The following is a 114,271-nucleotide window of genomic DNA, read 5'->3' as shown; positions in this document are numbered from 1 at the left end:
CCTGCAGCGTTTATCGTGCCTGCCGACAGCTCATCGGTTGGTGCTGCCATTCGTCGCTGACAAGGCGACAAGCCATTCATCAGCCGATAAGCTCGATGCGGTTAACCTGATCAGGAGCCGCTCGATGACGTCGATTCCAAGGATGTACAAGTCCCGCTTTCTCACAGCGCTGTTGCTGTATCCACTGCTTATCGCTCTCCATGCCGAAGCCACCGCATCAATCGACGACCGGTTCGCAAAAGCATTGGGAGAACAGGGATTGAGTGGCGCCGTATGGTCGACCATCACGCCGGAACGCGGCATCGAAACCGGCGCAGCGGGAATCAAACACGCCGCCACCGGCGAGCGCATGACGAATGCCACGCGAACGCAAACCGGTTCGGTGACCAAAGTCGTCGTCGCCATCGGCGTGCTGCACCTGGTCACGAAAGGCAGGCTGCGGCTCGATGCCGACGTCGCCAAGCTGTTGCCGCAGCTCGCGTTCGACAATCCCTGGACCGTTAGCCATCCGGTGACGGTGCGCCATTTGCTGGACCACACTGCCGGCCTCGAAAACTTCCGCCTGTCGCAACTCTTCAGCCAGCGCGCCAGTCCAATGGCGCCGCTCGCCGACAACATCCTGGCGCACGATGGCCTGTTGCGCGTGCGCATGCGTCCGGGCCGCAACTACGCCTATTCGAATACCGGCTACATCCTGCTGGCAATGGTGATCGAGGCCGTCACCGGCCAGCCCTACGAGCGCTACATGGACCAGTTCGTCCTAGCCCCGCTCGGCATGCGCGACAGTACCTTCGTCTACCGCACCCAGCAGGGAAGCAATGCCGATCCGGCACTGGCCATGGGACACCTCGACGGTCAGCGGCCGTATCCCGTCACGCCCAGCTTCATGCGCCCGGTCGAGCAGTTCGCGACCACGGCCGGCGACATGGGCCGCTTCATGCAATTCCTGCTGGGCGATGGCAAGGTTAATGGTCAGGTCTTCGTCGATCCGAAACTGCTGGCCGCGCTGGCGCCGCCACAAGGCACCGAAGCCGCCAACCACGGCCTCGAAGCCGGCCACGGACTGGCATTGGCAGTGCGCGACCGCAACGGCGTCGTCGGCGCCTGCCATCCCGGCGGCACCGTGGGTTTCCGCAGCATGCTGTGCATCTATCCGCAGTCTGGTGCAGGTTTCTTCGTGGCGTTCAACACCGATAGCGAGACGGCCGACTACGAGCGCTTCAACCGCATACTGATCGCGCGGCTCGCCATGCCGCCGGCAACTCCGGTCCCGACGGTAGCGACAGCTTCCGACCTGGCGCCATGGCACGGCATCTATGTGCCGATCACGAGCGGCGTCGCCTCGCTGGCCTGGATCGACGTGGTCTTCAATGCCACGCACGTCGGCGCCGCCGCTAACGGCTTGCTACTGCGCACGCTTCAGGCCGACCCGATCACGCTCAGTCCGGTGGGACCCGCGCTGTTGCGCGCCGCCGACCGCATGCGCGCCTCGCACGTGCTGTTCGTGTCGGAAGACGGCAGCCGCATGTTCAACAATGGCGTTCGCAGTCATCGCCAGATGCCGCTGCCTGCCTTCGTCGGGTTGTGGATCAGCCTGCTACTGGGCCTGGCCGGCCTGTCGTACGTGCTAGTGATGGGCACTTTGCGCCTGCTGGTGAAGGGACCGCGCAGCAGAGCGCCGCTCGCGGTTGCCGCTGCGCCATTGATGATGATGGTTGCGGCGCTGCCTTTCCTGTTCTCGCAATCGTTCATGCAGCTGGGAGACCCGACGCCAGGCAATATCCTGCTGGCCGTGGCGACCTGCCTGATGCCGTTCGCAATGCAGGCCGGAACGTTGCTGTGGTTCAGGCAAACCCGGCCGTGGCGGATCGACGCCGACCTGCTTGCCTTACTGTCGGCGCTGCAATTGCTGCTGGTGCTGGCCTGGTGGGACGTGCTCCCGTACGTCGCCTGGCATTGAGCCCGGAGTGAGCCATGCTAGGGCGACGTCGTCACCGGCTCAGCCGCCTGCTGCGCCTTGATCTGCCCGCGGCTGATGCTGTCGCCATCGTTGCGGCGCAGGCGCCAGAAAATCAGCGACGACAGCACCGTCAGCCCGGCCAGTACCGCAAAGCCGTGATGCAGCGCCTGCGTCACCTGGCCCTGGTTGGTCTGCGACACGCCGCCCAGGAACCAGGCGGTGACGATCGAACCGGCCGCCAGGCCGAAGCTCATCGACAATTGCTGGAACGAACTCGAGATCGTGCTGGCCATGCTGGAATCGGGTCCTTCGATGTCGGCATAGGCCAGCGTATTCATGCTCGAGAATTGCAGCGAGTTGAACAGCCCCTGCATCAGGCTGATCGCCACCACCAGCGGCAGCGGCGTGCTCGCGCTCACCAGGGTGAACAGCGCGATCGTGATGCCGATGCAGATCGTGTTCATCACCAGCACCTGGCGATAACCGAAGCGGTTCAGCAGCTTGGGCGCGAAAAATTTCATGCCCATCGCGCCCAGCGCCGACGGCATCATCAACAGACCCGACTGCCATGCCGGCAAACCCATGCCCAGCTGATACAGCAAGGGCAGCAGGAAAGGCAGGCCGCCGACACCCAGGCGGGTAACAAAACCGCCCAGCACCGAGATGCGGAAGGTGCGCACCTTGAGCAGCGTCAGGCGCAGCAGCGGAAACTTGGTGCGGCATGCATGCCAGGCATAGGTCGCCAGCAGGCCGATCGAGAGCAGCAACAGGAGGCCGGCGGTCATGCCGTCCAGCGTGTGCTCGCCGAACACTTCCAGCACCCAGGACAGCAGGGCGGTGCCGCTGCTGAACAGGATCAGTCCCAGCACGTCGAGCGGACGGCGCTCGTCTGAGCGGTAGTCCGGCATATGGCGCCAGACAAAGTACATCGCGGCCAATCCGAACGGGATATTGACGAAGAAGATCACGCGCCACGAGGCCCAGTGCACGATCAGGCCGCCGATGGTCGGTCCCAGCAGCGGACCGATCAGGGCCGGGATGATCACGAAATTCATTGCCCCCAGCAACTCGTTCTTGGGGAAGGTGCGCACGATCGCCAGCCGTCCGACCGGCATCATCATCGCCCCGCCCAGGCCCTGCAGCAGGCGCGCCGCCGTCATCATCTGGGCATTCAGCGACAGCCCGCACAGCACTGAGGACAGGGTGAAGATCGCGATCGCGATGAAGAACACGCGCTTGGTGCCGTAGCGGTCGGCCATCCAGCCGCTGACCGGGATCCCGACCGCCAGGCCGAGGATGTAGCTGGTGACCACCGATTTCAGGCTCAGCGGGGTAACGCCGAGGCTGGCTGCGATGCTGGGGATGGCGGTATTGACGATGGTCGCGTCCAGCTGCTCCATGAACAGGGCAGTGGCGACGAGCCAGGGAAGGTAGCGCTTGAGCGTGGGGGACGGGGTCAATCGGGCCTCTTCAAAACAGCGCGCCGCAAGGCGGCGCGAGACCCGATTGTGTCATAAATTATAAGATGCCCGCGCCAGCGAACCCGCGCAGGCGCGGCTCGCGCGGACATCTCATCGAACGCCGCTCCGGAGGCGACGTCGACAGCGAGCTTGAAACCCGCGCTTAGAAGCGGTAAGCCGCCTTGGCGATCAGCCAGTTGGCGCCCGCGTTCGGGCTCTTGATGCTGGCGTTCGAGTAGTGCTGGTACTTCAGGCCGAAGTCCCACTTGGCGGTGGTGTAGCCGATGCCCAGGTGGTCGCCGAACTGGAACGCGGTCGACAGTTCCTTGTCTTCGTTCTTGTACAGGGTCGAGAACAGGTTGACGCCGATGCCGATCTCGCCGTACCAGCCGAGCTTGTTGTCGTTCTGGTAGCGGAACACCGGGGTGAAGCCGATCACGCCGATGTTCTTGTTACGGCCGCGCACGTTCTCGTACGAATTCAGTCGCCACAGGGCCAGGTTGCCTTCCCAGTAGCCCGACAGGTGGCGGCCATTGCCGGCGAACCACTGCTTGTCCCAGTCGGACTGGAAGGCGATACGGCCCATGCGCTGTTGCGGGCCCGAGCCGACTTCGACCGAGAACGAGTCGATGTAGCCGTTGGCGAAGTTGGATTGGGCGAACGCCGATGGCGCGCACAGGGCGGCGCACAGCGCGGCCAGCGCGCTCATTTTTTTCGTAGTAATCATGGTTGACCTTGGGGTGAGGTTGCAGCAGTCTTGTCAAAACATCTTGTGCAATGCGCCATTGTACAAGTGTGAACAAAGCTTCGCTGGCGCCCCCCCAACTGTGCGACACAGGTATCATAGTCGCCCGCCGCAACCGAATCTCACCGAACAATCAACAACAATGGCCGAACCAACCATCACCCCGCTGTACCCGCTTACCGCCCCCATGCAGCGCCAGGCGGAACCTGCCGTCTTGCCGCACGACCCGGTCGCCGAGCACATCGCCGCCCACCTGGGCAAGCCGGCGCTGGTGTTCCACGAAACCGCGCAGGACGAGATCCAGGTCGACATCCACGTGATCGCGCCGAGCGACAGTTACCCCTTCGTGCGCCTGGTGACTTCGGGCATGAGCCAGAAGGCGATGACGACCCCCGAAGGCGCGCCGCCATACGCCGAACTGATGATGAGCTTGCCGGCCGGTTGGAAGCTGGACGAGACCTCGGTGCAGGACGAGCGCTGGTACTGGCCGGTGGCCCTGCTGCGCCACCTGGCGCACTATCCGCACAAGCAGTCGACCTGGCTCGGCCTGGGCCACTCGGTGCCGAACGGCCATCCGGCCAAGCCGTACACCGCCAGCGTGGGTTTCAGCGGCGCCATCGTGCTGCCGCCGGTGTCGGCGCCGGAACCGTTCCACTCGCTGACGGTCGACGGCAAGGACATTTATTTCCACTGCGTGGTGCCGCTGTTCCAGCAAGAGCTGGACCTGGCGCGCCGGCGCGGTTTTGCCGAGCTGCTCGATTGCTTCAATGAGAAGGACGTGACCGACGTGGCCGACCCGGCGCGCAAGAATACGGTCAAGAAGAAATTCCTCGGCCTGTTCTGAGTCGAAGCACGGCAGCCGGGCGCATTGGCCCGGCTGCCAATCCAAGCAACAACATCAGGCCACAGGCAGGCTCATCTCCACCAGGCGCACCCAATAGCTGGCCCCGATCGGCAACAGATTGTCATTGAAATCATAGCTGGCATTGTGCAGCTGGCACGGCCCCAGCCCATGCCCACCGGCGCGATGCTCGCCTTCGCCATTGCCGATAAACACATAGCAGCCCGGCTTGGCCTGCAGCATGAAGGCGAAATCCTCGGCGCCCATGGTCGGCTCGACATCGGTATCGACCCGCGCCGCCCCCACCACCGCGCGCATCGCCTCGATCGCGAACGCGGTCTGCTCCGGATGATTCACCAGCGGCGGATAGTTGCGCTTGAAGCCGAACTCGACCGTCGCGCCGAAGCCGGCCGCGATGCCCTCGGCCATCTCGCGCATGCGCCGTTCGATCAGGTCCAGCACGCCGGTCGAGAAAGTGCGCACGGTGCCGACCAGCTCCGCATCGTCGGGAATGATGTTGGTGGCGCTGCCGGCGTGGATCTGGGTGATCGACAGCACGGCCGTCTCGAGCGGATTCTTTTCGCGCGAAATGATGGTCTGCCACGCTTGCGCGATCTGCACCGCCACCATCACCGGGTCGATGCCGCGGTGCGGCTGGGCCGCATGCGCGCCCTTGCCGTGCACCGTCACGCGGAACTCGTTACTGGACGCCATCATCGGCCCGGCCACCACGCCGAAATTGCCCTCGGCAATGCCGGGCCAGTTGTGCATGCCGTACACCGCGTCCATCGGGAAGCGCTCGAACAGGCCGTCCTCGATCATGCGCTTCGCGCCGCCGCCGCCTTCCTCGGCCGGCTGGAAGATCAGGTAAACGGTGCCGTCGAAGTTGCGATGTTGCGACAGGTAATGGGCGGCGCCGAGCAGCATCGCCGTGTGGCCGTCATGGCCGCAAGCGTGCATCTTGCCGGCGTGGGTGGAGGCGTGCGCGAAGCCGTTCAGTTCCTGCATCGGCAGCGCATCCATGTCGGCGCGCAGGCCGATCGCGCGGGACGAATTGCCGTTCTTGATGATGCCCACCACGCCAGTCACGCCCAGGCCGCGCACCACGGGGATGCCCCATGCCGTGAGGCGCTCGGCCACGATCTCGGCGGTGCGGTGTTCTTCGTAGCACAGCTCAGGATGGGCGTGCAGGTCGCGCCGGATGGTCTGTATTTCGGCTTGTGACGTCAGGATAGGTTCCACTAGTTTCATCGTCTTCTCCCCGAGGTTACTGGGCTAGTATTGCCACCGTTGCATGGCATGTTTTTAATTATTGTAGCCTGCCTCTAACAGTCTTGACAGAGGAGGGTACGGACCCCGCAGGAATCGTATAAAGTATTGGATTCCCGCAGTTTTTCCCTCAGCTTTTCCGCAGCACTAGCCATAAGAACATGACCACTACTCTCGTCCGTGCGACCTGTCCCCATGATTGCCCCGATACCTGCGCGCTGCTCGTCAAAGTCGACAACGGCGTCGCCACGGAAGTGAAGGGCGATCCGGAGCATCCGACCACGGCGGGCGTGCTGTGCACCAAGGTTTCGCGCTACATCGACCGCACTTACCACCCGGACCGCGTGCTGTACCCGATGCGCCGCGTCGGCCGCAAGGGCGAGGGAAAATTCGAACGCATCAGCTGGGACCAAGCGCTGGACGAGATCGCCTCGCGCCTGGGCAGCATCGCCGCGCGCGATCCCGAGGCGATCCTGCCGTACAGCTATTGCGGCACCATGGGCCTGGTGCAGGGCGAGTCGATGTCGCTGCGCTTCTTCAATAAACTCGGCGCCTCCCTGCTGGACCGCACCATCTGCGCCACCGCCGGCGCCACCGGCTATCGCTACACCGTCGGTAGTTCGATCGGCACCGACCTGGAAGAGTTCCAGGACGCCAAGCTGATCCTGATCTGGGGCGGTAATCCGATCGCTTCCAACCTGCATTTCTGGATGCGCGCGCAAGAGGCCAAGCGCCGCGGCGCCACCCTGATCGCGATCGACCCCTACCGCTCGCTGACGGCCGAGAAATGCCACCAGCACATCGCGCTGCTGCCGGGTACCGACGCCGCGCTGGCGCTGGGCATGATGCACGTGTTGATCACCGAAGACCTGCTCGACCACGACTACATCGACAAGTACACGCTCGGCTTCGAGCCGCTCAAGGCGCGCGCCCTCGAGTGGACGCCGGAAAAGACTGCAGAAATCTGCGGCATCACGGCCGACGAAGTGGTCAACCTGGCGCGCCTGTACGGCCAGACCGCCAGGAATGGCGAGGCGGCCGCGATCCGCGTCAACTACGGCATGCAGCGCGTGCGCGGCGGCGGCATGGGCGTGCGCAACATCACGTGTCTGCCGGCGCTGGTGGGCGCCTGGCGCTTTCCCGCCGGCGGCGTCCAGCTGTCGACCTCGGCATCGTTCCCGACCAACCGCCCGGCGCTGCAGCGCCCGGACCTGCTGGCCGACCGCACTCCGCGCACCATCAACATGACCACCATCGGCGACGACCTGCTGAAGGACGCCTCGCCCAACTTCGGCCCGAAGATCGAGGCCGTGATCGTGTACAACGCCAACCCGCTGGCGATCGCGCCCGATTCCGCCAAGGTGCAGCAGGGCTTCGAGCGCGAAGACCTGTTCACTGTGGTGCTGGAACACTTCCACACCGACAGCGCCGACTATGCCGACATCCTGCTGCCGGCCACCACCCAGCTCGAGCACGTCGATGCGCACCTGGCCTACGGCCACCTGTACATGATGGCGAATAACGCCGCCATTGCTCCGGTCGGCGAATCGAAGCCGAACACCGAATTCTTCCGCCTGCTGGCGGCGCGCATGGGCTACACCGATCCCTGCTTCCAGGAGAGCGACGACGAGATCGCGGCCCAGGCCTTCAACGCCAGGGACACGCGCGCCATCCACTTCGACTGGGACTCGCTCAAGCGCAGCGGCTGGAAAAAGCTGAACATGCCGGCGGCGCCGTTCGCCGAAGGCGGCTTCACCACCCCATCCGGCAAGTGCGAATTCTATTCCGAGCAGATGCTGGCCGACGGCCTGGACCCGGTGCCGGCCTATATCGCGCCGTACGAATCGGTGGCCTCGAATCCCGAATTGGCAAAGAAATACCCGCTGGCGATGATTTCTCCGCCGGCACGGAACTTCCTCAACTCAACGTTTGTCAATGTACAGAGCTTGCGTGCAACTGAGGGCGAACCGCACCTCGACATCCACCCTGACGATGCGGCCGCGCGCGGCATTCATCACGGCGACATGGCGCGCATTTATAACGACCGCGGTTCGTTCCTCGCCCGCGCACGCGTGACCGACAAGGCGCGTGCTGGATTGGTGGTGGGCTTGTCGATCTGGTGGAAGAAGCTCGCCAGCGACGGCAAGAACGCCAATGAAGTCACCAGCCAGCGTTTGACCGACATGGGCCGGGCGCCCACTTTCTACGACACCCTGGTGCAGGTCGAAAGAGCCGCACCCTTGACGCGAGATGAAACCCTCTAGATTTTCCCAAGCCTTCCGGCCAGTCATGGCCGCCGCAGCTGCGGCCCTGATGTTGTCAAGCTGCTCATCCCTGTCCTACTACACCCAAGCCGCACAAGGCCAGCTCGAATTGCTGGCCGATGCGCGCCCGATCGACGACTGGATCGCCGATGCCAATACCAACGTCAAGCTGCGCCACCGCCTCGAGGCGGCGCGCCAGATCCGGCGCTACGCGATCCAGGAAATGAAGCTGCCGAACAATGGCAGCTACACCAACTACACCAACCTGAAGCGCCCCTACGTGCTGTGGAACGTGGTCGCCACGCCCGAGCTGTCGCTGAAACCCATGCAGTGGTGCTTCCCGGTGGCCGGCTGCGTGAACTACCGCGGCTACTACAGCAAGGACGCGGCCCAGGCCTATGCCCGGCAGTTGCGCGCCCAGGGCCACGACGTCGAAGTCGGCGGCGTGAGTGCCTATTCGACGCTCGGCTGGTTCAGCGACCCGCTGGTGTCGACCTTCATCAACTATCCCGACGCCGAGCTGGCGCGCCTGATCTTCCACGAACTGGCGCACCAGGTGGTGTACGTGGCCGGCGACTCGCAGTTCAACGAATCGTTCGCCAGCGCGGTGGAGCAGGCCGGCGTCGAAGCCTGGCTGGAACGCTTCGGCAATCCGGCCATGAGCGATGCCTATGAGCGCTACAAGACGCGCAAGGCCGACTTCCTGGCGCTGCTGGTGCGCTATCGCGGCGAACTGGAGCGTACTTACAAGAGCATGAGGCCGGATGAAGAGAAGCGCGCGAGCAAGGCGCGCCTGTTCCTCGCCCTCAAGGACGACTACCAGCTACTGAAGGCGAACTGGGGCGGCTATGCCGGTTACGACCGCTTCTTCGCCGAGCCGCTCTCCAACGCCCACCTGGCCTCGATCGCCACCTATAACGATTTCGTGCCCGCTTTCCGCAATTTGTTGCGCCGCGAAAAGAGCTGGGACGGTTTCTACAAAGCGGTGAGTCGCCTTGCCAAACTGGACAAAGAGGCCCGTCACGATGCGCTCAAGCGCCTGGGCGCGGTCACCCTGCCGGGCACGCTTGTGGTGCAGCGCAGCATCGGCGCCGCCCCGTAGAGGCCGCGTTCCAATCGCCGCGAAAGCGCTTGCATGCAACAGCGCTGCCCGATAGCATCACACCCAGCGATAGCGGAGAAATCATCTCCGCGCGCGCGGCCAAGTTGCACGATCTGCACCGATCGTGCAGCGATCCGCGCGACGATAAGGGTGACGCCGGCAGCAGCGCGTCAGCGACAAGCGAATTCGAGACAGAGGCGACCGATGGACAAAACTTGGCTGCAGTCGTATCCCCCAGGCGTGCCTGCGGAGATCAATCCGGATCAATACCGCTCCCTGGTGCATCTGCTGGAAGAATCCTTCAGCAAGTTTGCGGATCGCAATGCCTATGTGTGCATGGACAAGTTCCTCACCTACGGCGAACTGGACACCTGTTCGAAGCGCCTGGCGGCCTGGCTGCAAAGCCGCGGCATGGCGCCCGGCGCGCGCGTGGCGCTCATGATGCCGAACGTGCTGCAGTACCCGGTGGCGCTGGCCGCCGTGCTGCGCGCCGGCTACACCGTGGTCAACGTCAACCCGCTGTACACCGCGCGCGAACTGGAACACCAGCTCAAGGACTCGGGCGCCGAAGCCATCGTCGTGCTGGAAAATTTTGCCCATACCGTGCAGCAGGTGATGGGCAAGACCCCGCTGCGCCACGTGGTGGTGGCCAGCATGGGCGAGATGCTGGGCGCCGTGAAGGGCATGGTGGTCAACTTCGTGGTCCGCAACGTCAAGAAGATGGTGCCCGAGTTCTCGCTGCAGAACATGGTCACCTTCAAGGATGCGCTGGCGCAGGGCGCGCGCATGCCGTTCAAGCCGGTCGAGATCACCGCCGGCGACGTCGCCTTCCTGCAGTACACCGGCGGCACCACGGGCGTCTCGAAAGGCGCCACGCTCACCCACCGCAACGTGATCGCCAATGCGCTGCAGACCGAGGAGTGGTCCAAGCCGGCGCTGGGCGGGGCCGGCGGCGAACAGACCACCATCGTCTGCGCGCTGCCGCTGTACCACATCTTCGCGCTCACGGCCTGCGCCATCTTCGGCATGCGCATCGGCGCGCTGAACGTCCTGATCGTCAATCCGCGCGACATCCCGGGCTTCGTCAAGGAACTGGCCAAGTACCGCGTCAACATGCTGCCGGCGGTGAACACGCTGTACAACGCGCTGGTCAACAACCCCGATTTCGCCCACCTCGATTTTTCCAGCCTGCGCGTGTGCAACGGCGGCGGCATGGCGGTGCAAAAGCCGGTGGCCGACAAGTGGCGGCAAGTCACGGGGACGGCGATCATCGAGGGCTACGGCCTGTCCGAGACTTCGCCGGTGGCCACCTGCAACCGCTGCGACGTGCAGGACTTCACCGGCAGCATCGGCCTGCCGCTGCCCTCGACCGAGATCGCCATCGTCGACGACGAAGGCCGCCAGCTTGGCCTGGGCCAGGTCGGCGAGATCGCGATCCGCGGCCCGCAGGTGATGGCCGGCTACTGGAACCGTCCCGACGAAACGGCCAGGGTGATGACCGCCGACGGTTACTTCCGCTCGGGCGACGTCGGCGTGATGGACGCGCAAGGCTACGTGAAGATCGTCGACCGCAAGAAGGACATGATCCTGGTGTCGGGCTTTAACGTGTACCCGAACGAACTCGAAGGCGTGATCGCCGGCCACCCGGGCGTGCTCGAATGCGCCGTGGTGGGCGTGCCCGACGAGCACTCAGGCGAAGCGGTCAAGGTGTTCGTGGTCAAGAAGGACCCGAGCCTCACCGCCGAACAGCTGATGGGCTACTGCAAGGAGCAGTTCACCGGCTACAAGAAACCGAAGTACATCGAATTCCGCGACGAGCTGCCGAAGACCAATGTCGGCAAGATCCTGCGGCGCGCGCTGCGCGACGAAAAGCAGGCGGCATCGCAGGCGGCATAGGAACACGGTGGCTTCGACGGCGAAAGCCGCCCGCCGGGCGGCTTTCGCGTTTTATTGGACCAACAAGGAAGACAATGGAACAGATGGACAAATTTTGGCTCACGTCGTACGAGAATGGCGTTGCGGCCGACATCGACCCGACCCAGTACCGCTCGCTGACGCATCTGCTGGAAGAGGCGTTCCGCAAGTACGCCGACCGCAAGGCCTACGCCTGCATGGGCAAGTCCATCACCTTCGCCGAGCTCGATGCGATGTCGCAGAAGATGGCGGCCTGGCTGCAAAGCCGCGGCCTGAAGCCCGGGGCGCGCGTGGCGATCATGCTGCCCAACGTGCTGCAGTATCCGGTGGCGCTGGCCGCCGTGCTGCGCGCCGGCTACGTGATCGTCAACGTCAACCCGCTGTACACGCCGCGCGAACTGCAGCATCAATTGGTCGACTCGGGCGCCGAGGCGATCGTGGTGCTGGAGAACTTCGCGCACACGCTGGAGCAGGTGGTGGGCCACACCCAGGTCAAGCACATCGTCGTTGCGGCCATGGGCGACCTGCTCGGCGCCGTGAAAGGCACGCTGGTCAACCTGGTGGTGCGCAAGATCAAGAAGCTGGTGCCGGCGTGGTCGCTGCCCGGTTCGATCGGCTTCAACGCCGTGCTGTCCGAAGGCGCGCGCGAGACGCTCAAGCCGGTGTCGATCGGCCATGACGACATCGCCTTCCTGCAGTACACCGGCGGCACCACCGGCGTCTCGAAGGGCGCGGTGCTGCTGCACCGCCATGTGATCGCCAACGTGCTGCAGAACGAGGCCTGGTTCGGCCCCACGCTCAGCCGCATGAAGGCCGGCGAACAGCCGCAGTTCGCCTGCGCGCTGCCGCTGTACCACATCTATGCGCTGACCGTATGTGCGCTGCTGGGACTGCGCGTGGGCGGCATGAACCTGCTGATCCCGAACCCGCGCGACATCCCCGGCTTCGTCAAGGAACTGGGCAACTACCGCATTAACATCTTCCCGGCCGTGAACACGCTCTACAACGGCCTGCTCAACAACGCCGATTTCGCCAGGCTCGATTTCTCGGGCCTGATGGTGTGCCCGGGCGGCGGCATGGCGGTGCAGAAGGCGGTGGCCGACAAGTGGCTGGCCACCACCGGCATCCCGATCGTCGAAGGCTATGGCCTGTCCGAGACCTCGCCGGTGGTCACCGCCAACCGCTGCGACATCACCGAATTCACCGGCACCATCGGCTTGCCGCTGCCGTCGACCGAGATCCGCATCCTGGACGAAGCCGGCAACGGCGTCCCGTTCGGCACCGCCGGCGAGATCGCCGTACGCGGGCCGCAGGTGATGGCCGGCTACTGGCAGCGCGACGACGAGACCGCCAAGGTCATGACGCCGGACGGCTTCTTCAAGACCGGCGACATCGGCATCATGGACCAACGCGGCTACACGAAAATCGTCGACCGCAAGAAGGACATGATCCTGGTGTCGGGCTTCAACGTGTACCCGAACGAGGTCGAGAACGTGGTCGCGGCCTTGCCGGGCGTGCTGGAAGTGGCATGCGTGGGCGTGCCGGACCAGAACTCGGGCGAGGCGGTGAAGCTGTACATCGTCAAGAAGGATGCGGCGCTGACGGCGGACCAGGTCAAGGCGTTCTGCAAGGAGCAGCTCACCGGCTACAAGCGGCCGAAGTTCGTGGAGTTCCGCGAGACGCTGCCGAAGACGAACGTGGGCAAGATCCTGCGGCGTGAGCTGCGCGACGAGAAAAAGCCTGCTTGACGCAGCACGAAGGGCCGCCTGACAGGCGGCCTTTTTACATGCGTTGCGGTCCGGCCTTGCCGTTCGTGACGTTGAACGCAGCCAGCGTCGCGATCTTCGAACGTGGGTCGCGCACGTCGTCCAGGCCCAGGAACTGTGTCACCGTTTTCTGCGGCGTCACCTCCAGCAGCATGTAGCCGCGCTTGTCGCTGCGGCCGTACAGCATGTGCGGATTGTTGGCGACGTGCGCCAGCGTGCGTTCCTGCGGGCGTGAGCTCGACGTAATCGAGGTGCCGCAAAATTCGCTCGCCACCACCGGATTGCGCTTCGATACCGGCCGCGCGAAATCGGGCCGCAGCTCGCACGCATAGAAGGTGTGCACGTCGCCGCCCAGCACCAGCGGATTGCGCGCCTGCGAGGCTTGCAAGGATTCGAGCAGCTTCCTGCGCGCCAGCGGATAGCCGTCCCAGCCATCGCTCCACACGCGGTTGTCGCCTTCCTTGACGACCTTCGTGCTGCTCGACTGCGCCATCAAGGTCTGCTGGGCCAGGATGTTCCACTGCACGCGCGACGACTTCAGGCCGGCATCGAGCCACGTTTCCTGTTCGCGGCCCAGCATGCTGCGGCCAGGGTCGCGCAGCGCCTTGCAGTCGCGCGCATAGAACGCGTTCGAGCCGCCGCGCCCCTGCTTGCTGCAAGCCTGCACCGCGCGGTACTGGCGGTCGTCCAGCACGTGGATGCGCGCCAGCCGCCCCCAGTCGTAGCGCTGATGCAGCCGCATCGCCGCGAAGCCGTCGCGCCGGACGTTCGGCAGCCGCAGCGGCATGTGTTCGTAGAAGGCCTGGTACGCCGCTGCACGGCGCGCCGCGAAGTCGCCGGCCAGGCGCTCGTCGCGCAGATTCGCGTAATCGTTGGCCACCTCATGGTCGTCCCAGGTCACGATCCACGGCGCCGCATGGTGCGCGGCCTGCAGGTCGGGATCGCTCTTGTACTGCGCGTAGCGGCGCCGGTACTCGTCCAGCGTGAACGATTCGTGGCTGCGCACGGCGCGCGCCGGATGGCGCAGCTGGTACGGTCCCCATTCGTAGATGTAGTCGCCCAAAAAGGCGACCAGGTCGGGTGCGCTGGCGGCGATGTGGCGGTGCGCGCCATAGCTGCCGAACTCCCAGTGCTGGCACGAGGCCACCGCCATGCGCAGGCGCTGCGGCTGCGCGTCGGCTTGCGGCGCGGTGCGCGTGCGGCCGACGGGACTGACCGCATCGCCCAGCATGAAGCGGTACCAGTACCAGCGATCCGGCTGCAATCCCTTGACGTCGACGTGCACGCTGTGCGCCAGCGCGGGCACGGCGCTGGCCGTGCCTTTGGCGGCGATGCGGCGGAAGGCTTCGTCCTCGGCCACTTCCCAGCGCACCGACAAGGCCAGTGCCGACGGTGGCGCGGCGTCGAGCGGATCGGCCAAAATGCGCGTCCACAGGATCACCGAATCGGGCAGGGGAGAGCCGGATGCCACGCCCAGACTGAACGGATACGTAGAGCCGGCGACGGCGTGATGTGTGAGCGAAGCGCCGGCCAGCGCGGCCGACAGACGCGCGCCCTGCAGCAGGAACAGCCGGCGCGACGCGTCACTCATGCTTAACGGTGCGCGACCAGCGATTCGAGCGGCGGCAGCTGGCGCGGCTTGCGGTCCGGGCCGGTGGCGACGTAGGTCAGGGTCGCTTCGGTCACCTTGACCACGTCGGCGGCCAGGCGGTTGCGCTCGGCGTAGACCTCGACGAACACGGTGATCGAGGTGTTGCCGACCTTGGTGATGTCGGCGTAGAACGACAACAGGTCGCCGACGAACACCGGGTTTTTGAACAGGAAGGAGTTGACGGCGATGGTCGCCACGCGGCCATTCGCGCGGCGGGTGGCCGGCAGCGAGCCGGCCAGGTCGACCTGGGCCATGATCCAGCCGCCGAACACGTCGCCGTAGACGTTGGCGTCGGATGGCGCCGGCATGACGCGCAGCTCGGGCATCTTGCCTGCCGGGAGGCGGACGGTGGACGGGGAGGTTGCTTCGTTTTCTGGCATGGTCATCGTGAAATCTCGGTAAAAGCTACAATCGACCCGAATTGAACCATAAATCAAGAACCTCCGTCATGCGCCGCAACTCCAGCTCAGTACCACTTCCACCCGACAGCAAGAACGTCCCCCGCAACGACTGGGCCACACTCAAGACCCTGTTCCCTTATCTTTGGGTCTACAAATGGCGTGTGCTGGCCGCGATGGCGGCGCTGGTCGGCGCCAAGCTGGCCAACGTCGGCGTGCCGCTGGTGCTGAAAAAGCTGATCGACCAGTTGGCGATCGACCCCGCCCATCCACATGCCTTGCTGGTGCTGCCGGTCGGCGTGCTGGTCGCCTACGGCCTGCTGCGCCTGTCCACGACCGTCTTCACCGAGCTGCGCGAATTTTTGTTCGCGCGCGTGACGCAGCGCGCGGTGCGCACGATTGCATTGAAGGTGTTCCGCCACCTGCACGCGCTGTCGCTGCGCTTCCACCTGAACCGCCAGACCGGCGGCATGACGCGCGACATCGAGCGCGGCACGCGCGGCGTGAATTCCCTGATCTCGTACTCGCTGTTCAACATCCTGCCGACGCTGGTCGAGATCACGCTGGTGCTGACCTACCTGGTGATCAACTACGACATCTGGTTCAGCATCATCACGGCGGTGGCGCTGGTGTCGTACATCACCTTCACGGTGGTGGTGACCGAATGGCGCACCCACTTCCGGCGCACCATGAACGAACTGGAGTCGAAGGCGTCCACCAAGGCGATCGACTCGCTGCTCAACTACGAGACCGTGAAATACTTCGGCAACGAAGACTACGAGGCGCGCCGCTACGACGAAGGCCTGAAGAACTACGAGAACGCCGGCGTACGCTCGCAGACCTCGCTGTCGGTGCTCAACACCGGCCAGTCGCTGATCATCGCCACCGCCGTGACGCTGATCCTGTGGCGCGCCACCGAAGGCGTCATCAACGGCACCATGAGCTTGGGCGACCTGGTGCTGGTGAACACCTTCATGATCCAGCTGTACCTGCCGCTGAACTTCCTGGGCGTGATCTACCGCGAGATCAAGCAAAGCCTGGCCGACATGGAGCGCCTGTTCGGATTGCTCGATCAGAACCGCGAGGTGGCGGACAGCGACAAGGCGCAGCCCTTGGCGACGCGCGGGGCCGAGGTCGCGTTCTCGCACGTCGAGTTCAGCTACGAATCGAAGCGCCAGATCCTGTTCGACGTCGACTTCACCATTCCCGCCGGGACCACCACCGCCGTTGTTGGCCACAGCGGCTCGGGCAAGTCGACCTTGTCGCGCCTGCTGTTCCGTTTCTATGACGTGAACGGCGGCGCGATCCGCATCGACGGCCAGGACCTGCGCGACGTCACCCAGCAGTCGCTGCGCGCGGCGATCGGCATCGTGCCGCAGGATACGGTGCTGTTCAACGACACCATCGAGTACAACATCGCGTATGGCCGGCCGGGCGCCAGCCGCGAGGACATCGTGGCGGCGGCGCGCGCGGCCTCGATCCACGATTTCATCGAGAGCCTGCCGGATGGGTATCAGAGCATGGTGGGCGAGCGTGGGCTGAAGCTGTCGGGCGGCGAGAAGCAGCGCGTGGCGATCGCGCGCACGCTGCTCAAGAATCCGGCGATCCTGATCTTCGACGAAGCCACGTCGGCGCTGGATTCACGCTCGGAGCAGGCGATCCAGGCCGAGTTGAAGGAGATTGCGAAGAACCGCACCACGCTGGTGATCGCGCACCGCTTGTCGACCATCGCCGACGCGCAGCAGATCATCGTGCTCGATCACGGCCGCATCGTGGAGCGCGGCACGCACGCATCGCTCTTGGCCGAGCGTGGGCTGTATGCGCAGATGTGGGAACGGCAGCTGGCGCGGCCGGATGAAGAAGTGGCGTCGCCGCCAATCGAGTTGAATGCGACGCCAACGTAACGCGGGGTATCAGTAAGTACTGAACATTCGTTGAATCTCTTTGGTGCTGTTCGTTTTGGTCAACGCCAGCATCAACAGGATTCGCGCTTTCTGTGGGCTGAGCGTATCGGCCACTACGAAATCGAGCTGGTCGTCATTCGCTTCGCCATTGCGCGCCACGATGCCCTGGCCGACGCGGCTCGAACGCACAATCACCACGCCCTTTTCACGCGCGGCAATCAGCGCCGGCTTCGTTTTAGCCGGCAAGCTGCCATTGCCGACGCCAGCGTGCACCAGCCCCTTGGCCCCGGCCGCCACCAGCGCATTAACCTGCACCGCGCCAACGTTGGCATAGGCATACGCCACGTCCACCTGCGGCAACGCATCGAGCTTCGCAATATCGAACTCGGTATCGACTGTATGCTTGCGCGTCACGTCGCGATAGAAGAACGGCTTGCCGCCCTGGATCACGCCGATCATGCCCAGTTCCGCGGTACGGAAAGTATCCGCCGTGGTGGTGTTCGCCTTGGTCACGTCGCGCGCCGCATGGATCTGGTCATTCATCGCCACCAGCACGCCGCGTCCCGCCGCTGCAGGGTCGCCCGCCAGCCGCACCGCGTTGTACAGGTTGATCGGACCGTCCGCCGACAGTGCGGTGGACGGCCGCATCGAGCCGACCACCACCACCGGCTTTTTGCTCTTGACCACCAGGTTGAGGAAGTACGCCGTCTCTTCCAGCGTGTCGGTGCCGTGGGTGATCACGATGCCGTCCACGTTCGATTGGGCCAGCAGCACGTTGACGCGCTTGGCCAGTTTCAACCACTCTTCGTTGCTGATGTTCTCGCTGGCGATCTGGAACACCTGCTCGCCGGTGACATTGGCCACCTTCGAGATCTCGGGCACCGCGTTGATCAGCGCCTGCACGCCCACGGTCGCGGCGGTGTAGCCGACCGTGGTGGTGCTGGTGGCGCCGGTGCCGGCGATGGTGCCGCCGGTGGCCAGGATGGTCACATTCGGCAATTTGGCGGTTTGCGCCTGGACGGCGGCTGCGCACAACAACAGGAATCCAAACAGCGCTGCGCGCAGTTGGACCGACTTCTGGAACAACATGAAACGTCTCCTCGAACTTCTCTAAAATCGGCGGATCTATAGTCGCCTTATGGTTTCTTGTACACCACGCCGTCCTTCATCACAAACTTCACGGCTTCCAGCTGCTTGATGTCAGCCAGCGGATCGCTATCGACCGCAATGATATCCGCTGCGAAGCCCGGAGCGATAGCGCCCAGGCGTTTCGGCTGGTCGAGCAGCAGCGCGGCATTGACCGTGGCGGCGCGGATCGCGTCGAGCGGTTTCATGCCGGCTTCCACCATGTAGCCGAACTCTTTCGCGTTCTCGCCGTGCGGGAATACGCCGGCGTCGGTGCCGAACGCGATCTTCACCCCGGCCTTGTACGCGCGGCCCGCCGTGGCCTGCAGCTGCGGCCCGATCGCCGCCGCTTTCGGGCGCACCAAGGCGGAATAATAATTCGGATCCTTCGCCTTGTCGGCCACGTAGCGGCCGGCCGAGATGGTCGGCACGTACCAGTGGCCGGTCTTCTTGAACAGCGCCAGCACCTCGTCGTCCATCATGGTGCCGTGCTCGATCGAGTCGACGCCGGCGCGCAGCGCGCGCTTCATGCCTTCGGCGCCGTGGGCGTGGGCGGCGACGCGGAAACCGTAGTCCTTCGCGGTCTCCACCACCGCGCGCAGCTCGTCCTCGGTGTACTGCGAGTTCTGGCCATTCGCCGCCTGGCTCAGCACCCCGCCGGTAGCGGTGATCTTGATCAGGTCCGCGCCTTCCTTGTAGCGTGCGCGCACGGCCTGGCGCGCTTCTTCCGGGCTGTCGACCACGCCTTCCTGCGGGCCGGGCGGCCCGATCTTCTCGCTCAGGAAGTGCGACAGGTTGTTGGTCGGATCGGCGTGCCCGCCGGTGGTGGCGATCGATTTACCGGCGGTGAACATGCGCGGTCCCGGCACCTCGCCGGCGGCGATCGCGCGTTTCAAGGCGATGTTCAGCCCATCGGCCGCGCCCAGGTCGCGCACCGTGGTGAAGCCGGCCATCAGGGTGCGCTCGGCGTACTTGACCGAGCGGTACGCCATGTCGGCCGGGTCGGCGGTGAGGCGGTCGCGGTACGAGGCCACCACCGGCTGGGTTTCGCTGGTCAGGTGCACGTGCATGTCGATCAGGCCCGGCAGGCAGGTGTGGCGCGAGAGGTCGATGTTGCCTGCGGCCCCGGAGGTCGGGCTTGACTGCGTGGGCCCGACGGATTTGATGCTGCCGTCCTCGATCACGATGCTGACGCGTTCGCGCCAGGCGCCGGTCTGCACGTCCAGCAGGCGGCCGCAATCGACCGTCTGGGTGGCGGCGTGGGCACTGTTCAGGGCCAGCAGGACACTGGCGGCAACCATCTGTTTCATCTCTCGCTCCTTGTTGTCGTGATAAAAAAAAGGCCTTCCACCATGGGAAGGCCTTGGGGTCTTGCAGGCGCCGCCGCGCTTTAGCGCAGCGGGGCGACGGACGGTTCCTTGTTCGGTTCTCCCAGGTCGCCTTCCCACTTGGCGACGACCGCGGTGGCGATGCCGTTGCCGATGACGTTGGTGGCCGAACGCGCCATGTCCAGGAAGTGGTCGATCGCCAGCAGCAGCAGCAGGCCCGCTTCCGGAATCTTGAACTGCGACAGGGTGGCGGCGATCACCACCAACGAAGCGCGCGGCACGCCGGCCATGCCCTTGGAGGTCAGCATCAGGACCAGCATCATGGTGATCTGGGTCGACATCGACAGCTCGATGCCGTAGGCCTGTGCGATGAATACGGCGGCGAAGGTGCAGTACATCATCGAGCCGTCGAGGTTGAACGAGTAGCCGATCGGCAGCACGAACGAAGCCAGGCGGTTCTTGACGCCGAAGCGCTCCAGCGCTTCCAGGGTTTTCGGGAACGCCGCTTCCGACGACGCGGTCGAGAAGGCCAGCAGGGTCGGGCCGCGCAGCTCGGAAATCAGGCGCATGATGCGCGGGCCGATGAAGGCCATGCCGATGCCGATCAGGACCACCCACAGCAGCGCGATGCCGAAATAGAACTGGGCCATGAAGATGCCGTAGGTCGACAGCACGCCCAGGCCGCTCTTGGCGATGATGCCGGCCACCGCCGCGAACACGGCGATCGGCGCGAAGTTCATCACGTAGCCGGTCAGTTTGAGCATGACGTGGGCGACGCCGTCGATGGCGTCGATCAGCGGCGTGGCGCGCGCGCCCACTGCGGCGGCGGCGGTGCCGAAGAACACCGAGAACACCACGATCTGCAGGATCTCGTTCTTGGCCATGCCGTCGGCGATCGAGACCGGCACCAGGTGGGTGATGAAGTCCTTCATCGTCAGGCTGGTGGTGGTGATGCCCGATTCGGCGCCGATCGGCGGCATCATGCCGGCCGCGAACAGCGCATCGCCCGGACGGAAGATGTTGACCAGCACCAGGCCCAGCGACAGCGAGATGATCGACGCGATCACGAACCAGCCCAGCGCCTTGACGCCGATGCGGCCCACTTCCTTGGCGTCGCCCATCTTGGCGATGCCGACCACCAGGGTCGCGAACACCAGCGGCGCGATGATCATCTTGATCAGGCGGAGGAACAGGGTAGTGATCAGGGACATCGCGTCCGAGAAGCTCTGGGCGCCGGCGGTGTCGCTGTTGGCGTTGACCAGGTAGCCGACCACGATGCCGATCACCAGCGCGATCATGATGTAGGTGGTCAGGCGATTTCGATTGTTCATAACTGCTTCCTGTCTCGTGGACCTGTGCAGAGCCAGCGGCAACGGATGGCGCTGTCGCTGACAGGTTATATGGGCAAATCAGCTGGCTCTTGGTGGGACCGAAGCGGCACGAAGGGAGTCATTCGTGGCGGTTCGCGGCCAGTTCATTCTGAAGATTATGGCAAGTTTCGCAGTATCCTAGGCAGTGTTAGTGCTGTCAAGCATGCTTACAAGTCAGCCGTGGCGGTGTCGTTACGGCCGTTCCGGCGCCCTCTCGGGGCGGCTCGCGGGTAAAATGGCGCATTCGTTTTTCGAGAGCCGCCATGTCCATCATCGAGACCCCAGACACCATCACCATCACCCGCCCCGACGACTGGCACCTGCACCTGCGCGACGGCGCGGCGATGGCCAGCGTGCTGCCGCACAGCGCGCGCCAGTTCGGCCGCGCGATCGTGATGCCGAACCTGAAACCCCCGGTCACCACCGCCGCCATGGCGCAGGCCTACCGCGAGCGCATCCTGGCCGCGCTGCCGGAAGGGATGAGCTTTGAGCCGCTGATGACGCTGTACCTGACCGACAACACCGATCCGGACGAGATCCGCCGCGCCCAGGACACGGGTTTCATCCATGCCGTGAAACTGTACCCGGCCGGCGCCACCACCAATTCGGATGCCGGCGTGACCGACCTGAAAAAGTGCTACAAGACGCTGGAAGTGATGCAGGAAGTCGGCATGCCGCTGCTGGTGCACGGCGAAGTGACCGATAACGACATCGACCTGTTCGACCGCGAAGCGGTGTTCATCGAGCGCGTGATGCGCCCGCTGCGTAAGGACATGCCGGCCCTGAACGTGGTGTTCGAGCACATCACCACCAAGGACGCGGCCCAGTACGTGGCCGAAGCGGAAGGCCCGATCGCGGCCACCATCACCGCTCACCACCTGCTGTACAACCGCAACGAGATCTTCCGCGGCGGCATCCGCCCGCACTTCTACTGCCTGCCGGTGCTCAAGCGCGAAGAACACCGTTTGGCGCTGGTCACCGCCGCCACCAGTGGCGACGAGCGCTTTTTCCTCGGCACCGACTCGGCGCCGCACGCTGTGCACACCAAGTACGCCGCCTGCGGCTGCGCCGGCTGCTACACCGCGCTGCACGCGATGGAGATGTATACCGAAGCGTTCGCGCAGGCGGGCGCGCTGGACAAGCTGGAAGCCTTCGCCAGCTTCAACGGCCCGGCGTTCTACAACCTGCCGCGCAACGAGGGCACCATCACGCTGAAGCGTCAGTCCTGGACGCTGCCGGAATCTGTGCCGATGGGCGAACACCAGCTGGTGCCGCTCAACGCCGGCGAGACCATCAACTGGAAGATGGTCTGATCGAGGCGCAGTTGCCCAATCCTTTGCCGCACATCGACTGGGCGCAGCCGTGGTACGACGCGGTGCGCCCGGCCTTCGAGCGCGCGGGGTCTCCTGAAGACGATTTTATCGACGCCTTCAATGTGGCGGCAGCGCAGCTCGACCTGCGCAACCACCTGGGCGCGCCGCTGCGCTTCGTGCCGCAGGATGCGCTGCCGGAAGGGATGGCCTACGAGGCCTTCATCAGTGCGACTGGAAACGTCCCGACCCGCGATAATCTGCACGACTTCTTCAACGCTCTGGTCTGGCAAAGCTACCCGCTGATCAAGCGCTCGCTGAACGCGCTGCAGGCGGCGCAGATCGCGCAGGACGGCATCGGCAAGTCGCGCGGACCGGCGCGCGACGCCGCCACCATCCTCGACGAGAACGGCGCGCTGCTGGTGGTGCGCGACAGCGACGCCGGCCGGGCGCTGGTGGAAGACCTGCGCGCGCACCGCTGGCTGCCGGCGCTGTACGAGAAGCGCGCGATGTTCGGCCGCGACCTTGAGGTCTGGCTGTTCGGCCACGCGCTGATGGAAAAGCTGGTGGCGCCGCGCAAGGCGATCACCGCGCATACGCGGGTGGTGTTCGCCAACGACGACTACTTCGCCCTGGCGCACGACGCGCGCCTTGCCTGGCTCGATCGCACGGTGGCGGACACCCTGGCGGACGAAGGCCTGCAGGCCACGGCCGTGACGCCGCTGCAGGTGCTGGGCGTGCCGGGATGGTGGCCGGGGCAGGACGAAGACTTTTATCTGGATACGACTGTGTTCCGTCCCAAGCGGACGGCTTGATGGGAGAAATGGATGGCTGAAGCGGTACGCTGGGGGATCATCGGCACGGGCAAGATCGCCCGCGCCTTCGCCAATGCGCTCAAGGAAGTGCCGGGTGCGGTGCTGGCCGGCGTGGCGTCGCGCAGCCAGGACAAGGCCGATGCTTTCGGCGCCGAATTCGGCGCGCGCGCCAGCTACGGTTCGTACGAAGCGCTGGCGCAGGCAGCGGACATCGACTTGGTGTACGTCGGCACGCCGCACCCGCAGCACGCGGACAACGCTTTGATGGCGCTGCGCGCCGGCAAGGGCGTGCTGTGCGAAAAACCGTTCACCATGAACCTGCGCGAAGCCGAGCAGGTGGTGACGCTGGCGCGCTCGAAGCGCCTGTTCCTGATGGAGGCGATGTGGACGCGCTACCTGCCGGCCTACCTCGAGGTCAAGCGCATCCTGGCCTCGGGCGAGATCGGCACGCCGCGCCAGATCGTGGCCGATTTCGGCTTCGCCGCCAATTTCGGTCCCGAACACCGTGTGTTCAATCCGGCGCTGGGCGGCGGCGCGCTGCTCGACCTGGGCATCTACCCGCTGTCGGTCGCGGCCGGCCTGCTCGGCCCCGTGCTCGAAGTGCGCGCCCAGGCGCAGATGGGACCGACCGGTGTCGACGTGCAGACCGGCTTCATGCTCAAGCATGCAGGCGGCGGCATGTCGGTGTGCAGCTGTTCGTTCCTGGCGCGCTCGCCGGCCGAATTGACCGTGTCGGGAGAACTGGGCCAGGTGCGCATGAACACCATGTTCCACCGCGCCACCTCGGTGACGGTGAAACTGGCCGACGGCAGTGAGCGCACGGTCGAGACGCCGTACCTCGGCAACGGCTACGTGCACGAGATCATTGAGGCCCAGCGCTGCTGGCGCGAAGGACAACTGGAAAGCCCGGCCATGCCGCTGGAAGAAACGCTGGCGCTGATGGGCGTGATGGACGAGATCCGGCGCCAGATCGGCTTGACGTACGAGGCAGACCGCCCACGTTAATAATAGGGAGCAGGCCATGAAGCTGGGAACCGTGACACCGATCCTGCGCATCTTCGACGAAGCCAAGGCCAGGGAGTTCTACCTCGGCTTTCTCGGCTTCAGGGCCGACTGGGAACATCGTTTCGAGCCGGGGCTTCCTCTGTATCTGCAGGTATCGCGCGGCGCTTGCGTGCTGCACCTGAGCGAGCACCACGGCGATTGCTGCCCCGGCGCCGCGCTGCGCATCGACGTCGACGACATCGACGGCCTGCACGCCGAGCTGGCTGGCAAGCAGTATGGCTACGCGCGGCCGGGGATCGACGACACGCCGTGGGGATCGCGCGAGCTGAGCGTGAAGGATCCCTTCGGGAACCGGCTGACGTTCACCCAGGCGGACGCGGCACCTGAATAGCCGGTCCTGGACCGCCGCCGCCCGCGAGGTGAGTCATGGCAGGATGTGACTGAAGGATGGCATTGCCGCCAATGACGGACCTTCCTAGAATGACGTCATCCCCACCCGAGGAGGCGACGATGGACACCACCCTGCACATCGGATTCCTGCTGTTCCCGAATGTGACCCAGCTTGACCTCACCGGCCCGGCCCAGGTGCTCAGCCGCGTGCCCGGCGCTAAAACGCACCTGGTCTGGAAGACACTGGATGCGGTGCCGACCGACGTCGGCTTCAGCATCAACCCGACCACCACCTTCTCCGATTGTCCGCAGCTCGACGTGCTGTGCGTGCCCGGCGGCTTCGGCGTCGAAGCGCTGTTCGAGGATGACGAGACGCTCGACTTCCTGCGCCGCCAGGCGGAGCACGCGCGCTACGTGACCTCGGTCTGCAACGGTTCGCTGGTGCTGGGCGTGGCCGGGCTGCTGCGCGGCTATCGCTCCGCCTGCCACTGGATGTGGCTGCCGCTATTGGAACGCTTCGGCGCCGAGCCGGTGGCCGAGCGCATCGTGCGCGACCGCAACCGGATCTCGGGCGGCGGCGTCACCGCCGGCATCGACTTCGGTTTCGCGCTGGCCGCGGAACTGGCGGGCGAGGATGTGGCGCGCACCATCCAGCTGGCGCTGGAATACGATCCGCAGCCTCCGTTCGATGCCGGGTCGCCGCAGGGCGCCGGGCCGCAGATCGTGGCGCGCCTGCGCGAATTGCAGGAGGCGAGGCTGCAGCGGGTGACGGCGACGCTGGACCGGGTGGCGTCCAGGTAGTCTGTTGCAGACTGCCGGCAGTACAAGGGCGACCCGCGCGCTGTTTATTTGCTGTTCACGGCCGCATCGAGGCGCTTGAACAGCGCCTGATGCAGGCTGCGCGTGTGCGCCGTCATGTGGCGCCGCGCGTGCTCGATCTCCTTCAGTTCGCGCTGCGCCAGTGCCTGCCTGCCGTTGGCCAGCGCCCACAGCGCCATTTCCACCCGCGCCTCGATGCCGCCGAAGCGCTCCACCACCGCCTCGTACTGTGCTTCGGCGTCGTCGTGGCGGCCGGCGGCTGCATACGCGCCGGCCAGCGCCAGCCCGACTTCGTCGCTGCGGAAACCTGGCTGCTTCACCTGCAGGGGCGCCAACAGGGCGATGGCCTTTTCCGGCGCGCCGTTGGCGGCATGGGCGCGCGCGGCGCCCAGGATCACGTCCGGGTCGCCGGCGAACGGGCCGTTCAGGCAGGCTTCGTACTGCTGCACCGCCTGCGCCGCATCGCCGCTTTCGAGCAGGGCGCCGGCCAGGCGCATCTGGTTATGGGCGGTCGGGGCCAGGTCGAATTCGCGCCGGGCCGCGCGCACGTCGCGGCCCGGGTCCAGGTTCTTGTGGATGGCGCGCGCCGCGATGCGCCCGCGCCGCTCGAGGCGCGACGCCGGCAGGTACTCGGCCACGAAGTACACCACGCTGCCCAGGATCGGGAACGAGAACAGGATCAGCAGCCAGTACATCTGGCGGCCAGTGCGCAGTGCGTGGATGGCGAAAAGGATGGCGAAGAGGAAGTGAAGTCCGAGTCCGATGAAGGGCATGGCGATCGAGGTGCGTTGTTGTCGGGAAGCGGCCAGCCGGGGCCGCATTGGGCGCAACGATACCGTTAATCGGGGGCGGGATTTCTATTGAATTGTCACTTGCAGGTCTGCTTGTTCAGTCAGGCGCGGCCACGTCCACGATCGTTTGTCCCGCCAGCGCGCGAATGCGCGGTTCGACGTAGTAGCCGCCGGCTTCCACGTAGGTGAGGCAGCAGCGCTGGCACACGCTGCATTGCTGGACCGCGCAGCGGTTGTACGGAAAATGCTGCAGGGCGACCGGGGCGTCGGGCGACCAGTAATTGGTGCCGTGCGGGTGGTATTCGGCAAAGGTCGGATCGGCGTAGGGATCGCCGGCCAGGGTGCCGATTGAACGTAGCTGCGCCTGCGGGAACGCAGCCGGCACGCGGGTCCATTCGCGATACGCGTCGATGCCGCAGTCGCATGCCTGCGTCACCTGCGCCGAGGCGGCGGCCAGCGCGGTCAGTTGGTCGAGATCCAGCTTGGGCTCAGGTGTCATGTCGCGCTTGTCGTTATCAAATCGTCAGACTTTCAGGAATTCTTCGCGCCCGCCCAGCCAGCGCGCCAGGTGCGCATCGACCACCGCCATCCGTTCCGGCGTCTCGCCGTCCAGCAGATACTGCGCGACGTCGCGCGCGCGGTCGACCAGCCACTGGTCGGTCTCCAGGTCGGCGAAACGCAGCATCGCCTGGCCCGACTGGCGCGCGCCGAGGAATTCGCCGGGACCGCGGATCTCCAAATCGCGCCGCGCGATCTCGAAGCCGTCGGTGGTTTCGCGCATCGTCATCAGGCGCTGCTTGGCGACCTGGCCCAGCGGCGACTGGTACAGCAGCAGGCACACCGAAGCGGCCGTGCCGCGGCCGACGCGCCCGCGCAGCTGGTGCAGCTGCGACAAACCGAAACGCTCGGCATGCTCGATCACCATCAGCGACGCATTCGGCACGTCGACGCCGACCTCGATCACGGTGGTGGCCACCAGCACGTGCACCTGGCCCGCGATGAAGGCGTCCATCACTTCCTGTTTCTCGGCCGGCTTCATGCGGCCGTGCACCAGGCCGACCTGCAGGTCGGGCAGCGATTCGGCCAGCGTCTCGTAGGTCTCGGTGGCGGTCTGCAATTGCAGCGCTTCGGATTCCTCGATCAGCGGGCAGACCCAGTACACCTGGCGTCCTTCCAGCGCCGCCGCGTAGACGCGCTCGATCACTTCGTCGCGCCGCATCTGGTCGATGGCGCGCGTGACGATCGGGCTGCGGCCCGGCGGCAGTTCGTCGATCACCGAGACTTCGAGGTCGGCGTAATACGTCATCGCCAGCGTGCGCGGGATCGGCGTGGCCGACATCATCAACTGGTGCGGCACCAGGCCGTCGCTGCCCTTGTTGCGCAGCGTGAGACGCTGGCCGACGCCGAAGCGGTGCTGTTCGTCGACGATCACAAGGCCCAGTTTCGCGAACTGCACCGTGTCCTGGATCAGCGCGTGGGTGCCGATCACCAGGTGCGCTTCGCCCGACTCGATCATTTCGTTCGATGCGGTCTTTTCCTTTTTTTTCAGGCTGCCCGTGAGCCAGGCGACCTTGACGCCGAGCGGCTCCATCCAGGCCGCGATCTTCCTGAAGTGCTGCTCGGCCAGGATCTCGGTCGGCGCCATCAGCGCGGCCTGGTAGCCGCTGTCGATCGCCTGGGCGGCGGCCAGCGCCGACACCACGGTCTTGCCGCTGCCGACGTCGCCCTGCAGCAGGCGCTGCATCGGATACCCTTCGCGCAGGTCGGCGCGGATTTCTTCCACCACGCGCTGCTGGGCGCCGGTGAGCTTGAACGGCAGCCCGGCCAGGAAGGCTTCGGACAATGCGCCCACCGCGCGCAGATGCGGCGCGCCCTTTTCGCGCCGCGCGCGCTGCGCCCGTTTCAACGACAGCTGCTGCGCCAGCAGCTCGTCGAACTTCATGCGCTCCCACGCCGGATGCGACTTTTCGCTCAGCGCGTATTCGTCGACGTCGGCCGGCGGATAGTGCAGCAGCTTCACCGCCGGCTCGAAGTCGATCAGTTCCAGGCGCTTGCGGATCCCGGGCGGCACGGTGTCGCTCCAGTCGATGCGCTTCATGGCGTCGGCGATCGCCTTGCGCAGGATGGTTTGCGACAGGCCTTCGCCGGCCGGGTACACCGGCGTCAGCGAAGAGGGTAGCGGAGCGCCTTCGTTGACAACTTTATAGGTCGGGTGGACCATCTCGGCGCCGAAGAAGCCGTGCTTGAGTTCGCCCCGCGCGCGGATGCGTACGCCTTCCGCCATCTGCTTGGTCTGGCTGCCGTAGAAATTCATGAAGCGCAGCAGCAGGTCGCCGGAGTCGTCCTGGATCGTCACCAATAACTGACGCCGTGGCTTGTAGCTGATCTCGTTCTTGACCACCACGCCTTCGACCTGCCAGGTCTGGCCGCCGCGCATGCAGGCTTCGCGGATGGTGACGATGCGGGTCTCGTCCTCGTAGCGCATCGGCAGGTGCAATACCAGGTCCATGTCGCTGCGCAGTCCGATGCGGGCGAGCTTGCTTTCGAGGGTCTTGGGTGGGTTTGTGGTCTTGGAGGCGGGCATATCGCGGCAAAAAGGCGCTTGCTGACGTAAAATAGAGGGTTCGCCGTATGCGCTGGAGCCTGTATTGTAAAGCTGGCAGCGCTCTTTTGCCCACCAATTGAAAATCATGTACTCGCTTTCCGATTTCGACTTCGAGCTGCCGCCCGAGCGCATTGCGCAACTGCCGCTGCCGAACCGCAGCGCCTCGCGCCTCCTGCAACTCGACGGTGACACCATCACCGACCGCCATTTCGCCGACATCGTCGACCAGCTCCAGCCGGGCGACCTGCTGGTGATGAACAACACGCGCGTGCTCAAGGCGCGCTTCTTCGGCGTCAAGGAGACCGGCGGCCAGGTCGAGGTGCTGGTCGAGCGCGTGCTCGACGACCGCACCGTGCTGGCCCAGGTGCGCGCTTCCAAGTCGCCCAAGCCCGGCAACCGCATCCGTCTGGCCGATGCTTTCGACGTGACCACCGGCGAGCGCGCCGGCGAGTTCTTCACGCTGCATTTCGAGGGCGACGTGTTCGAGCTGATCGAAGCCCACGGCCGCCTGCCGCTACCGCCCTACATCGAGCACACGGCCGACGAATTCGACGAGCAGCGCTACCAGACCGTGTATTCGAAAGAGCCGGGCGCGGTCGCCGCGCCGACCGCCGGCCTGCACTTCGACCAGCCGCTGCTGGACAAGCTGGCGGCCAAGGGCGTCAACTTCGCCTACGTGACGCTGCACGTCGGCGCCGGCACCTTCCAGCCGGTGCGGGTCGAGATTCTCTCTGAGCACAAGATGCACACCGAGTGGTACACCATCGCGCAAGAGACGGTGGACGCGGTGCGCGCGGCGAAAGCGGCGGGACGCGACGTGATCGCGGTCGGCACCACGAGCCTGCGCGCATTGGAATCGGCGTCGCAGTCGGGCGAGCTGGTGGCCGGCAGCGCCGACACGGCCCTCTTCATCACGCCGGGCTACACCTTCAAGACGGTCTCGCGCCTGATCACCAACTTCCACCTGCCCAAGTCGACGCTGCTGATGCTGGTGTCGGCCTTCGCCGGTTATGCACCGATCCGCAAGGCCTACGCCCACGCGATCGCCAACGAATACCGCTTCTTCAGCTATGGCGACGCCATGCTGTTGAGTAATCAGACACGATAGGTCGTGTGCTAAAGTCTTCTCGCACTCTTTCTCCTTACCGGCGATCTGCGAATGGGACGACATCATGGGATATCCAATGTTTTTGAAGCGCGTCATACTGCGGAACTACAAGAGTATTGCTGACTGCGACGTCAAGCTTTTGCCATTGACCTATCTAGTTGGTGCAAATGGCTCAGGGAAAAGTAATTTCTTGGATGCTTTGCATCTCGTCCGTGACGCGTTGAATGGATCACTCGACAATGCGATGAACGAGCGCGGAGGTTTATCCGAGGTGCGACGCAAGTCCAGTGGTCATCCAACGCACTTTGGTATTCGACTGGAATTTCGGCTTCCAGATGGGCAGGATGGTCATTATGCGTTTGCGGTCGGTGCCATGCCTAGTGGTGGTTACCAAGTACAGCAAGAGGAGTGCAGTATTGGTGGGGCTGGAAAAGGCCCTTATTTTCGACTGGAAAAAGGCCAGCTCATTAAGTCTAGTGAGACGACTTTCCCTGCCGTGACACCAGATCGACTGGCCCTCGTTAGTGCTTCGGGTCTTGCAGCATTTCGTCCGGCATTCGATGCTCTGGTTTCGATGGGTTTTTATAATCTGAATCCGAAAATTATTCGCGAACTCCAGAAGCCGCAGGATGGACGTTTATTGAAGCCGGCAGGGGAAAATTTGGCAAGCGTCATCGGTCACCTTTGCCGGACAAATTCAGATGCGGTCAAAATCATCGAGGAGTATCTTCACGCAGTTGTACCGTCGGTACAGGGTGTAAAACGTGAAGTCGTCGGGCCGATGGAAACTTTGAATTTCAGACAAGATATGGCGGGTGCTAAACATCCATGGAGTTTTAGTGCGCAGAACATGTCAGATGGTACGCTTCGCGCGCTAGGCGTACTTACTGCGCTATTTCAAGGCAACGCCGATCATTCTCCCTCGATTATCGGCATTGAAGAACCTGAGACTGCACTTCACCCTGCGGCCTCTGCAGCCCTACGCGAGGCACTGGAGCGCGCATCGGAGCATACGCAAATTATTGTCACCAGTCATAGTCCCGATTTGCTGGATGACGCGAAGATCACTCCAGAAGAGATTCTTGTGGTCGCTTCTGAAGAGGGCGCCACGCGCATTGTCCCTCTTGCAGATGGTTCAAAGGCAGCGATCCGCGATCACTTGTGTTCGGCTGGAGAGCTTCTTCGTATGAATCAGTTGAATGCAGAGCCGACGGTGCCCGGAAAACCTGCACCAAAGCAGGCGGATCTTTTTGGCGAGTTCAGGACATGATCAACGTCGTTTCTATCGTCGAAGGCGATGGCGAGGTCGCAGCACTGCCAGTACTTCTGCGCCGAGTCAATGAGTGGAAAAATCCGGATGTTTTTTGCAATATTCTGCGCCCTATCCGTGTCCGTCGTGACCAGTTTCTCAATCGTGAGGACGTATTCAACAAGCAGCTGCAGATAGCAGCTGCATTGGCTGAAGATGATGGATGGGTGTTAATTGTGCTTGATGCTGATGACGACTGTCCTAAAGAGCTCGCACCACAGATATTGCAGAGGGCTGCTGTCATTGTTCCACACCGGCGTATTTCTGTCGTGCTGGCGAACAGGGAATTTGAAGCTTGGTTTATTGCCTCGGTTGATTCGTTAAACGGAAGGCGCGGATTCACGCTTGGAAAAACTATCGTTCCTGACGCAGAGACAATCAGGGGCGGCAAAGAGTGGATCAGTAAACATATCCCTGATGGTAAATATCATGAGGTTACGGATCAGCCGGCATTTGCTGCATTGATTGATCTGGAAGCAGTACATGAAAAGAGCCGCTCGTTCAGAAAGCTGTGTAAGGAGTGGCTCGCTCAAAACGAATCTATTTTTCTCAAACTAAACGAGAGCTAAGTAAGTAATACATGTTGGAATTTACCCTCCTCAAAAAAGACACCAGCGGCCTGTCGCACGCGCGTCGCGGCCGCCTCAAACTGAACCACGGCACCATCGAAACCCCGATCTTCATGCCGGTCGGGACCTACGGCTCGGTCAAGGCGATGGACCCGGTCGAGCTGAAGGAAGTCGGCTCCCAGATCATCCTGGGCAACACCTTCCACCTGTGGCTGCGTCCGGGCGTGGACGTGATGAACAAGTTCGGCGGCCTGCACCAGTTCATGGGCTGGGACAAGCCGATCCTGACCGACTCGGGCGGCTTCCAGGTGTTCTCGCTGGGCGCGATGCGCAAGATCACCGAGGAAGGCGTCAAGTTCGCCTCGCCGATCGACGGTTCGCGCCAGTTCCTGTCGCCCGAGATCTCGATGCAGATCCAGCGCGCGCTGAACTCGGACATCGTGATGCAGTTCGACGAATGCACGCCGTACGAGATCGATGGCCGCCCGGCCACCGCCGAAGAAGCGGCCAAGTCGATGCGCATGTCGCTGCGCTGGGCCCAGCGCTCGATGAACGAATTCAAAGGCGGCGAGAATCCGAACGCGCTGTTCGGCATCGTCCAGGGCGGCATGTACGAGCACCTGCGCGACGAGTCGCTGGCCGGCCTGGAAGACATCGATTTCCCGGGCCTGGCGATCGGCGGCCTGTCGGTGGGCGAGCCGAAAGAAGACATGAAGCGCATCCTGGCCCACGTCGGCCCGCGCCTGCCCGAGAACAAGCCGCACTACCTGATGGGCGTCGGCACGCCGGAAGACCTGGTCGATGGCGTGGCGAATGGCGTCGACATGTTCGACTGCGTGATGCCGACCCGGAACGCGCGCAACGGCTGGCTGTTCACGCGCTTCGGCGACGTCAAGATCAAGAACGCGCGCTACAAGGAAGACCAGGCGCCGCTGGACGAGAGCTGCGACTGCTACTGCTGCAAGAACTTCTCGCGCGCCTACTTGCACCACCTGCACCGCTCGAACGAGATCCTGGGTGCGCGCCTGAACACGATCCACAACCTGCATTACTACCTGAAGCTGATGCAGGAGATGCGCGATGCGATCGATGCGGATGGCTTTAACGAATTCCGCATCAAGTTCGCCGCGGACCGCTCGCGCGGGGTGTAAGTGCCTGCTGATCGGCCGAGCCGCTAATCTTCACCGTTACAGGTTGATTCGTCATCCCCGCGCAGGCGGGGATCCAGGTTCGTTGCGCTGCCACTACCGTCAATGATGGCGCCGCGCGGGCAAGCTTGGATCCCCGCCTGCGCGGGGATGGCGTTTTGAAGGTAGTGGTGTCAAATGCGGTTGGCACTCGCTAACCGTCAGCCCGGCCCATCGAGCGTCTTTACGCGCCCGGCATGAAATGTTCACCAGCGTCTTGTAATTCCAATCAGCAAGACAAACCTGGGTCCGGATTTGGTTTGCGGCGACTTGCCGATGCTAGAATACACCGCTTCTTTTTTTAACTTCACAATCGGAGTTCTTGTGTTCATTTCCAATGCGTACGCGCAAACTGCCGCTGCAGCCGATCCTGGCCTGATGGGCAGCCTGACTACTTTCCTGCCGCTGATCCTGATGTTCGTGGTCATGTACTTCCTCATGATCCGCCCGCAGCAGAAGCGCCAGCGCGAGCTGAAAGCGATGATGGACGCACTGACCAAGGGCGACGAAGTCGTCACCGCCGGCGGCATCGTCGGCCGTGTCAACCGTGTGACCGACAGCTACGTGACCCTGGAAATCGCAGCTGGCACCGAAATCACGGTCCAGAAGAACGCCGTGACCACCCTGCTGCCGAAAGGCACGCTGAAAGCCCTGTAAGCCAGCCGTGCGGCGCGCATGCGCCGCATCGCGTAACCCGAACGCCGGAACACTATGAATCGCTATCCCGTCTGGAAATACTTACTGATCGTCTTCGCGCTCCTGATCGGCGCGTTGTACACGGCGCCTAACTACTTCGGCGAAACGCCGGCGTTGCAGGTGACCTCGGGTCGGTCGACCATCAACGTCACCGGTGCCACCACCACCATGGTCGAGGATGCGCTCAAGCGTGCCGGCGTTCCGTCCACCGGCGTCAGCCTGCAAGGCAGCGGCCACAGCACGTCCGTGAGCGCCCGCTTCGCCGGTACCGAAGAGCAGTTCAAGGCCAAGACCGCCCTCGAGCGCGAACTGAACCGCGACCCGAGCAACCCCGACTACATCGTCACCGTCAACCTGGTGACCAATACCCCGGACTGGATGCAGAAGATCGGCGCCGACCCGATGAGCCTGGGCCTGGACTTGCGCGGCGGCGTGCACTTCCTGCTGCAGGTCGACACCAAGGCCGTGTTCGAGAACAAGATCAAGGCGCTGCAAGCGGCCGTGCGCAGCAACCTGCGCGAGAAGGACGTGCGCCACGCCGGCATCGAACGCGTGGGCGACACCCTCGAAGTGCGCTTCCGCGACGCCGCCACCCGCACTGCCGCGCGCAACGTGCTGGCGGCCCAGTCGCAAGAGCTGGCCTTTGCCGACGCCGCCGACGGCGCCGACCAGAAACTGGTCATCACCCTCAAGCCGGAAGCGCTCAAGCGCACCGTCGAAGACGGCGTGAAGCAGAACATCGTCACCCTGTCCAAGCGTATCAACGAGCTGGGCACTACCGAACCGATCATCCAGCAGCAGGGCGCCGACCGCATCGTGGTGCAGCTGCCGGGCGTGCAGGACGTGGCGCGCGCCAAGGACATCATCGGTCGCACCGCGACGCTCGAACTGCGCATGGTCGACAACAGCGTAACCCCGGGCACCGAACTGTCGGCCGCCATTCCGCTGAACTCGGAACTGTTCACCGAAGGCCGCGGCGCTCCGATCGTGGTCTCGAAAGACATCGTCCTGACCGGCGAATACATCTCGAGCGCGGTCGCCAGCTTCGACTCGAACCAGCAGCCTGCCGTCTCGCTCGACCTGAACGGCGATGGCGGCCGCCGCATGCGCCTGACCACGCGCGACAACATCGGCAAGCGCATGGCCATCCTGCTGAAAGAGAAGGGCAAGTACAGCGTGCTGTCGGCGCCGGTGATCCAGAGCGAATTCGGTTCGAACTTCCAGATCACCAATATGGGCACCTCGCAGGACGCCAACGAACTGGCGCTGCTGCTGCGCTCGGGCGCGCTGTCGGCGCCGATGGAGTTCGTCGAAGAACGCGTGATCGGCCCGCAGCTGGGCGCCGAGAACATCTCGCGCGGCATCCACTCGACCGTGTGGGGCTTCGTGGCGATCGCCATCTTCATGATCATCTACTACCACCTGTTCGGCGTGTTCTCGGCGCTGGCGCTGGCGGCCAACGTGCTGTTCCTGCTGGCCCTGCTGTCGATGCTGCAGATCACCCTGACCCTGCCAGGTATCGCGGCAATCGCGCTGGCCCTCGGTATCGCGATCGACTCCAACGTGCTGGTCAACGAGCGCATCCGCGAAGAACTGCGCGCCGGCGCGGCGCCGCAGGCGGCCATCTCCGCCGGTTTCAAACACGCGTGGGACACCATCGTCGACTCCAACGTGACCACCCTGATCGTCGGCCTGGCGCTGCTGATCTTCGGTTCCGGTCCGGTGCGCGGCTTCGCCGTGGTGCACTGCCTGGGCATCCTGACCTCGATGTTCTCGGCGGTGTTCGTGGCCCGTGGCTTCGCCAACCTGTGGTACGGCCGCAAGAAGAAGCTGACCAAGATTTCGATCGGCACCGTGTGGCAACCGGGCATGTCGCCTACCAAGAAACCAGCATCGGGACAGTAAGATGGAATTTTTCAAGATCAAACGGGACATCCCGTTCATGCGCCACGCGTTGATCCTCAACGCGATCTCGGTGCTGACCTTCGTCGCCGCGGTGTTCTTCCTGTTCCACAAGGGATTGAACTTCTCGGTGGAATTTACCGGCGGCACCGTGATGGAGCTGCACTACCCGCATCCGGCAGACCAGGAAAAGATCCGCACCACGCTGCGCGGCATGGGCTATTCGCACCCTGAGGTGGCCAGCTTCGGCACCGCCCAGGACATCATGCTGCGCCTGCCGATCGTGCAGGGCACCCCGGCGGCGAGCGCCTCGGGCGCCGTGTTCAACGCGATCTGCGCCTCGGAAAGCGGCACGCCGAAGGTCACCCAGGTGACCACCGCCAAGGGCGAAATCGTCAACCGCAGCAGCTGCGTCGCCGCCGGCGACAAGGAACTGCTGAGCCTGCAACGGGTCGAATTCGTCGGCCCGTCGGTCGGCGACGAGCTGCAGCAGAACGGCCTGAACGCCCTGATCATGGTGGTGGTCGGCGTCGTGATCTACCTGGCGATCCGCTTCGAGTGGAAATTCGCGGTGGCGGCGATCGTCGCCAACCTGCACGACGTGGTCATCATCCTGGGCTTCTTCGCCTTCTTCCAGTGGGAATTCTCGCTGACGGTGCTGGCGGCGATCCTGGCGGTGCTGGGCTACTCGGTCAACGAATCGGTGGTGATCTTCGACCGTATCCGCGAAATGTTCCGCAAGCAGCGCAAGATGACGGTGCCGCAGGTGATCGACCATGCGATCACCAGCACCATCTCGCGTACCATCATCACCCACGGTTCGACCCAGATGATGGTGCTGTCGATGCTGTTCTTCGGCGGCTATGCGCTGCACTACTTCGCGATCGCGCTGACCATCGGCATCTGCTTCGGCATCTATTCGTCGGTGTTCGTGGCGGCGGCGATGGCGATGTGGCTGGGCGTCAAGCGCGAAGACCTGATCAAGCCGGTCAAGGAGAAGGACGAGACCGACGGCGCCGTGGTGTAAGCGACGCAGGGTTTCCCCCCTCTGAACATGCCGCCCCGGTCCTGCCGCGGCGGCATTTTTGTTGGCGAAAAGAGAACCTGTCAGCGGCAATGGCGATTTGAGCAACTTGTGTGTGGCAACGTACAGAGAGCAACTATGGCGGCCCCTATAGTGGAACCGTCTCTTTCAGGACATCCCTAGTTTTGGACTTCACCCGTTCCCCCCAAGGGAGCGGGTTTTTTTTCGCCTATCGAGCCAGATCAAGCAACGCGCAAGAAACCTTCGACACTGTGAACTGGCGCACGGAGCGCCTGTCACGCCGGGCATAAGATGGATGCGTCTCTTTCAGGACATCCCTAGTTTTGGACTTCACCCGCTCCCGCAACGGAGCGGGTTTTTTTTGCCCGCTGCGCCGTGAGGCCTACATGCGCCAGGGGTGATTGCGGTCGCCGTCGATGGCCCCGTCCAGGTAGAAGGTGGCGCTGATCAATGCCAGGTGGGTAAACGCCTGCGGGAAGTTCCCGAGCAGCTCGGCCTTGCTGGTGAACTCTTCCGCATACAGCCCCACGTGATTGCCGTAGGACAGCAGCTTTTCCATGTGGCTGCGCGCCTGCTCGATGCGCCCGGCGCGCGCCAGGCACTCGACGTACCAGAACGAGCAGGCCGCGAACGCGCCTTCGCGCCCCTCCAGCCCGTCGTCGCGATCGTAGCGCATCACCAGCGCGTCATCGCTGAGCTCGGCGCCGATGGCGTCCAGCGTCTTGATCCAGGCCGGATCGGTGGAGCCGACGAAGCGCACCAGCGGCATCATCAGCATCGCGCCGTCCAGCTCGGTCGAACCCTTGCTGCGCACGAAGTGGCCGCAGTCCTCGTTCCAGAAGTTGTCCCAGATGTCGGTGGAGATCGCGTTGCGGACCGCGATCCAGCGCTCGAACGGCGCCGCCAGCGAACGCTTGCCGGCCAGCCGGATCGCGCGATCGACCGCCACCCAGCACATCAGGCGCGAATGCAGGTGTTCCTTCGGTTCTTCGCGGCCCTCCCAGATGCCGGCGTCGGGCCGCTGCCAGTTCTCGCACACGAAGTCGACCACGCGGCACACGCCCACCCAGTCGGCGTGCGAGATCGCTTCGCCATACTTATTGCTCAGGTAAATCGAATCGAGCAGGGCGCCGAAGATGTCCAGCTGCAGCTGGGTCGAGGCGGCGTTGCCGATCCGCACCGGCCTGGAGTCGGCATAGCCGGCCATGTGCCCGAGGTCGGTCTCTTCCATGGCCGGGCTGCCGTCGAGCGCGTACATGATGCGCAGGTGGCCGTCTTCCTCGGCGCCGCAGCTGGCCAGGTCGGACGCCCAGCGGGTAAACGCCTTGGCCTCGTCGGTATAGCCGAGCCGGATCAGGGCGTACACCGTGAACGAGGCGTCGCGGATCCAGGTGGCGCGGTAGTCCCAGTTGCGCGAGCCGCCGGGCACTTCGGGCAGGCCGAAGGTGGCCGCGGCCACGATCGAGCCGTGCCGGCACGAGGTCATCATCTTGAGCACCAGCGCCGAGCGCGTCACCGCGCCGCGCCAGCGCCCGGTGTAGGTCGAGCGCGCGGCCCAGGATTGCCAGCGCCTGATCACGTCGGCGACCAGCGCGTCGCGTCCCTGCTGGTCGGGCTGGTCGTCGCCATCTTCGTCGAGCACGATGTCCAGTACCTGGCCCGCCTGCAGCGCGAAACTGGCGCGGGCGCCGCCTTTGGTGGCGCTGAAATCGACCGGCCCGCTCAGGCGCAGGCGCGGCGCGTCCGGGGCCGAGAACACGACGTATCCGTCACCGACTTCGACCTGCGGCAACTGGCGCGCATAGTCGAAGCGCGGCTGGCAATCCAGCGTGAGGCGCACGCTGCCGCGCGTGACGCGCACCCGGCGCAGCAGGCGCGGCCGGCCATGGCCGAGTTCCTCGGGGCCGCTCATCAGGTCGGTGATTTCGGCGCCGGCTGCGTCGCCCAGCCAGTGCGTCTGCAGGACGTTCGTATCCGGCACATAGCTCTGGATCACGCGTGCATTCTCGATCTCGGGCGCCAGCGTGAAGTGGCCGCCATGCTCGGGGTCGAGCAGGGCGGCGAACACGCTCGGGCTGTCGAAATCGGGCCAGCACAGGAAGTCGATCGCGCCGTCCACCGCCACCAGCGCCATGGTGGCCAGGTTGCCGATGACACCATGTTCAGCGATGGTGCGCGGTGGTGGCGGCGGCGTCGGAGCCGGGGTGGATGCCGGCGCACCGTTGGAACGTTCAGCCATTGTTTTCGAATCCCGGATACAGCGACATGCCGCCGTCGATCAGCACCGAGGCGCCGGTCATGTAGTCGGCCGCGTCCGAGGCCATGAACAGCGCCAGCGCGGCGACGTCCTCGGGATCGCCGATGCGGCCGTACGGAATCAGCTCGAGCAGTTTCTTGCCGGCCTCGCCCTCGGTGGCGTCCTCGTTGATCGGGGTGCGGATGGCGCCCGGCGCGATGCCGTTGACGCGGATGCGGTCGGCCGCCACTTCCTGCGCCAGGGTGCGCATCAGCATCGCGATGCCGCCCTTGGAGGCGGCGTAGTTGGCGTGGCCGGCCCAGGGGATGATTTCGTGGACCGAGCTCATGCACAGGATGACGCCGTTGGCGCGCATCTGGCCGCGGTTGCCCTGCTGGCGGAAGCGCCGAACCGCTTCGCGCGCGCACAGGAACTGGCCGGTCAGGTTGACGTCGATCACCTTCTGCCAGTCGGCCAGCGACATCTCGGCAATCGGCGCATCCTTCTGCACGCCGGCGTTGGCGACCAGGATGTCGATGCCGCCGAAGGCGTCGGCCGTCTCTGCGAACAGGCGCCGGACGTCGTCTTCATCCGCCGTATTGCCCTGTATGGCGCGCGCCTGGCCACCGGCGGCGGCGATCGCCGCCACGACCTCGTCGGCTTTTTCCTGGTTGCTGTTGTAGTTGACCACCACGCGCGCACCGGCGCGGGCATAGGCGATGCTGACGGCGCGTCCGATGCCGGAGTCGCCTCCGGTCACCAGCGCGACCCGGTCGTTGAGGTTCAGCTGCATGTTGTTTCCTTCCATGACTGTGGCGCCGCAAGCACGCGCAGGCGTGCGATCGCGGCCTCGATGGAAGGACGTTAACATGAAAGCCGGATGGGAACGGCACAGTAGGCGGGCGCGCCGGCGGCCGCCGCTACTGATGAAAAAGAGAAGTGGAAGAATGGAATTCTATGTGAAGCAACGCACCGAATGCGGCGTGCGCGGCACGTAAGATGGACCTGTCTCTTTCAGGACATCCCTAGTTTTGGACTTTGCCCGCTCCTTGAGCGGGCATTTTTTTGGCGCTGTCACCGTTGTGTGTTGAATTGATTGAACTGCTGAGGGGCCAAGTGGTCTGACGAGTATCGAGACCCGATGGAGCGATGATGAAAGCGGCAGCCTTCAAACGATGGTCGGCGCAATTGTCGCAACTGAGCAGGCAGCTGCGGGCGCATTTGCTGGCTCTGATCCAGCCGGCGGTCGGCCTCGACCGCGTCTGCACAATGAGCAACGCCACTCGCGCAGCCTGCTGCGTCTGCGGTTACTGCGGCGCCGCCAAATGCTACCGGCATGGCGTGCATCGTGGCCTGCAGCGCTATCGCTGCCGCGCTTGCGGCAAGACCTTCACGGCGTTGACCGGCACGCCGCTGGCCAGGCTGCGGCATCGTTCCAAGTGGCTCGACTACCTCGGCAAGATGCTCGACTCGGCGTCGGTCCGCGCCGGCGCCAAGGCGGTCGGCGTGCACCGCAACACCAGCTTTCGCTGGCGCCACCGCTTCCTTCATCTTGGCAAGCACGATCGACCCGACGGCTTGCGCGGCATTGCCGAAGCCGATGAGATGTTCCTGCTCGAGTCACAAAAGGGCGCGCGCCAGCTGACGCGTCCGGCACGCAAGCGCGGCGGAGTCGCCGGTCGCCGCGGCATCAGCAAGGAGCACGACTGCGTGCTGGTGGCGCGCGACCGCGAGGGGCGANGCCGAAGCCGATGAGATGTTCCTGCTCGAGTCACAAAAGGGCGCGCGCCAGCTGACGCGTCCGGCACGCAAGCGCGGCGGAGTCGCCGGTCGCCGCGGCATCAGCAAGGAGCACGACTGCGTGCTGGTGGCGCGCGACCGCGAGGGGCGAACCTTCGATTTCGTGCCCGGGCGCGGCGCCGTCACGGCGGCGCAACTGCACCAGCACCTGCTGCCGGTGCTCGATGCCAGCGTGCTGCTGGTGACCGATAGCCATGGCGCCTACCGCGCGTTTGCCCGCGAAGCCGGCATTTCTCATGAGGCCGTTAACCTGCGCCAGGGCGAGCGGGTACGCGGCGCCGTCCACGTGCAGAACGTGAACGGTTATCACAGGCGGTTCCGGCAATGGCTGGCGCGCTTCAATGGCGTGGCCTCGCGCTACCTGCCGAATTATCTCGGCTGGCGCTGGGCCCTGGACGGCGACCGTATTGGTTCGGCGGATGACTTGCTGCGAGCGGCGATCGGTGTTTTCAACACCAAGCAGTGACAGCGCCATTTTTTTTGTAGCGTGCGCAGGCCCGCGCTTACATCAGCGCCGAGCTCAGGCTCTTCACTTCCTCGCCCGACTCTTCCAGCACCTGGGTCAGGGTGCCTGCGCCGATCACGAAGTCGATCGTGGCGGCGGCATTCTGCGTGGTGGCGCCCGGCGGCGTGAACAGCGGCGACGGGAACGGCGCCAGGTCGTTGGCCAGCAGCAGCGTGTCGCCCAGGGTTTCCGGCGGCAAGGCGCGGATGCCTTTCCACATGGCTTCGATCGCATCCATCACCGGACCGGGCACGCCCAGCTTGTGCAGCACGCCGCGGCCGATCGCCGCTTCGCCATGGTCGAGCCAGGCGTCCAGGTTGTCGTCCAGCAGGCCCGGCATCGATTCGGCGCGCGACAGCAGGTAGAAGCCGCCCACTTCGTGCACGATGCCGGCGAACAGCGCGGTCTCGGGATCGACAAACGACACGCGGCGCGCGATCACCTGCGCCAGCGCCGCCACGTGGGCCGAGTGCGCCCACAGCGCGTCGGCCTTCTGGCGCAGGCCGGGATCGCGGATCTCGCTGGCCAGCTGGCGCACCGCCACCGCCGCCGCCAGCGCGCCCAGGGTGCGGAAACCGACACGCTGCACCGCGGCGCGCACGTTGGTGACGTCGTTGCCGGTGCGGTTGTAGGCCACCGAGTTGGCGATCGCCACCGTGCGCGCGGCCAGCAGCGGCTCGGCCTGGACCAGGCGCGCGGCGGCGTCGATGTGGCAATCGGGTTGGCCCAGGGCACGCTGCAGCGTGAGCGTGGCGTGCACGCTGGTCGGGAAGGCAAGCTCGCCGCGGCCGGCTTCGGCAGCGACGGTGTCGAGAGCGGAGAGTTGGTCCATGGAAAAATTATACCTTCAACACAACAGTCAACCGCCAAAAAAATTGCTATACAGCATTAATCAGCTGCGGTTGTGGCTGAACGGCGACTTTACAGGGCGCCGCCGAACGGTGCATTACGGCTCGCCGAAGATGGCGTCGCAGCCTTCCTTTTGCTCTTCCAGCTCTTCCAGTTCGTCGACCAGGCCCAGGTCGGCCAGTTCTTCGACCGCGTTCATGAAGCTGTTGAGCTTGGTGGCGCCGATCAGGCGGTAGATCTCGCCGTCTTCGTTGCGCACGCCGATCAGCATCGGCTCTTCCTTGACTTCCGCCAGCGGAGCGACGTCGAGCAGGATGTTGCCGGTGATGTGCTTGTCGAAATGGGCCGGCTTCAGGCCGTCGATCAGGGATGTTTTCAAGATGGTTCCTTCAGGTGGATGGTAATGGAGTTCCGGCGCTGTCCTGGCCGTCCGGCTGTCCGGCGCGGTCGTGGCTGGCGATGCGGCCGCGTAGCAGGGCCAGCGCCGCTTCCAGGGTGTCGAAATCGGCGTCGCTGTAGGCGGTGAATATTTTCTTTCCCTGCGCAATCACTTTTGGAAACACGTCGCGGAACACCTGGTCGCCCTCGGGCGTCAGGCGTACGAAGAACGAGCGCTTGTCGTCCAGGCTGCGTTCGCGCAGCACCAGGCCTTTCTGTTCCAGACGCTCGATGACGCCGGTCAGGGTGCCCTTGGTGATCAGGGTGCGTTCGCCCAGTTCCTTATAGCTCATGCCGCTGGTATTGCCCAGCGTGGCGATGATATCGAATTGTGCATGGGTCAGGCCGTTATGGCGCACGGCATTGCCGGAGACGCGCTCGAAGCCCTGCATGCACTCGGCCAGCAGCCGCACGCTTTTTAGATATCGTTCTCCCATGGGCGTGGATTATAGCTGTCCGTTGCATCGTGCGTTGCTAGCCTCGCAAGAAGCGTAGCCGGCCGTTGGCGGCATGCCGGACTGCCCGGGGTTGTTCTCCGGTATGATGGCGGACCACCTCGATTCCGTGGGCCGCCGCCCCGCTTTGCCGCCATGATGCCGACCGCCGCCGATGCACGCTGACCTCGCCACTCTGGCACAGGAACGGCCGCTGCGCATGGTGCTGGTCAACGCCGGCGAGCCGGACACCCTGACCTGGTCCGGCCTGTACCAGCCGCTGCGGCTGGCGGCCAAGGTGCTGGGGCCGGAACGGCTGCACGTCGACGTGCGCAGCCCCGACAAATTCACCGGCGACCCCGGACGCCACTGGCACCTGGTGCTGCTGGCGGCCGACGAATCCGAAGCCGGCCTGCGCCCCGCCAACAGCCGCGCCCTGATCGAGCGCTGCCGCGCCGCGCCGTTCTGGGGCGGCATCGGCGCCGGCGTGCTGTGGCTGGCCGACGCCGGCGTGCTGCAGGGCGTGCGCGCCGCGCTGCCATGGGCGCTGTATCCGGACGTGAATGCCCAGGCCGAGCAGGCGCTGCTCAGTCCGCATCTATACGAGATCGACGCCAACCGCCTGACCTGCTGCGGCGGCGCCGCCAGCGTCGACTTCGCGCTGACCCTGGTCGACCTGCTGTTCGGCGCCACCGCCCAGGCGCAGGTGAAGGAAATCCTGTGCGTGGATCGGGTGCGCGGCCCGGACGAACGGCAGCGGGTGGCGCTGCAGGCGCGCTTCGGCGTGCTCCAGCCCAAGCTGACCGAGGCGGTGGCGCTGATGGAAGCGAATATCGAAGAGCCGCTCTCGACCGACGACATCGCGCAGCTGGCCGGCATCTCGCGGCGCCAGCTGGAGCGGCTGTTCAAGCAATACCTGGGCAGCCTGCCGTCGCGCTACTACCTCGAGCTGCGCCTGCGTCGGGCAAGGCAATTGCTGCTCGATACCAATCACTCGATCGTGCAGGTGGGGCTGATGTGCGGGTTTTCGTCGGGTTCGCATTTTTCGACGGCATTCGGGGCGCTGTTCGGGAATACGCCGCGCGAGGAGCGGCAGCGCAAACTGGCGCAATAAGGCCGGCGCTGCGTGATTTTTAGTAAACGAACATAAACAGATTCACGATCCGGCGCGTTATCGCGCTGATGGCCTTTCTTTGTATAAATTACCTCTAGTTAACATTGGGGGAAGGCCATGAGTACATTGCTCACCCGTCTTTGCCGTCGTGCCATCCAGGCTGCCGCCATGGCGGCATTTGCCGGCCTCGGCGCCGCCCATGCGCAACCGGGCGCCGCAGCCGCGTCCGCGCAGGCGGCGGTTGATCTCGCCAATCCCCTGGTCGGCACCGCCACCCTCGACCAGCCGGCATTGATCGGCAACTCGCCCCCGGCGGGAGAGATCCTGTATTCCGGCCAGACCTCGCCCGGCGCACGGCTGCCGCACAGCCAGACCATCGCGGCGCCGGTCAATTTCAACGTCGACCTCAGCTATCCGATGGGTGTCGACATCTCGTATGCGCACGCCAACCCGACCATGATCGGTTTCACCGGCGGCGGCTCGGCCTATCCGGCCGAATCCGCACCGATCGTCATGCCGGTGGTGGGTGACTGGACCGTGCCGCCGAACTACACGCAGTCCGCCTACGACAAGGCCACCGAGAAAGCGTCGCCGGGCTATTACGCGGTCGACCTGGCCACCTTCCGCACCAAAGTCGAGCTGACGGTGACCCAGTCGACCAGCCTGATGCGCTTCACTTTTCCCGAGAGCCGGCGCGCCAACGTCGTGCTCGACCTGCGCCGTATCGGCGGCAACGTGGAAGTGATCGGTGACCGCACAATCGTCGGTGTCGCCGCAAGCAAGAGCAAGAGCGTCGCCGCGGAGGGCCCCTGGTTCGTGGCTGAATTCTCGCGTCCGTTCGCCGGATTCGGTACCTTCCACGCGGTGCACAGCAGCCAGCCGGGATCACGCAGCGGCACCAACGTCCAGGCTGGCCGGCGCACGGTATCGGGCAGCAACGCCGGCGCCTACGTCACGTTTGCAACGCAGAAGGGCGAACAGGTCCTGATGCGCATGGCCCACGGCCACAGCGCTGCCGAAGCCGAGGCACGCCTGCGCGCCGAGGCGCCGGACTGGGATTTCGAACGCGTGCATGCGCAAGCGCGCGCCGCCTGGGCGCAGCTGTTCGAGCGGGTCGAGGTCAGCGGCGGCACGCCGAAGCAGCGCATGCTGTTCTATTCGACGCTGTACCACGCCTTCTCCAGCCCGTGGCTGCTGGCGCGCAAGGGCCAGCCCTTCACCGGCGCCGATGGACAGGCGGCGCCGGCCGCCTACGACCGCTATGGCCCGGTGCCGTTCTGGGATACCGGCCGCAACCAGATCGCGCTGCTGATGCTGCTCGAACCGGAAGTGGTGCAGGACATCATGCGCTCCGAACTCGACCGGGCGCGCGAACACGGCTACATGCACACCTCGTTCCACGGCGACCACGCGGTGCTGCTGTACAACGGCGCCATGCGGCGCGGCATCCCGTTCGACTATGCCGCCGCCTACGACTACCTGCGCAAGAACGCCACCGATCCGAACGGCCCGCGCGGCTACCTGGCCGAGTACCTGCAACAAGGCTGGATCGCCGACATCGTCCCACCGGGCAATCCGAGCCCGCCCTACGCCGGCGGCAAGGCCGGCGTGGCCAAGACACTGGAATACGCCTGGGACGACTACGTGCTGGCCGACATGGCGCGCCGGCTCGGCAAGCTAGAGGATGCGCGTATGTTCCAGCGCCGCGCCGCCAACTACCGCAACGTGTTCGATGCCTCGCTCGGCTTCATGCGTGGCCGCACCGCAGACGGCAAGTGGATATCTCCGTTCGACCCGGGGGAACCCTATTACAACTTCATGATGAAGGAAGCTTCGGGCTGGTCGACGTTGTGGCTGGTGCCGCACGACGTGCAGGGCTTGCTCGGCCTGCTGGGTGGGCGCAACGCGTTCAACGCCAAGCTCGACGCCTTCTTCGCCACGCCATACACGCCCAAGGGCATCTGCCGCGACTGCACCGGCCTGATCGGCCAATACGTGCAGGGCAACCAGCCCGACCAGCAGGCGCCTTACCTGTACGCCTGGAGCGGCCAGCCGTGGAAGACCCAGGCGCTGGTGCGCCGCATCCTTGAGCAGATGTACGGCAGCGACGCCAGCGGCTACGCCTATCCCGGCATGGACGACCAGGGCTCGACCTCGTCCTGGTACGTGCTGAGCGCGATGGGCTTCTATCCGGTCGATCCGTCGTCGGCCGACTACATCCTGGGCAGCCCGCTGTTCGACCGCGTGCGGCTGCGCCTGGGCAACGGAAAACTGTTCGAGATCGTCGCGCGCAACAATTCGGCCCAGAATATGTACATCCAGTCGGCAACGTTCAACGGCAAGCCATGGAATAAGCCGTGGTTCAGCCAGGCCGACATCGCGGCTGGCGGCACTTTCGAGTTCACCATGGGCTCGCGGCCGAACCAGGCCTGGGGCGCCGATCCGCGCCAGGCGCCGCCCTCGATGTCGGGGCAGGGGAGGTAACGGCCTGACGGGCGCGGACCAGTGTATTTACGCGCTTCGCGTCCGTCCAAAAATGAAAAACCCCGTCGCACTTCTAAAAGAACTTGTCAGTCAGCGTTTCTATAATGGCCAATCGTGCCGGGTCCATGTCCGCACGCCTTTACACTGTCGCTCACACTGTTTTTGATGAGGAAGAAGCCATGAACGCAAAGCTTGATTCGGGTGTCACCACGCGGCCTGTCACTCGCCAGACCTTCGACGAGGTCCTGGTGCCGACCTACGCCCCGGCCGAGATGATCCCCGTCCGAGCATCCGGCCTCGACGTGTGGGACCAGCAGGGCAAGCATTACCTCGATTTCACTTCCGGCATCGCGGTCTCGAGCCTGGGCCACGCCAACCCGAAGCTGGTCGCGGCGCTCACCGAGCAGGCCAACACCGTCTGGCACCTGGGTAACGGCTACACCAACGAGCCGGTGCTGCGCCTGGCGTCGGCCCTGATCGACGCCACCTTCGCCGAACGCGCCTTCTTCTGCAATTCGGGCGCCGAAGCCAACGAGGCGGCGCTGAAGCTGGCGCGCAAGTATGCGCACACCAAGTTCGGCCCGCACAAGTCGCGCATCGTCTCGTGCCTGTCGTCGTTCCACGGCCGCACCCTGTTCACGGTGTCGGTCGGCGGCCAGCCGAAGTACACCGAAGGCTTCGAGCCGCTGCCGCCGGGCCTGAACCACATCCCGTACAACGACATCGAGGCCGCGCGCGCCGCGATTACCGATGATGTCGCCGCCGTGATCGTCGAACCGATCCAGGGCGAGGGCGGCGTCATCCCGGGCAACCCTGACTACCTGAAGGCGCTGCGCGAGATCTGCGACCAGACCGGCGCGCTGCTGGTGTTCGACGAAGTGCAGTCGGGCGTGGGCCGCACCGGCACCCTGTACGCCTACGAGCAGATGGGCGTGCAGCCGGACATCCTGACCTCGGCCAAGGCGCTGGGTAACGGCTACCCGATCGGCGCCATGCTCACCACGACCGAGATCGCCCAGCACTTCAACGTCGGCGCCCACGGCACCACCTACGGCGGCAACCCGCTGGCCGCCACCATCGGCCTGACCGTGGTCGAGACCATCAACCAGCCGGCCTTCCTCGAGCGCGTGCGCGAAGCCAGTGGCAAGATCTTCGCCAACCTGAACAAGCTCGCGGCCGACTACCCGCAAGTGTTCGGCCAGGCGCGCGGCATGGGCCTGTTGATCGGCCTGCCGATGGCGGACGGCTTCAAGGGCCGCGCCAAGGACTTCACCAAGGCCTGCGAAAAGCTCGGCCTGATGCTGCTGATCGCGGGCCCCGACGTGGTGCGCCTGGCGCCGGCGCTGGTCGTCTCGGACGAACAGATCGTCGAAGCCGACCGCCTGATGCGCGCCGCCGTGGCGCAATTCGCCAACGCCTGATCCAACCCGGTTGCGCGTCCGGCCCGCCCACCCGGGCGCCGAGCGCGCGACTGCATCCAGGGGGTTTCCATGTATGTAGTCCGTCCGGTGGAGCGCGCGGATATCGGCGCGCTCGAGGCCATGGCTGCGGTATCGATGCCGGGCGTGCACACGCTGCCGCGCACGCGCGAAGGCGTGCACGCGGCGGTCGAGCGCTCGATCGCCTCGTTCGCGGCGCAAGTCGACATTCCGAGCGAAGAATCGTATCTGTTCGTGCTGGAAGACCTGCGCGCGCGCGAAGTGGTCGGCACCGCCATCATCCACGCGTCGGCCGGCTCCAACGGCACCTATTTCGCTTTCCGCAACGACGTCATCCAGCAGGTCTCGCGCGACCTGAACATCAGCCACAGCGTGCACGCGCTGACGCTGTGCTCCGAACTCACCGCGTATTCCCAGCTGTCGGGCTTTTTCCTGACCCACCGTGAACGCGCCGGCGTCGAGGCCGCGCTGCTGTCGCGCGCGCGCTTGCTGTACGCGATGCTGGCGCCGCACCGCTTCGGCGACCGCTTCTTCGTGCCGCTGGCCGGACGCCTCGACCAGGACGGCCAGTCGCCGTTCTGGAATGCGCTGGGCCGCAAGTTCTTCAAGATGGACTTCCTCGAGGCCGAGCGCCTGATCGAGGGCGCGCGCAACCGCACCCTGATCGTCGAGCTGATGCCGCACTATCCGGTCTACGTGCCGCTGCTGCCGGGCGACGCCCAGGCCGCGCTGGGCCAGATCCACCCGAGCGGCCAGCTGGCCTTCGACCTGCTCACGCAAGAAGGCTTCGAGGCCGACGAATACATCGACATCTTCGACGGCGGCCCGATCCTGCAGGCGCACAGGAACGCGCTGCGCTCGTTTTGCGCTTCGCAGCGGCTGAAGGTGGCCAATGCCGGCGCACCGCTTGAGGATGCACAGGAACTGGTCGACTATGCCGTCGCCGGCGTCGACGGCACCTTCCGCGCCATCACCGTGCGCTGCGCGCCGCTCGAATGCGCGCAGCAGATCCACCTGCCGCGCGAAGCGCAGCAGGCGCTGGGCGTGGCGCCGGGCGACGAGGTGGTGTGCCTGCGCATCGGTTCCAACGAGGGAGATGCAGCATGCTTGTAATCCGCGCCGCCAAATTGTCCGACCTGGACGCCCTGATCGAGATGGCGCGCCAGGCCGGCAGCGGCATGACCACGCTCAAGCCCGATCCCGAGATGCTGGGCCAGCGCCTGGCCACGTCCGAGGCCTCGTTCGCCGAGACCATCGCGCCCGAAGCGCGCGACTACATGTTCGTGCTCGAGCATACGGAAGACCGCAGCATCGCCGGCGTGTGCGCGATCAAGAGCGCGGTCGGCCTGACCGAGCCGTTCTACAACTACCGCATCGGCACCCTGGTGCACTGCAGCCGCGAGCTGGACGTGTTCACCCGGATGGAGACGCTGTACCTGTCGAACGACCTGACCGGCTCCACCGAACTGTGCTCGCTGTTCCTGCTGCCGCAATACCGCGCCGGCTTCAACGGCAAGTGGCTGTCCAAGAGCCGCTTCCTGTTCATCGCCCAGTTCCAGCACCTGTTCACCGAAAAGATCATCGCCGAGATGCGCGGCTACCAGCTTGATGATGGCACGTCACCGTTCTACGAAGGCCTGGGGCGCCACTTCTTCAAGATGGACTTCAACCACGTCGACGGCCTGACCGCGATCGGCAAGAAGTCCTTCATCGCCGAACTGATGCCGCGCCAGCCGCTCTACGTTGATTACCTGCCGCAAGAGGCGATCGACGTGATCGGCCAGGTGCACACCTCGACCCAGCCGGCGCGCCGCCTGCTGGAGCAGGAAGGCATGCACTACGAAGGTTACGTCGACATCTTCGATGCCGGCCCGGTGCTGCAGGGCCGCGCGTCCGAGCTGCGCGCGGTGCGCGACAGCGTGCTGGCGACCGCGGTGCTGGCTGAAGAAGGCGCCGAACATGAAGAGACCGAACACGTGCTGATCTCGAACACCCGCCTCGACGACTTCAGGATGATCCTCACCCGCGCCGTGGCCGGCGCCACCCGCGTCGCGCTCACCCGCGCAGAGCTGGACCAGCTGCATTGCGAGCCGGGCGACGACGTGCGGACCCTGACTCTGATTACAAGGAAAAGCGCCCATGGCTAATCTGTCCAACGCATTGTCCAATTTCATCGCCGGCGAATGGCTCGCCGGCAGCGGTCCCGAACTGGCGACCATCGACCCGTCCACCGGACGCCAGACCTGGACCAGCAACGCCTCCAACGCCGACGACGTGGCGCGCGCCGCCAAGGCCGCACGTGACGCCTTCGAAGCCTGGGCGCTGGCGCCGCTGGACGAGCGCATCGCCGTCTGCACGCGCTTTCGCGATCTGCTCAAGGAAAACGCCGAGGAACTGGCCGCGACCATCGCCGAAGAAGTCGGCAAACCACTGTGGGAAGCGCGCACTGAGGTGACCACCATGGCCGCCAAGGTCGACATCTCGGTCCAGTCCTACGGCGCGCGCACCGGCGAGAACGTCAACAAGGTCGCCGACGGCAACGCCGTGCTGCGCCACCGTCCGCACGGCGTGTTCGCCGTCTATGGTCCCTATAACTTCCCCGGCCACCTGCCGAATGGCCACATCGTGCCGGCCCTGATCGCCGGCAACACGATCGTGTTCAAGCCGAGCGAATACGCACCGCGCACCGCGGTGAAAACCGTGCAGCTGTGGGAACGTGCCGGCCTGCCGCAGGGCGTGCTGAACCTGGTCAACGGCGGCCGCGACACCGGCGTCGCCCTCGGCCAGAACGCCGACATCGACGGCGTGCTGTTCACCGGCAGCAGCCAGACCGGCGCCGCGCTGCACAAGCAGTTCGGCGGCCAGCCGGGCAAGATGCTGGCGCTGGAAATGGGCGGCAATAATCCGCTGGTCGTCTGGGACGTCCAGGATATCGACGCTGCCGTGCACCACACCGTGATGTCGGCCTTCATCTCGGCCGGCCAGCGCTGCACCTGTGCGCGCCGCCTGGTCATCCAGGACAACGACGCTGGCCAGGCTTTCCTGAAGCGCCTGGTCGAAGTGGCGGCCGGCCTGCAGGTCGGCGCCTCGAACGCCGAACCGCAGCCGTTCATGGGCCCGGTGGTCTCGAGCGCCGTCGCCGCGCGCCTGGTGCAGGCCCAGGCCGAGATGGAACAGAAGGGCGGCAAGGTGCTGCTGCAGATGCGCCAGCTCGACCCCAACGCCGGCTTCGTCACCGCCGGCATCGTCGACACCACCGATGCCCAAGGCATCGCGGACGAAGAGTGGTTCGGCCCGCTGCTACAGGTGATTCGGGTGCAAGACTTCGACCAGGCCCTGCGCGTGGCCAACGCCACCGAATTCGGCCTGGCCGCGGCATTGCTGTCGCCGAGCGAAGAGCTGTGGCAGCGCTTCGCCGTGCGCGCCCGCGCCGGCATCGTCAACTGGAATCGCCCGACCACCGGCGCGGCCAGCTCGGCGCCGTTCGGCGGCGTCGGCAAGTCGGGCAACCATCGCCCCAGCGCCTATTACGCGGCCGACTACTGCGCCTATCCGGTGGCCTCGATCGAAACGTCGGAACTGGAAATGCCGGCCAAGCTGTCGCCGGGCCTGTCGTTGACGCCACGAGCAGGAGCCTGACCATGTTGAACGCCCGTGAATTCAACTTCGACGGCCTGGTCGGCCCGTCGCACAACTACGCCGGCCTCTCGTTCGGCAACGTTGCCTCGTTCAACAATGTGAGGAGCGCCGCCAACCCGCGCCAGGCCGCGCTGCAGGGCCTGGCCAAGATGCGCGAGCTGGCCGCGCGCGGCTTCGCTCAGGCGGTGATGCCGCCGCAGGGGCGGCCGAACTTCCGCCTGCTGCGCCGCCTCGGTTTTTCGGGCAGCGACGCCGACGTGCTGGCGCATGCCTACCGCGAAGCGCCGGTGATCCTGGCCTGCGCGTATTCGGCGGCGCCGATGTGGACCGCCAACGCGGCCACCGTCAGCCCCTCGGCCGACTCGCACGACGGCCGCGTGCACTTCACCGCCGCCAACCTGAACAACAAGCTGCACCGCTCGGAAGAACACGTGCAGGCCACGCGCACGCTGCGCGCGATCTTCCATGACGGCAGCCACTTCATGGTGCACGATCCGCTGCCGCCGGTGCCGGCCTTCGGCGACGAAGGTGCGGCCAATCACACCCGCTTCGCGTCCAGCTACGGCGCGGCCGGCGTCGAGTTCTTCGTGTACGGCCGGGTCGAGTTCGATCCTGCCGCGCCGAGCCCGAAAAAATACCCGGCGCGCCAGACCCTGGAAGCGTCGCAGGCGGTGGCGCGCCTGCACGGCCTGGACCCGGCGCGCACCGTGTTCGCGGCCCAGAATCCGGACGTGATCGACCAGGGCGTGTTCCACAACGACGTGATCGCGGTCGGCAACGGCAACGTGCTGTTCTACCACGACCAGGCCTTCTTCGACGAAGCCGAGACGATCGAGGCGCTGCGCCGTTCGCTGGGCGGCGTCGGCGCCGAGCTGCAGGCGGTGCGCGTGGCCAGCGGCCAGGTGCCGGTGGCCGACGCGGTGGCTAGCTACCTGTTCAACAGCCAGCTGCTGTCCAAACCCGATGGCCGCATGGCGCTGGTGGTGCCGCACGAATGCCGCGAGAACGCGGCCGTGTCGCGCTACCTGGCCGGCCTGGTGGCTGGCGGCGGCCCGATCGACGAGCTGGTCGAATTCGACCTGCGCCAGAGCATGCGCAACGGCGGCGGCCCGGCCTGCCTGCGCCTGCGCGTGGTGCTGACCGACGACCAGGCAGCGGCGATGCACCAGGGCGTGATCATGACCGAGGCGCTGTATGCGCAGCTGGTGGCCTGGGTCGAGCGCCATTACCGCGACCGCGTCGAGCCGAAGGACCTGGCCGACCCGCAGCTGGCGATCGAATGCGCCGCCGCGCTGGAAGAATTGACCCGGATTCTCGGCCTGCCCGGCCTGTACGACTTGTAACGAAGTAGATTGGTTTTTTGTTGGTTCATTTGCTGTAGTACCCGGGCGGGTCACCCCCGCCCATAAGAAGCAGGGCAGCGCCGGGCCACGAGCCCAGGCGCGCCAGGCATACAAACTTTGGAGAAGCAAGAGATGAAAGACATGCCCAACGATCTGCGCGAACAGACGCTCGCCCTGATCAATGCCAACCAGTCCGCCGCCGGCGGCCAGGCCGGTTCCCCGGTCAATGCCCTGATCGGCGCCTGGCTCGGCGCGCTCGACGACGAAGACCTGGCCGGCACCGCGCCGCAAAGCCTGGCCCCGGTGCTGCAGGAAGGCTTCGCCCAGCTGGCGCAGCGCACCGGCCCGGCCGCGCAGATCGTTACCACGCGCTATTCCGATGGCCGCGGCGGCGTGGCAACCGCCTTGCTGATCCTGAACGACGACCGTCCCTACCTGGTCGACTCCTTCGTCATGGCGCTGCGCATGGAGCGCATCCAGGCCGCCGGCGTGATGAACGCCGTGCTGCCGGTGCGCCGCGACGCGAGCGGCATGGTGGCGGCGGTCGGCGAAGCCGGCAGCCCGCTGGAGTCGATCGTCCTGTGCCTGCTGAACGACGAACTGCAATACGAAGAACTGGATAAGCTCACCGCGCGCCTGCGCATGGTGGCCAACGACGCCGCCATCGTGCAGCGCGACGCCGTCGCCATGGGCGACCGCCTGACCGCGGTGGCCGCGGCGGTGGCCGCCAACGGCACCCCGGAAGGCCAGGAAGCGGCCGCCTTCCTCGAATGGGCCAAGAACGAAGGCTTCGAGCCGTTCGGCTACGCCTACTATCATTCGAAGCCGGGCGCCACTGAACTCGAACGCGACATCCCGAGCCGCATCGGCGTGCTGCAGGATACTTCGCACCCGGTCTACGGCACCTGCCTGGCCAGCATCCCGGGCGACTGCGAGACCCTGTCGCGCCGCGGCGAGACCCTCACCATCGTCAAGGCCGACGTGCGCGGCACGCTGCATCGCGACCAGCCGCTCGACTTCATCGGCGTGCGCGACACCGACGCCCAGGGCCGCATCCTGGGCGAACACTGCTTCATCGGCCTGTTCACCCGCGCCGCCACCTCGACCCCGCTGGCGCGCCTGCCGTTCGCGCGCGGCCGCGTGGCCAAGGTGCTGGGCATCGCCGGCGTGCGCCAGGAAGGCTTCCGCGCCGAGAAGTTCATCGAGATCCTGGAGTCGCTGCCGCGCACCGAAGCGCTGGAAGCCGAGCCGGAATGGCTGGCCGAAGTCTGCAGCGCCGTGGTCTCGCTGTACAAGCAGCCGCGCGCCAAGGTGTTCGCACGCCGCGACGTGTATCGCCGCCACCTGAACGTGCTGGTGTATCTGCCGCGCGAGCGCTTCAGCGCAGCCGTCGCCGCCAGCCTGGCCCAGGCCCTGAAAGAGAGCTCGGGCGCGACCGACGTCGACGTCCAGACCCTGGTGGCCGACGGCCCGCTGGCGCGTGTGTACCTGATCGCGCACGCCGCGCGCTACCCGCTCGACCTGGAAACCGATATCCAGCGCCCGCTGATCGGCGTGCTCGATGGCTGGCACGACCGCTTCGCGGGCCTGATCAATTCGATCGACGACAGCCGCGAACGCAGCCTGCTGCGCAAGATCGTGCCGCGCCTGCCGGTCAACTTCGTCACCACCACCGCGCCTGAAACCGCGTTCCGCGACGTGCACGCGCTGCTGAACAAGTCGGGCGCCGGCCGCGTGACCGCGCGCATCGAACTGGACGACCCGTCCGGCCCGTCGATCCGCCTGTATTCGAGCGAGACCGTGCCGTCGCTGTCGCGCATCCTGCCGGCGCTGCAGAACGCCGGCATCGCGGTCGACCGCGAGCAGACCTTCGGCCACACCGGCATGGACGGCGTGCGCCGCTACGTCACCGCGCTGAGCGTGGACGCCGAGAGCGCGGCCAAGCTGGCCAAGCCGGGCATCGCACACGTCGCCGAAGAACTGTTCACCGCGCTGTTCAACGACGAAGCCGAAGACGGCCGCATGAACGGCCTGAGCCTCGAAGGCGGCCTGTCGGTGCGCGAAGTGCAGCTGGTGCGCGCCTACATCAGCTACTGGCGCCAGCTGGGTTCGAAATTCTCGGTGCGCTACATGGCCGAGACTCTGCGCACCCAGCCGCAACTGGTGAGCGAATTCGTGGAAGGCTTCCTGCACCGCTTCGACCCGAAGCGCAGCGAATCCGAGCGCGAAGAAGGCACCGCCAAGCTGGCCGCGCTGAAAGCGAAACTGCCGGGCGTGAACCACGCCGACACCGAAGAGATCATGGCTGCCCTGGTCGAGCTGGCGCTGGCGACCATGCGCACCAACTACTTCCAGAACAGCGGCGAGAAGATCATCTTCAAGTTCGACACCAGCAACCTGGTGCTGGCGCCGGAACCGCGTCCGTACCGCGAGATCTACGTGTTCTCGCGCCGCTTCGAGGGCGTGCACCTGCGCGGCGGCCCGGTGGCGCGCGGCGGCCTGCGCTGGTCGGACCGCATGGAAGACTACCGCACCGAGGTGCTGGGCCTGGTGAAGGCGCAGATGGTCAAGAACGCCGTCATCGTCCCGGCCGGCTCGAAGGGCGGCTTTGTTTGCAAGCAGATGCCGACCGGCGCCGCCCGCGAAGTGGTGGCGGCCGAGGGCGAAGCAGTGTATCGCCTGTTCATCGCCAGCCTGCTGGAAGTGACCGACAACCGCGTGCGCGGCGAGATCGTGGCGCCGGAAAACACCGCGCGCTATGACCAGGACGACCCGTACCTGGTGGTGGCGGCCGACAAGGGCACCGCGACCTTCTCCGACATCGCCAACAGCATCGCCGTCGAGCGCGGCTTCTGGCTGGGCGACGCGTTCGCGTCGGGCGGCTCGAACGGCTACGACCACAAGAAAATGGGCATCACCGCCAAGGGCGCGTTCGAAGCGGTCAAGCGCCACTTCTACGAACTGGGCCACGACATGGCCAACAACCCGATCACCGTGGTCGGCGTGGGCGACATGTCGGGCGACGTGTTCGGCAACGGCGTGCTGCTGTCGCGCCAGCTGAAACTGCTGGCGGCGTTCGACCACCGTCACATCTTCCTCGATCCGACCCCGGACGTCGAAGTGTCGTTCAAGGAGCGCGAGCGCATGTTCGCACTGCCACGCTCGTCGTGGGAAGACTACGACAAGAGCCTGATCTCGCAGGGCGGCGGCGTGTTCCCGCGTAACGCGCGCTCGATCGAGCTGTCGCCGGAAATCCGCCAGGCGCTGGACATCCAGGAAACCTCCTTGAGCCCGCAGGAACTGATGCACCGCATCGTCAAGGCGCCGGTCGACCTGTTCTACAACGGCGGCATCGGCACCTACATCAAGGCCTCGACCGAAACCCACGCGCAGGTGAAGGACCGCGCCAACGACGCGATCCGCGTCGACGGCAGCGAACTGCGCTGCAAGGTGGTGGCCGAGGGCGGCAACCTGGGCGCGACCCAGGCCGGCCGCATCGAATTCGCGCTGGCCGGCGGCCGCATCTTCACCGATGCGATCGACAACTCGGCCGGCGTGGATTGCTCGGACCACGAAGTCAACGTCAAGATCTGGCTCGACACCGAAGTCAACGCCGGCCAGCTGCCTGAAACCGACCGTAACCGCATCCTGAACGAGATGACCGGCGAGATCGAGCGCCTGGTCCTGCGCGACAACGAGCTGCAGACCCACCTCCTGACGCGCGAAGTGCAGGCGCAGGCCAACAGTGCGGTGGTGGATGGCTATGCCGCCCTGATCACCAACCTGGAAAGCGAAGGCGCGGTATCGCGCGAGCTGGAGCAGCTGCCGAACGATGCCGAACTGCAGCGCCGCAAGACGCTGGGCCTGGGCTTGAGCGCGCCGGAACTGGCGGTGGTGATCGCCAACGTCAAGAACCGTTTCAAGCGCACCTTGTCGGCGCTGGACCTGACCCGCGAATCGTGGGCCGATTCGCTGCTGCGTCCTTACTTCCCGGCGCAGCTGGTCGCCACCCGCGATCCGCTCGACCACCCGCTGGCCAACGCCATCCTGGCCACCGTGCTGGCCAACGAAGCGGTGAACCGCTGCGGTCCATTGATGCTGCGCGACCTGGCGCTGGAACACCGCATCGACGAGACCGAAGTGGTCAAGGCATGGGCGCAGGCCTGGGCTTCGCTGCACCTGGCGCCGGTGTTCGACGCGCTCGACGCCGATGCCCTGGTGGTGCCGCGCGACGTGTCGGTGTCGGCCGACAACCGCACCCGCGCCATGCTGCGCGCGCTGATCGAAGGCGTGCTGTCGCTGCCGGCCGGCTCCAACGGCATGAGCGAGCTGTCGACGCTGTTTGCCGAAGCCGATGGAAGCGCGGCGCAGCAGTTCCGCTCGGAAGCGGACGGCCACACCGGCCTGCCGAGCGGCTTCGCCGCGGCCTGGAAAGCGGTCGAGATCATCGAATCGCAGGCATCCTTCCTGTTCGCAGCCGTGTCGGTGCAGCGTCCGAACGGCATGACCCTGCTGCAGTTCCTGCAGGTCGGCACCGTGCTGCGCCAGCAGGTCGGCATCGACACGCTGGAACGCGGCCTGAAGCTGCCGGCGCAGAGCAAGTCGCAGGAACAGCTGCGCAACTACGCGCTGCAGTCGCTGCGTCGCGCCCAGCAGCGTTTGCTGCTGCAGGTGATCGAGCAGGCCGGCGCCAGCGGCGACATGGAAGCAGCGGTGAAGGATGTGATGGCGGCGCGCGGCCTGACGGGCTTTACGCAACCGGCCGACCTGGAACAGGCGATGCTGGACGTGTGGGCGCTGTCCGAGGGCCTGAGCCCGGAACGTCTGGCGGCGTAAGCCATGAGCGCCGCGAAGGTTGAAGAAAGCGCGCTGCCGGAAGCGGTGCGCGCGCTGGCCGAAGCCGATTTCGGCGCGGTCGCGCAGCGCTTCCGCGACGCCGGCTTCGCGGTCGGGCTGCCGGCGTCCGGCATCCTGACCGTCAAGTCTGTTGCTTCGGATCCCACCCGCCCGAGCGTGCTGGTGTCGGTCGGCGTGCATGGCGACGAGACCGGGCCGATCGAGATGGTCGCGCACCTGGTGGAAGCCTTGTCGCAGTCGCCTGCGGCGCTGGCGGTGGACCTGATGCTGTGCGTCGGAAACATCGACGCCATCCGTGCCGGCAAGCGTTTCGTCGACGCGGACCTGAACCGGATGTTCCGCGCCCAGCGCGGTGCGCTGGCCGGGACTTTCGAAGCGGGACGGGCCGACGTGCTGATCGACGCCACGCGCGCCTTCTTCGAGGGTAGCGGACCGGCGCGCTGGCACTTCGACCTGCACACGGCGATCCGGCCGTCGCACTATCCGATGTTCGCGATCGTGCCGGAGCTGATCGCGCGCTCGCAGCGCGACGAGTTGATTGCGTGGCTGGGCGAGGCCGCGATCGGGGCCATCATCATGAATCCGGAATCGGCGGGCACGTACAGCTACTTCACGTCCGAGCACCTGGGCGCGGCCGGCAGCACGGTCGAGCTGGGGAAAGTCGGCGTGCTGGGGCAGAACGACCTGGCGCAGTTCGCCGCCGCCGCACGTGCGCTGGACCGTTTGCTGCGCGGCGCGCCCGCGCAACCCGCGGCAAGCGCGCCGCACGTGTTCGACACGGCGCAGTCGATCATCAAGCTGTCCGACGCGTTCAGCATGACGGTCGGGCGCGAGACGTGGAATTTCACGGCGCTCAAGAAGGGCGACGTGATCGCGTCGGATGGCGCAACGGTGTACACCGTCAAGCACGACGAGGAGCTGGTGGTGTTCCCGAATCCCGACGTGCGTGTCGGCCTGCGCGCCGGCATCATGGTGGTGCGCACCGCCTGACGATGGGCGCGGGAGGCACGTGCGCTGCACGTTCTTCCCGTTGTCGTTAGACTGGACCTCCTTGTTCTGGAGGCACCATGAGTCAACTCTTTTCTCCCTATTCGATCGGCTCACTCGAGCTATCGAACCGCATCGCCATCGCCCCGATGTGTCAATACTCCGCCGTCGACGGCCTGCCCACCGACTGGCACACCATTCACCTCGGCAACCTGGCCCTGTCCGGCGCCGCGCTCCTGATCATCGAAGCCAGCGCCGTCACCCCCGAAGGCCGCATTACCCCGGACGACCTGGGCCTGTGGTCGGACGCCCACTTCCAGGCCCTACGGCCGGTGATCGCGGCCATCCGCCGCCACTCGCCGATCAAGGTCGCGGTGCAGCTGGCCCACGCGGGCCGCAAGGCCTCGAGCCAGGTGCCATGGGAAGGCGGCGCGAATATCGCGCCGGACCAGCCGCGCGGCTGGCAGACCGTGGCTCCCTCGGCGCTGCCGCACGCCGACGGCGAAACCGTGCCGCTGGCGCTCGACCACGAAGGCCTGCAGCGCATCAAGGACGGTTTCGTCGACGCCGCGCGCACGCCCTGGGCCTGGACGCGATCGAGCTGCACGCCGCCCATGGCTACCTGCTGCACCAGTTCCTGTCGCCACTGGCCAACCGGCGCGAAGACGACTACGGCGGTTCGCTCGAGAACCGCATGCGTTATCCGCTCGAAGTCTTCAACGCCGTGCGCGCCGCCGTGCCGCGCGAGATGACGGTGGGCGTGCGCATCTCGGCCACCGACTGGGTCGAGGGCGGCTGGGACATCGAACAGAGCGTGCGCTTCGGCCATGAGCTCAAGCGCCTGGGCTGCGACTTCATCCACGTCTCGAGCGGCGGCCTGTCGCCGGCCCAGCAGATTCCCGTGGGCCCGGGCTACCAGATCGAATTCGCCGAGCGGATCAGGAAAGAGACCGGCCTGCCGACCATCGGCGTCGGCCTGATCACCGAGGCGCAGCAGGCCGAGGAGATCCTGCAGAGTGGGCAGGCCGACATGATCGGCCTGGCGCGCGCCATGCTGTACGATCCACGCTGGCCGTGGCATGCGGCGGCCGAGCTGGGCGACCAGGTGTTCGCGCCGCCCCAGTACTGGCGCTCGCAGCCGCACGAATACAAGACGCTGTTCGGCAACACCCGTCTCGGCCAGCGCTGATCCCGCGGCAGCTGCTTACAGCAGGTGGTCCAGCAGGTCCGGACCGAACACCTCGCGGTGCAGGCGCGCGGCCGGCACGCCTGCTGCCAGCAGCGCCTGCCACTGCGCCTGCATGAACGGTAGCGGGCCGCACAGGTAGACGTCGGTCTCGCCACGCGGCCAGGACGGCAGGCGTGACAGTGCCATCTGGCCGGGCAGGGCGCCGGCGCCGGCAGCGTCCTCGTAGAAGGTCGCCACCACCAGGTGCGGCATGCGCGCCTGCGCCGCGGCGATGTCTTCCTGGTGCGGATGATGGGCGCTGCTGCGCGCCGCGTGCGCGAAGATCACGCGCCGGTCCGGATGCACGCGCGCGATGCGGTTCAGCGCCGCGATCATCGGCGTGATGCCGACGCCGGCCGACAGCAGCACGATCGGCGATTCCGATTCGGTGTCCGGCTGGAAGTCGCCGAACGGGTGGCTGACCTGCAGCACCGATCCCACCTCCACGTTCCGGTGCAGCCAGTTCGACACCGCGCCGGCCGGCGCCGCGTTGCGTTCATCCTCGCGCGCATCTTCGCGCTTCACCGAGATGCGCAGGCTGTCCTTGCCTGGCGCATCGGACACGCTGTACTGGCGCAGCTGGCGCCGGCCATCGTCGAAGATCGCTTCCACGCTCACGTACTGCCCGGCGCTGAACGGCGGCAGCGCACCGCCATCAGCGGCGATCATGCGGATCGCGATCACGTTCTCGCTCTCGCGCGTCACCTCGACCACGCGCATCGGCCGCAGCTGGCCCGGTTCGATGCCGGCGTCCAGGTACATCTTCGCTTCTGCATCGATCAACACCCGCGCCAGCGAGCCGTATGCTTCTTCCCACGCTTTCAGCAGCGGCTCGGTGGCGGCCTCGCCCAGCACTTCGCGGATCGCGCCCAGCAAATGGAAGCCCACGATTGGATAGTGGTCGGCGCGCAGCCCTACCGACGCATGCTTGTGCGCGATGCGGCTGGCCACCGGCGCCAGCGCCGCCATATTGTCGATATTCGCCGCGTAGGCGAACAGCGCCGATGCCAGCGACTGCTGCTGCACGCCGCTGGCCTGGTTGCCCATGTTGAAGAGGTTCGTGAGCTCCGGGTGCGCCGCGAACATATTGCGATAAAAGGTCGTGGTGATAGCCTGGCCGTGCTGGCGCAGGACCGGGACCGAGGCATCGATGTAGGGGCGGGAAGTGGCGGAGATCATGGTTTTCCTCTTATAGATGCACATGATGTGCATGTTTAATCGTTTAAAAAATGCCCAGGAATGGGCAAGGGCGGCGAGGGTTTGTGAGCAGTAACTTGTGCTCATCAGTGATTCAGCACAGCCATTCTAGCAAAGAGACATATGGAATACTCATTTAAATAAACTATTTTATTGCGTGATGGCATATGCCCCTATAATCGCAGCTTTCCTGCGGCTGCCGAGCCGCCGTTCAACCTGCGAAGGACTCGCCGTGAATCTGACCCTGGGCCAAAAACTGCTTCGTACCAAACCGGCAGAACGCCATCAAGACGGGGCGGGTTCCAGTACGCATGCTGGCGCACCCGGGTTGCAACGCTCGCTCGGCCTGTTCCCGCTGACCATGATCGGCGTCGGCGCCACCATCGGCACCGGCATTTTCTTCACCATGGTCGAAGCGGTGCCGAAAGCCGGCCCCGCGGTGGTGCTGTCGTTCCTGATCGCGGCGATTACCGCCGGCCTGACCGCGCTGTGCTACGCCGAACTGGCGGGGCGGGTGCCGGCGTCGGGCTCCTCGTATTCCTTCGCCTACGCCACCGTGGGCGAATTCGCGGCCTTCGTGGTCGCCGCCTGCCTGCTGCTCGAATACGGGCTGGCGGCCAGCGCCACCTCGATCGGCTGGTCCGACTACCTGAACAACTTTTTGATGAATGCCTTCGGCTGGGAGATTCCGGCCGAACTGCGCTCGCCGATGTTCGTGTCGGACCACCATAACGTGCATTTCAATCCGGGCCACATCAACCTGCCGCCGATCCTCCTGGTGATCATGTGCGGCTTCCTGCTGGTGCGCGGCGCCAAGGAATCGGCCACCACCAACGCCATCATGGTGCTGGTCAAGCTGGCGATCCTGGTGTTCTTCGCCGCGATCGCCTTCACCGGCTTCGACGCCAACAACTTCCAGCCCTTCTTCAATATGGATGAGAGCAAGGGCTATGCCGGCATGGCCGGCGTGACCGCGGCCGCCGGCACCGTGTTCTTTTCGTTCATCGGCCTGGACACCATCGCCACCGCCGGCGAAGAGGTCAAGGACCCGCGCCGCAACGTGCCGATCGGGATCCTGGCTGCGCTTCTCATCGTGACCGTGTTCTACATGCTGGTGGCGGTGGCCGCGATGGGCGCCCAGCCGGCCCACATGTTCGAAGGTCAGCAGGCCGGCCTGTCGGTGATCCTGCAGAACGTCACCGGACAAGCCTGGCCGGCGCTGGTGCTGTCGGCCGGCGCCGTGGTCTCCGTGTTCTCGGTGACGCTGGTGACGATCTACGGCCAGACCCGCATCCTGTACGCGATCAGCCGCGACGGCCTGATTCCGCAAACCTTCCGCAAGGTCAACGCGCGCACCGGCGCCCCGGTCAGCAACACCATCATCGTGTGCATCGTGGTCGGCCTGGTGGCCGGGACGGTGGACGCCACCTTCCTGTGGGACATGGTGAGCATGGGCACGCTGACCGCCTTCATGGTGGTGTCGATCGCGGTGCCGGTGATCCGCCACAAGCAGGGCGCGAATGCGCCGAAAGGCTTCCGCGTGCCGTTCGGCCCCTACGTGATCCCGGGCCTGTCGGTGCTGGCCTGCCTGTACATCATGAAGGATCTCTCTGGCACCACCTTCCGCGTATTCTTCATCTGGATGGCGGTGGCGGTGCTGGCCTACTTCGTGTACGGCATGCGCAACAGCCGTTTGAACAAGCCGCACTGAACAGCAGATGGAAAAGTTTGCGCTGCAAAAGTTCGAGCTTCGGCGCGATCGCTTCGCCCTGTTCGACCGCATGGACAGCCCGGCGGTCAACATCTGCTTCACCCTGGAGCTGCCGGACTTCCGGCCCTGGTGCAAGGAGCAGGGCCTGGCGCCGTTCCACGTGCTGCTGTACGCGGCGCTGCGTTCGGTCCTGAGCATCGAGAATTTCTGCTACCGCGTGCTGGACGGCGAAGTGATCCGCGTCGAGCAGCTGATCCCGTCGTTCACGGTGACCAATCTGCACGACGACCTGAATTTCGCGATGTTCGAGTGGAGCGACGACGTGCGCGAATTCGTCGCACGCGGCCGCGCGGCGCGCGACGAGGCGGTGAACATGACGGGGCTGAACGCGAAGTACGCGCTGCTCACGCCGCGCCAGGGCAAGGAACAGGTATTCGTCACCTGCATCCCGTGGCTCGACTTCACCTCGATCCAGCATCCGACCGCGACACTGGCTAATCCCGACATTCCGTCGCTGGCCTGGGGACGTTTCCGCGACGCCGGCGCAGGGCGACTGCAGCTGCCGTTCTCGGTGCAGGCCCACCACGGCTTTGTCGACGGCTTCCACATCCACCGGCTCGGGCGGCAGATCGACGCCGAGCTAACGGCGCTGATCACTGCGCCAGCGGGCGCACGTACTGCAGCAGGCTGACCAGGGTCTTGCCTGGCTCTTCCCACGGCGCCATGTGCGCCGACCGTTCGAACCACACCGCCTGTTTCGACGGCGCCTTGAGCTGTTGCAGCCAGGCTTCGGTTGGCGCGGTCGGCGTCGTGTAGTCATGCCGTCCCAGGAACATCACGATCGGGATCGGGAAGGTGTCCACCTTCGAATAATCGACTTGTACAAACTCTGGTAACAGCCGGCCCAGCGTCAGAAGGCTGCCGGCGTCGATCGCCTTGACCTGGTGCGCATCATAATCGGGCGACAGCAGCGGACCGTTGAAATAGTAAGTTGAGGTGCTGCGAAAGGCGCTCAGGCCACCGTAGTGCTGCGGCCACTTGCGCGCCACGATGATGCGCTCGCGTGTGATCGGCCGGGTGCCGGGGTAGGGCGCGATCGACTGCAGCTCGCGCAGCGCCTCCCGGTTGCCGTGCTGCCGGGCTTGCGCCAGCGCGTAGTCGAAGCCGAGGCGCTCGTTCTCGCGCACGCTGATCACCTGGCCGATGCCGACGTAGGCGTAAAACAGCCCGGGGCGCTTGCGCGCCGCCGCCAGCGCCGGGATGGTGCCCCAGCTGTGCGCCATCAGCACCAGTTTCTGCTGGCCGTAACGCCGGCGCAGGTGTTCGGCCACCTCGATCAGGTCGTCGACGTAGCGGGCAATGCGGATAGTCTTGGCGACCGTTGCCGGGTCGGCTTCGCCATAGGTCTTGCCGGCGCCGCGCTGGTCGTAGTGGGCCACCGTGAAGTATTCCTCGATCGGGCGCTGGAATTGCCACATGGTCGGCGTGATGGGCGCGGCCGGGCCGCCGTGCACGAACAGGATCATCGGATTGGCCCGGTCCTGGCCGCGCACGTTGAGCCACTGGTCGATGCCGCCGATGCGGGTCTTGTAGCTGTCCTGCACGCCGCCGGGCGCGACGATGCGCTGCAGGTCGGCGACCGCGGCGCGGGCGTCGGCGTACAGTGCCGCATCCTTCTCCTTGTCTTTCTCCTGCCCCTGTGCGTTGGCGCCGAGCATGAGCAGCCCGGTCAGGATGGCTGCGATCATCTTCTTCATGGTCTCCTCCTCATCATCACGATAAAAAGAAAAAGGCCGCGCACCTTGCGGTAGCGCGGCCTTTGCCGGAAGCGACAGCGCCTGCGATTACAGCGCGTTCATTTCCTTCAGCAGGTTATCCGCCTTGTCCACTTCTTTCATATTCCACAGCATGTAGCGGGTGTCGACCTGGATCGAGCGGGTGTTGGCGACGTTGAAGTCCCAGTCCGAGATGATCGAGTCCAGGGTGCCGTCGAAGGCCAGGCCGATCAGCTCGCCCTTCGAGTTCAGCGCGGCCGAGCCCGAGTTGCCGCCGGTGATGTCCAGCGTCGCCAGGAAGTTCACCGGCAGGGTCTTCAGCTTCGGATCGGCATACTTGCCGAAGTTTTTGGTCTTGATCGCGGCCAGCTGGGCGGCAGGGGCATCGAATTCGCCTTCGCCAGTGTGCTTGGCGACCACGCCCTTGATGGTGGTGAACGCGGTCCACGAACCGGTGCCGTCGGCGCCATGGTCGCGGCCGGCGATCTTGCCGAAGGTCACGCGCAGCGTCGAGTTGGCGTCCGGATAGACCGCTTGACCGCGGCTAGACATGTAGGCGATCTTGGCGCGCATGTAGTTGCCATACGCCTGCTGGATCTTGCCTGCCAGTTCTTCTTCCTTGGCTTCGTCCTTCATGTCGGCGTCATACATCGCCACGGCAGCCTTGATGAAGCTGTCGTTCGAGGCCTTGAACTCGGCCGGCGATTTGTTCAGCCACGCGGTGCGGGTTTCCTTGTCGGCCAGCTTGGAGCCGGCGTAGATGCGGTCCAGTGCGGCCTTCAGTTCGGCTTCGCTCATGCCGGCGCGGATGCCCAGTGCGGCGTCGAAGGCGGCGTCGTGCTCGGCGGCCGGCTGCGCGTTGTACTTGGTCAGGAAGTTCAGGACGATGGCCTTGTCGACTTTTTCGTCGTAGGTGCGGTCCTGGCCGGTGACGACCGAGGTCAGGCGCGGCAGGTCGCGTTCCTGGTAGCCGGTCTTGCGCTCGGTGTCCGGCTTGGCGCGTTCGTTGGCCTGGCGGTACAGGCTGCGCGCCGAGCTCAGGAAGCGCGGCTGGGCGTAGGTCAGGTAGAAACCTTTCTTGGTGCCGGCGTCGCGCTGGGCGATCAGCTGTTCGGCCGCTTCGATGTCGGCGGCGTACTGCGCCTTGCGTTTCGGATCGGCGTTGACCCAGGCCTTCATTGCATTGTGCTCGGCGGTCTTGCGCTGCAGGAAGTCGCTGTCGCCGTACGAGGTCAGCATGCCCTTGCGGTTCTTGTAGTAGTTGTTCACGCCCGCGATCTGGCCGGCGTACTTCAGCTTGGCGGCCGGGTCGTTCTTGGTCTCGCGGTCGATGATCGCCAGGGTCTCGCCCGACGCCTGCACGAAGGCCGGGTAGTTCCAGTCGAAGGTGAACGCGACTTCGGATGGCAGGCGGTGGCGGTTGGTGCGGCCCGGGTAGCCCAGCACCATCACGAAGTCGCCTTCCTTCGAGCCTTCTTTCGCGATCTTGATCACGTGTTTTGGCTGGTAGGGAACGTTATCTTTCGAGAACTCGGCGGCCTTGCCATCCTTGCTCACGTAGGCGCGGTAGAAACCGTAGTCGCCGGTGTGGCGCGGCCACATCCAGTTGTCGGTGTCGCCGCCGAACTTGCCGATGCCGGCTGCCGGCGCGTGCACCAGGCGCACGTCGCGGATTTCCAGCTGCTTCAGGCGGTAGAACTCGAGGCCCCCGTAGTAGCTGGCCACGGTGCAGCGGTAGCCGGCGTCTTTTTCGCAGCCCGACACCAGGGTCTTCTGGTTCTTCTCGATGGCGTCGATGCGCGCCTTGCCGTTCAGCTTGGCGACTTCCGGGGTGATGACCTGGTCGGTGACGTTCGCCACTTCCTCGGTCACGTAGACGCGGCTGCCCGGCGCGGCCGGCAGTTCCTCCGCCATGGTCTTGGCCAGGAAACCGTTTTTCAGCAGGTCGCGTTCCGGCGTCGAGTTGACCGCCACGCTGTTGTACACGCAGTGGTGGTTGGTCACCACCAGGCCTTGCGGCGACACGAACGAAGCCGAGCAGCCGCCCAGGCTCACGATCGCGCCCATCGGGAACTCGGTCAGTTTGGTCAGGCTTGCCGGGTCCAGTTTGAGGCCGGCGGCTTTGAGTTGCTTGGCTACTTGTGGCAGCTGTTGCGGCATCCACATGCCTTCGTCCGCGTGGGCGGCGAAGCTGCTCAGGATGGCGAGCGAGAGAAGGGTCTTTTTCATGCGCATCAATCTTGGTTGGGAAGGGGACTCATGGAGTCAAAGAGCATCCATGAGTATCGTTAATCCTGTGTCGGATCGTCAACCAGTATTTCGAGCGCGCAAATACAACATCACCGTTCCTCCAAACTTACGCAAAGCGAAACATCGCTAACCATCCTTAAGCGACACTAGCTTGCTGTTGGATTCCTGCTTTGCCGGGGCCGGTTTCACCCTGTGCCTGATGCACAGGGCCAGCGCCTTCCCCTCCACAGGCCGATACGGTCGAACTGACCGCCATATTCCTCAGGTTGACCGCGGCATTCACATCACGGTCATGCTGCGTCCCGCAACCCTGGCACGTCCAGTGGCGTGCACCCAAGTCGAGTTCTTTGAGCAGATAGCCACAGCATGAACATGTCTTGCTGCTCGGGTACCAGCGATCCACCACCACTACTTGTCTTCCGCGTTGCGCCGCCTTGTACGCCAGCTGGCGGCGCAACTCACTAAACCCCATATCGGCGATGGCGCGTGACAGCCTGCGGTTGCCAAGCATGCCCTTGACGTTCAGGTCTTCGATGCCAATGGTATCGAAGCGGCGCGTGATGATGCTGCTGAGCTTATGAAGGCTGTCGCGCCGGAGGTTGGCAATTCTTGCATGCAGCTTCGCCAGTGCCACCTTCGCCTTGGCCCGGTTGCGTGAACCCTTGACCTTGCGCGACAAGCCGCGTGACAGGCGCCGCAAGCGATCAAGCAAGGTACGCAATGCCTTGGGTCCGGTCACCGTTTCACCGGTCGATAGCGTTGCCAGTGTCGTGACGCCGAAGTCCACTCCTACCGCCCCTTGGCTATCGGAATACGGCAGGATCGGATTTGCTGTCTCGACGGTGATGCTGGCATACCAGCGCTCTGCAATGCGTGAAATGGATGCGGACACGATGCGTCCCGCAAAGCGCAGCGATTCGCGCATCCTGACCCATCCCAGCTTCGGGATACGGATACGATGACCTTCAATGCGAAACTGATCGTTCGTCAATGTAAACCGATCATCACGCCCCTTGCGCCGGAAAGTTGGATAGCGTGCGCGTCCTTCAAAGAAGTTCTGGAATGCTCGGCCCAATTGCATGATCGCCATCTGCGGCGCATTCTTGCTTACTTCGAGCATCCAGGGGAAGCAGTCGCGCTTGATTGCATTCAGCTGGCGCCGCAGTGCTCCTTCGTTTGGAAGCGGCAGGCTGGGGTCGGCCTTGCACGCCGCATATCGCCGCCCCCACTCGGCCAGTGCCCAGTTATAGGCAAACCGGGCCGTGCCCGCTGCGCGGGACAAGTAGGTCTCTTGAACATTATTTGGGTCGAGCTGAAAGCGATGGGCCAGGAACATGGCAGATTCCCGATGGCTTAGTCCACGATACAGATGGCTCGGGGCGCAGAAGCTGTTTTTTGTCAGACTGGGCAAACGGCTCGTGGTTCCCACTGTAATGTAGTCAAATGTGCCTTGCATCCAGCTTGCATCAACCATGAACCGAGACTCGGCCTTTCATACCGAGCGTGTGCCGGTACTGCATCTGGCGATGAATGGTTCGAAGTCAGCGCTGATGCCCGGCTCGACCATCAAGCGAAACAGACTTCATCACCATGAAGTTTTTCGCGCAGCTTCGACCAGTTTTTTGTCTAACTGTTAAAACCCCATTACAACTGCTCGTCGATCAGCGATACCGCCCAGGTGCTGACGCGCTGGTACCACGGGCGCTGCGCGAACTTGTGCTCGGTGACCGGGGTGGCGTGCGACCAGTCTTCTTCGTAGATGTCGGTCATCTGTTGCGCGAACCCTTCGTCCATCACGTTCAGGTTGGCTTCATCGTTGATGCTGAACGAGCGGTTGTCGAAGTTGGTCGAGCCGACCGACACCAGCAGGTTGTCGACGATCAGCGTCTTGACGTGGTACATGGTCGGCTTGTACTCGGCGATGTGGACGCCGGCGTCGAGCAGTTCGGGCCAGCGGTCGCGCGAGGCGGCCTTGACCAGGTCGGAATCGATGATCGGGCCCGGCGTGATCAGGCGCACCCGCACGCCGCGTTTGGCGGCCGCGATCAGGGTGCGGATGGTCAGGTCGTCCGGCACGAAATAGGCGGCCGACAGGTCGATGGTGTGGCGCGCGGCGGTGATCGCCATCAGGTACATCAGGTGCATCGACTCGCTGCCGCCGGTCGGCGAGCTGGAAAACATCTGGGCCGGCATGGTGCCTTTCGGCGTCAGTTCCGGGAAGTAGCCGGGACCGTCGAGCACGACGCCGGTGGCCTTGGTCCAGTTGTCGTTGAACACGGCCTGGATCTGGCCGACCACCGGGCCTTCGACGCGGAAATGGCTGTCGCGCCAGTGATTCTCGTCTTGGGCATTGCCGCGCCACTGGTCGGCGATGCCGACACCGCCGGTGAAGCCGATCTTGCCGTCGATGACGAGCAGCTTGCGGTGGGTGCGGTTGTTCATGCGCGCCAGTTTCCACCACACCGGCTTGTGGTAGCGCTGCACCTGCACGCCGGCCTTCTTCATCTCGTCGACCTGCTTGTTGTCCATCTTCATGCTGCCCATGAAGTCGAGCATCAGGTGCACCTTGACGCCGGCGCGGGCACGTTCGGCCAGCGCGGCGGAGAATTCGTTGCCGATCGATTCGGACCAGTAGATGTAGGTCTCGAAGGTGATGGTTTCCTTGGCTTCGCGGATCGCGGCCAGCATGGCGGGGAAGATCTGGTCGCCGTTGATCAGCGCCTCGACCTTGTTGCCTTCAAGGATGGGGGGGCCCAGCAGGACGCCGAGCGAGCGCCGGAATTGCGGGTCGTGGGTGTCGTATTGCCTGATCAGTTGCCGTTCGATCTGTTTTTCGCCCGGCATGAAATTCAGTGCCAGGACGCCCAGTACCAGCGTGGCGGCGACGGTGACCAGCACTGTCCAGAACATTTTTGAGCTCATCAGTAAAACCGTGGAGGAAAAAAAACCAACGCACGCGGCGTTGGTTTTTTTAAAGGTGAAGATCCGCTCTCATTAACGAACGCGACCGCGACGCAGCAGGTTCACGATAGCCAGCAGGATGACGGCGCCGAGGAACGAGACCAGCAGCGAAGCGACGCTGAAATCGTCCGAATTGATGGTGCCGGTGCCGAACAGCGGCGACAGCAGCCAGCCGCCCAGGAAGGCGCCGACGATACCAACCACGACGTTAAGGATGATGCCTTGCTCTGCGTCGGTCTTCATGACCATGCTGGCAAGCCAGCCCAGGATACCGCCGACGACGATCCAGATAATGAATAACATGGTTCTTCCTCCATAAGTTTGAAAACATACCCCAGGCCGATTGATTGCCGTGGCCATGGAGAAAAGTCTAGATACCGGTCCTCTTCAGGTCGGTGCGGCAACGAACGTTAGATGCCGAATTTGCATCGCTGTTCTCGGCCTCAGCATGACTTGATTGCAATCCACGGGCTGGGTGCGTCATCGAACAGAGCCATCTGGACACGGGGCATATCGTGAATGTCCCAGGCGGCGACCGCGAGCGGACGCCGGCCGAAACCATTTGAAAGGATTCGTCATGAGCAGCTACGAGAACAAGCAAAACTACGGCACCCAGACCGGCAACCCGCGCATGGTCACCGGCCTGTTCCAGGATCGCGCCAGCGCCGAGCGCGCTTACGGCACTGTGCACGACCGCGGTTACACCCGTGACGACGTCAACCTGCTGATGTCGGACAGCACCCGCACCACGCACTTTGCCGACAAAGATACGGAACTGGGCAGCAAGGCGGCCGAAGGCGCCGGCATCGGCGCCGGTATCGGCGGCACCATCGGCGCGGTGCTGGCCGGTATCGCGGCCGTGGGTACCACGCTTGTTCTGCCGGGCCTGGGCGTGGTCGTCGCCGGTCCGCTGGCGGCAGCGCTGGCCGGCGCCGGCGCGGGCGGCATCACCGGCGGCCTGATCGGCGCGCTGATCGGCGCCGGCATTCCGGAGGAACGCGCAGCGCACTATGAAGAAGGCATCAAGAACGGCGGCATCGTGATGGGCGTGAACGCCCGCAACGACGAAGACGCGGCCCACATCCACAAATCGTGGACCGAGCAGGGCGGCTCGCACGTGATCGGCGCCGGCGTCGGCGTGCTGGGCGGCGCGGCCACCGGCGCCGCGATCGGCACCGCTGCGGCGGGCCCGATCGGCACCGTGACCGGCGCCGTGGTCGGCGGCATCGCGGGCGGCATCGCCGGCAAGGGCGTGGGCGAAGTGGTCAATCCGAAGGCCGGCGACGACCTGGCCGAACACCACCTGGCCAAGGGCGTGGGCGCCGGCGGCGGCGCGGTCGCCGGTGCGACGGTCGGCGCGGTCGGCGGTCCGATCGGCATGGCGGCCGGCGCCGTGATCGGCGGCCTGGCGGGCGGCGCGGCCGGCCGTGGCGCGGGAGAAGTGGTCAATCCGAAAGCCACCGACGAACTGCACGACCATAACCTGGCACAAGGTGTCGGCGGCGGCGCCGGCGCCACCGTGGGCGCGGTGGTTGGCGCGGCGGCCGGTCCGCTGGGTGTGGCGGCCGGCGCGGCGATCGGCGGCATGGTCGGCGGCGCCGCCGGCAAGGGCGTCGGCCACATGGTCAACCCGCACGAAGAGAACGAGTACTGGCGCAATTCGTACCAGACCCAGCCGTACTACTCGCCGGGCTACACCTATGACGACTACGAGCCGGCGTATGCGCTGGGCTACAACAACGCCGGCAAGTACCAGGGCGGCTACGACGCCAATGAAAGCAGCCTGTCGAACGAGTGGGATCGCGTGAAAGGCAAGTCGCGCCTGAACTGGGAGCAGGCCAAGTTCGCAACCCGCGCCGGCTGGCACCGCGTCGAGCGCGCGATTCCGGGCGACTTCGACCGCGACGGCCGTTAAAGACGGAAGGCGGGCGGGCGATTCGTCCGTCCGCCTTGCGTTTGCGCCAACGATGAAAAAAACCCCTGCCGGCTGATACCGGCAGGGGTTTTTTTATTGTTGCGGCGTGCGCGCAAACGATCAGCGCTTGACCGCTTCCACCTGGATCGCCAGCTTCACTTCCGGCGAGAAGTTCGGCAGGCCGAAGCTGATGCCGAAGTCGTCGCGCTTGAAGGTGCCGCTCACGTCGGCGCCGCAGACTTCCTTCTTCAGCATCGGGTGCATGATGCACTTGAACTTGTCGATCTTCAGGGTCAGCGGCTTGGTCACGCCGTGCAGGGTCAGCTGGCCGTCGACCGAGGTCGGCACGTCGCCGGTGTAGTTGAACTTGGTCGACTTGAAGGTCGCGGTCGGGTACTTGGCGGCATCGAAGATGTCCGGCTTCTTGGCGTGCTCGTTCATCTTGTCGTGGCCGAAGTCGATGCTGTTGATGTCGACGGTGATGTCGAGCGAGCCGGTCTTGGCTTCGCGGTCGATGGTCACGCTACCGCTCGACTTGTTGAACTTGCCGCGCCAGACCGACAGGCCCATGTGGTCGGCTTCGAAGCTCGGGTAGGTGTGGTTCGGCTCGATGTCGTAGGTGACCGGGGCGGCGAAGGCGGTGCTGGCGGCCAGGGCGGCGGCGGCCGCGATCATGTGCTTGATTTTCATAGGTACTATCCCTGTGGGTTGGAGTTGAACGGATTACGGTGCTGCGGTGATGCGGAACTTGATCACGACTTCATCGGCGACCATGCTGGTGTCCTTCCATTCGCCTTCGCCGATATTGAACGCCAGCCGCTTGATCGGCAACTGGCCCTCGAAGACCTGCTTGCCGCCTTCGGCCTTGACCGTCAGCGGGAAAGTGACATTCGCGCTCTTGCCCTTGAGGGTGAGCTTGCCGGACACGTTCAGCTTGCCGGCGCCGGCGGGCGCGATGGCGGTCGAGACAAACGTCGCTTTCGGGAACTGGGCCGAGTTGAACCATTCCTTCTTGGCCACTTCCTTGTTGTACATGGCGTCGCCGATGTCGAAGCTGGCGGTGTTGATCTCGACGCTGGCTTTCGAGGCGGCCGGCTTGGCGGCGTCGTAGTCGATCTGGGCCGTGAAGGTGCGGAACGGCGCCTCGACCGGCACGTTCATCTGCTTGAACACGGCCGCGACACTGCTACGCGCCGGGTCGGTCTTGAGCACGGCTGCATTGGCAGCTGCGCTGGCCAGGACCAGCCCGGCCAGCAGCAGGGACTTGAACGGTTTCATGGATTCTCCTTACGAATGGAAATGGGAAGCATGCGCTGCATGACGCCGTCGCGGTCGACCAGCAGGTGCTTGAAGGCGGCCAGCACGTGCAGGCCGACCAGGGCGGCGAGCAGCATGTTGAGCCAGTAATGGACGGCCAGCAGCGTGACCTTGAGCGCCGGGTCGGGTCCCATCAGTACCGGCAGTTCGAGCACGCCGAAGTACACGATCGGGAAACCGGCCGCCAGGCTGTACAGGTAGCCGGATACCGGCACCGCGAACATCAACAGGTATAACAGCCAGTGCAGGCCGTGGGCGGCGCCGCGCTGCCAGGCCGGCATCTCGTCGGCGTACTGCGGCGGATGATTCGCCAGGCGCCACAGCAGGCGCAACGCGGCGAGCAGCAGCACCGTCACGCCGGCCCATTTGTGCCAGTTGTAGTAGCGCAGCTTGGCCGGCGTGATGCCGGGGATGTCGGTCATCACCAGGCCGAGCGTGAAGGTCCCGATGATCGCGATGGCGATCAGCCAGTGCAGCACGATCGCAGGGAGCGTATAGCGGCGCATGATTGTAGTTTGGAAACTTGTACGAGTTAGAACTAACCAACTATATCAAAAAAGCCATGACCGTGCTGCCGAGTGTCTTTTCGCCCTCATTTCGCCTTGAACAGTAGCATGGTGTTGTGAAACGTGCACCATCCTGCTGGGCCGAATGTAAAATCGGCGCATGAGCACATTTATCAATGAACACCGCGGCCGTTCCTGCGGTCGGGACGGCCGCATGGGCCGGGCCGGGAAGCGCATTCTGGCGGCCGGCCTGGCCTTGCCGCTGCTGGCGGCGGCCATGGGGGCGCAGGCTCAGGACGGGCAAGACCTGGCCGACCTGTCGATCGAAGAGCTGGCCAATATCCAGGTGACCTCGGTCTCGAAGCGTCCCGAGCGGCTGCAGGATGCGCCGGCGGCGGTGTTCGTCATCGGGGCGGAGGACATCCGCCGTTCCGGCGCCGACACCCTGCCGGAAGCGCTGCGCCTGGCGCCCAACCTGCACGTGGCGCGCATCAACGGCTACGGCTATTCGATCAGCGCGCGCGGCCTGAACAGCGGCGGTAGCGTGCTGTCCAACAAGCTGCTGGTGCTGATCGACGGCCGCCCGGTGTACACGCCGCTGTTCTCGGGCGTGTTCTGGGACGCCCAGGACGTGGTGCTGGAAGACATCGAGCGGATCGAAGTGGTCAGCGGTCCGGGCGGGGTGCTGTGGGGCCTGAATGCGGTCAACGGCGTCATCAACATCATCAGCCGCTCGGCGAAAGACACCCAGGGCAGCATGCTGGCGCTGCACGGCGCCAACGACGGCAGCGCCGGCGCCGCTTTCCGCCAGGGCGGCACGACGGAGGGCGGCGTGGCCTGGCGCGCCTTCGGCCAATATGGACGCCGTAGTGACAGTGATGGCGACAGCGATGCGATGGGCGGCGGGCGCATCGACGACCGCTGGCGCCGTACGCTGGCCGGGGCGCGCGCCGACTGGGAAAGCGGCGCCGACCGCTTCACGCTGCAGGGCAATGTTTATCAAGGCCGCATGGACCAGCCGGCGCCGGGCGAGATCGCCACGCCGGGCGGGCCGTCGCTGTTCGGACGCGTGCATTCCGACGGCGCCAACGCCACCTTGCGCTGGCAGCGCGCGCTGGGCGACGGCGGCGCCGTCGCGGTGCAGGCTTACCTCGACCACACGCTGCGCAAGGCGCCGCCGCTGTTCGCCGAGCGCTTGAGCACGGCCGACGTCCAGCTGCAGCACACGCTGCCCGCGGTTGGCCGCCATGCCGTGGTGTGGGGCGCGAACGCGCGGGTCAGCCGCGACCGGGTCGACAACAGTCCCTTCGTCGCCTTCCTGCCGGCCGACACCACCCAGCGCTGGGCCAGCCTGTTCGTGCAGGACGAGATCGCGCTGCGCGACGACTGGCGCCTGGTGCTGGGCGGACGCGCCGAGTACAACCACTACACCGGCGTCGAATGGCTGCCCAGCGCGCGCCTGTCGTGGCGCGTCTCGCCCCAGCACGCCCTGTGGGCCTCGGCCGCGCGCACGGTGCGCGCGCCGGCGCGGCTCGACGTCGACGCCTGGGTGCCGGGCCAGCCGCCTTATATATTGCGCGGCGGGCCGCAGGTGCAGGGCGAGGTGGCGCGTGTGGTCGAGCTCGGCTATCGCGGCCAGCCGGCGGCGGCGCTGTCGTATTCGGTCACGCTGTTCCATCACGACTACGACCACCTGCGCACCGACGAGCTCGATCCGACGCGCAGCTACCTGGTGTTCGGCAGCCTGATGGAAGGCAGCGCCAGCGGCATCGAAGCCTGGGGTAGCTGGCAGCCGCTGCCGCGCTGGCGCCTGTCGGCCGGATTGACCGCGCTGCACCAGCGCCTGTGGCTGAAACCGGGCAGCACCGATCCCGACGGCTCCGCGGCGTCACGGCGCGATCCGTCGCACACCTGGCAGCTGCGTTCGAGCTATAACATCGACGATGCGCGCGAGGTGGATGTCACGCTGCGGCGGGTGGGAGAGATGCCGGCGTCCGGCGTGGATTCGTACACAGCGCTCGATGCGCGCTTCGGCTGGCGCTTAAGGCCGGGGCTGGCGTTGTCGGTGTTCGGGGAGAACCTGACTGGCGGGCATACGGAGTTCGGGACGGCGATGTACCGGACAGTGTTCGAGCGCAGGGTGGGGGTGAAGGTAAGGTGGGATTATTGAGGTGGGCAGTACGTCATTGCACCGATCGACCTCATTCCTTCGTTAAATGAAAAACCGTCATTCCCGCGCAGGCGGGAATCCAAGTTTGCTTGAGCGCCCACTGCGTTTGACGTAAGTTTACGCAAAGGGCTTGGATTCCCGCCTGCGCGGGAATGACGGTCTCTGGGCTAGCGGTGCTTGTGGGGTTGGCGGCGTGTGCGCGAACCCCACCAACCGCATCAGATCTCCGCAGCCAGCTTCGCCGCCAGACCCGTGTAGTTTGCCGGCGTCATCGCCAGCATCAAGTCCTTGGCTTCCTGCGGCACCGCCAGCGTGCCGATGAACTCGCGCAGCGCTTCACGGGTGATGCCCTTGCCGCGGGTCAGTTCCTTCAGCTGCTCGTACGGATTCGCGACGCCATAGCGGCGCATCACGGTCTGCACCGGCTCGGCCAGCACTTCCCAGTTGGCGTCCAGGTCCTGCTCCAGGCGCGCGGCGTTGACTTCCAGCTTGTTCAGGCCGCGCAGGCAGCTGTCGTAGGCCAGCAGGGCGTAGCCGAAGCCGACGCCGATATTGCGCAGCACGGTCGAGTCGGTCAGGTCGCGCTGCATGCGCGACACCGGCAGCTTGTCCGCCATGTGGCGCAGCACCGAATTGGCCAGGCCCAGATTGCCTTCCGAGTTCTCGAAGTCGATCGGGTTGACCTTGTGCGGCATGGTCGACGAACCGATCTCGCCGGCCTTCAGCTTCTGCTTGAAGTAGCCCAGCGAGACGTAGGTCCAGATGTCGCGGTTCAGGTCGAGCAAAATCGTGTTGGTGCGGGCGATGGCGTCGAACATCTCGGCCATGTAGTCGTGCGGCTCGATCTGGATCGTGTACGGATTGAAGGTCAGGCCCAGGCGCTGTTCGATCACGTTCTTCGAGAACGTTGGCCAGTCGAATTCCGGGTAGGCCGACAGGTGGGCGTTGTAGTTGCCCACGGCGCCGTTCATCTTGCCCAGGATCTCGACGTCGGCGATGCGCTTGACGGCGCGTTGCAGGCGCGCGACCACGTTGGCGAATTCCTTGCCCAGGGTGGTCGGGCTGGCGGTCTGGCCGTGGGTGCGCGACAGCATCGGCAGCGCGGCGTTGGTGTGGGCGATCTCGGTCAGCTTGGCGATGATCGCTTGCAGCGCCGGCAGCAGCACGCCGTCGCGCGCGGCTTTCAGCATCATGCCGTGCGAGGTGTTGTTGATGTCTTCCGAGGTGCAGGCGAAGTGGATGAACTCGCTCGCGGCGACCAGTTCCGGCACGTCCTTGACCTGCTCCTTGAGCCAGTACTCGACCGCCTTGACGTCGTGGTTGGTGACCGCTTCGATTTCCTTGATGCGCGCCGCGTGCTGCTCGCTGAAATCCGCGGCCATGCGCTCGAGGTGAGCGTTCGCCTCAAGCGAGAACGGCTTGATCTCGGCGAAGCCGGCCTGCGACAGCGCCTGCAGCCACGCGATCTCGACCTTCACGCGGTGGTGCATGAAGCCGGTCTCGGACAGGATCGGGCGCAGCTTGTCGGTTTTCGACGCGTAGCGGCCGTCGAGCGGGGACAGGGCCGAGAGGGTGGGCGAAATTGCGGGAGTCGAGGCGGTGGAGGTCATGGCGAGCGGTCCGGGCAAAAACGCGGATTTTACCACCGGCCGGGCCGCGCTTCTTGCGTAAATCCTGGCGTGACACGCCGGCGCACGGTCCGCGCACCCGGTCGGCGTCAACGCGGGGGCCATAAGTGCCGCCGGGGCCGATGTTATACTAGGCGTCGATTCATTACTCCGACCTTCCATGAAACTCATCGGTTCTTCCGCCAGCCCCTACGTCCGCAAGGTCCGCGTCGTGATGGCGGATAAAAAGCTCGACTACGCTTTTGTCCTGGAAAACGTGTGGGCCGCCGACACCACCATCGGGCAGACCAATCCGCTGGGCAAGGTGCCTTGCCTGGTGATGGAAGACGGCAGCACGCTCTACGATTCGCGCGTGATCGCCGAATACCTCGACACCCTGACCCCGGTCTGCAAGCTGCTGCCGCCCAACGGCAACGGCCGCGACCGCGCCGAGGTCAAGATGTGGGAAGCGCTGGCCGACGGCGTGCTCGACGCCGCGGTGCTGGTGCGCCTGGAGCAGACCCTGCGCGCGCCCGAGCAGCAGAGCCAGGAGTGGATCGAGCGCCAATGGAGCAAGGTCCACGCCGGCCTGCGCACCATGTCCGAGCAGCTGGGCGACAACGCCTTCTGCACCGGCATCCACTACACGCTGGCCGACGTCGCCGTCGGCTGCGCGCTGGGCTGGATCGCGTTCCGCTTCCCGCACATCGACTGGCGCACCGATTACCCGAACCTGGCGCGCCTGTTCGACAAGCTGTCCGAACGCCAGTCGTTCAAGGACACCGTCCCCTATCAGGCATGAACCGGGCCGGCGCCACGGGCACCTCTGCGCAGCCGGGCGTCGTCGTCTTCGGCGAGGCGCTGGTCGACGACTTCCATGGCGAACAGATCGTCGGCGGCGCGCCCTTCAACGTGGCGCGCCACCTGGCCGCCTTCATGGCGCCGCAACTCATGATCACCCGCGTCGGCGCCGACCGCGCCGGCAGCCTGGTGCGCGCCGAGTTCGAGCGCTTCGCCATGAGCGAAGCCGGGCTGCAGGTCGATCCGCTCGAGGAAACCGGCCGCGTGCTGGTCGAGCGCACGCCCAAGGGCCACCGCTTCACGATCCTGCCCAACCAGGCCTACGACTTCATCGACCGCGCGCAGGCGATGGCGGCGCTGGCGGCGCAGCGCGAACCGGGGCTGCTGTACTTCGGCACCCTGGCCCAGCGCCACGAGCGTTCGCGCGACGCCCTGACCGGCCTGCTGGAAACGGTCCACGCCGTGCGCTTCCTGGACCTGAACCTGCGCGACGGCCAGGTCGACGAGCGCAGTGTCACGCGCTCGCTGCAGGCGGCGAATATCGCCAAGGTCAACGAGGAAGAGCTGCAGGTGCTATTCGGATGGTACTTCCAGATGAAGCCCGAGGATCCGCCGCTGGCGGCCGACCAGGTGCACGCCTCGTGCCAGGCGCTGTTGCGCATGTTCTCGCTCGATGCGCTGATCGTCACGCTGGGACACCGCGGTTCGGTCTACTTCGGCGCCGACGGCCAGGTGGTGAGCACGCGCGACACGCCGGCGCCGCCGTTCGTGATCGACACGGTGGGGGCGGGCGATGCGTTCGCGGCGATTTTTCTGCTGGGGAAGGTGCGCGGCTGGCCGCTCGAGGTGGCGCTGGCGCGCGCCAACGAGTTCGCGGGGGCGATCTGCGCGATACCGGGGGCGGTGCCGGGGGAGTTGGGGTTCTACGACCGGTGGATGGCGCGCTGGCGCTGAATCGGTCCGGGGTTCGAGCGAACCCCGCGGTATGACTGACAGCGTGGCCGGCAGCGCAAGGCGCCGGCCATGCATGGCATCAAGCCGAGATCTGGCTCTGCAGGTAGTTCTGGATGCCGACCTTGACGATCAGGTCGAGCTGGGTCTCGAGCCACTCGATGTGCTCTTCGGTATCTTCCAGGATCATCAGGAACAGGTCGCGCGACACGTAGTCGGCCGCCGCTTCGCAGGCCGCGATGCCTTCCTTGACCGTCACCTGCGCCGCACGTTCCAGCTTCAGGTCGCATTCCAGCATTTCCTGGGTCGATTCGCCGATCATCAGCTTGTGCAGCGCCTGCAGGTTCGGCAGCGCGTCGAGCATCAGGATGCGGTCGATCAGCTTGTCGGCGTGCTTCATCTCGCCGATCGATTCTTCGTATTCCTTCTTGCCCAGCTTTTCCAGGCCCCAGTGGCGGTACATGCGCGCGTGCAGGAAGTACTGGTTGATCGCGGTGAGTTCGTTGGTGAGCTGCGCGTTCAGCAGCCGGATGACGTTTGGATCGCCCTTCATTGGAGTGCCCTAGGATGGTGTTTGAATGGGCTCAATGATAGCAAACATGCCGGGCGATCGCCGGTGAAAAGCGGAGAAAAAGCGGGGGAAAATGGCAGAAAAATGCCGTAAAACGACAAAAACAGCGATGAATGAAAACGCTTCTCAGTTCATCGTGATAACGCTTCTCACTACTCGGCGAAACGATGCTGGTTACGGCAAATCGGCGCCGCAAGCGTGGCGCCGATAAAGGGATCAGGCCGCGGATCGGGCCGTGAATCAGGCTACGACCGTGGTACGGCGCAGTTCGGTAATAGTGGTCTTGCTGTCGATGTGGTCGTGCAGCACTTCGCGGGCGTAGCTGACGCAGGTGCCGCACATGGTGCCGACGCCGAGTTCCTTGCGCAGTTCGGCAATCGACGAAATGCCGAGGTCGACAGCCTGACGGATTTCACGGTCGGAGATGTTGTTGCAGACGCAGACGATCATTTCTAACAAGCCTTTGCTAAAACACTATACCTTGCTAATTACACTATAAAAATGCGAATCATTCTCATTTGCGTTGCTATTTTCTGTAAACCCGGCAGCAAAAGCAAGCGGATTTCATCAACTATGTGCACTTTTTCGGGTCATTGCGAAGTCGGCATGACAAGCTGCAAATAGAAATAATTCGCATTTAGGGCTATCATGTCGGAATCTGTCTCATCAGCGCTACAGTCCCACTTTCCGGAAGCCGCCATGACCCAAGCCCCCTCCCTGACCACCCTCGACTCGCTGAAAGCGGGCCAGAGTGCCACCGTGATTCACCTGGCGCCGCATGCGCAGGGCGGCATCGACGTCCAGCGCCGCCTGATGGAGCTGGGCTTCGTGCCGGGCGAGCGCATCCGCGTACTGAAGCGCGTGCTGAAGGGCCCGCTGGCGGTGAAGGTGGGCGAGTCGACTTTCGCCCTGCGCCGCTTCGAAGCGGCCATGATCTCGATCAAGCCGGAATAAACGATGGGTGTCATGGAACAACAGGCGCCGTCGCAGGCGGCGGCGCGCACGCCCGTGATCGCGCTGCTCGGCAATCCGAACTGCGGCAAGACCGCGCTCTTCAACCGCCTCACCGGTTCGCGCCAGAAGGTTGCCAACTATGCCGGCGTCACCATCGAACGCAAGGAAGGCAGCTTCACGTCGCCAGGCGGCCGGCCGTTCCGTGTGCTCGACCTGCCGGGCGCGTACAGCCTGAATGCCCAGACCCCGGACGAAGGCATCACGCGCGACGTGGTGGCCGGCCTGCGCAAGGGCGAAGCCCCGCTCGACGCGATCCTGTGCGTGGTCAACGCGACCAATCTGCGCCTGAACCTGCGCCTGGTGCTCGAGCTGCGCCGCCTTGGGCTGCCGATGGTGCTGGCCCTGAACATGGTCGACGTCGCCAAGAAACGCGGCATCGAGATCGACACCGCCAAGCTGTCGCAGGAACTGGGCATGCCGGTGGTCGAGACGGTCGCGATCCAGCCCGGCGGCGAGCAGGCGCTGCTGGCGCAGCTCGACCGTATGGCGTTCGACACCCCGGTCAAGCCGAAGCCGCTGACTGCGATCGACGAAGTGCCGGTCGAGGAAACGCAGCGCGAAGTGCGCCGCATCCTCGATGCCGCCGTCTCCACCGCCAGGGACACCGGCAACCTGAGCGAAAAGATCGACAACGTGGTGCTGCACCCGGTCGTGGGGCCGCTGATCCTGGCCGCGCTGATGTTCCTGATCTTCCAGGCCGTGTTCAGCTGGGGCGACACGCCGATCGAACTGATCGAGACCGGTGTCGGCGCGCTGGGCGAACTGGTCGGCTCCTGGATGGGAGACGGCCTGCTGCGCAGCCTGCTGGTGGACGGCATCATCGCCGGTGTCGGCGGCGTGCTGGTGTTCCTGCCGCAGATCCTGATCCTGTTCTTCTTCATCCTGTTGCTGGAAGACGTCGGCTACCTGCCGCGCGCCGCCTTCCTGTTAGATCGCATCATGGGCAGTGTCGGCCTGTCGGGCCGCGCCTTCCTGCCATTGCTGTCGTCGTTCGCCTGCGCGATTCCCGGCGTGATGGCGGCGCGCACCATCCAGAACCCGCGCGACCGCCTGGTGACGATCATGATCGCGCCCCTGATGACGTGTTCGGCGCGCCTGCCGGTGTATGCGCTCTTGATCGCGGCCTTCATCCCGGAGCGCGCGGTCGGCGTCTTCAACCTGCAGGGCCTGGTGCTGTTCGTGCTGTACATGGCCGGCATCCTGTCGGCGATGGCGGTGGCCTGGTTCATGAAGCGGCGCAGCGAATACAAGCAGCACGCGCTGATGATGGAGCTGCCGGCTTACCACTGGCCGCAGCCGCGCGCGCTGGCCTCGGGCCTGCTGGAGCGCGCCAAGATCTTCCTGATGCGCGTCGGCACCCTGATCCTGTCCATGATCATCCTGCTCTGGCTGCTGTCGAGCTTCCCGGGCGCGCCCGCGGGCGCCACCGAGCCGCCGATCTACTACAGCGTGGCCGGCATGATCGGGCGCGCGCTGGAAGTGATCCTGGCGCCGGTCGGCTTCAACTGGCAGATCGCGATCGCGCTGGTGCCGGGCATGGCCGCGCGCGAAGTGGCGGTGGGCGCGCTCGGCACCGTGTACGCGCTGTCGGGCGGCGACAATGTCGGCGACATGCTGGCGCCGCTGATCGCGCAATCGTGGTCGCTGGCCACCGGCCTGGCGCTGCTGGCGTGGTACGTGTACGCGCCGCACTGCCTGCCGACCCTGGCCACGGTGGCGCGCGAGACCGGCAGCCGCAAGTACGCCTGGATCATGGCCGGCTACATGTTCGCGCTGGCCTACGCCGCCGCCTTCATCGTCTACCGCGTCACCCTGGCCATCACCGGAGCGTAAATCATGCAAGAGCTTAGCGTCGTCGTCATCGTCTCGCTCGCCGCGCTGTACCTGGGCGCGAAGTACATGCCGGCCGCTTTGCGCGCACGCCTGGTGCAACGTTTAAGCCGCGACGGCCGCCGTTCCAGGCTGGCCGACTGGCTGGGCAAGCAGGGCGGGGGCGCCTGCGGCGGCGGCAGTTGCGGTACCGGCTGCGCCTCGACCGGCACCCCGAGCTCGCCCACCAAGCACCGCGTGATCAAGCTGCACCAGCGTCACTAAGCTTTTCCGCCAGCGCCGCGATCAGGCGCTGCGCATCGTACGGGGCGTGCACCTTGATGTCGTTGTCGAAGTAGCAGTAGACGTCGCGCGCCTTGCGCCTGGGCGGCGCCTTGCTTGACGCCAGCCGCGCATCCCGCGGCTGCCCGCCGCGGCGCCAGGCGTCGATCCTGTCGGCCCAGCGCGCGATCGCTTCATCCTCGTAGCCGCTCGCATACAGCTCCTTGTCGCCGTGCAGGCGCACGTAGACGAAGTCCGCGGTCACGTCTTCCACCTGCGGCCAGCGCCCGGCCGTATCGGCCACCACCAGCGCCACCTTGTACTTCCTCAGCAGCGCAATGAAGGCCGCGTCGCGAAAGCTCTCGTGGCGGATCTCGACCGCGTGCCGCAGCGGGCGCTTGGGTCCCGCGTCGAGCGACACCCGGCCTTGCATGCGTTCCTCGAAGCCGCGCGCCAGCGCCAGCGCGGCGTCGGTATCGTGCGGCAGCAGGCGAAGGAAGGCTTCGAAGCGTTCCGGCTCGAAGGCGAAGTTGGGCGGGAACTGCCACAGGAAGGGACCGAGCTTTTCGCGCAGTTCGAACACGCCCGAGGCCAGCACGTTGGCCAAGGGTTTTTCGACGTCGCGCAGGCGCAGCATGTGGGTCAGGAAGCGGTTGCCCTTGACGGCGAACACGAAGCCGGGCGGGGTGGCCGCGTACCAGGCCGCGTAGCTGGTGGGGCGCTGCAGCGCATAGAACGAGCCGTTGATCTCGATGCTGGGCAGCTGGCGCGCGGCGTAATCGAGTTCGCGCGCCTGGGCCAGGCCGGGCGGATAGAACTTGCCGCGCCACGGCGCGTAGCGCCAGCCGGAGATGCCGATGTAGGTTGCGCCGATCATGGGGGCACGATACGCCGCGGGTGTGGTCGCGGCAGTGCGCTGGCGCACCCAGCCGGGGAAGCGGGCAGGAGGTCGGTCCCCGCCGGTCTCTTTTGGCAAAGGCGCAACAATGCTAAGCTAGCGCCCATCGTCACTCATTGTCATTCACTCCGCCGCCATGATCGTCGTCCATCACCTGAACAATTCGCGCTCGCAGCGCATCCTGTGGCTGCTCGAAGAGCTGGGACTGGAGTACGAGATCAAGCATTACCAGCGCGATCCGAAGACCATGCTGGCCCCGCCCGAACTGAAAGCCGTGCACCCGCTCGGCAAGTCGCCGGTGATTGGCGACGGCGACACCGTGGTGGCCGAGTCGGGCGCCATCATCGACTACCTGGTCGAGCGCCACGGCGGCGGACGTTTCGCTCCGGCCGTCGGCACGCCGGCGCGCCTGCGCTACACCCACTTCCTGCATTACGCGGAAGGCTCGGCGATGCCGCCGCTGCTGCTGAAACTGGTGTTCGACAAGATCGAGCACAGCCCGCTGCCGTTCTTCGTCAAGCCGATCGCGCGCGGCATCGCGCAGAAGGTCAAGGGCAGCTTCGTGCTGCCGCAGATCGCGCTGCACCTGAACTACCTGGAAGGCGAACTGGCGCAGCGCCCCTGGTTCACCGGCGAGGAATTCACCGCCGCCGACATCGCGCTCAGCTTCCCGCTGGAAGCCGCGGCCGCGCGCGGCGGGCTGGATGCGAAGTATCCGAACCTGTCGGACTTCCTGAAGCGCATCCATGCGCGTCCTGCGTACCAGCGCGCGCTGGAACGCGGCGGCAAGTATGAGATCGGCAAGGCCTGAGCCAGGAGTACGCTGAGGCATGGCCAAGCTGCTCGCTATCGACGGCCTGAACATCGTGCGCCGGGTGTACGAGGCCAGTCCCGAACCGGATTCGGACCTGAAGGCCAGCATCGCGCTGCGCCACGCGTTCTCGTCGTTTCGCAACGTGCTCGAGACGCACGCGCCGACCCACGTGCTGGCCGCCTTCGACCATGGCGGCGAGACCTGGCGCCACGCGCTGTATCCGCGCTACCGCGAGGGCCGGGCGGCGATGCCGGCGGAACTGCGCGCGGCGCTGCCCGAATTCCACGAGCGCCTGCGCGGCGCCGGCCTGCACGTGCTGTGCATCCCGGGCGTCGAGGCCGACGACGTGATCGCCACCGGCGTGATGCGCTGGCTGTCCGAGGGCCGCGGCGACGCGGTCGTCGCCACCACCGACAAGGACCTGCATCCGCTGATCGCGCACGGCGCGCTGGTGTGGGACCACTTCAAGAACGAGTGGCACGACGACGCCTGGGTGCGCAAGCGCTTCGGCGTGGCGCCGGAACGGCTGCACGACCTGCTGGCGCTGATGGGCGACCCGACCGATGGCGTTCCGGGGGTGTCGAAGATCGGCATGAAGACGGCGGCGCGCCTGCTCAATGCCTACGGCGACCTGGACGCGGTGGTGGCGGGCGCCGGCATCCTCAAGACCCCGCTCGGCGAGAGGCTGCGCGCCGAGCGTGAGATACTCGAGGTCTCGCGCTGCCTGGTGTCGCTCAAGCTGGACGTGCGCCTGGGCGTGAGCTGGAACATGCTGGCCTACGAGTCACACTGAAAATGCACACTACAAGGAACGTCGCGCAGACGGCAAACGAAGGGATGGACAAGCGATGCTCAAGGCAGTAATCGTGGATGGAAACGCAGTCTCGCGCTCGATGCTGGGCACCGTGCTGACCGACGGCAGCTATGACGTGGTGGGCGCAACCCATACCAGCTCAGGGGCCTATGCGCTCGCGCTCAAGCACCACCCGCACGTGCTGTGCATCGCGCGTGAGCAGGTCGAGGACGGCAACAACGTGGTCGAGCAGCTGCGCGCCGAACTGCCCAAGACCCTGATCTTCATGGTCTCCGGCACGCTCGACGCCCAGGCGGTGCAGGCAGCCGTGGCGCGCGGCGTGCACGGCTTCATCGTCAAGCCGTTCAAGGCCGACACCGTGCTCAAGACGATCCGCAATACCGTGATCGCGTTCGTGAAGAAACAGCAGCAGGCGGCCAAGCCGGATTAACGCAGCTGCTCCAGCCGTTCAGGCGCCGGCGCCGGCGTCGGCGATGTCTTTTCGAACCAGGCATTGGGTACGCGGTGCCATCCGCGCAAGTCGAAGTCGCCGGGCAGCGGCGGCAGCAATCCGTCGCGGTAGCTGCCTTCGACCGGCGCCATGTCCTCGCCTACGATCCTGATTTGGAACCGGATCACGCCATCGGCGCCGCGTGACGTGCTCACTGTCCCCGTGTTGTTGTTATCGATCCGGACAGTCTGCGTCACCGGTTCGGCCGGCACCGATTCCGGTCCGTCCGGGAAGGCGATCGGGAGGGTCAGAAAGATCGGCGTTTGCACCTTGCCCCACACGGCGGGCGAGTAACGGCTAGCGCTGTCGGCGTCGACCGGGCGGTCGACGAAGCTTCCTTTGCGGGTCATGATCAGGCGCCAGTGGTCGCCGCGCTGTTCGCTTTCCACCAGCGTTTCCCGGTTCTGGTAACTGAAGACCCTGAGCGTCCGATGCGGGGAATGTACCTCGATATGGCCGGCGCAGAGCCACTGCATCTCGCGCGCGGAACAGTCGCCGGTCAGGACCGTGGCGCCGGCGGTGGCATTCAGCGCCATGGCAAGCAGGAGTGGCAGGGATCGGACAACACGAACGGGAACCGGGACGCTCAGTGGCAACGGCATGGTGACCTCCGGCAGGCGCCGTCGACGACGGCTTTGTTCCATGCTAGCACGATGCGCAGGCGTCCTTGCCGCTTCCGGCGCGGCGTGGGATATCGTCGGCCGCAATGGCCGCAATGGCCGCCAGTTCGCCTGGCACGCTGTTCGCGTTTGCGCAGGCGGCACGCCCGTCACCGTTGTCCGGACCGTCCTAACGCAGCTGCTCCAGCCGCTCGCCCGGCGCCGGCTCTGGCGCCGGCGGCGGCTCGCCAATGCGGCTCGGCCCGGGAGCGTGGTACCAGCCGCGCATGTCGAAGTCGCCCGGCAGCGCCGGCCGCAGGCCGGAACGATAGCTGCCCTCGAACCGGCCGAATCGGTCGCCCGCCATGCGGAAGCGTATCGCGCCATCGGCGCCGCGCGACGCGGTGACTGTGGCGGTGGTGTTCGATTCGACCTGGATGGTGCGTGTCAGCGGTTCAACCGGGACCGAGTCCGGACCGTCAGGGAAAAGCATGGGTAGCACCATCAGGACCGGCGCCAGCGCGTAACCCCAGAAAGCGTATGCACCCCTGTTGGCCCCGATGTCGTCACCGGGGGCGACGAACGCGCCCTTGTTAGTGACCAGCATGCGCCGCCGCACGCCTTCCTGCTCGACCTCCATCAGCACCTCGCGCTTCTCGCAGCCCGTCATCTCGACGCGTGCCTTCGCCGAACGCATCTCGACGTGCCCGATGCAGCCCCACTGTACCGGGCGTTCGGCGCAGGCCTTCATGTCGAGCGCGGCGGCGGGCAGCGCCATGGATGGGAGGACAACGAGGAAGCAGGTGCGAACGCGAAGCGGTGACGGCATGTGCCCCCCTGGCAGGCGCCGCCGGCGGCGGCATCGCGCCATGCTGGCACGACGCCATACCATCCTTGCCGCTTCAGGCGCGGCGCCGGATCTCGTCGGCCACGATGGCGGCCAGTTCGCCCAGCGCGCGCCGTTCGCGTTCGCGCAGGCGGCGCGGCTCGGTGTCGAGCACGCACAGCGCGCCCAGCGCCAGCCCGTCGGCGTCGCGCAGCGGGAAGCCTGCATAGAAGCGGATGTGCGGCGCGCCCAGCACCAGCGGGTTGTCGGCAAAGCGCGCATCCTCGCGCGCGTCCTCGACCACGAACAGCTCGTCCTGCATGATCGTGTGGCTGCAGAAGGCCTGCGCGCGCGGGGTTTCGCGCGTTTCGAGGCCGATGCGCGACTTGAACCACTGGCGCCGCGCCGACAGCAGCGTGAGCAGCGCCATCGGGCATTCGGTGGCGTGGGTCGCGAGCCAGGTGATGCGGTCGAAGACTTCTTCCGCCGGGGTGTCGAGCAGGCCGGTCTTGCCCAGTGCTGCCAGCCGGCGCGCCTCGTCCGGTGCGACCGGATAGGCGGGGGAAGAGTCAGGCAGGAATTCGCCTTGCGGCGGCGCGGCAGCGGCGGCGCGCACGATGCCGGCCTGCTGCGCCAGCAGCCGGTTGACCGCGCTCAGGTGCACGCGGCGGTGGCCGCCCGGCGTCTTCCATGCCGGCAGCGCGCCGCTTTCCATCCACAGCTGCGCCGTGCTCACCGCGACCCCCAGCAGGTGGGCCGCCTCGCGCGTGGTCAGGATCGGATCGTCGTTGTCTGGACTTGCTTTCATGAAGCTATCGTGTTGCTTGAGTCATCCAATTTTACACGAATCAAGTAAAAATGACGAATTTGACGATAGAATTGGAGATTATTGTTGACTTAAAGTTTTTTCTTGGCAACAATGAGTTCTATTCCGTCAATTTCGTCACTTTGCGCGCATGTGCGTGCTTGCCCAAGCTGTCATGAACACACTGACCGATCCTGCGCTATTTGCCCCGCTGTCCACTGAGGCGGCTCGTCTCGACGCGCTGCGCCGCCTGGACCTGCTCGATACGCCGCCAAGCGAAGCATTCGACCGCATCACGCGCATGGCGGCCCACCTGTTCGACCTGCCGATCGCCGCGGTGTCGCTGACCGACAGCGATCGCCAGTGGTTCAAGTCGAAGTACGGCATCGAGCACGATTCGATCCCGCGCTTCAAGGCGCCGTGCGGGATGGTGGCCGACAGCAACGGCATGCTGATCGTGTCCGACCTGCTCGCGCACGGCCACCTGTGCGACAGCGGCCTGGCCGCGGCCGGGATCCGCTTCTACGCCGGCGCGCCGCTGACCACCAGCGACGGCCATACCCTTGGCGCGATGTGCGTGCTCGGCACCGAGCCGCGCCAGGTCACGCCGGCCGAGAGCCAGGCATTGCGGGATATGGCGACGATGGTGATGGCGCAGATCGAGCTGCAGCATGCGCTGGGCCGGGTCGATCCGATCAGCCGCCTGCCGAACCGCAACCAGTTCATCAGCGACTTCACCGACATCGAGCTGGCCGAGCCGGCCGGCGAACTGCGCCTGGCGGCGCTGGTCAGCCTGGCCACGCCGCAGCAGCTCAGCGACGCCCAGCGCGTGATGGGCTCGGGCTACGTCGACGAGATGGTGCGCGACGCCGTGCCCCAGCTGCGCCTGGCCGGCGCCGGCAAGATCTACCATGTCGCGACCACCCAGTTCGCCTTCATGGCGCCGCGCGGCGCCGCGCTCGAGACCTTCCGCCTGCAGATGCAATCGTGGCTCGACGCCCACGCCAGTTATGGCCAGGCGCGTTTTCTCACCACCACCACGATCGGCATCGCGCCGTTCACGGTGGGCGAGACCGAAGGCCTGGACCTGCTGCGCAACATGCACAGCGCGGCGCACGACGCCCTGGCCGAGCGCCGGGTGCGGGTGTTCTCGGCCGAGCACGACGCGATCCTGCAGCGCCGCTTCTGGCTGGTGAGCGCCTTCGGCGCCGCGCTGTCCAGTCCCGGCCAGCTGCACCTGGTGTTCCAGCCCAAGGTGTCGATGACGGGCGGCGCATGCGTGGGCGTGGAAGCGCTGCTGCGCTGGACCCATCCCGAGCAGGGCGACATCTCGCCCGGCGAATTCATTCCCCTGATCGAAGCCACCTCGCTGGCGCGCGCCACCACCGAATGGGTACTGGACGCCGCGCTGCGCCAGATGGCGGCCTGGCGCGACGCCGGCCTGACGCTGCAGGTGGCGGTCAACGTCTCGGCGGTGAACCTGGAAGAGCCGGACTTCTGCGGCCGCGTGCTGGCGCTGCTCGAGCAGCACGGCCTGGCGCCGTCATGCCTGGCGCTGGAACTGACCGAGAGCGCGCTGATGCGCAACGCGAAAGTGGCGCAGGCCACGCTGGAGCGTCTGGCGCACGCCGGCGTGCAACTGGCGATCGACGATTTCGGCACCGGCTACAGCAGCCTGGCCTACCTGCAAAGCCTGCCGGCCAACGTGGTCAAGATCGACCAGAGCTTCATCCGCAACCTGGGCCAGGACGAACGCCGGCGCGCGCTGGTGCAGACCATGATCAAGCTGTCGCACGACCTGGGGCACAAGGTGGTGGCGGAAGGGGTGGAGACGGTGGAGGTCGAAACCTTCCTGCGCGCCGCGGGGTGCGACGAGGTGCAGGGGTATCTGTATGCGCGGCCGCTGGGGGCGGAGGCGCTGGTGGAGTGGCTGGCGGGGCGCGCTGCGAATTAGCGCACGCTGCGCCAATACGCATTGTTCTTGGCAAATTTAAAAATCAGCCGCCCGAGCGGGCATCGATGATGCCGCCACCCAGGCACACGTCGCCGTCATACAGCACCGCCGACTGCCCCGGCGTCACCGCCCATTGCGGGTCCGTGAAATCGAGCGCAAAGCGATCCAGCCCGTCGGCCTGCACGCGGCATTCCACGTCCGCCTGGCGATAACGGGTCTTGGCCGACAATGCGCGCGCATCCGGCGCTTCGCCCGCGATCCAGCTGGCCTGGCCTGCTTCCAGCCGGTTCGACAGCAGCCACGGATGGTCATGCCCCTGCACGATGTACAGGGTGTTGGCCTCGATGTCCTTGCGCGCCACGAACCACGGCTCGCTCGTGCCGTCCGGGTTCTTGCGGGATTTGAGACCGCCGATGCCGATGCCCTTGCGCTGGCCCAGCGTGTAGAACGACAGGCCGACGTGCTCACCGACTTTGGTGCCGTCGTCGAGCCGGATCGGACCAGGCTTGTACGACAGGTAGCGGTTCAGGAAGTCGCGGAACGGACGCTCGCCGATGAAGCAGATGCCGGTCGAATCCTTTTTCGCCGCGTTCGGCAGCTGCAGCTTCTCGGCGATCTTGCGCACTTCGGTCTTCGGGATCTCGCCCAGCGGGAACAGCGACTTCGAGAGCTGCGCCTGGTTCAGGCGGTGCAAAAAGTAACTCTGGTCCTTGGTTGCATCGAAGGCTTTCAGCAGCTCGAACTTGCCGCTACCCGTGTTCTGGCGCACGCGCGCATAGTGGCCGGTCGCGATCAGGTCGGCGCCCAGCTTCATCGCGTGGTCGAGGAAGGCCTTGAACTTGATCTCGGCGTTGCACAGCACGTCCGGGTTCGGGGTGCGGCCGGCCTGGTATTCGCGCAGGAACTCGGCGAACACGCGGTCCTTGTATTCGGAGGCGAAATTCACCGCCTCGATGTCGACGCCGACCACGTCGGCCACGCTGGCCGCGTCGATCCAGTCCTGGCGCGTCGAGCAGTATTCCGAATCGTCGTCGTCTTCCCAGTTCTTCATGAACAGGCCGACCACGTCGTAGCCCTGTTCCTTCAGCATCCATGCCGCGACCGACGAGTCGACTCCGCCCGACATCCCGATCACGACTTTTTTCTTGCTCATGTTACGTCCGTATCTTGAAACTTAGATCCCGCCTTCGAACACCGAAGGGTGGGTGTGCAGCAGCGCCAATGGCGTGCTCTGGCCGGCCAGGTAGTCGTCCACGCACTTGAGCACGATCGGGCTGCGGTGGCGGTCGGCGGTGGCGGCGATTTCGTCGCGCGTCATCCACAGCGTGCGCAGGATGCCTTCGTCCAGCGGCTGGTCGAACTTGCGGCCCACGCTGCCGCAGAAGGTGAAGCGCAGGTAAGTGACGTCGGCATTGCGCGACTTGGAATGGTAGCGCGACATGTACATGCCCACCAGCGCGCGCGGGATGAACTCGTGCGCGGTCTCTTCCAGCGCCTCGCGCACGACCGCCTGTTCCAGCGATTCGTGCGGGTCCAGGTGGCCGGCCGGCTGGTTCAGCTTCACGCCCTCGCTGGTCTCTTCCTCGATCAGCAGGAAACGGCCTTCGTGCTCGATGATGGCGGCCACGGTAACCGATGGTTTGAAGATGTCGCTCATGCCTGTCCTTGAAAATGAGCCGGTATTCTACCTCGGCCCGGGCCTGGTCTGCTCAGCCATGCCTGTCGCGTGACGCTTGCCTGTCGTTAATTGAGCTTGATCTGTCGCAAAAAAGATGACATCAGTACGGTAATCCCTGTTCTGCCTCAGCACAATGGCAAATTCGCCAATTGAAATTTATGTTTCGACAAGTGTTGTAAAGACGTGCTAGATTGGCTGGGCTGTTATCCGACAATGCCGTCCAAGCTGTGGAGGAATCCATGAGGATAGGAATACCGGTCGAGACAAGGCCGGGCGAGACCCGCGTTGCAGCAACTCCCGAAACCGTCAAAAAGTTGGCGGCGCGCCACGAAGTGCTGGTCGAAAGCGGCGCGGGCCTGCACGCCGCCGCCCCGGACGGGGCCTACCAGGCCGCCGGCGCCGCCATCGTCGACACATCTGCCGCCTTCGGCGCCGACATGGTGCTCAAGGTACGCCCGCCCGACATTGAAGAACGTGCACGCATGCGCGCCGGGACGATCCTGGTCGGCATGCTCGACCCCTTCGACGCCGAAGGTGTGCAGGCGCTGGCCCAGGCCCGGCTCACCGCCTTCGCCCTGGAAGCGGCGCCGCGCATCACGCGCGCCCAGTCGCTCGACGTGCTGTCGTCGCAGGCCAACATCGCCGGCTACAAGGCGGTGCTGCTGGCGGCCAACACCTATGGACGCTTCATGCCGATGCTGATGACGGCGGCCGGCACGGTCAAGGCGGCGCGGGTGCTGATCATGGGCGTCGGCGTGGCCGGGCTGCAGGCGATCGCCACCGCCAAGCGCCTGGGCGCGGTGATCGAGGCCTCCGACGTGCGTCCGCCGGTCAAGGAACAGGTGGAATCGCTCGGCGCCAAATTCATCGACGTGCCGTATGTCACCGACGAGGAGCGCAAGATCGCCCAGGGCAGCGGCGGCTACGCGCGCCCGATGCCGGCCGACTGGATGCGGCGCCAGGCCGCACTGGTGCATGAACGGGCGAAGCTGGCCGACATCGTGATCACCACCGCCCTGATCCCGGGACGCAAGGCGCCGATCCTGATCGGCGAAGAGACGGTGCAGGCCATGAAGCCCGGCTCGGTGATCGTCGACATGGCGATCGCGCAGGGCGGCAACTGTCCGCTCACCGAGATCGGCAAGACCGTGGTCAAGCACGGGGTGCACATCATCGGCGAACCGAACCTGGCGGCGCTGGTGCCGGCCGACGCCTCGGCGCTGTATGCGCGCAACGTGCTCGACTTCCTCAAGCTGGTGTTCGACAAGGACGAGCAGTTCCACATCGACCGCGAGGACGAGATCGTGCGCGCCACGCTGGTGTGCGCCGACGGCGAAGTGTTGCGTACTTAAGCTGCGTACTTAAGCTGCGTACTTAAGCCTCGTTGACAAGAACGACAGGAGACAAGCATGGACATCAGCCACACCATCATCAACCTGATCATCTTCGTGCTGGCGATCTACGTCGGCTACCACGTGGTGTGGACGGTCACGCCCGCGCTGCACACGCCGCTGATGGCGGTGACCAACGCCATCTCGGCGATCGTGATCGTCGGCGCCATGCTGGCCGCCGCGCTGACCGAAGGCTGGACCGGGCAGGTGGCCGGCACAGTGGCGGTGGCGCTGGCGGCGGTGAACGTGTTCGGCGGCTTCCTGGTCACGCAGCGCATGCTGGAGATGTTCCGCAAGAAGGAGCCGAAAGCCGCCAAGCCGGCGGCGGCCCTGCCTGGTGGGGAGAAGCAGGCATGAACATGATCAGCATGAATCTGGTGACGCTGTGCTACCTGGTCGCCTCGGTGTGCTTCATCCAGGCGCTCAAGGGCCTGTCGTCGCCGTCGACGGCGCGCATCGGCAACAGCTTCGGCATGGCCGGGATGGCGATCGCGGTGCTGACCACGGCGGCCCTGATCTTCAAGTTGCAGGCCGAGATGGAAACTGCGCGCGGCGTCGGCTTCCCGCTGGTGCTGCTGGGCGTGGTGGTCGGCGGCGCGATCGGCGCCTATGCCGCGAAGAAGGTCGAGATGACCAAGATGCCGGAACTGGTGGCGGCGATGCACTCGCTGATCGGGCTGGCCGCGGTGTGCATCGCGGTGGCGGCGGTGTCCGAGCCGTGGGCCTTCAATATCGCCACCCGCACTACGCCGCTGCCGTTCGGGAACCGGCTCGAACTGTTCATCGGCACCTTCGTGGGCGCGGTGACGTTCTCCGGTTCAGTGATCGCGTTCGGCAAGCTGTCGGGCAAATATACATTCCGCCTGTTCCAGGGCGCGCCGGTGCGCTTTGGCGGGCAGCACATCCTGAACCTGGTGCTGGCGATCGCCATCGTGGTGCTGGGCCTGATGTTCTGCTTCGCCGACGGCGTGGCGCCGGCCTGGACGCCGTTCGTGGCGATGGCGCTGCTGGCCTTCGTGCTGGGCGTGCTGATCATCATCCCGATCGGCGGCGCCGACATGCCGGTGGTGGTGTCGATGCTGAACTCGTACTCGGGCTGGGCGGCGGCCGGCATCGGCTTCTCGCTGAATAACGCGATGCTGATCATCGCCGGTTCGCTGGTCGGTTCGAGCGGCGCGATCCTGTCGTACATCATGTGCAAGGCGATGAACCGCTCGTTCTTCAACGTGATCCTGGGCGGCTTCGGCGGCGAGGCCGGCGCGCCGGCGGGCGGGGCGCAGGAGCAGCGTCCGGTCAAGTCGGGATCGGCCGAAGACGCCGCCTTCATCCTGCAGAACGCCGAGTCGGTGATCATCGTCCCCGGCTACGGCCTGGCGGTGGCGCGCGCCCAGCATACGGTCAAGGAACTGGTCGACAAGCTGACCGAGCACGGCGTCACGGTGCGCTACGCGATCCACCCGGTGGCCGGACGCATGCCGGGCCATATGAACGTGCTGCTGGCCGAGGCCGAGGTGCCGTACGACCAGGTGGCCGAGATGGAAGACATCAACGGCGAATTCGGCCAGACCGACGTGGTGCTGGTGCTGGGCGCCAACGACGTGGTCAACCCGGCGGCCAAGGATCCGAAATCGCCGATCGCCGGCATGCCGATCCTCGAGGCGTATAAAGCGCGCAGCATCATCGTCAACAAGCGCTCGATGGCGTCCGGCTACGCGGGGCTGGACAACGACCTGTTCTACCAGCCCAACACGATGATGGTGTTCGGCGACGCCAAGAAGGTCATCGAGTCGATGCTCAAGGCCGTCGACTGATTGGATCGGCAGGGTTGGCGGCGGAGCGCGGGGCCGCCGAGGCCAACCCTACGTGACGCAGGTCAGCGGCGGCCGAACATCATCAGGTCGGCCAGCAGCATGCGCGCCGGCCTGGCCAGGTCGAGCGTGGCCAGGCCCAGGCCGAGCAGCGACTGCAAGGGGCCGGTGCCGGTAAACGCGCGCGCCATGGTATCGGTCAGGCCGATGGTCAGGCGCCGGTCCCCGTCGCGCTCTTCGAGGAAGCGGCCGAGGGCGGCCGAGTCGACGCTGCGGGCCAGCTGGCGCGCCAGCACGGCGGCGTCGCGCAGGCCCAGGTTCAGGCCCTGGCCGGCGACCGGGTGCAGTGTCTGGGCGGCGTTGCCGATGGCGACCGTGCGCACCGTGGCGCGCGGCTCGGCGTTCAGGCCGAGCGGGAACGAGACCCGCGGCGACACCGCCGTGAAGGCGCCCAGGCGGCTACCGAAGGCGTCGCCCAGCTGCGCCAGGAAGCCGGCGTCGCCCAGCGCCAGGATGTCAGGCGCGCGCTCGGGGCGCACGCACCAGACCAAGGCATATTGATGGCCGTCGGCGCCGTCTTCCGGCAACAGCGCCAGCGGGCCTTCGTCGGTGAAGCGCTCGAAGGCGCGGTGCGGGATCGGCAGCGCGGCGCTGACGCGCGCGATGATCGCGGTCTGCTCGTAGTCGCGGCTGCGCGCGCGACCTTCCTGTTCGCCGAAGATGCCGCCCTCGGCCTGCACCGCGACCTGGGCGCGCAGGGCGCGGCCGTCGTCCAGCGTGAGCAGGGCGCCATCGGCGCGCTCCTCGAGCGCCTGCACGCGCGCCGGACGCAGCACCTCGACCCCGGCGGCGTCGCAGCCGCGCGCCAGCGCATCGACCACGGCGCCATAGCGCGTCACGTAGCCCAGCGCCGGCACGTCGTGTTCGCTGCGGTCCATCAGGCTGCGTCCCAGCTGGCCGCGGCGCGAGACGTGGATCTCGTGGATCGGCGTGGCCGCCAGCGGCCAGGCGCCGACTTCCTGCAGCAGCCCCACGCTGCCCCAGGACAGCGCGATCGAGCGCGGGTCCGAGATCGCCTGGCCCAGCGACTTGCCGTCGACCAGGGCGATGCGCTTGCCGGCGACGCCGCGCCGCACCAGGAAGGCGGCCAGCGCCAGGCCGACCGGGCCGGCGCCGCAGATCGCGACGTCCACGTCGCGCGGTTCGGAGTGTTGGAGTGCTTCCTGGGTCATCGTGATTCCTGCATCAGGGTTTCGATCTCCGCCACGCCCTTCGGCGCGCTGCCGGTCAGGATACGGCAACCTGCCTCGGTGACGAGCACGTCGTCCTCGATGCGGATGCCGATGTGCCAGAACTGTTCCGGCACGCCTTCGGCCGGACGCACGTAGATGCCCGGCTCCACCGTCAGCGCCATCCCGGCCAGCAGGGGCCGCGACGGTTTTTCGGGTTGCGTCGCGTCGCGGTAGGCGCCGACGTCGTGCACGTCCATCCCGAGCCAGTGCCCGGTGCCGTGCATGTAGAACTGGGTATAGGCGCGCGTGCCGATGGCGTCGTCGAGCGAACCGACCTTCTGGCGGTCGAGCAGCTTCAGGTCCAGCATGCCCTCGGTCAGCACCCGCACCGCAGCGTCATGGATCGCGCTGTACGGATTGCCCGGCACGACGGCCGCCAGCGCCGCCTCCTGCGCGCGCAGCGCCAGTTCGTACAGCGTGCGCTGCGCCGGCGTGAAGACGCCGCCTGCCGGATAAGTGCGCGTGATGTCGCCGGCGTAGCCGTCGAATTCGCAGCCGGCGTCGATCAGTACCAGCTCGCCATCGAGTACGCGCCGGTTGTTGGCGTTGTAGTGCAGCACGCAGGCGTTCGGTCCCGAGGCCACGATCGGCGTGTAAGCCGGGAACTGGGCGCCGTTGCGGCGAAATTCGTGCAGCAGCTCGGCCTCGATCTCGTACTCGAACATGCCGGGCCGGGTGGCGCGCATCGCGCGCAGGTGGGCCTGGCCCGAGATCAGGCCGGCGCGCGCCATCAGCGCCGCTTCGTGCCCGTCCTTCAGCAGGCGCATCTCGTCGATCATGCCGAGCAGGTGGTGGGTCGTCGACGGCGCGGTGACGCCGGTGCGGGCCCGCGCGCGCACCGCCTTCAGCCAGCCGGCCACCTGCGCGTCGAGCGCGGCGCCGTGGCCGAGCGCGTAGTACAGCGCCGGCGCGTCGGCCAGCAGGCCGGTCATGCGCGCATCGAGTTCGCCGATCGGGTACGCTTCATCGACGCCGAAAGACGTGCGCGCCGCTTCGGGACCGTAGCGGAAGCCGTCCCATATCTCGCGTTCCAGGTTCTTCTCGCGGCAGAACAGGATCGCGCGCGCCGGCCGTTCGCCATGGGCGGCGACGATCACCAGCACGCTGTCCGGTTCCGCGAACCCGGTCAGGTAATAGAAGTAGCTGTCGTGGCGGTAGGGGTACTCGCTGTCGCCGTTGCGCACGACTTCCGGCGCCGTGGCCAGCACCGCGACCGCGCCCGGCTGCATCCGCGCCGCCAGGCGCGCGCGCCGTTCGGCGTACGGAGCAGAAGGAGCAGCAGAAGCGACAGCGCCCGCCATCATGGCGCCGGCCTGGGCGCGCGCAGCGGCGCGTTCAGTTCTTCCAGCTGGGCCGCGGTGCCGACGTTGACCCACTGGCCTTGATACACTTCGCCGCCGACGCGGCCCTGGTCGATGTACTTGCGCATCAGGGGACCGAGCTTGACGAATTCGCCGGGCTGGATGCCGTCGAACATCTCGGGACGATACACGCCGATATTGGCGAAGTTCCACTTCGGCGCACCCTCGTTCTTGAGCGTGTACATGTCGAACGCGAAGTCGCCTTCCGGGTTGTGCCACGGATTGGGCGTCAGCCACAGCCAGGCGATGTCGCGTTTCTCCATCGGGATGGCCTGGCCCAGCGCGTCGGTGTCCTTCAGCGCGTCGAGCGCGTCCGAGAAATCGAAGTAGGGCGCATAGATGTCCGCCGACAGGGCAAGGAATGGTTCGTCGCCCAGCAGGTGCAGCGCGTTGGCGACGCCGCCCGCCGTTTCCAGCGGCGCCGGTTCGTGCGAATACACGATGCGCGCGCCGTAGCGGCTGCCGTCGCCCAGCTCCTGCTCGATCATGTGGCCGAGCCAGGAGTGGTTGATCACGATGTCGCTGATCCCGGCGCGCACCAGGTTCAGCACGTGCCAGACGATCAGCGGCCGGCCGCGCACCTTGAGCAGGGGTTTCGGGGTGCTGTCCGTCAGTGGACGCATGCGCTCGCCGCGGCCGGCGGCGAAAATCATCGCTTTCATGCGGGCCTCTTTCAGAAGGTGTAGCCGACTTGCGGCGCGCCCTTGTCGCCGAAGGCGTCGACCGCGTCGAGCAGGCGCAGCAAGGGTTTCAGTTCGGTATAGCGGTTGGCGGTCTTGCGCACGTAGTCGAGCACCGTCGGCAGGTCGTCCATGTACACCGGTTTGCCGTCGCGGTAGTTCAGGCGGCAGAAGATGCCGAGGATCTTCAGGTGGCGCTGCAGGGCCATGAACTCGAAGTCGCGGTAGAAGGCGTCGATGTCCGGATTGACCGGCAGGCCGACCCCCTTGGCGCTCTGCCAGTAGCGCACCACCCAGTCCAGCACGATCTCTTCGTCCCACTGGATATAGGCGTCGCGCAGCAGCGACGCCAGGTCGTAGGTGATCGGGCCGTAGACCGCGTCCTGGAAATCGAGCACGCCGGGATTACCCTGGTCCAGATGCATCAGGTTGCGCGAATGGAAATCGCGGTGCATGAAGACCTGCTGCTGGGCCAGCACGTTGGAGGCGATCGCCTCGAAGACCTTGTCGAGTTGCGCCTGCTGCTTCTCGTCCAGCGTCGCCTTCAGGTGGCGCCCCAGGTACCACTCCGGGAACAGGTTCAGTTCGCGCAGCACGAAGGCGCGGTCGAACTCGGGCAGCACGCCCGGCTGGCTGGCCATCTGGAACTTGAGCAGGGCGTCGACCGCATCCGAGTACATGAAGGCGGCGTTGTCGCTGTCCAGGCGCGCCAGGTAGGTGGTGGAACCCAGGTCGGACAGCAGCAGGAAGCCGCGTTCGACGTCGCGCGCGGCGATCGCCGGCACCGTCACGCCGGCTTCCATCAGCAAGCCCTGGACCTGGACGAAGGCCGGCACGTTCTCGCGCTCGGGCGGGGCGTCCATCGCCACCAGCGTCGCGCCCAGCTTGTCTTGCAGGCTTGGTACCACGTCGTAGCGGAAATAGCGGCGGAAGCTGGCGTCGCTCGAGGCCGGGCGGCCGCTGGCCACGTCCACCAGGCCGGTCGCGGCCAGCCAGTCGTTCAGTTGCGCCAGGCGCGCATCGCGTGCATCACCATGAGTGCCCGGTTCAGCAGCGTTGTCAATCGAAGTGGGGGAATTTTGATACGAAGAAGACATGAAGCGGCCTGGTGAATCCGGTTGGTTGAGCTAATTCTCATATAATAAGGGATTCATTTGAAAAAAACCGCCCTTAATATGGCGCACGCCCATGGCGTACGCCGATTTCCCATGATCTGCGAACTATGAGCTGGTCCTCGGCCAAACCCTTCCCGCCGCGCCACGTCCTCGCGCTCTATGCCCTGGCTGCCGCCGCGCCGGCATACGCGCAGAACGTCCCGCCCGCGCCCCAGAATGAAGAAGAACTCCCGCTCACCATCCGTGCCGAGGAGATCGGCGGCCGTCCCGACCGCCGCATGGACCTGAACCGCAACGTCGAGATCACGCGCGGCCAGACCGGCATCACCGCCGACACCGCCTGCTACCTGCGGGTCGAGGATGAAGTGACCGCCACCGGCAACGTCAACATGTGGCGCTTCGGCGACCGCTACAAAGGCGACGAGCTGCAACTGAATCTCGAGACCGGCAAGGGCTACGTCCTGAACCCGACTTATTTCCTGGCCGCGAACAACGGCCAGGGCCAGGCGTCGCGGATCGACTTCCTGGGCGAGCAGCAGGCCGTGGTGCGCGACGGCACCTACAGCACCTGCCAGGGCCCGGATCCGGACTGGTACCTGAAATCGAGCACGCTGCGCCTGGACACCGGGCGCGAGGTCGGCACCGCCGGCAAGACCATCATCTATTTCAAGGACGTGCCGATCATCGGCACCCCGGCGATGTCGTTCTCGCTGTCGGGCCAGCGCCGTTCCGGCTGGCTGCCGCCGTCGATCGGCTTCGGCTCGCAGGGCAAGGCCGAGGTGATGGTGCCGTACTACGTCAACATCGCCCCGAACCGTGACCTGACTTTGTACCCGCGCATGATGTTCGACCGCGGCTTCCAGCTCGGCGCCACCGGGCGCTACCTGGGCGTCACCGACGGTGGCGCCTACAACGGCGAGACCCACGTCGAGGTGCTGCCGGACGACCGCAAGACCAACACCACGCGCTGGCGCGCCGACTCGCTGCACAGCCAGGCCATCAGGCCGAACTGGTCGTACGGCTGGAACCTGCACGGCGCCTCGGACGACGAATACCCGGCCGACTTCTCGCGCACGGTCTCGGCCAGCGCCGAGCGCCAGCTGCTGCGCGAGGTGCGCACCGACTACTATGGCCAGTACTGGAGCCTGAACGCGCGCGCCCAGAACTACCAGGTGCTGCAAGACCCGGCCGCCGCCGAGAACCCGAGCCTGACGGTGCCGCGTCCCTACGACCGCCTGCCGCAGATTAATTTCCATGCCGGCCGCTATGACGTCGCCGGCTTCGACTGGGCGATCGACGCCGAGGCGACCCGCTTCTGGCATCCGGACCTGGTGCGCGGCAACCGCGCCGTGATCAACGGCCAGGTCAGCTATCCGATCGTGCGTCCGGGCTGGTTCGTCACGCCCAAGCTGATGTACAACGCGGCCAAGTACGACATCGATTCCAACGTGCGCGGGGTCGAGCTGCGTCCCGGCCTGTCGAACAAGGTCAGCCGCACGGTACCGACCTTCTCGCTCGACAGCGGGATGGTGTTCGAGCGCCAGACTTCGCTGTTTGGCAACGCCGCCACCCAGACCCTGGAACCGCGCCTGTTCTACGTCTACACGCCGTACGAAAACCAGGACGACATCCCGGTGTTCGACACCGGCCGCGCCGGCTTCAACTACGCGCAATTGTTCAGCGAGAACCGCTACGTCGGCCTCGACCGGGTGTCGGACGCCAACCAGCTGACCGCAGCCCTGGTGTCGCGCTACATCCAGGCCGACGGCGCCGAACGACTGCGCCTGGCGTTCGGCCAGCGCCTGTATTTCGAAGAGCCGCGCGTGCGCCTGCCGGGCGAAACCCTGCACCAGAGCCGCTCCGACCTGCTGCTGGCGGCCGCGGGCCGTATTTCCGAGACCTGGAGCTTCGATAGCGGCGTACAATACGACGCCAACGGCAGCAGTCTGTACAGCTCGAATGCGGGTGTGCAGTGGCGCCCCGGGCAGATGAAGGTGTTGAACGCCGAATACCGTTATCAGCGCGACAGCTTCCGCAACATCGACCTGTCGGCGCAGTGGCCGATCTCGAAGCGCTGGTACGGCGTCGGCCGGGTCAGCTATGCGCTGCGCTCGTATGGCGTGGGGCAGGCGGTCAATCCGTCCACCGGCAGCAAGCTGATCGAGAGCCTGGTGGGCCTGGAATACCAGGCCGATTGCTGGGTGTTCCGAATGGGCGCGCAGCGTTTCGTGACCGCCGCGCAGACCACCTCGACGCAGTCCTTCTTCCAGCTCGAGCTCAATGGCCTGTCGCGCCTGGGCCTGGGCAACCCGCTGGATACATTCAACAGGAGCATTCCGGGCTATACTCAGTTGAATACCGGCGTCGGCCGACCATAATTTTCCAATAAGTTAATGGTGATAGGCTTTGACCAGCAGTCCACTAAAGGCCGTCCAAGGCGGCGGCCCACGATTTGAACAATCCTGAAATGAGTGCTTCCCAGATGATGCGTACTACCCGTCTCAAGAACTCGCGAGCCATCGGGCTCGCAGCCGCGCTGCTGTGCGCGCTCACCACCGGCCAGGCGCTGGCGCAGTCCCAGGCCGCGCCGGCCGCCGCCGCTCCCGCCGCCGCCCCAGCCGCTCCCGCGGCCCAGGCCGGCGGCTTCCTGCCGCCGGCGTCCGCCAACGCCAAGGTGGTCGACTCGATCCAGGTGGTGGTCAACGACGAAGTGATCACCAGGAACGAAGTCGCCAACCGCCTGGTGCAGGTCACCCAGAACATGAAGGCGCGCAACCCGCAAGCCCAGCTGCCGGACGCCTCCGTCATGCAGCGCCAGGTACTGGAAGCGATGATCGTGGAACGCGCCCAGCTGCAGCTGGCCAAGGAAATGGGCGTGCGCGTCGACGACCGCACCCTGGACGCCACCATCGGCCGCATCGCCGAGAACCAGAAGCTGTCGGTGCAGGACCTGCGCAACCAGATGGAAAAAGAGGGCATGCCGTTTGCCCAGTTCCGCGAGGACATCCGCAACGAGATCATGATGCAGCGCCTGCGCGAGCACGAGGTCGACAGCAAGATCCAGATCTCGGAAGCCGAGGTCGACACCTATATGGCCGCCAGCAAGGCCGCCGCCGCCGACCGCTTCGAAGCCGACATCTCGCAGATCCTGGTGCGGGTGCCCGAGAATGCGTCGCCGGAACAGATTTCGGCACGCGCCGCGCGCGCCGACGAAGTGCTGCGCCAGCTGCGCACCGGCGCCGACTTCGCCAAGATGGCGGCCACCTATTCGGACGCGCCGGACGCGCTCAAGGGCGGCGAGATCGGCTGGCGCGACGCCGACCGCCTGCCGCCGGTGTTCTCGACCGAGCTGCGCAAGCTGCAGCCGGGCCAGGTGACGCCGATCATCAAGACCAACGTCGGCTTCCACATCCTCAAGATGGCCGGCAAGCGCTCGCTGGCCGACGGCAACGCCGCCGACAAGACCGTGGTCGAGCAGACCCACGCGCGCCACATCCTGATCAAGGTCACCCCGACCATGACCGAGGGCGAGGTCAAGCGCAAACTGCTGGAACTGAAGGAAAAGATGGACAACAACGCCGGCACCTTCGAGGAACTGGCGCGCCTGCACTCGCAGGACGGTTCGGCCAGCAAGGGCGGCGACCTGGGCTGGCTGTACCCGGGCGACACGGTGCCTGAATTCGAGCAGGCGATGAACCTGCTGAAACCGGGCCAGGTGTCGGACGTGATCCAGTCGCCGTTCGGCTTCCACCTGATCCAGGTCATCGAGCGCAAGAGCGAAGACGTGACCCAGCAGAAAGAACGCAACGTGGCGCGCCAGGTCATCCGCGAGCGCAAGATGCAGGAAGCGATGGAAAGCTGGGTGCGCGAAGTGCGCGACCGCGCCTACGTCGAGTTCCGCGAGGAGCAGTAATCCATGGCAGCGCCACAGGCGCCAGGGCGCCCGTTGGCGCACCAGAGGCCGGTCCTGGCGATCACGGTCGGCGAACCGGCCGGCATCGGTCCCGAAATCGCCATCCGCGCCGCCTGGGCGCTGCGCGCGCAGGCCAACTGCGTGCTGGTGGGCGACGCCGCCTTCCTGGCGCTCACCGCCGGCCTGATCGATCCGGCGATCCGCCTGTCGGCATTGTCCACGCAAGCGTTGCGCAACGGCGGCCTGCCGCACTTCGGTTCCGAGCGCCTGGCGGTGGTCGACGTGCCGCTGGCGGCGCACGTGGTGCCGGGGACATTGGACGCCGAGAATGGGCGCGCCGTGCTGGCCACGCTCGACCTGGCGATCGAAGGTTGTTCTGCAGGCTGGTTCGACGCCATCGTCACCGCGCCGCTGCAGAAAAGCACGATCAACGACGCCGGCATCGCGTTTTCCGGGCATACCGAATACCTGGCCGAAAAGACGAATACGCCGAAAGTGGTGATGATGCTGGCGGGGCAGCCTTCCGGCGAGCAGCCTTACCTGCGGGTGGCGCTGGCCACCACGCACTTGCCGTTGAAAGATGTTTCCGCCGCCCTGACGGTCGAGAACCTGACCCAGGTGCTGGACATCCTGCACGCCGACCTGAAGGACAAGTTCGGTATTCCCGAGCCCGTGATCCTGGTCACCGGCCTGAACCCGCATGCAGGCGAGAACGGCTACCTCGGCCGCGAAGAGATCGACGTCATCACGCCGGTGCTGGAAAATGCCCGCGCACGCGGCATCGATGCACGCGGCCCGTACCCGGCCGACACCCTGTTCCAGCCGAAATACCTGAAGGACGCCGACTGCGTGCTGGCGATGTACCACGACCAGGGGCTGCCAGTGCTCAAGCACGCCACCTTCGGACGCGGCATCAACGTCACCCTCGGCCTGCCGCTGATCCGCACCTCGGTCGACCATGGCACCGCGCTCGACCTCGCCGCCCAGGGACTGGGCCTGGCCGACTGCGGCAGCATGGAAGAGGCGATCCGCGCCGCCATGCAGATGGTGGCCGCGCGGCGCTCCGCCCCGAATCAATAAGAAAGCATTCATGAAACACGTAGCACGCAAGCGCTTCGGCCAGAACTTCCTGACCGATAATCACGTCCTGAGCGACATCATCGACGCCATCGGCCCGCGCCGCGGCCAGGCGATGGTCGAGATCGGTCCGGGCCTGGCGGCCATGACCGCGCTGCTGCTCAAGCAGCTCGACCACATGCACGTCGTCGAGCTCGACCGTGACCTGGTGGCGCGCCTGGAAAAAGCCTATCCGCGCGAACATCTGACCGTGCATTCGGGCGATGCGCTGAAGTTCGACTTCGGATCGATTCCGGTGCCAGAGGGACAAAAACTGCGCGTGGTCGGCAACCTGCCGTACAACATTTCCAGCCCGCTGCTGTTCCACCTGGCCGAGTTCGCGCACCTGGTGGAGGACCAGCACTTCATGCTGCAGAAGGAAGTAGTCGAGCGCATGGTGGCCGAGCCGGGCACCAAGGCCTACAGCCGCCTGTCGGTGATGTTGCAATGGCGCTACGACATGGCGATGCTGTTCATCGTGCCGCCGACCGCCTTCGATCCGCCGCCGCAGGTCGATTCGGCCATCGTGCGCATGGTGCCGACGCGGCGCCAGCTGCCTTGCGACGCCAAGCGGCTGGAGGCGGTGGTGGCCAAGGCCTTCTCGCAGCGGCGCAAGGTGATCCGCAATTGCGTGGCGGGGATGTTCACCGAAGCCCAGCTGGTCGAGGCCGGGATCGATCCGGGCCTGCGGCCGGAAGCGGTCACCCTGGAGCAGTATGTGGCCTTGGCGAATCTGCCCCAGTAAAATCGCAATCTGATACAAGCCGCGGTGTCTGTTTAGCGACAGGCAACGCGGCTTTTGCGTTAACGCGCGGATATTTGCATCGCGCAGGTAAAAAAAAGCCCGCTACGAGAGCGGGCTAAATCCAATTCTTTTCTGAGGAGAGTTGGAGGAGACAGGAGTTAGTATGCTGCACGACAGCATATAAGTCCAATTCTCCTTTCACATACTCGACATAAAGAATTCGTATGTCTTGAGCGATCAGGTGGCCGGAACGCAGGCCACGTCGATATTCGTGACCGCATTGTCGCCCATGGTGCCGGTCGGATTCGACACGGTGCAGTTCAGGCCGGCCGGATTCTTGAGCACGGTCACGCCATAGGTCTGGTTGTACTCGACCTCCAGCGGGAAAATGTACGTAGTCGCATCCTTGGCCAGCGTGACCACGCCGCCGGTGCTGCCGTTGGCCAGTTGCAATCCTTCGACGGTGAGGCCGCTGACCTTGCCGCCGATGGTCGCGGTGTTGATGGTACAGATGTAAGGGATGCTGATCTGCGCCAGGCGACCGGCGGTGTCGGAATTGACCGGATAGCTGGTGTTCAGCCGGCAGGTCTGGTGGTCGGGCTGCTTGGAGACGATCACGTTGTACACGTCGCCGTATTCGATCCTGCCAGGGAAGGAGTAGTTTACCGGATCGCCGGCCTTGGCCGGCGGGGAGACGGAAATCTCGTCGCCGCCGTTGTTGGTCAGCTTCAAGCCGTCGTAGGCCAGGGTATAGATCGTGCCGGCGACGGTGAACTCGGCTTTGTCGCTACCGCCGCAGCCGGCCAGGCCCGCGGCCAGCGCCAGCGCGAGCGCCGGACGGATCAGGAAAGACTTCATTGCATTCGCTCCAAGAGAATTAAGGTGCGCAAGTGACGCTCACGTTGGTGATGTCGGCCTTGCCCATCGTGCCGCTGCCATTGGCGATGGTGCAGGTCTGGTTGGCTGGGGGATGCAGGATGGCAATGCCATACACGCCGTCCTCGGGCACCGTGGCCATGGCGAACGAGGTGGCGCCGGCGCCGATTTCGACGCGGTCCGAGCCATTGACCAGCACCAGGCCGCTGCCTTGCAGGTTGTTGATCGAACCCTTCAGCTCATGCCGCTTGAACTCGCAGATCACGCGCACGGTGGAGATGTTGAACGCGGCGCGGCCCTTGCCGTTGATGACTTCGCAGTCTTCCACGTTGTCCGGCTTGCCGTCGACGGTAACGTTGTATTCGTCATCGGTCGAGACCAGGTCATTGAACCAGAAGGTGCCGGTGCCGTTGCCGGCGGTCGATGCCGGAATTTCGAGGCGGTTGCCGCCGTTGTTGAGCAGCACCAGGCCGGCCTTGGTCACGCCGCTGTACGAACCGCCCAGCAGCAACTCGCCGTCGCTGCCGCCGCAGGCGGACAGGGCAGCTGCGCATGCGAGCGCGGCGCCGGCGCGCAGGTAAGAACTCTTCATCATTTCTCCAAATATCTAGCGGAAACAGCGCAGCTGCGCGGTTGGGTGGAAAATTAGCTCAACATTTTAGTGCATTTGCCAAGCAGCTGGTCCATTTGCTGTTGTATCACGGTGTAACCGTGGCGTAACACCTTTTTATCCGGCGAAGCGCGATTGCAATGTGGTGGTCGCCTCGCTATGCTGGGGCGCCCGATGTTTCTGCGATATTCCGTATTTACGCATGATGACAAGCCGTCAACCCTGGCCGAAGGCCGTACTGTTCGATCTCGACGATACCCTGTGGCCGATCGCGCCCGTGATCCTGGAAGCCGAGAAGATCCTGTTCGCCTGGCTGGCCCGGCACGCGCCGCGCGTGGTCGAGCGCTTCACCATCGCCAGCCTGCGCCAGGCCCGGCTGGAACTGCTGGCGCGCCGCCCCGAGTTCGAGATCGACCTCGGCGCGCTGCGCCACGCCGGCCTGGTGGCGGCTTTCGAGCAGGTCGGCGAAGACCCGGCCAAGGTCGAGCTGGCGATGACCGAGTTCTTTGCCGCCAGGAACGCCGTCACGCCGTATGACGACGTGGTGCCGGGCCTGCTGCGCCTGAAGAGCCGGGTGCTGGTCGGCTCGGTCACCAACGGCGTGGCCGACCTGCAGACGATCGGCCTGGCGCACCACTTCCGCGCCTCGATCTCGGCGCGCGAGTACGGCCGCGCCAAGCCCGACCCCGGCATCTTCCTGGCCGGCTGCGCGGCACTGGGCGTGGCGCCGCACGAGGCGCTGTACGTCGGCGACGACCTGCTGCTCGACGTCCAGGGCGCGCAGCGCGCCGGGCTGCGCGCGGCCTGGATGAACCGGACGGGCAAGGTCAATGACCTTGCGCACGAGGTACGGCCTGATGTCGAGGTAAGCAGCCTGCTGGAACTGATCGGCTGGCTGGAAAGCGCACACATATAGAGAGGTACGGGGACGCGCCCTTGTACTGCCGCGTTGCGTCCCAACCTGCCTATAATAGGATAGCCACCGTTGGCGCCAGCGCCTTTCGCTTATTCACTCCGAACCATGCAACTCGATCACCGTGCCCAAACCCTGCTCAAAGCGCTCGTCGAACGCTACATCGCCGACGGCCAGCCGGTAGGCTCGCGGGCGCTGTCCAAGATTTCCGGCCTGGAATTGTCGCCGGCCACGATCCGCAACATCATGGCGGATCTCGAGGAGATGGGCTTTGTTGCCAGTCCGCACACCTCGGCCGGCCGCGTGCCGACGCCGCGCGGCTATCGCCTGTTCGTCGATACGCTGCTGACGGTGCAGCAGCTCGACGAGGGCGCAGTGGGGGCGAACAATATGCGCCTGCCGATCCAGCAGCCGCAGAAGATCATCGCCAACGCGGCCCAGATGCTGTCCTCGCTGACCCAGTTCGCCGGCGTGGTGCAAAGCCCGCGCCGCGAATCGGTGTTCCAGCAGATCGAATTCCTGCGCCTGGGCGAGAAGCGCATCCTCTTGGTGATCGTCGATCCGCGCGGCGACGTCCAGAACCGCCTGCTGCTGACCGACGTCGACTATTCCCCGGCCCAACTGACGCAGTCGGCCAACTACCTGAACCAGAACTTCGCCGGCCTGTCGTTCGACGACGTGCGCAACCGCCTGACCGGCGAACTGCGCCAGCTGCGTGACGACATGGGGCGCCTGATGCAGGCGGCGGTGGAGGCCGGCAGCGAGGCGATGGCCGAAGGCGACGACATGGTCATCGCGGGCGAGCGCAACCTGCTGTCGGTGACCGATTTGTCATCCAACATGAGCTCGCTGCGCCAGATGTTCGAGATGTTCGAGCAGAAGACCGGGCTGATGCAGCTGCTGGACGTGTCGAGCAAGGCCGGCGGGGTGCAGATCTTCATTGGCGGCGAATCGCACCTGGTGCCGATGGATGAGATGAGCGTGGTCACGGCGCCGTATGCGGTGAACGGGCGCATCGTCGGCACGCTGGGCGTGATCGGGCCGACGCGCATGGCGTATGAACGGGTGATTCCGATCGTGGACGTGACGGCCAAGCTGCTGTCGAATGCGCTCAGCCAGCCGTAAGTCAGCCAATAAGCCAGCCAATAAGCTCAGCCATGAAAAAAGCACGCGCTCGGCGTGCTTTCTTTTGCTGACTGGCTGCAGCCGATCAGCCCGGCTTGCGCGGGCAACCTACCTTGACGCAATTGCCATAAATCGCCAGCGCATGCTCGGCGATATTGTAGCCGCGCTCTTCGGCGATCGCATGCTGGCGCTGTTCGATCTGGTCGTCGTAGAACTCTTCGACGTGGCCGCAATCGAGGCACACCAGGTGATCGTGGTGCGAACCGGCATTGAGCTCGTAAATGGCCTTGCCGGTCTCGAAATGGTTACGGTTGAGCAGGCCGGCCTGCTCGAACTGGGTCAGGACGCGATAGACGGTTGCCAGGCCCACGTCCATATTGTCGGCCAGCAGGATCTTGTAGACGTCTTCCGCCGTCAGGTGCCGCACGGCGCTGTTCTGGAAAATTTCCAGGATTTTCAGGCGCGGCAGGGTGGCCTTCAGGCCGCTGGCCTTCAGGTCAGTCGGATTGTTACTCATGTTTGTTACTCTAATATGGGCGGAGTGCTTTATGATATAGCGTTTTGAAAGCTCCCGCTCGAACGTTTTGAGGTTACCTATGCGCGTCAAACCAGCCGTTAGCCATTACGGTCTTCATCGATTCTCCGCCCGGGCGGCGCTCGCGGCCGGCCTGGCCTGCACCCTCGTGCTGTCCGGCTGCGCCAGCTGGCGCAGCCAATCCGCGGCGCCGGTGAGCACCGACGCCGGCGCGACCGCGGCCGACGCCGAGAAGCAGGCCGCGATCGCCAATGCCGGCGCGCAGACCGTCCAGGCATCGAAGCTGCAGCGCTTCCTGTGGATCTTCTCGCCGTACCGCCCGGACATCCAGCAGGGTAACTTCGTCTCGCAGGAAATGCTGAACGGGCTGAAGGTGGGCCAGACCCGCGACCAGGTGCGCTTCCTGCTCGGCTCGCCGCTGCTGACCGACGCCTTCCATGCCGACCGCTGGGACTATCCGTTCTACCTGGCGCGCGGCAATGGCGAACTGACCACCAGCCGCGTCACCATCTTCTTCAAGGACAATGTGGTCGAACGCTTCGAAGGCGGCAACCTGCCGAGCGAGCGCGACTACATCGACCGTATCGCCGGCCCGACCAAGGTGCCGAAGAACAAGCCGGAAGCCCGTCCGGTCGCCCCGGTGCGCGCCGGCGACGCCCCGGCCGCCATCCAGCCATAAGGAGCGCACGATGACGATGCTGAATATCGCCGTTGCCGGCGCCAGCGGCCGCATGGGCCGCATGCTGATCGAAGCCATCCAGTACGCGCCGGACGCGCGCCTGGCCGGCGCCCTGGACCTGCCGGGTTCGCCGTTCATCGGCCAGGACGCGGGCGCCTTCGGCGGCTTCCTGACCGGCGTGATGATCGAGGACAGCCTCAAGCACGGCCTGCACAATGCCGACATCCTGATCGACTTCACCCGTCCGGAAGGCACGCTGGCGCACCTGGAATACTGCGCCGCCAACGGCAAGCAGATGGTGATCGGCACCACCGGCTTCGACGACGCCGGCAAGGCCGCGATCGCCGCCGCGGCAGAAAAGGTGGGCGTGGTGTTCGCTCCGAACATGAGCGTGGGCGTGAACGTCACCCTCAAGCTGCTGGAAATGGCGGCCAGGAGCTTTGCCGAAGGTTACGACATCGAGATCGTCGAGGCGCACCACCGCCACAAGGTCGATGCGCCGTCCGGCACCGCGCTCAAGATGGGCGAAGTGATTGCCGACGCCATCGGCCGCGACCTGAAGGAATGCGCCGTCTACGGCCGTGAAGGCGTGACCGGCGAGCGCGATCCGTCGACCATCGGTTTCGCCACCGTGCGCGGCGGCGACGTGGTGGGCGACCACACCGTGATGTTCCTCGGCACCGGCGAGCGGATCGAGATCAGCCACAAGTCGAGCAGCCGCGTGACCTATGCCCACGGTTCGCTGCGCGCCGCGCGCTTCCTGGCGGACAAGGCCAACGGCCTGTTCGACATGCAGGACGTCCTTGGCTTGAAGGTTTGATTCATGGCAGTGGCTGAACTGAACGGCGCCGCGATCGTCGACGAGGCGTCCTTCCACCAGCAGAGCCGGGAAGCGTTCGGTTTCCCGGAGACGTACGCCGACAGCATCGACGCCTGGGTCGACTGCATGAGCTATCTGCGCGACGACGAGAACATGACCAAATTCCGGTTGAAAGCCAATGAGGTCCTCGAAATCGTGATTACCGATGCCGAGAAGATGAAAGCGCAGGCGCCGGACCTGCTCGAAGAACTGACGTTCTGCATCGGCGGCATCAACGAGCGCTACGAGGATTACGGCGAGAAGCCGGCGCTGGAACTGGTCCTGCGATGAATCCCGAAGGCAGCGTTGCAAGACGCTGCCTTTTTACATTTTCCATCTGCCGCGGCTTGCCGGGCCGCGCCACACATCGAACCGGCTTCCAGACCCGTTATAATGTCCGGTTCTACATCCCACACTTCATCTGCAGCCATCATGCAAGAAAAATATAGTCCAGCCGAAGTCGAACAGGCCGCCCAGGCCTACTGGAAGTCGATCGACGCCTATAAAGCCGTCGAACACGACCCGCGTTTCCCGAAGGGCAAGTACTACGCCTGCTCGATGCTGCCTTACCCATCGGGCAAGCTGCACATGGGTCACGTGCGCAACTATACGATCAACGACGTGATGTACCGCTACCTGCGCATGAACGGCTACAACGTCCTGATGCCGATGGGCTGGGACGCGTTCGGCATGCCGGCGGAAAACGCGGCGATGGCCAACAACGTGCCGCCTGCGGAATGGACCTATTCGAACATCGCCCACATGCGCGGCCAGATGGAGTCGATGGGCTTGGCGATCGACTGGTCGCGCGAGATGACCGCGTGTAAACCAGACTACTACAAGTGGAACCAGTGGATGTTCCTCAAGATGCTGGAAAAAGGCATCATCTACCAGAAGACCGGCACCGTGAACTGGGACCCGGTCGACCAGACCGTGCTGGCCAACGAGCAGGTGGTCGACGGCCGCGGCTGGCGTTCGGGCGCGCTGATCGAAAAGCGCGAGATCCCGATGTACTACGTGCGCATCACCGACTACGCCGACGAGCTGCTCGACCACGTCGACAACAAGCTGCCGGGCTGGCCGGAGCGCGTGCGCACCATGCAGGCCAACTGGATCGGCAAGTCGACCGGCGTGCGCTTCGCCTTCCCGCACAATGTGACGGACGACAGCGGCGCCGCCATCAATGACGGCAAGCTGTACGTGTTCACCACCCGCGCCGACACCATCATGGGCGTGACCTTCTGCGCCGTGGCGCCGGAACACGCGCTGGCGCAGCACGCCGCGCGCAACAACCCGGCCCTGCAGGAATTTATCGCCGAGTGCAAGAAGGGCTCCGTGATCGAAGCCGACATGGCGACCATGGAGAAGAAGGGCATGCCGACCGGCCTGTTCGTCACCCATCCGGTCACCCAGGAACAGATCCCGGTCTGGGTCGGCAACTACGTCCTGATCACCTACGGCGACGGCGCCGTGATGGGCGTGCCGGGCCACGACGAGCGCGACTTCGCGTTCGCCAAGAAATACAACCTGCCGATCAAGCAGGTCGTCGCAGTCGAAGGCCAGGAATTCTCGCTGGAAGGCTGGCAGGAGTGGTACGGCGACAAGGAAAACGGCCGCACCGTCAACTCGGGCAAGTACGACGGCCTCGATTACACCTCGGCCGTCAATGCCGTGGCCGGCGAACTGGAAGCTCAGGGCCTGGGCGAGAAGAAGACCACCTTCCGCCTGCGCGACTGGGGCATCTCGCGCCAGCGCTACTGGGGCACCCCGATCCCGATGATCCACTGCGGCGACTGCGGCGCGGTGCCGGTGCCCGAAGCCGACCTGCCGGTCGTGCTGCCCGAGCACCTGGTCCCGGACGGCACCGGCAACCCGCTGAACAAGGACGAAGCCTTCCTCAAGTGCGACTGCCCGCAATGCGGCAAGCCGGCGCGCCGCGAGACCGACACGATGGACACCTTCATCGATTCGTCGTGGTACTACATGCGGTATACCTCGCCGGGTTCGAACGACGCCATGGTCGACGCCCGCAACGATTACTGGATGCCGATGGACCAGTACATCGGCGGCATCGAACACGCCGTCATGCACCTGCTGTATGCGCGCTTCTGGACCAAGGTGATGCGCGACTTCGGCCTGGTGAAGTTCGACGAGCCGTTCGTCAACCTGCTCACTCAGGGCATGGTGCTGAACGAAACCTATTATCGCGAACCTGAACCAAACAAGAAGCTTTGGTTCAATCCGGCCGACGTCGAGCTCATCTTGGACGACAAGGGCCGCCCGCAAAGCGCGGTACTCAAGGCCGACGGCCAGCCGGTCGAAATCGGCGGCACCGAGAAGATGTCGAAGTCGAAGAACAACGGCATCGACCCGCAAGCGCAGATCGAACAGTACGGCGCCGATACCGCGCGCCTGTTCACCATGTTCGCGTCGCCGCCGGAACAGACCCTGGAATGGTCGAACAGCGGCGTCGAAGGCGCCAGCCGCTTCCTGCGCCGCGTGTGGGCCTTCGGTTACGCCCAGCGCGAACGCATCGCTGCCAGCTTCAACGGCGAAGCGCAAGGCACCCTGAGCGACGAACAGAAGACGCTGCGCCGCGAAGTGCACAAGGTGCTGCAGCAGGCCGACTACGACCTGAAGCGCATCCAGTACAACACCGTGGTGTCGGCCTGCATGAAGATGCTCAACACGCTCGAATCCGCGAAGCTGGATGACTCGGCTGCATCGAACGCCGTTGTCGCCGAAGGCTTCTCGATCTTCCTGCGCCTGCTGAACCCGGTTGCGCCGCACATCACCCACGCGCTGTGGCAAGGCCTGGGCTACGCCGACGCGCACGGCGACATCCTGAACGTGCAGTGGCCGCAGGTCGACCCGGCCGCGCTGGAGCAGTCCGAGATCGAGATGATGATCCAGGTGAACGGCAAGCTGCGCGGCTCGGTCAAGGTGGCCAAGGACGCCGACAAGGCCAGCATCGAAGCCGCTGCGCTGGCATCGGAAGCGGTGCAGAAGTTCATCGAAGGCACGCCGAAGAAGGTCATCGTCGTCCCCGGTAAACTCGTCAACATCGTGGTGTGATCATGAGCGCGCCGAGCAAACACCTGGTGCGCGCCCTGTGCGCGCTGCTGGCGGCGGCGGTCCTGGCGGGCTGTGGCTTCCAGCTGCGCGGCAGCAACGGTCAGTACAACATGCCGTTCCAGTCGATCTGGCTGTCGTTCAACGAGTCGTCGCCGCTGGGTACTGAACTCAAGCGCAACCTGCGCGCGGGCGATGCCGTGCGCGTCGTCAATGATGCCTCGAAGGCCGAAGCGCTGTTCGACGTGATCAGCGAAACGCGCGGCAAGGCGATCCAGTCGCTCAACAGCCTGGGCCGGGTGCGCGAATATTCGCTCAGCTACACGCTGGTGTTCCAGGTGCGCGATGCGAACAACCGCCAGCTGTTGGCGCCGACCGAGATCACCCTGCGCCGCAACATCGCCTTCGACGAATCGCAGGTGCTGGCCAAGGAATCGGAAGAAGCGCTGCTGTACCGCGACATGC

At 65.4% G+C, this 114,271-nt stretch carries 96 protein-coding genes and 3 pseudogenes (1 of these 99 only partly in view); 58 read left to right on the top strand and 41 right to left on the bottom strand.

The window, feature by feature from the left end:
- Window positions 1-124 precede the first annotated feature (124 nt).
- On the top strand, window positions 125-1,960 hold the full coding sequence (locus QPK27_RS10180; protein WP_308633441.1) for a serine hydrolase domain-containing protein: 1,836 nt from the start codon (window positions 125-127) through the stop codon (window positions 1,958-1,960).
- 17 nt (window positions 1,961-1,977) lie between these two features.
- On the opposite strand, the gene QPK27_RS10175 is transcribed toward QPK27_RS10180, so the two are convergent.
- The gene (locus tag QPK27_RS10175; RefSeq protein ID WP_290418105.1) at window positions 1,978-3,420 is read right to left on the bottom strand and encodes a DHA2 family efflux MFS transporter permease subunit; all 1,443 of its coding nucleotides are present in this window, start codon (window positions 3,418-3,420) and stop codon (window positions 1,978-1,980) included.
- Window positions 3,421-3,583: 163 nt separating this feature from the next.
- Window positions 3,584-4,147, bottom strand: a complete 564-nt coding sequence (locus QPK27_RS10170; RefSeq protein WP_290418104.1) for an acyloxyacyl hydrolase — start codon at window positions 4,145-4,147, stop codon at window positions 3,584-3,586.
- A gap of 160 nt (window positions 4,148-4,307) precedes the next feature.
- Between QPK27_RS10170 and QPK27_RS10165 the strand changes: the two genes are divergently transcribed.
- The gene (locus QPK27_RS10165) at window positions 4,308-5,009 is read left to right on the top strand and encodes a suppressor of fused domain protein (protein ID WP_290418103.1); all 702 of its coding nucleotides are present in this window, start codon (window positions 4,308-4,310) and stop codon (window positions 5,007-5,009) included.
- 54 nt (window positions 5,010-5,063) lie between these two features.
- Here QPK27_RS10165 and QPK27_RS10160 read toward each other — a convergent pair whose 3' ends face one another.
- On the bottom strand, window positions 5,064-6,257 hold the full coding sequence (locus QPK27_RS10160) for a M20 aminoacylase family protein (RefSeq protein WP_290418102.1): 1,194 nt from the start codon (window positions 6,255-6,257) through the stop codon (window positions 5,064-5,066).
- Between the two features lie 179 nt (window positions 6,258-6,436).
- Between QPK27_RS10160 and QPK27_RS10155 the strand changes: the two genes are divergently transcribed.
- From QPK27_RS10155 to QPK27_RS10140, 4 genes are all read left to right on the top strand, one after another.
- A complete protein-coding gene (locus QPK27_RS10155; protein ID WP_290418101.1) occupies window positions 6,437-8,539 on the top strand; it encodes a molybdopterin-dependent oxidoreductase in 2,103 nt (700 codons plus the stop codon).
- 25 nt (window positions 8,540-8,564) lie between these two features.
- Complete coding sequence (locus tag QPK27_RS10150) at window positions 8,565-9,641, top strand: aminopeptidase (protein ID WP_290418100.1); 1,077 nt, start codon at window positions 8,565-8,567, stop codon at window positions 9,639-9,641.
- Window positions 9,642-9,845: 204 nt separating this feature from the next.
- The gene (locus QPK27_RS10145; protein ID WP_290418099.1) at window positions 9,846-11,537 is read left to right on the top strand and encodes a long-chain-fatty-acid--CoA ligase; all 1,692 of its coding nucleotides are present in this window, start codon (window positions 9,846-9,848) and stop codon (window positions 11,535-11,537) included.
- An 83-nt stretch (window positions 11,538-11,620) separates the two neighbouring features.
- Window positions 11,621-13,303, top strand: a complete 1,683-nt coding sequence (locus QPK27_RS10140) for a long-chain-fatty-acid--CoA ligase (RefSeq protein WP_290418098.1) — start codon at window positions 11,621-11,623, stop codon at window positions 13,301-13,303.
- Window positions 13,304-13,337: 34 nt separating this feature from the next.
- Here the strand turns inward: QPK27_RS10140 and QPK27_RS10135 are convergent, their stop codons facing one another.
- Together QPK27_RS10135 and QPK27_RS10130 are read right to left on the bottom strand one after the other, a co-directional pair.
- Window positions 13,338-14,912 carry an alkaline phosphatase gene (locus tag QPK27_RS10135; RefSeq protein ID WP_290418097.1) on the bottom strand — a complete coding sequence of 525 codons (1,575 nt, stop codon included), beginning with the start codon at window positions 14,910-14,912 and terminating at the stop codon, window positions 13,338-13,340.
- 2 nt (window positions 14,913-14,914) lie between these two features.
- Entirely contained in the window at window positions 14,915-15,358 is a 444-nt protein-coding gene (locus QPK27_RS10130) for an acyl-CoA thioesterase (RefSeq protein ID WP_290418096.1), read from the bottom strand.
- Window positions 15,359-15,420: 62 nt separating this feature from the next.
- Here QPK27_RS10130 and QPK27_RS10125 point away from each other — a divergent pair, with 62 nt between their 5' ends.
- Entirely contained in the window at window positions 15,421-17,274 is a 1,854-nt protein-coding gene (locus tag QPK27_RS10125; protein WP_290418095.1) for an ABC transporter ATP-binding protein/permease, read from the top strand.
- Between the two features lie 9 nt (window positions 17,275-17,283).
- On the opposite strand, the gene QPK27_RS10120 is transcribed toward QPK27_RS10125, so the two are convergent.
- The 3 genes from QPK27_RS10120 to QPK27_RS10110 form a co-directional block, all read right to left on the bottom strand.
- Window positions 17,284-18,363, bottom strand: a complete 1,080-nt coding sequence (locus QPK27_RS10120; RefSeq protein ID WP_290418094.1) for a type II asparaginase — start codon at window positions 18,361-18,363, stop codon at window positions 17,284-17,286.
- Window positions 18,364-18,410: 47 nt separating this feature from the next.
- On the bottom strand, window positions 18,411-19,709 hold the full coding sequence (locus QPK27_RS10115; RefSeq protein ID WP_290418093.1) for an amidohydrolase family protein: 1,299 nt from the start codon (window positions 19,707-19,709) through the stop codon (window positions 18,411-18,413).
- 80 nt (window positions 19,710-19,789) lie between these two features.
- On the bottom strand, window positions 19,790-21,058 hold the full coding sequence (locus tag QPK27_RS10110; protein WP_290418092.1) for a dicarboxylate/amino acid:cation symporter: 1,269 nt from the start codon (window positions 21,056-21,058) through the stop codon (window positions 19,790-19,792).
- A 302-nt stretch (window positions 21,059-21,360) separates the two neighbouring features.
- Here QPK27_RS10110 and pyrC point away from each other — a divergent pair, with 302 nt between their 5' ends.
- The 5 genes from pyrC (at window position 21,361) to QPK27_RS10085 (ending at window position 25,418) form a co-directional block, all read left to right on the top strand.
- Complete coding sequence (gene pyrC / locus QPK27_RS10105) at window positions 21,361-22,410, top strand: dihydroorotase (RefSeq protein WP_290418091.1); 1,050 nt, start codon at window positions 21,361-21,363, stop codon at window positions 22,408-22,410.
- Window positions 22,411-22,421: 11 nt separating this feature from the next.
- Window positions 22,422-23,222, top strand: a complete 801-nt coding sequence (locus tag QPK27_RS10100) for a DUF3025 domain-containing protein (RefSeq protein WP_290418090.1) — start codon at window positions 22,422-22,424, stop codon at window positions 23,220-23,222.
- A 12-nt stretch (window positions 23,223-23,234) separates the two neighbouring features.
- Complete coding sequence (locus tag QPK27_RS10095; RefSeq protein WP_290418089.1) at window positions 23,235-24,227, top strand: Gfo/Idh/MocA family protein; 993 nt, start codon at window positions 23,235-23,237, stop codon at window positions 24,225-24,227.
- Between the two features lie 16 nt (window positions 24,228-24,243).
- The gene (locus QPK27_RS10090) at window positions 24,244-24,618 is read left to right on the top strand and encodes a glyoxalase superfamily protein (RefSeq protein ID WP_290418088.1); all 375 of its coding nucleotides are present in this window, start codon (window positions 24,244-24,246) and stop codon (window positions 24,616-24,618) included.
- 89 nt (window positions 24,619-24,707) lie between these two features.
- Entirely contained in the window at window positions 24,708-25,418 is a 711-nt protein-coding gene (locus QPK27_RS10085; protein WP_290418087.1) for a DJ-1/PfpI family protein, read from the top strand.
- A 44-nt stretch (window positions 25,419-25,462) separates the two neighbouring features.
- On the opposite strand, the gene QPK27_RS10080 is transcribed toward QPK27_RS10085, so the two are convergent.
- The 3 genes from QPK27_RS10080 to recG all read right to left on the bottom strand — a co-directional run bounded on the left by QPK27_RS10080 (window position 25,463) and on the right by recG (window position 28,811).
- Window positions 25,463-26,209, bottom strand: coding sequence for a tetratricopeptide repeat protein (locus QPK27_RS10080; protein WP_290418086.1), 747 nt, complete (start codon window positions 26,207-26,209; stop codon window positions 25,463-25,465).
- A gap of 115 nt (window positions 26,210-26,324) precedes the next feature.
- On the bottom strand, window positions 26,325-26,726 hold the full coding sequence (locus tag QPK27_RS10075) for a hypothetical protein (protein WP_290418085.1): 402 nt from the start codon (window positions 26,724-26,726) through the stop codon (window positions 26,325-26,327).
- 24 nt (window positions 26,727-26,750) lie between these two features.
- On the bottom strand, window positions 26,751-28,811 hold the full coding sequence (gene recG / locus QPK27_RS10070; RefSeq protein ID WP_290418084.1) for an ATP-dependent DNA helicase RecG: 2,061 nt from the start codon (window positions 28,809-28,811) through the stop codon (window positions 26,751-26,753).
- 106 nt (window positions 28,812-28,917) lie between these two features.
- Here recG and queA point away from each other — a divergent pair, with 106 nt between their 5' ends.
- The 7 genes from queA to secF all read left to right on the top strand — a co-directional run bounded on the left by queA (window position 28,918) and on the right by secF (window position 36,630).
- A complete protein-coding gene (gene queA, locus QPK27_RS10065) occupies window positions 28,918-29,940 on the top strand; it encodes a tRNA preQ1(34) S-adenosylmethionine ribosyltransferase-isomerase QueA (protein ID WP_290418083.1) in 1,023 nt (340 codons plus the stop codon).
- A 64-nt stretch (window positions 29,941-30,004) separates the two neighbouring features.
- Window positions 30,005-31,210, top strand: coding sequence for an AAA family ATPase (locus tag QPK27_RS10060; protein ID WP_290418082.1), 1,206 nt, complete (start codon window positions 30,005-30,007; stop codon window positions 31,208-31,210).
- Complete coding sequence (locus tag QPK27_RS10055; protein ID WP_290418081.1) at window positions 31,207-31,818, top strand: DUF4276 family protein; 612 nt, start codon at window positions 31,207-31,209, stop codon at window positions 31,816-31,818. Before QPK27_RS10060 ends, QPK27_RS10055 begins: the two co-directional genes overlap by 4 nt.
- Before the next feature lie 11 nt (window positions 31,819-31,829).
- Window positions 31,830-32,969, top strand: a complete 1,140-nt coding sequence (tgt, locus tag QPK27_RS10050) for a tRNA guanosine(34) transglycosylase Tgt (protein ID WP_290418080.1) — start codon at window positions 31,830-31,832, stop codon at window positions 32,967-32,969.
- Window positions 32,970-33,329: 360 nt separating this feature from the next.
- Window positions 33,330-33,662, top strand: a complete 333-nt coding sequence (yajC, locus tag QPK27_RS10045; RefSeq protein WP_290418079.1) for a preprotein translocase subunit YajC — start codon at window positions 33,330-33,332, stop codon at window positions 33,660-33,662.
- Window positions 33,663-33,716: 54 nt separating this feature from the next.
- Complete coding sequence (gene secD / locus QPK27_RS10040; RefSeq protein ID WP_290418078.1) at window positions 33,717-35,606, top strand: protein translocase subunit SecD; 1,890 nt, start codon at window positions 33,717-33,719, stop codon at window positions 35,604-35,606.
- Between the two features lies 1 nt (window position 35,607).
- Window positions 35,608-36,630 carry a protein translocase subunit SecF gene (secF, locus tag QPK27_RS10035; protein WP_290418077.1) on the top strand — a complete coding sequence of 341 codons (1,023 nt, stop codon included), beginning with the start codon at window positions 35,608-35,610 and terminating at the stop codon, window positions 36,628-36,630.
- Window positions 36,631-37,030: 400 nt separating this feature from the next.
- On the opposite strand, the gene QPK27_RS10030 is transcribed toward secF, so the two are convergent.
- A complete protein-coding gene (locus QPK27_RS10030; RefSeq protein ID WP_290418076.1) occupies window positions 37,031-38,887 on the bottom strand; it encodes a glycoside hydrolase family 15 protein in 1,857 nt (618 codons plus the stop codon).
- Entirely contained in the window at window positions 38,880-39,677 is a 798-nt protein-coding gene (gene fabG, locus QPK27_RS10025) for a 3-oxoacyl-ACP reductase FabG (protein ID WP_290418075.1), read from the bottom strand. Before fabG ends, QPK27_RS10030 begins: the two co-directional genes overlap by 8 nt.
- 476 nt (window positions 39,678-40,153) lie before the next feature.
- Here fabG and QPK27_RS25445 point away from each other — a divergent pair.
- A pseudogene (locus QPK27_RS25445) lies at window positions 40,154-40,474 on the top strand (IS1595 family transposase); the annotation flags it as partial.
- Between the two features lie 151 nt (window positions 40,475-40,625).
- Window positions 40,626-41,150 (top strand): annotated as a pseudogene (locus QPK27_RS10015) (IS1595 family transposase); the annotation flags it as partial.
- Window positions 41,151-41,187: 37 nt separating this feature from the next.
- On the opposite strand, the gene QPK27_RS10010 reads toward QPK27_RS10015, so the two are convergent.
- From QPK27_RS10010 to QPK27_RS10000, 3 genes are all read right to left on the bottom strand, one after another.
- The gene (locus tag QPK27_RS10010; protein WP_290418073.1) at window positions 41,188-42,021 is read right to left on the bottom strand and encodes an HDOD domain-containing protein; all 834 of its coding nucleotides are present in this window, start codon (window positions 42,019-42,021) and stop codon (window positions 41,188-41,190) included.
- Between the two features lie 114 nt (window positions 42,022-42,135).
- The gene (locus QPK27_RS10005; protein ID WP_290418072.1) at window positions 42,136-42,417 is read right to left on the bottom strand and encodes a hypothetical protein; all 282 of its coding nucleotides are present in this window, start codon (window positions 42,415-42,417) and stop codon (window positions 42,136-42,138) included.
- 10 nt (window positions 42,418-42,427) lie between these two features.
- Window positions 42,428-42,913, bottom strand: a complete 486-nt coding sequence (locus QPK27_RS10000; RefSeq protein WP_290418071.1) for a MarR family winged helix-turn-helix transcriptional regulator — start codon at window positions 42,911-42,913, stop codon at window positions 42,428-42,430.
- Window positions 42,914-43,085: 172 nt separating this feature from the next.
- Between QPK27_RS10000 and QPK27_RS09995 the strand changes: the two genes are divergently transcribed.
- From QPK27_RS09995 to QPK27_RS09950, 10 genes and pseudogenes are all read left to right on the top strand, one after another.
- The gene (locus QPK27_RS09995) at window positions 43,086-44,024 is read left to right on the top strand and encodes a GlxA family transcriptional regulator (protein ID WP_290418070.1); all 939 of its coding nucleotides are present in this window, start codon (window positions 43,086-43,088) and stop codon (window positions 44,022-44,024) included.
- 117 nt (window positions 44,025-44,141) lie between these two features.
- Entirely contained in the window at window positions 44,142-46,508 is a 2,367-nt protein-coding gene (locus QPK27_RS09990) for a GH92 family glycosyl hydrolase (RefSeq protein WP_290418069.1), read from the top strand.
- Window positions 46,509-46,687: 179 nt separating this feature from the next.
- A complete protein-coding gene (astC, locus tag QPK27_RS09985) occupies window positions 46,688-47,929 on the top strand; it encodes an acetylornithine/succinylornithine family transaminase (protein WP_290418068.1) in 1,242 nt (413 codons plus the stop codon).
- A gap of 69 nt (window positions 47,930-47,998) precedes the next feature.
- Window positions 47,999-49,060 (top strand): arginine N-succinyltransferase, encoded by a 1,062-nt coding sequence (locus QPK27_RS09980; protein WP_290418067.1) that lies wholly within the window; start codon window positions 47,999-48,001, stop codon window positions 49,058-49,060.
- The gene (gene astA, locus QPK27_RS09975) at window positions 49,051-50,094 is read left to right on the top strand and encodes an arginine N-succinyltransferase (protein WP_290418066.1); all 1,044 of its coding nucleotides are present in this window, start codon (window positions 49,051-49,053) and stop codon (window positions 50,092-50,094) included. Before QPK27_RS09980 ends, astA begins: the two co-directional genes overlap by 10 nt.
- On the top strand, window positions 50,087-51,586 hold the full coding sequence (gene astD / locus QPK27_RS09970; RefSeq protein WP_290418065.1) for a succinylglutamate-semialdehyde dehydrogenase: 1,500 nt from the start codon (window positions 50,087-50,089) through the stop codon (window positions 51,584-51,586). Before astA ends, astD begins: the two co-directional genes overlap by 8 nt.
- Before the next feature lie 5 nt (window positions 51,587-51,591).
- A complete protein-coding gene (gene astB / locus QPK27_RS09965; RefSeq protein ID WP_290418120.1) occupies window positions 51,592-52,929 on the top strand; it encodes an N-succinylarginine dihydrolase in 1,338 nt (445 codons plus the stop codon).
- Window positions 52,930-53,061: 132 nt separating this feature from the next.
- Complete coding sequence (locus QPK27_RS09960; protein WP_290418064.1) at window positions 53,062-57,765, top strand: NAD-glutamate dehydrogenase domain-containing protein; 4,704 nt, start codon at window positions 53,062-53,064, stop codon at window positions 57,763-57,765.
- A gap of 3 nt (window positions 57,766-57,768) precedes the next feature.
- Entirely contained in the window at window positions 57,769-58,776 is a 1,008-nt protein-coding gene (locus tag QPK27_RS09955) for a succinylglutamate desuccinylase (protein ID WP_290418063.1), read from the top strand.
- Window positions 58,777-58,853: 77 nt separating this feature from the next.
- A pseudogene (locus QPK27_RS09950) lies at window positions 58,854-59,962 on the top strand (NADH:flavin oxidoreductase/NADH oxidase).
- A 15-nt stretch (window positions 59,963-59,977) separates the two neighbouring features.
- On the opposite strand, the gene QPK27_RS09945 reads toward QPK27_RS09950, so the two are convergent.
- Window positions 59,978-61,180: a globin domain-containing protein gene (locus tag QPK27_RS09945; RefSeq protein WP_290418062.1), complete on the bottom strand. Its 1,203-nt coding sequence runs from the start codon at window positions 61,178-61,180 to the stop codon at window positions 59,978-59,980.
- A 250-nt stretch (window positions 61,181-61,430) separates the two neighbouring features.
- Here QPK27_RS09945 and QPK27_RS09940 point away from each other — a divergent pair, with 250 nt between their 5' ends.
- Both QPK27_RS09940 and QPK27_RS09935 read left to right on the top strand, forming a co-directional pair.
- Window positions 61,431-62,909, top strand: a complete 1,479-nt coding sequence (locus tag QPK27_RS09940) for an amino acid permease (protein WP_290418061.1) — start codon at window positions 61,431-61,433, stop codon at window positions 62,907-62,909.
- A gap of 7 nt (window positions 62,910-62,916) precedes the next feature.
- A complete protein-coding gene (locus tag QPK27_RS09935; protein ID WP_290418060.1) occupies window positions 62,917-63,600 on the top strand; it encodes a CatA-like O-acetyltransferase in 684 nt (227 codons plus the stop codon).
- Here QPK27_RS09935 and QPK27_RS09930 read toward each other — a convergent pair.
- The 5 genes from QPK27_RS09930 to QPK27_RS09910 all read right to left on the bottom strand — a co-directional run bounded on the left by QPK27_RS09930 (window position 63,563) and on the right by QPK27_RS09910 (window position 70,198).
- Window positions 63,563-64,666, bottom strand: a complete 1,104-nt coding sequence (locus tag QPK27_RS09930) for an alpha/beta hydrolase (protein WP_290418059.1) — start codon at window positions 64,664-64,666, stop codon at window positions 63,563-63,565. The genes QPK27_RS09935 and QPK27_RS09930 overlap by 38 nt on opposite strands.
- Before the next feature lie 87 nt (window positions 64,667-64,753).
- The gene (locus tag QPK27_RS09925) at window positions 64,754-66,913 is read right to left on the bottom strand and encodes a S46 family peptidase (RefSeq protein WP_290418058.1); all 2,160 of its coding nucleotides are present in this window, start codon (window positions 66,911-66,913) and stop codon (window positions 64,754-64,756) included.
- Between the two features lie 157 nt (window positions 66,914-67,070).
- A complete protein-coding gene (locus QPK27_RS09920; RefSeq protein ID WP_290418057.1) occupies window positions 67,071-68,270 on the bottom strand; it encodes an RNA-guided endonuclease TnpB family protein in 1,200 nt (399 codons plus the stop codon).
- Window positions 68,271-68,578: 308 nt separating this feature from the next.
- Window positions 68,579-69,856 carry a cardiolipin synthase gene (cls, locus tag QPK27_RS09915; RefSeq protein WP_290418056.1) on the bottom strand — a complete coding sequence of 426 codons (1,278 nt, stop codon included), beginning with the start codon at window positions 69,854-69,856 and terminating at the stop codon, window positions 68,579-68,581.
- A gap of 72 nt (window positions 69,857-69,928) precedes the next feature.
- Window positions 69,929-70,198 carry a GlsB/YeaQ/YmgE family stress response membrane protein gene (locus QPK27_RS09910; RefSeq protein WP_005664749.1) on the bottom strand — a complete coding sequence of 90 codons (270 nt, stop codon included), beginning with the start codon at window positions 70,196-70,198 and terminating at the stop codon, window positions 69,929-69,931.
- A gap of 274 nt (window positions 70,199-70,472) precedes the next feature.
- On the opposite strand from QPK27_RS09910, the gene QPK27_RS09905 reads away from it, so the two are divergent.
- Window positions 70,473-71,810: a hypothetical protein gene (locus QPK27_RS09905; protein ID WP_290418055.1), complete on the top strand. Its 1,338-nt coding sequence runs from the start codon at window positions 70,473-70,475 to the stop codon at window positions 71,808-71,810.
- 120 nt (window positions 71,811-71,930) lie between these two features.
- Here QPK27_RS09905 and QPK27_RS09900 read toward each other — a convergent pair whose 3' ends face one another.
- The 3 genes from QPK27_RS09900 to QPK27_RS09890 are packed head-to-tail and all read right to left on the bottom strand — an operon-like array spanning window position 71,931 to window position 73,633.
- A complete protein-coding gene (locus QPK27_RS09900; protein WP_290418054.1) occupies window positions 71,931-72,500 on the bottom strand; it encodes a YceI family protein in 570 nt (189 codons plus the stop codon).
- A gap of 33 nt (window positions 72,501-72,533) precedes the next feature.
- Window positions 72,534-73,088, bottom strand: a complete 555-nt coding sequence (locus QPK27_RS09895) for a YceI family protein (protein ID WP_290418053.1) — start codon at window positions 73,086-73,088, stop codon at window positions 72,534-72,536.
- Window positions 73,085-73,633 (bottom strand): cytochrome b, encoded by a 549-nt coding sequence (locus QPK27_RS09890; RefSeq protein WP_290418052.1) that lies wholly within the window; start codon window positions 73,631-73,633, stop codon window positions 73,085-73,087. The genes QPK27_RS09895 and QPK27_RS09890 overlap by 4 nt, the downstream gene beginning before the upstream one ends.
- Window positions 73,634-73,793: 160 nt before the next feature.
- Between QPK27_RS09890 and QPK27_RS09885 the strand changes: the two genes are divergently transcribed.
- Window positions 73,794-75,803, top strand: coding sequence for a TonB-dependent siderophore receptor (locus tag QPK27_RS09885; protein WP_290418051.1), 2,010 nt, complete (start codon window positions 73,794-73,796; stop codon window positions 75,801-75,803).
- 218 nt (window positions 75,804-76,021) lie between these two features.
- On the opposite strand, the gene purB is transcribed toward QPK27_RS09885, so the two are convergent.
- Window positions 76,022-77,413, bottom strand: a complete 1,392-nt coding sequence (purB, locus tag QPK27_RS09880) for an adenylosuccinate lyase (RefSeq protein ID WP_290418050.1) — start codon at window positions 77,411-77,413, stop codon at window positions 76,022-76,024.
- Window positions 77,414-77,591: 178 nt separating this feature from the next.
- Between purB and QPK27_RS09875 the strand changes: the two genes are divergently transcribed.
- Window positions 77,592-78,212: a glutathione S-transferase C-terminal domain-containing protein gene (locus tag QPK27_RS09875; protein ID WP_290418049.1), complete on the top strand. Its 621-nt coding sequence runs from the start codon at window positions 77,592-77,594 to the stop codon at window positions 78,210-78,212.
- The gene (locus tag QPK27_RS09870; protein ID WP_290418048.1) at window positions 78,209-79,165 is read left to right on the top strand and encodes a PfkB family carbohydrate kinase; all 957 of its coding nucleotides are present in this window, start codon (window positions 78,209-78,211) and stop codon (window positions 79,163-79,165) included. Before QPK27_RS09875 ends, QPK27_RS09870 begins: the two co-directional genes overlap by 4 nt.
- A 79-nt stretch (window positions 79,166-79,244) precedes the next feature.
- On the opposite strand, the gene bfr is transcribed toward QPK27_RS09870, so the two are convergent.
- A complete protein-coding gene (gene bfr, locus QPK27_RS09865) occupies window positions 79,245-79,715 on the bottom strand; it encodes a bacterioferritin (RefSeq protein ID WP_290418047.1) in 471 nt (156 codons plus the stop codon).
- A 258-nt stretch (window positions 79,716-79,973) separates the two neighbouring features.
- Entirely contained in the window at window positions 79,974-80,183 is a 210-nt protein-coding gene (locus QPK27_RS09860; protein ID WP_290418046.1) for a (2Fe-2S)-binding protein, read from the bottom strand.
- A gap of 249 nt (window positions 80,184-80,432) precedes the next feature.
- On the opposite strand from QPK27_RS09860, the gene QPK27_RS09855 reads away from it, so the two are divergent.
- From QPK27_RS09855 to QPK27_RS09845, 3 genes are read left to right on the top strand one after another with little or no spacing between them, the layout of a single operon-like run.
- On the top strand, window positions 80,433-80,687 hold the full coding sequence (locus tag QPK27_RS09855; protein WP_290418045.1) for a FeoA family protein: 255 nt from the start codon (window positions 80,433-80,435) through the stop codon (window positions 80,685-80,687).
- Between the two features lie 3 nt (window positions 80,688-80,690).
- A complete protein-coding gene (locus tag QPK27_RS09850; RefSeq protein WP_290418044.1) occupies window positions 80,691-82,580 on the top strand; it encodes a ferrous iron transporter B in 1,890 nt (629 codons plus the stop codon).
- Between the two features lie 3 nt (window positions 82,581-82,583).
- The gene (locus QPK27_RS09845; protein WP_290418043.1) at window positions 82,584-82,841 is read left to right on the top strand and encodes a DUF6587 family protein; all 258 of its coding nucleotides are present in this window, start codon (window positions 82,584-82,586) and stop codon (window positions 82,839-82,841) included.
- Here the strand turns inward: QPK27_RS09845 and QPK27_RS09840 are convergent.
- A complete protein-coding gene (locus QPK27_RS09840) occupies window positions 82,819-83,712 on the bottom strand; it encodes a DUF72 domain-containing protein (protein ID WP_290418119.1) in 894 nt (297 codons plus the stop codon). The two genes, QPK27_RS09845 and QPK27_RS09840, sit on opposite strands and share 23 nt — an antisense overlap.
- Window positions 83,713-83,872: 160 nt before the next feature.
- Between QPK27_RS09840 and QPK27_RS09835 the strand changes: the two genes are divergently transcribed.
- Genes QPK27_RS09835 through QPK27_RS09825 form a run of 3 tightly spaced genes read left to right on the top strand, consistent with a single transcriptional unit; the run spans window position 83,873 to window position 85,794 of the window.
- Window positions 83,873-84,547, top strand: coding sequence for a glutathione S-transferase (locus QPK27_RS09835; protein ID WP_290418042.1), 675 nt, complete (start codon window positions 83,873-83,875; stop codon window positions 84,545-84,547).
- 19 nt (window positions 84,548-84,566) lie between these two features.
- Complete coding sequence (locus tag QPK27_RS09830; RefSeq protein WP_290418041.1) at window positions 84,567-85,343, top strand: 5'-3' exonuclease H3TH domain-containing protein; 777 nt, start codon at window positions 84,567-84,569, stop codon at window positions 85,341-85,343.
- A gap of 55 nt (window positions 85,344-85,398) precedes the next feature.
- Complete coding sequence (locus QPK27_RS09825; RefSeq protein WP_290418040.1) at window positions 85,399-85,794, top strand: response regulator; 396 nt, start codon at window positions 85,399-85,401, stop codon at window positions 85,792-85,794.
- Here the strand turns inward: QPK27_RS09825 and QPK27_RS09820 are convergent.
- The 3 genes from QPK27_RS09820 to QPK27_RS09810 all read right to left on the bottom strand — a co-directional run bounded on the left by QPK27_RS09820 (window position 85,791) and on the right by QPK27_RS09810 (window position 88,087).
- On the bottom strand, window positions 85,791-86,456 hold the full coding sequence (locus QPK27_RS09820; protein WP_290418039.1) for a hypothetical protein: 666 nt from the start codon (window positions 86,454-86,456) through the stop codon (window positions 85,791-85,793). The two genes, QPK27_RS09825 and QPK27_RS09820, sit on opposite strands and share 4 nt — an antisense overlap.
- Before the next feature lie 187 nt (window positions 86,457-86,643).
- Entirely contained in the window at window positions 86,644-87,231 is a 588-nt protein-coding gene (locus QPK27_RS09815) for a hypothetical protein (RefSeq protein WP_290418038.1), read from the bottom strand.
- A gap of 124 nt (window positions 87,232-87,355) precedes the next feature.
- Window positions 87,356-88,087, bottom strand: coding sequence for a GAF domain-containing protein (locus QPK27_RS09810; protein ID WP_290418037.1), 732 nt, complete (start codon window positions 88,085-88,087; stop codon window positions 87,356-87,358).
- Between the two features lie 172 nt (window positions 88,088-88,259).
- On the opposite strand from QPK27_RS09810, the gene QPK27_RS09805 reads away from it, so the two are divergent.
- On the top strand, window positions 88,260-90,038 hold the full coding sequence (locus QPK27_RS09805) for an EAL domain-containing protein (protein WP_290418036.1): 1,779 nt from the start codon (window positions 88,260-88,262) through the stop codon (window positions 90,036-90,038).
- A gap of 43 nt (window positions 90,039-90,081) precedes the next feature.
- On the opposite strand, the gene mnmA is transcribed toward QPK27_RS09805, so the two are convergent.
- Together mnmA and QPK27_RS09795 are read right to left on the bottom strand one after the other, a co-directional pair.
- Entirely contained in the window at window positions 90,082-91,191 is a 1,110-nt protein-coding gene (mnmA, locus tag QPK27_RS09800) for a tRNA 2-thiouridine(34) synthase MnmA (RefSeq protein WP_290418035.1), read from the bottom strand.
- 21 nt (window positions 91,192-91,212) lie between these two features.
- Complete coding sequence (locus tag QPK27_RS09795; protein ID WP_290418034.1) at window positions 91,213-91,695, bottom strand: NUDIX hydrolase; 483 nt, start codon at window positions 91,693-91,695, stop codon at window positions 91,213-91,215.
- Window positions 91,696-91,955: 260 nt separating this feature from the next.
- On the opposite strand from QPK27_RS09795, the gene QPK27_RS09790 reads away from it, so the two are divergent.
- Genes QPK27_RS09790 through QPK27_RS09780 form a run of 3 tightly spaced genes read left to right on the top strand, consistent with a single transcriptional unit; the run spans window position 91,956 to window position 94,918 of the window.
- Entirely contained in the window at window positions 91,956-93,068 is a 1,113-nt protein-coding gene (locus tag QPK27_RS09790) for a Re/Si-specific NAD(P)(+) transhydrogenase subunit alpha (protein ID WP_290418033.1), read from the top strand.
- Window positions 93,069-93,125: 57 nt separating this feature from the next.
- On the top strand, window positions 93,126-93,464 hold the full coding sequence (locus tag QPK27_RS09785) for an NAD(P) transhydrogenase subunit alpha (RefSeq protein WP_290418032.1): 339 nt from the start codon (window positions 93,126-93,128) through the stop codon (window positions 93,462-93,464).
- Window positions 93,461-94,918, top strand: coding sequence for an NAD(P)(+) transhydrogenase (Re/Si-specific) subunit beta (locus QPK27_RS09780; RefSeq protein ID WP_290418031.1), 1,458 nt, complete (start codon window positions 93,461-93,463; stop codon window positions 94,916-94,918). The genes QPK27_RS09785 and QPK27_RS09780 overlap by 4 nt, the downstream gene beginning before the upstream one ends.
- A gap of 62 nt (window positions 94,919-94,980) precedes the next feature.
- Here QPK27_RS09780 and QPK27_RS09775 read toward each other — a convergent pair whose 3' ends face one another.
- The 4 genes from QPK27_RS09775 to QPK27_RS09760 are packed head-to-tail and all read right to left on the bottom strand — an operon-like array spanning window position 94,981 to window position 99,345.
- Window positions 94,981-96,147, bottom strand: a complete 1,167-nt coding sequence (locus QPK27_RS09775) for an FAD-dependent monooxygenase (protein WP_290418030.1) — start codon at window positions 96,145-96,147, stop codon at window positions 94,981-94,983.
- On the bottom strand, window positions 96,144-97,511 hold the full coding sequence (locus tag QPK27_RS09770; protein ID WP_290418029.1) for an aminopeptidase P N-terminal domain-containing protein: 1,368 nt from the start codon (window positions 97,509-97,511) through the stop codon (window positions 96,144-96,146). The genes QPK27_RS09775 and QPK27_RS09770 overlap by 4 nt, the downstream gene beginning before the upstream one ends.
- Window positions 97,508-98,230 carry an N-acetylmuramate alpha-1-phosphate uridylyltransferase MurU gene (gene murU / locus QPK27_RS09765; protein WP_290418028.1) on the bottom strand — a complete coding sequence of 241 codons (723 nt, stop codon included), beginning with the start codon at window positions 98,228-98,230 and terminating at the stop codon, window positions 97,508-97,510. Before murU ends, QPK27_RS09770 begins: the two co-directional genes overlap by 4 nt.
- 11 nt (window positions 98,231-98,241) lie before the next feature.
- Window positions 98,242-99,345: an aminoglycoside phosphotransferase family protein gene (locus QPK27_RS09760; protein ID WP_290418027.1), complete on the bottom strand. Its 1,104-nt coding sequence runs from the start codon at window positions 99,343-99,345 to the stop codon at window positions 98,242-98,244.
- A 125-nt stretch (window positions 99,346-99,470) separates the two neighbouring features.
- Here QPK27_RS09760 and QPK27_RS09755 point away from each other — a divergent pair, with 125 nt between their 5' ends.
- From QPK27_RS09755 to rsmA, 4 genes are all read left to right on the top strand, one after another.
- On the top strand, window positions 99,471-101,741 hold the full coding sequence (locus QPK27_RS09755; protein WP_290418026.1) for an LPS-assembly protein LptD: 2,271 nt from the start codon (window positions 99,471-99,473) through the stop codon (window positions 101,739-101,741).
- Window positions 101,742-101,830: 89 nt separating this feature from the next.
- On the top strand, window positions 101,831-103,276 hold the full coding sequence (locus QPK27_RS09750) for a peptidylprolyl isomerase (RefSeq protein WP_290418025.1): 1,446 nt from the start codon (window positions 101,831-101,833) through the stop codon (window positions 103,274-103,276).
- A 3-nt stretch (window positions 103,277-103,279) separates the two neighbouring features.
- On the top strand, window positions 103,280-104,356 hold the full coding sequence (gene pdxA, locus QPK27_RS09745) for a 4-hydroxythreonine-4-phosphate dehydrogenase PdxA (protein WP_290418024.1): 1,077 nt from the start codon (window positions 103,280-103,282) through the stop codon (window positions 104,354-104,356).
- A 10-nt stretch (window positions 104,357-104,366) separates the two neighbouring features.
- Window positions 104,367-105,137, top strand: coding sequence for a 16S rRNA (adenine(1518)-N(6)/adenine(1519)-N(6))-dimethyltransferase RsmA (rsmA, locus tag QPK27_RS09740; protein ID WP_290418023.1), 771 nt, complete (start codon window positions 104,367-104,369; stop codon window positions 105,135-105,137).
- A 237-nt stretch (window positions 105,138-105,374) separates the two neighbouring features.
- On the opposite strand, the gene QPK27_RS09735 is transcribed toward rsmA, so the two are convergent.
- Together QPK27_RS09735 and QPK27_RS09730 are read right to left on the bottom strand one after the other, a co-directional pair.
- Entirely contained in the window at window positions 105,375-105,995 is a 621-nt protein-coding gene (locus tag QPK27_RS09735) for a hypothetical protein (RefSeq protein WP_290418022.1), read from the bottom strand.
- Between the two features lie 19 nt (window positions 105,996-106,014).
- Entirely contained in the window at window positions 106,015-106,608 is a 594-nt protein-coding gene (locus QPK27_RS09730) for a hypothetical protein (RefSeq protein WP_290418021.1), read from the bottom strand.
- A 217-nt stretch (window positions 106,609-106,825) separates the two neighbouring features.
- On the opposite strand from QPK27_RS09730, the gene QPK27_RS09725 reads away from it, so the two are divergent.
- Window positions 106,826-107,539 (top strand): HAD family hydrolase, encoded by a 714-nt coding sequence (locus QPK27_RS09725; RefSeq protein WP_290418020.1) that lies wholly within the window; start codon window positions 106,826-106,828, stop codon window positions 107,537-107,539.
- 105 nt (window positions 107,540-107,644) lie between these two features.
- Window positions 107,645-108,661, top strand: a complete 1,017-nt coding sequence (gene hrcA / locus QPK27_RS09720; RefSeq protein WP_290418019.1) for a heat-inducible transcriptional repressor HrcA — start codon at window positions 107,645-107,647, stop codon at window positions 108,659-108,661.
- A gap of 85 nt (window positions 108,662-108,746) precedes the next feature.
- Here hrcA and fur read toward each other — a convergent pair whose 3' ends face one another.
- Window positions 108,747-109,178 carry a ferric iron uptake transcriptional regulator gene (gene fur, locus QPK27_RS09715; protein WP_290418018.1) on the bottom strand — a complete coding sequence of 144 codons (432 nt, stop codon included), beginning with the start codon at window positions 109,176-109,178 and terminating at the stop codon, window positions 108,747-108,749.
- A 79-nt stretch (window positions 109,179-109,257) separates the two neighbouring features.
- Between fur and QPK27_RS09710 the strand changes: the two genes are divergently transcribed.
- From QPK27_RS09710 to lptE, 5 genes are all read left to right on the top strand, one after another.
- A complete protein-coding gene (locus tag QPK27_RS09710; RefSeq protein ID WP_290418017.1) occupies window positions 109,258-109,875 on the top strand; it encodes an outer membrane protein assembly factor BamE in 618 nt (205 codons plus the stop codon).
- 10 nt (window positions 109,876-109,885) lie between these two features.
- Complete coding sequence (gene dapB, locus QPK27_RS09705; RefSeq protein WP_290418016.1) at window positions 109,886-110,695, top strand: 4-hydroxy-tetrahydrodipicolinate reductase; 810 nt, start codon at window positions 109,886-109,888, stop codon at window positions 110,693-110,695.
- Window positions 110,696-110,698: 3 nt separating this feature from the next.
- Window positions 110,699-111,025 carry a barstar family protein gene (locus QPK27_RS09700; protein ID WP_290418015.1) on the top strand — a complete coding sequence of 109 codons (327 nt, stop codon included), beginning with the start codon at window positions 110,699-110,701 and terminating at the stop codon, window positions 111,023-111,025.
- Window positions 111,026-111,166: 141 nt separating this feature from the next.
- Window positions 111,167-113,809: a leucine--tRNA ligase gene (gene leuS, locus QPK27_RS09695; protein WP_290418014.1), complete on the top strand. Its 2,643-nt coding sequence runs from the start codon at window positions 111,167-111,169 to the stop codon at window positions 113,807-113,809.
- Between the two features lie 2 nt (window positions 113,810-113,811).
- On the top strand, window positions 113,812-114,271 hold the 5' portion of the coding sequence (gene lptE / locus QPK27_RS09690) for an LPS assembly lipoprotein LptE (RefSeq protein ID WP_290418013.1). 62 nt of this gene lie beyond the right edge of the window; only the first 460 of its 522 coding nucleotides appear in the window; it begins with the start codon at window positions 113,812-113,814; its stop codon lies off the right edge, out of view.

Origin of the sequence: Massilia sp. YIM B02443, assembly GCF_030411955.1 — a bacterium.
Classification (GTDB): Bacteria; Pseudomonadota; Gammaproteobacteria; order Burkholderiales; family Burkholderiaceae_D; genus Telluria.
This window is presented reverse-complemented; position numbering and strand designations above follow the sequence as displayed.

What these genes read in the sequence shown, in the direction of transcription:
- QPK27_RS10180 (WP_308633441.1), top strand. Translation starts at nt 125, where the DNA reads ATGACGTCGATTCCAAGGATGTACAAGTCCCGCTTTCTCACAGCGCTG.
- QPK27_RS10170 (WP_290418104.1), bottom strand. Translation starts at nt 4,147, where the DNA reads ATGATTACTACGAAAAAAATGAGCGCGCTGGCCGCGCTGTGCGCCGCC.
- QPK27_RS10165 (WP_290418103.1), top strand. Translation starts at nt 4,308, where the DNA reads ATGGCCGAACCAACCATCACCCCGCTGTACCCGCTTACCGCCCCCATG.
- QPK27_RS10160 (WP_290418102.1), bottom strand. Translation starts at nt 6,257, where the DNA reads ATGAAACTAGTGGAACCTATCCTGACGTCACAAGCCGAAATACAGACC.
- QPK27_RS10155 (WP_290418101.1), top strand. Translation starts at nt 6,437, where the DNA reads ATGACCACTACTCTCGTCCGTGCGACCTGTCCCCATGATTGCCCCGAT.
- QPK27_RS10150 (WP_290418100.1), top strand. Translation starts at nt 8,565, where the DNA reads ATGGCCGCCGCAGCTGCGGCCCTGATGTTGTCAAGCTGCTCATCCCTG.
- QPK27_RS10145 (WP_290418099.1), top strand. Translation starts at nt 9,846, where the DNA reads ATGGACAAAACTTGGCTGCAGTCGTATCCCCCAGGCGTGCCTGCGGAG.
- QPK27_RS10140 (WP_290418098.1), top strand. Translation starts at nt 11,621, where the DNA reads ATGGACAAATTTTGGCTCACGTCGTACGAGAATGGCGTTGCGGCCGAC.
- QPK27_RS10135 (WP_290418097.1), bottom strand. Translation starts at nt 14,912, where the DNA reads ATGAGTGACGCGTCGCGCCGGCTGTTCCTGCTGCAGGGCGCGCGTCTG.
- QPK27_RS10130 (WP_290418096.1), bottom strand. Translation starts at nt 15,358, where the DNA reads ATGACCATGCCAGAAAACGAAGCAACCTCCCCGTCCACCGTCCGCCTC.
- QPK27_RS10125 (WP_290418095.1), top strand. Translation starts at nt 15,421, where the DNA reads ATGCGCCGCAACTCCAGCTCAGTACCACTTCCACCCGACAGCAAGAAC.
- QPK27_RS10120 (WP_290418094.1), bottom strand. Translation starts at nt 18,363, where the DNA reads ATGTTGTTCCAGAAGTCGGTCCAACTGCGCGCAGCGCTGTTTGGATTC.
- QPK27_RS10115 (WP_290418093.1), bottom strand. Translation starts at nt 19,709, where the DNA reads ATGAAACAGATGGTTGCCGCCAGTGTCCTGCTGGCCCTGAACAGTGCC.
- QPK27_RS10110 (WP_290418092.1), bottom strand. Translation starts at nt 21,058, where the DNA reads ATGAACAATCGAAATCGCCTGACCACCTACATCATGATCGCGCTGGTG.
- pyrC (WP_290418091.1), top strand. Translation starts at nt 21,361, where the DNA reads ATGTCCATCATCGAGACCCCAGACACCATCACCATCACCCGCCCCGAC.
- QPK27_RS10095 (WP_290418089.1), top strand. Translation starts at nt 23,235, where the DNA reads ATGGCTGAAGCGGTACGCTGGGGGATCATCGGCACGGGCAAGATCGCC.
- QPK27_RS10090 (WP_290418088.1), top strand. Translation starts at nt 24,244, where the DNA reads ATGAAGCTGGGAACCGTGACACCGATCCTGCGCATCTTCGACGAAGCC.
- QPK27_RS10085 (WP_290418087.1), top strand. Translation starts at nt 24,708, where the DNA reads ATGACGTCATCCCCACCCGAGGAGGCGACGATGGACACCACCCTGCAC.
- QPK27_RS10080 (WP_290418086.1), bottom strand. Translation starts at nt 26,209, where the DNA reads ATGCCCTTCATCGGACTCGGACTTCACTTCCTCTTCGCCATCCTTTTC.
- QPK27_RS10075 (WP_290418085.1), bottom strand. Translation starts at nt 26,726, where the DNA reads ATGACACCTGAGCCCAAGCTGGATCTCGACCAACTGACCGCGCTGGCC.
- recG (WP_290418084.1), bottom strand. Translation starts at nt 28,811, where the DNA reads ATGCCCGCCTCCAAGACCACAAACCCACCCAAGACCCTCGAAAGCAAG.
- queA (WP_290418083.1), top strand. Translation starts at nt 28,918, where the DNA reads ATGTACTCGCTTTCCGATTTCGACTTCGAGCTGCCGCCCGAGCGCATT.
- QPK27_RS10060 (WP_290418082.1), top strand. Translation starts at nt 30,005, where the DNA reads ATGGGATATCCAATGTTTTTGAAGCGCGTCATACTGCGGAACTACAAG.
- QPK27_RS10055 (WP_290418081.1), top strand. Translation starts at nt 31,207, where the DNA reads ATGATCAACGTCGTTTCTATCGTCGAAGGCGATGGCGAGGTCGCAGCA.
- tgt (WP_290418080.1), top strand. Translation starts at nt 31,830, where the DNA reads ATGTTGGAATTTACCCTCCTCAAAAAAGACACCAGCGGCCTGTCGCAC.
- secD (WP_290418078.1), top strand. Translation starts at nt 33,717, where the DNA reads ATGAATCGCTATCCCGTCTGGAAATACTTACTGATCGTCTTCGCGCTC.
- secF (WP_290418077.1), top strand. Translation starts at nt 35,608, where the DNA reads ATGGAATTTTTCAAGATCAAACGGGACATCCCGTTCATGCGCCACGCG.
- QPK27_RS10030 (WP_290418076.1), bottom strand. Translation starts at nt 38,887, where the DNA reads ATGGCTGAACGTTCCAACGGTGCGCCGGCATCCACCCCGGCTCCGACG.
- fabG (WP_290418075.1), bottom strand. Translation starts at nt 39,677, where the DNA reads ATGCAGCTGAACCTCAACGACCGGGTCGCGCTGGTGACCGGAGGCGAC.
- QPK27_RS10010 (WP_290418073.1), bottom strand. Translation starts at nt 42,021, where the DNA reads ATGGACCAACTCTCCGCTCTCGACACCGTCGCTGCCGAAGCCGGCCGC.
- QPK27_RS10000 (WP_290418071.1), bottom strand. Translation starts at nt 42,913, where the DNA reads ATGGGAGAACGATATCTAAAAAGCGTGCGGCTGCTGGCCGAGTGCATG.
- QPK27_RS09995 (WP_290418070.1), top strand. Translation starts at nt 43,086, where the DNA reads ATGCACGCTGACCTCGCCACTCTGGCACAGGAACGGCCGCTGCGCATG.
- QPK27_RS09990 (WP_290418069.1), top strand. Translation starts at nt 44,142, where the DNA reads ATGAGTACATTGCTCACCCGTCTTTGCCGTCGTGCCATCCAGGCTGCC.
- astC (WP_290418068.1), top strand. Translation starts at nt 46,688, where the DNA reads ATGAACGCAAAGCTTGATTCGGGTGTCACCACGCGGCCTGTCACTCGC.
- QPK27_RS09980 (WP_290418067.1), top strand. Translation starts at nt 47,999, where the DNA reads ATGTATGTAGTCCGTCCGGTGGAGCGCGCGGATATCGGCGCGCTCGAG.
- astA (WP_290418066.1), top strand. Translation starts at nt 49,051, where the DNA reads ATGCTTGTAATCCGCGCCGCCAAATTGTCCGACCTGGACGCCCTGATC.
- astD (WP_290418065.1), top strand. Translation starts at nt 50,087, where the DNA reads ATGGCTAATCTGTCCAACGCATTGTCCAATTTCATCGCCGGCGAATGG.
- QPK27_RS09960 (WP_290418064.1), top strand. Translation starts at nt 53,062, where the DNA reads ATGAAAGACATGCCCAACGATCTGCGCGAACAGACGCTCGCCCTGATC.
- QPK27_RS09955 (WP_290418063.1), top strand. Translation starts at nt 57,769, where the DNA reads ATGAGCGCCGCGAAGGTTGAAGAAAGCGCGCTGCCGGAAGCGGTGCGC.
- QPK27_RS09945 (WP_290418062.1), bottom strand. Translation starts at nt 61,180, where the DNA reads ATGATCTCCGCCACTTCCCGCCCCTACATCGATGCCTCGGTCCCGGTC.
- QPK27_RS09935 (WP_290418060.1), top strand. Translation starts at nt 62,917, where the DNA reads ATGGAAAAGTTTGCGCTGCAAAAGTTCGAGCTTCGGCGCGATCGCTTC.
- QPK27_RS09930 (WP_290418059.1), bottom strand. Translation starts at nt 64,666, where the DNA reads ATGAAGAAGATGATCGCAGCCATCCTGACCGGGCTGCTCATGCTCGGC.
- QPK27_RS09925 (WP_290418058.1), bottom strand. Translation starts at nt 66,913, where the DNA reads ATGAAAAAGACCCTTCTCTCGCTCGCCATCCTGAGCAGCTTCGCCGCC.
- QPK27_RS09920 (WP_290418057.1), bottom strand. Translation starts at nt 68,270, where the DNA reads ATGTTCCTGGCCCATCGCTTTCAGCTCGACCCAAATAATGTTCAAGAG.
- cls (WP_290418056.1), bottom strand. Translation starts at nt 69,856, where the DNA reads ATGAGCTCAAAAATGTTCTGGACAGTGCTGGTCACCGTCGCCGCCACG.
- QPK27_RS09910 (WP_005664749.1), bottom strand. Translation starts at nt 70,198, where the DNA reads ATGTTATTCATTATCTGGATCGTCGTCGGCGGTATCCTGGGCTGGCTT.
- QPK27_RS09905 (WP_290418055.1), top strand. Translation starts at nt 70,473, where the DNA reads ATGAGCAGCTACGAGAACAAGCAAAACTACGGCACCCAGACCGGCAAC.
- QPK27_RS09900 (WP_290418054.1), bottom strand. Translation starts at nt 72,500, where the DNA reads ATGAAAATCAAGCACATGATCGCGGCCGCCGCCGCCCTGGCCGCCAGC.
- QPK27_RS09895 (WP_290418053.1), bottom strand. Translation starts at nt 73,088, where the DNA reads ATGAAACCGTTCAAGTCCCTGCTGCTGGCCGGGCTGGTCCTGGCCAGC.
- QPK27_RS09890 (WP_290418052.1), bottom strand. Translation starts at nt 73,633, where the DNA reads ATGCGCCGCTATACGCTCCCTGCGATCGTGCTGCACTGGCTGATCGCC.
- QPK27_RS09885 (WP_290418051.1), top strand. Translation starts at nt 73,794, where the DNA reads ATGAGCACATTTATCAATGAACACCGCGGCCGTTCCTGCGGTCGGGAC.
- purB (WP_290418050.1), bottom strand. Translation starts at nt 77,413, where the DNA reads ATGACCTCCACCGCCTCGACTCCCGCAATTTCGCCCACCCTCTCGGCC.
- QPK27_RS09875 (WP_290418049.1), top strand. Translation starts at nt 77,592, where the DNA reads ATGAAACTCATCGGTTCTTCCGCCAGCCCCTACGTCCGCAAGGTCCGC.
- QPK27_RS09870 (WP_290418048.1), top strand. Translation starts at nt 78,209, where the DNA reads ATGAACCGGGCCGGCGCCACGGGCACCTCTGCGCAGCCGGGCGTCGTC.
- bfr (WP_290418047.1), bottom strand. Translation starts at nt 79,715, where the DNA reads ATGAAGGGCGATCCAAACGTCATCCGGCTGCTGAACGCGCAGCTCACC.
- QPK27_RS09860 (WP_290418046.1), bottom strand. Translation starts at nt 80,183, where the DNA reads ATGATCGTCTGCGTCTGCAACAACATCTCCGACCGTGAAATCCGTCAG.
- QPK27_RS09855 (WP_290418045.1), top strand. Translation starts at nt 80,433, where the DNA reads ATGACCCAAGCCCCCTCCCTGACCACCCTCGACTCGCTGAAAGCGGGC.
- QPK27_RS09850 (WP_290418044.1), top strand. Translation starts at nt 80,691, where the DNA reads ATGGGTGTCATGGAACAACAGGCGCCGTCGCAGGCGGCGGCGCGCACG.
- QPK27_RS09845 (WP_290418043.1), top strand. Translation starts at nt 82,584, where the DNA reads ATGCAAGAGCTTAGCGTCGTCGTCATCGTCTCGCTCGCCGCGCTGTAC.
- QPK27_RS09835 (WP_290418042.1), top strand. Translation starts at nt 83,873, where the DNA reads ATGATCGTCGTCCATCACCTGAACAATTCGCGCTCGCAGCGCATCCTG.
- QPK27_RS09830 (WP_290418041.1), top strand. Translation starts at nt 84,567, where the DNA reads ATGGCCAAGCTGCTCGCTATCGACGGCCTGAACATCGTGCGCCGGGTG.
- QPK27_RS09825 (WP_290418040.1), top strand. Translation starts at nt 85,399, where the DNA reads ATGCTCAAGGCAGTAATCGTGGATGGAAACGCAGTCTCGCGCTCGATG.
- QPK27_RS09820 (WP_290418039.1), bottom strand. Translation starts at nt 86,456, where the DNA reads ATGCCGTTGCCACTGAGCGTCCCGGTTCCCGTTCGTGTTGTCCGATCC.
- QPK27_RS09815 (WP_290418038.1), bottom strand. Translation starts at nt 87,231, where the DNA reads ATGGCGCTGCCCGCCGCCGCGCTCGACATGAAGGCCTGCGCCGAACGC.
- QPK27_RS09810 (WP_290418037.1), bottom strand. Translation starts at nt 88,087, where the DNA reads ATGAAAGCAAGTCCAGACAACGACGATCCGATCCTGACCACGCGCGAG.
- QPK27_RS09805 (WP_290418036.1), top strand. Translation starts at nt 88,260, where the DNA reads ATGAACACACTGACCGATCCTGCGCTATTTGCCCCGCTGTCCACTGAG.
- mnmA (WP_290418035.1), bottom strand. Translation starts at nt 91,191, where the DNA reads ATGAGCAAGAAAAAAGTCGTGATCGGGATGTCGGGCGGAGTCGACTCG.
- QPK27_RS09795 (WP_290418034.1), bottom strand. Translation starts at nt 91,695, where the DNA reads ATGAGCGACATCTTCAAACCATCGGTTACCGTGGCCGCCATCATCGAG.
- QPK27_RS09790 (WP_290418033.1), top strand. Translation starts at nt 91,956, where the DNA reads ATGAGGATAGGAATACCGGTCGAGACAAGGCCGGGCGAGACCCGCGTT.
- QPK27_RS09785 (WP_290418032.1), top strand. Translation starts at nt 93,126, where the DNA reads ATGGACATCAGCCACACCATCATCAACCTGATCATCTTCGTGCTGGCG.
- QPK27_RS09780 (WP_290418031.1), top strand. Translation starts at nt 93,461, where the DNA reads ATGAACATGATCAGCATGAATCTGGTGACGCTGTGCTACCTGGTCGCC.
- QPK27_RS09775 (WP_290418030.1), bottom strand. Translation starts at nt 96,147, where the DNA reads ATGACCCAGGAAGCACTCCAACACTCCGAACCGCGCGACGTGGACGTC.
- QPK27_RS09770 (WP_290418029.1), bottom strand. Translation starts at nt 97,511, where the DNA reads ATGATGGCGGGCGCTGTCGCTTCTGCTGCTCCTTCTGCTCCGTACGCC.
- murU (WP_290418028.1), bottom strand. Translation starts at nt 98,230, where the DNA reads ATGAAAGCGATGATTTTCGCCGCCGGCCGCGGCGAGCGCATGCGTCCA.
- QPK27_RS09760 (WP_290418027.1), bottom strand. Translation starts at nt 99,345, where the DNA reads ATGTCTTCTTCGTATCAAAATTCCCCCACTTCGATTGACAACGCTGCT.
- QPK27_RS09755 (WP_290418026.1), top strand. Translation starts at nt 99,471, where the DNA reads ATGAGCTGGTCCTCGGCCAAACCCTTCCCGCCGCGCCACGTCCTCGCG.
- QPK27_RS09750 (WP_290418025.1), top strand. Translation starts at nt 101,831, where the DNA reads ATGAGTGCTTCCCAGATGATGCGTACTACCCGTCTCAAGAACTCGCGA.
- pdxA (WP_290418024.1), top strand. Translation starts at nt 103,280, where the DNA reads ATGGCAGCGCCACAGGCGCCAGGGCGCCCGTTGGCGCACCAGAGGCCG.
- rsmA (WP_290418023.1), top strand. Translation starts at nt 104,367, where the DNA reads ATGAAACACGTAGCACGCAAGCGCTTCGGCCAGAACTTCCTGACCGAT.
- QPK27_RS09735 (WP_290418022.1), bottom strand. Translation starts at nt 105,995, where the DNA reads ATGAAGTCTTTCCTGATCCGTCCGGCGCTCGCGCTGGCGCTGGCCGCG.
- QPK27_RS09730 (WP_290418021.1), bottom strand. Translation starts at nt 106,608, where the DNA reads ATGATGAAGAGTTCTTACCTGCGCGCCGGCGCCGCGCTCGCATGCGCA.
- QPK27_RS09725 (WP_290418020.1), top strand. Translation starts at nt 106,826, where the DNA reads ATGATGACAAGCCGTCAACCCTGGCCGAAGGCCGTACTGTTCGATCTC.
- hrcA (WP_290418019.1), top strand. Translation starts at nt 107,645, where the DNA reads ATGCAACTCGATCACCGTGCCCAAACCCTGCTCAAAGCGCTCGTCGAA.
- fur (WP_290418018.1), bottom strand. Translation starts at nt 109,178, where the DNA reads ATGAGTAACAATCCGACTGACCTGAAGGCCAGCGGCCTGAAGGCCACC.
- QPK27_RS09710 (WP_290418017.1), top strand. Translation starts at nt 109,258, where the DNA reads ATGCGCGTCAAACCAGCCGTTAGCCATTACGGTCTTCATCGATTCTCC.
- dapB (WP_290418016.1), top strand. Translation starts at nt 109,886, where the DNA reads ATGACGATGCTGAATATCGCCGTTGCCGGCGCCAGCGGCCGCATGGGC.
- QPK27_RS09700 (WP_290418015.1), top strand. Translation starts at nt 110,699, where the DNA reads ATGGCAGTGGCTGAACTGAACGGCGCCGCGATCGTCGACGAGGCGTCC.
- leuS (WP_290418014.1), top strand. Translation starts at nt 111,167, where the DNA reads ATGCAAGAAAAATATAGTCCAGCCGAAGTCGAACAGGCCGCCCAGGCC.